The sequence below is a fragment of the Natronorubrum halophilum genome, from assembly GCF_003670115.1.
Lineage (GTDB): Archaea > Halobacteriota > Halobacteria > Halobacteriales > Natrialbaceae > Natronorubrum > Natronorubrum halophilum.
The window spans coordinates 840,452-952,959 of record NZ_QQTY01000002.1; the positions used below are offsets into that span (position 1 = coordinate 840,452).

A 112,508-nucleotide genomic window follows, 5' to 3' on the forward strand; every position below is an offset into this window, starting at 1 on the left:
CTCGTTCCGAGGATCAGATACCCCGTACTCGAGACGCCGGCGATGACGAGCAGGCTCGGCACGCCGATACAGCTCGAAATGACCGGGCTTCGACGGGCTTTCGTCACCGTTCTCGAGCCGTAGCCCTGGACCAGACCGAGGACGACCATCGCGACGATGAGCGTTGCGCCGAACTGGAGCCCCGCCCGTTCGAGCGCGCCGAGCGCCCGATACGTTTCGGGCCCGATATCGGTGACTGTGAGAGCTCCGATCGGCTCGAGTGCCGCCGCCCCAACGACACTATATAAATCCACTGGCCACATGTTGAACAGCTACATACTCATATCCAATAGTACTTTCGGTCTGTGTTGATTGTTCCCACTGCTGACTCATACGCATCAGTCGGGTGTGGGCGCGAAGAACAGTTCGACGGGTTTAAGTTTGGCATGGCACTCCGTTCAATGGAGACAGGCGTCGCCTGTTTCACTAACCCGTAGGAGCATTCCTGCGTACTACGGAGGTGAACGATGGCAGATTCGGATATTAACACCGCAGTGGCTCGCGCACTCGAGGAGTCGCCCGATCGGAACTTTACCGAGACGGTAGACCTCGCGATTAACTTGCGCGACCTTGACCTGAACGAACCGTCGAACCGTGTAGACGAGTCTATCGTCCTGCCGTCCGGAACCGGCCAGGAGACGATCATCGTCGTTATTGCCGAGGGAGAAACCGCCGTCCGCGCCGAAGAGGCCGCGGACGACGTGCTCTCGGGAAGCGACGTGGCCGATCTGGACGACGACGAAGCTAAAGATATGGCGGACGAGACGGACTTCTTCATCGCCGAAGAGTCGATGATGCAAGACATCGCCCGGCACCTGGGTACCGTTCTCGGTCCCCGTGGGAAGATGCCGGACCCGCTCTCGCCCGACGACGACGTCGTCGAGACCGTCGAGAGACTCAAAAGTACTGTGCAGCTTCGCTCCGGCGACCGACGAACGTTCCACACGCTCGTTGGTGCCGAGGACATGGACGCCGAAGACATCGGCGACAACATCGACGTTATCCTGCGTCGTCTGCACGCCGACCTCGAGAAGGGCCCCCAGAACATCGACGCGGTCTACGTGAAGACGACGATGGGGCCAGCTCAGGAGGTAGTCTAACATGAGCGCACAGGCTGAACGCAAGACCGAGAACCTTCCCCAGTGGAAGAAAGAGGAAGTCGCCGAGCTCGAACAGCTCATCGAAGAGTACGAGAGCGTCGGCGTCGTCGGCATCGCCGGCATTCCGAGCAAACAGCTTCAGGACATGCGCCGTGACCTGTACGGCACCGCCGAGTTGCGGGTCAGCCGCAACACCCTGCAGGTTCACGCGCTAGAAGACGCTGACCTCGGCGATCTCGTCCCCCACATCGAAGGGCAGGTCGGCCTGATCGCGACGAACGACAACCCCTTCGCACTCTACAAGGAACTCGAGGCGTCGAAGACGCCCGCCCCGATCAACGAGGGCGAGGTCGCCCCGAACGACATCGTCATCCCCGAGGGTGACACCGGTGTCGATCCGGGGCCGTTCGTCGGCGAACTGCAAGGTATCGGTGCGAACGCACGCATCGAGGACGGTTCGATCCAGGTCATGGAGGACTCGACGGTCTTAGAAGCCGGCGAGGAAGTCTCTGCGGATCTGGCGAACGTCCTCAACGAACTGGGTATCGAACCCAAGGAGGTCGGTCTCGACCTTCGTGCAGTCGTCGCCGAAGGCGTCCTCTTCGATCCCGAGGACCTCGACATCGACATCGAGGCCTACGAGAGCGACGTGGCGACGGCCGCCGCTCGCGCTCGGAACCTCTCGATCAACGCGAGCTACCCGACCGAGGCGACCGCGCCGACGCTCATCGCCAAAGCCACGGGCGAGGCCAAGAGCCTCGGCCTGCAGGCTGCGATCGAGGACGAAGCGCTCATGCCCGACCTCGTCAGCAAGGCCGACGCACAGCTGCGTGCGCTCGCGGCCCAGATCGACGACGAGGAGGCGCTGCCTGAGGAACTGCAGGGCGTCGAAGCCCCCGCAGAACCGACGGCGGACGCCGACGAGGACGCAGACGAATCGGCAGATGACCAGGACGACGCTGAGGCCGACGACGCCGACACCGACGATGACGACGAAGACGACGGTGACGGTGCTGAAGGGCTCGGCGCGATGTTCGGCTGATCAACGGAGAATCTAACAATGGAATACGTATACGCTGCACTCATCCTGAACGAGACGGACGAAGAGCTCAACGAAGACAACCTGACGAACGTACTCGACGCTGCCGGCGTCGACGTCGAAGAATCCCGCGTGAAGGCGCTCGTCGCCGCACTCGAGGACGTCGACATCGACGAGGCAGTCTCCGAGGCTGCAGCCGTCCCCGCCGCCGGAGCCGCCGCAGGCGGCGCTGCGGCCGGCGAGGCTGCAGGCGACGAGGACGAAGAGGCCGAAGAGACCAGCGACGTCCCGGACACGACGGACGACGACGAGGACGAAGACGACGACGCCGGCGGCGAGGGCCTCGGCGAACTCTTCGGCTAAGTCGCGACACGACGACTCAAGCAATCCCGATTTCTTTCGACGCACCCGTTCGGGAGCTACTTCTGTTCCCCGCGTGAGCGACACACCATGACGACTGCCGTCTACTTCGACCTCGACGGAACGCTGTGTACCTACACGACTCCGTTCGAGACCCAGTTCGAGACGACCGTTGCACCTTACGGGAAGGCTAGTGATGCGGCCTACGAGGCGTACCTCGAGCGACTGTTCGACGCGCTCGAACGTTGCAAATCGGACCCGTACCGCCGGGCATTTGCGACCGTTACGGAGACCGGCGACCTCGACGCATCGCCGGCCACGCTCGCAGTGGAACACTGCGAGATGGAACTCGAAGCGACCCGCGTGTCGGCAGCCGCAAAGCGGGTGGTCGAGCGCGTCGCGGTGACCGACCCGACCGGCGTGCTGACGAACGGTGCGGGTCACCAACAACGAGCGAAACTCGAGCGCCACGGACTCGAGGCGGTGGTCGATGCAATGATCGTTTCCGGCGACGTCGGCATGCGGAAACCGGATCGACGGATCTTCGACCGTGCGAGACGGGAGCTCCCGGCTGACGACTATGTTTACGTCGGTGATAGCTACGAGGAGGACATCGTTGGCGCTCGAGACGCGGGATTTCGAACCGTGTACGTCGCTGAGGACGGCGGCAAGGGAGCGGCTACCGACGCTGCAGATGCTGTCGTCTCGAGCGTCGACGACCTGCTCGAACCGGATTTACTTCCAGGACCCATCAGACGGCCGTTCGAATTGCCAAAGAGCTAACGACCACGAGCTGCCGATGGAGATCGTCGCCCCGGCGAGCGTCGGGGAACTGGAGTAGTCGACGCGTTGCTCGAGCGGTACCGAGTCCGAGAGTTGATAACCGAAGCCGCGGCCAGATCGGTCGATGGCCACCGCCCCGGTCGAGTTCGTCGCCGAACCCTCGCTGACGCTGCAGTTGCTCGCGTGGATCGGGGCCGGCGCGACACTCGGCTGTTGTAGCGGTCTCGTGCCGGGACTCCACGCCAACAACTTCGCGCTCTTGCTCGCCGGCTTCGCGCCGTCGGTTCCCGGCCCGCCGCTGTTCGTCGGCTGTGCGATGCTCGCGGCCGGCGTCGTCCACACCTTTCTCAACGTCGTTCCCGCGATGGCACTCGGTGTCCCCGACGCGGAGATGGCCGTCACCGCCCTCCCGGGCCATCGAATGGTCCTCGAGGGACGGGGCTACGAGGCGATCCGCCTCTCCGCGCTCGGGAGCATTCTCGCGGTCCTCGCGGCGGTGCCACTCGCCGTCCCGATCACTTGGGGCGTGACGGCCGCGTATCCGACGATTCGGGACCATCTGGCGCTCCTGCTGGCGATGGTCATCGTCGGGTTGATCGCCTCGGAGCACACGTGGCGCGCCCGCGTCGGCGGCCTGCTTTCGTTCGCGCTCGCCGCCGGATTGGGCCTGCTCACGCTCGACCTCTCGACGGATGCGCCCCTCGAGGCCGGCGGGATGCTCGCACCACTGTTCGCCGGCCTCTTCGGCGCGCCGGTGTTGATCGACGCGATTCGCGGGAGCGGTATCCCGCCCCAACGTGCCGACACGATTACAATGTCCGGTCCGCTCGTGACGCTGACGGCGCTCGCCGGCGCGCTCGCGGGTGCGATCGTCGGCTACATTCCCGGCATCTCAGCCGCGATCGCCGCGGTCGCGGTACTGGCGTTCGTCCCGGGGCACTCCGGTGATCGAGGCTACATCGTCGCGACGAGCGGCGTCGACACGGCAAATACGATCTTCGCGCTCTTTGCGCTGGTCGCTATCGGCCAGCCCCGAACCGGGGTGATGGTCGCCTTCGAGAGCCTTAACGCGCCGCTCGAGGTACCGATCCTCCTCGCGGGTGTCGTCCTCGCGGGACTGCTCGGATTCGTGCTCGTCATCGTCGTCGGGGACGCGTACCTCGAGACTGTCGGCCGAATGGAGTACTGGAAAATCTCGGTCGCGGTTCTCGGTCTCCTACTCGCCCTCTCGTACCTGTTTACCGGCGGTATCGGGATCGCCGTTTTCGTCGTTGCAGCCGGCGTCGGCATGGTTCCGGTGCGCTTGCGCGCCCGGCGCGTTCACCTGATGGGGGTTCTGATCGGACCGTTACTGTTCAGTTTCTCGTAACGACAGCCGACCGGTCGACGATTTCTACGACTGGTTGTGAATGACGGACAAACGTTTTTGCTCGCCGTCGGTGTACTTCCCCGAGGTGTCAACAGGATGGTAAACGCGACGATCGACGTCCTCTATCGCGGGGGACTCGAATGCGACCAGAACTACATGCTCGAGGGCCACACCCTCGGAACGCACGACGAACCCAACCCGGACGTGGACTACGACGAGATCCCCGTCTGGAGCCTCGTCATCGATCACCCCGAGGGGACGATCCTCTGGGACACCGGCAACCACCACGAGGCGCTCGAGGGCCACTGGCCGGAAGGCCTGTTGCAGGCGTTCTACCCGTACAACGCCGACGAACACCGTCTCGACGACGACCTCGAGAAGGCGGGCTACGGCATCGACGACATCGACTACGTCTTCCAGTCGCACCTTCACCTCGACCACGCGGGTGGGTTGGAGTTCTTCGACGGCACCGACGTGCCGATCTTCGTCCACGAAAGGGAGATCAAGTACGCCTACTACAGCGCGAAAACCGACAAGGGGAGCGGGGCGTACATCCTCGAGGACTTCGACCACGACCTCAACTGGCAGGTCCTCCACCAGGATCGGGAGGAACACTTCGACGACCTCGAGTTCGTTCGGTTCCCCGGCCACACGCCGGGGCTGACCGGGAGCGTGATCCACCTCGACGACGACGGAACGCTCGTCTTCACCGGCGATCAACTCTACCGAGCGGAGAACTTCGAGGAGGAGATCCCGCTTGGCGCGTTGCTCCTCTGGGGCAAGACGGAGTGGTTCGAGAGCCTCCAGCGGATCAAGGAACTCGAGCGCCGCCACGGCGCCCAGATCGTGTACGGCCACGACAGCGGTCAGTTCGAGGAGATTCGAGACGGATGGGGGACGGCGAGATGAGCTACGATCGATCGGTCTCCGCCCCCGACCACGAACTCCAGCCCGAGACGGTCTGGCACCTCCAGATGCCACAGATCCGGTTCGGCCGCGACGCCGTCGAAGAGCTGTGCTTTCAGTTGGCCGACCTGGGTGTCAGCGCCGACGGCGGTGCTCACGGCCTCGTCGTCACGGACGAGAACTTGGTCGACATCGGTCACGTCGACCGCGTCACCGACCACCTGGAGGACGCGGGCTACGACGTCACCGTCTGGGACGGTGCCGAACGCGAGCCGTCGATCGAGAACGTCGACACCTGTCTCGAGTTCGTCCGCGAGAACGAGGGCGAGGCAGGCTACGACTTCTACGTCGGCTTCGGCGGCGGCAGCTGTATCGACGTGGCGAAGACGACCCGCGCGGTGATCGCCAACGGCGGACAGGTGCTCGATTACATCGCCGAGCCGACGGGCGAGGGCGAAGCGCTGACCGATTCGGGGCCGCCGCTCGTCCTCATGCCGACGACGGCGGGGACCGGCGCGGAAATCTCGCCCGTCGCCATCCTCTCGGTCGAGGAAAAGGAGATCAAGGAGGGTATCTCGAGCAACCACGTCCGGGCCGACGCGGCCGTCCTCGATCCCACGTTTACGACGACGCTGCCCGCCGAGATGTCGGCCAAGACCGCGATGGATGCGCTGGGCCACGCCATCGAGGGCTACACGACCCACCCGTTCGACGGCCTCCTGCGGGCGTCGGATCCCGAGTCGCGGCCCGTCTACGCCGGTCGGACGGAACTCACCGAGATGTTCTCGGAGAAGGCGATCGACCTCCTCTCGAGTAACGTTCGTACCGCGGTCCACAACGGGGACGATCTCGAGGCTCGATCGGGGATGCTCAAGGGTGCCCTGTTCGGCGCGATAGCGGGCCTGACGGCCGGCGCGAGCCTCTGTCACGCGATGGCCTATCCCGTCGGGAACCGGTACCACACCTACCACGGCGAGACCATCGCTACCCTCACGCCCGCGACGACGCTGGGGTACAACGTCGCCAGCGATCCGGAACGGTTCGTCGCGGTCGCTGAGATGCTGGGTGCCGAGACCGACGGCATGGGCACCCGCGAGGCGGCAGATCAGGCCAGACGGGAGTACGTTCGCCTGCAACAGGACTTGAACGTTATTCCCAGCGGCCTCAATGAACTCGCCGGGATCACCGAGGAGGACGTCGACTGGCTCGCGACTCAGACCGTCGAGACCCAACAACGGCTGTTGCGCTGTAATCCCCGTCCGGTGACGGAAGCGGACGCCGCCGACATCTTTCGGGACGCGCTGTACAACTGGGAATAGCGCAGACGGTCCGGGCTGGGTCAGGGGATCTACGAGTCGTTCGCTGCCGTTACCACCGATTCGACGCGCTTGCTCGAGACGCGGTTCGTCGTTTCGCTCCCCTCCTTGAGCGCCGTTCCGACGATGACACCGCGAGCACCCGCCTCGAGACAGTCACCGACGGTGTCGCTCGTCACTCCGCTGCCGACGAACACGGGAGCGGCGTTTTCCTCGCGATCCGAGAGCACGTCGGCGACCCGTTCGACGTCCGCGAGCGCGGTTTCGTCGCCCGTGCCCGACCCGGAGACGATCACGCCGTCGGCCCGGCCGCGCTCGACGGTCTCGAGCGCCGCTCGTTCGATGTCGTCCGCGCCGATCGGGCTGGCGTGTTTGACGTGGACGTCGGCGAGGATCGCGACGGGCGCGTCGATCCGATCGCGGAGGCGAACGGTCTCGTGCGCTCGGCCCTCGACGACGCCCTGGTCGGTCGCGGCCGCGCCGACGTGGACGTTCACCCGCACGAACTCGGCACCCGCCGCGGCGGCGATCGAGAGGGCCGCCTCCGCGTCGTTTCTGAGCACGTTGATCCCGACGGGAACGTCGACGGCACTCGTCAGACTCGTTGCCAGCGCGGTCATCTCCGCCGCGACGTGCGTCGGAACGTCGTCGGGGTAGAACGGCGCGTCGCCGAAGTTCTCGAGCATAATTCCGTCGATCCCACCGGCCTCGAGGCGGCGTGCGTCCTCGAGCATCCGGCTCCGAACGGCGGCGCGATCACCGTCGAACCCCGGCGCGCCGGGCAGGGGCGGAAGGTGGATCATTCCGACGACGGGATGTTCCGCGTCGAACCGGTTCAGAAGCGGTGTCGGTGTGGACATAGCGGTGGTGGGGACTCGAGTAAAATAAGTGATCGTGGAGACGGCCGGGTTCGAATATCCGGACCCGTAGCGACCGACCCGGTATCGACGCGTCGTCCGGTAGCGACCAGTCGGTCGTAGTTCTAGCCTGTTCACTTCGAGTCTGAATTAGTGCCCGTGTATCCGTTTCGACCGAACATAGTCGAGAGCACTCCCAGTTTGAGGGAATGTGGTACGCTATTCAATAACTAACGGTTGGTAGTCTCCGGTGAGGACGCCCATGACTGTACACACCCGACGAACGGTCCTGAAAGCTGCGGGCGCATCGACGATTGCGGTCGCCGCCGCAGGCTGTCTCGGCGGTGACGCCGAGAACGGCGGCAACGGGGACGGCGGCAGTGACGAGTTCAAAATCGAATCCGGCACGGACATCGCCCTCGAGGGGTCCGCCTCTCACTGGAAGGGGACTGGACCGTCCGAGATCGACGGCGAAGAAAACCCGACCCTCGTCCTCACGGAAGGGGAGGAGTACACGATCGAGTGGACCAACGGCGACGGGATGGACCACGATCTCCAGATCCGGGACGATAGCGGCGACGTCGTCGACGATCTGGTCAGCGACACGGTCGGAGAGCAAGGCGAAAGCACCACGCTCGACTTCACGGCGCACGCCGACATGACCACGTACATCTGTGGCTATCACGAGATCAATCAGGTCGGCGACCTCGTCGTCGAGTAACGCGATCGAAACGCGTTCCAGTCGCGGAGGACGTTCGGCTGTCGCCTTCGACACGGCCGCCGTTATCGCCGATTCTGCGAAACTGATCGGTTCGTCACTCGTCGGTCCACTTGATCGAACAGCCCTGGGAGGGCCGCCACTCGAGGTCGACCGAGTCGCCGGCGAGGACGGCCTCGATCGCCTCCCGAACGTGGAAACGGGTCGGTTCGTCCTCGGGGTTCAGGGCGTCGTCGAGGCGGCCCTGGTAGACGAGTCGGAACTCGCCGTCGTCGCGTTCGAAGAGGAACGGATCGGGCGTGCACACCGCACCGTACTTCCGGGCGACCTCCTGGCTCTCGTCGCGCAGGTAGGCGTCGTACCGGATCGTTCCGTCCTCGACGTACTCCCTCATCTTCTCGAGGGAGTCCTCGGGGTACTCCTCGGCGTCGTTGGAATTGATCCCGACGACGGCGACGTCGTCGTACTCTGCGGCCAGGTCGTTCAGCAGGTCGAACTTCGCTTTCGCGTACGGACAGTGGTTGCAGGTGAACACGAGCAAGAGCGCGTCGTTCCCGGTGAACGACTCGAGCGCGTACGTCTCGCCGTCGGCACCCTCGAGTTCGAACGCGGGGGCGGCGTCGCCGGCTGTGAGTTCGGAGTCGGATTCCTCGAGTACCATAGCGTCCGGTTTTGGACGAATCGTCTTAAGCGTCGTGCTCGTCCCCGCTTCTCAGCCAAACCGCCCCGCGGCGAGCGAAGACGGACCGCGGCGGGTACGCGGTGCGAACCGAAAGGGATCGCGGATCGTTCGCGTGACCTCATTGCAAAGACGGACTACTGTATCGGCGAACGAGCGGCTGCGAAACCGGTCCCGAACACGGCCCACATATTTGTACCCCCCGCAACATCGATGTGGTATGCAAACGCTCGAGGTCACCGACGAACAGTACGCGGTCATCCAGTACCTCCGCGAAGAGATCTCCGAACGGGTGGTCGGCAAGTACGGGTTCGTCCGCGAACGCGACGCCGTCCAGTTCCTGATCGACAACATCGACGACGACGTCGATATCGAGATCGACGCGGAGTTCGACTCGTCGGCGACCGACGATGTCGCCGCTTCGGTCGGAGCCGCCATCAACGGCGAGTCGGACCCGAACGAACTCGAGGAGGTCTCCTACATCGAGGACGATTCGACCGAGGAAGAGACCGACGGCGAGACGGATGCGGACGCCGGTGGCGAGGATGCGGACTCGGGTGCGGAGTCGGTACCCGCGGACGACGACGCGACAGACGAGACTGCTGCTGCTGCAGACGACGAATCCGACGATGACGACGGCGACGGCTCGGCCGACGACGACGATATGCTCGACGAGATGATGAGCCTCCTCGAGACCCACGACGACAAGTGGGAGGAGTCAGCGTCGGCGGATTACCGCTATAGCGTCGAGTTACCGGACGGCTCGACGGAAGACGTCCAGACGAAAGACGACGTTCGGGCGCTGCTGTTCAAGAACTATCGATAACGTCGATTCCACCTGCGGTGGTGACGAGACGCGACCGCGGTCTCCCGGCTCTCCGACCGGTCGTCGATAGACGCGATACTCGGTGGTCGCTCGAGAGCCCTGCGCGCTCGCTCGCGGGATCGTCTCGTCCGTAGCTGCGGGCGGCCCAACAACGTTAGAACTTTACTCACGCTCGCGTTTCGAAAGGATATGAGCGAACGCGAGGTGCTTGAGTTGCTTCGTGAGAACGCGCGCTACTCCACGGCGGATATCGCGCGAATGACCGACCTCGAGGAGCAGGAGGTCGAGACAACGATCGAAGCGCTCGAGGCGGCAGGCGTGGTTCGTGGCTATCAGGCGGTCGTCGACTGGGACAAACTGGAAGACGAACGCGTCCGCGCCGAGGTCGAGTTGAACGTCACGCTCGACCGCGAGACGGGCTACGACGAGATCGCAGCGCGCCTCGCACGGTTTCCACAGGTCAAGGCCCTCCGGCTGATCAGCGGCGACTACGACTTCGATATGGAGGTCGAGGGCGACTCGATCCGCGAGGTTTCCCAGTTCATCAGCGAGAAGGTCGCGCCCGTCCCCGAGATCACCCAGACGGTCACCCACTACGTGATGACCTCCTACAAGGAACACGGGATCGAACTCGGCGACGGCGAGGATGACGACCGGCTCTCGTTTTCACCCTGACCATGACGTTCGAACTCTCAGATCGCGTCCAGACGGTTCCCCCGTCGGGAATCCGGCGCTTTTTCGAAATCGCCGAAGAACGCGACGACGTGATCTCGCTGGGCGTGGGTGAACCCGACTTCGCGACGCCGTGGGCGGCCCGCGACGCCGCGATCACCTCCCTGGAGCAGGGAAAGACCTCCTACACCGCGAACCGCGGCAAGCGTGAACTTCGGGAGGCGATCGCCGACTACGTCGCCGACCGGTTCGAGTTGGGCTACGATCCCGAGGAGGAGATCATCGTCACCGCGGGCGCGAGCGAGGCGGTCGATCTGGCGTTCCGGGCGTTCGTCGATCCCGGCGACACGGTCGCGATCGCCCAGCCGTCGTACATCTCCTACGAACCGGGCGTGATCTTCGCCGGCGGCGAGGTCTGTCCGGTTCCGACGACGGAAGAAGACGAGTTCCGACTCACCGCGGCGGGCCTCGAGGAGGCCGGCGCCGACGAGGCCGACGTGCTCGTGCTCTGTTACCCCAACAATCCGACGGGAGCGATCATGACCGAATCGGACCTCGAGCCGATCGCCGAGTTCGTCCGCGAGCACGATCTGTCGGTCCTCTCCGACGAGATCTACGCCGAACTCACGTACGATCACAACGAGCACACCTCCATCGCGAGCCTCGAAGGCATGCGCGAACGCACCATCGTCTTCAACGGCTTCTCGAAAGCCCACGCGATGACCGGGCTTCGGCTGGGCTACGCGCTCGGCCCGGCGGCGGCCATCGGCGCGATGAACAAGGTCCACCAGTACACGATGTTGTCCGCGCCGACGACGGCCCAGTACGCCGCCCTCGAGGCGCTCGACTCCTGTGACAACGACGTCCGCGAGATGGTGGACCAGTACGACCGCCGCCGACAGTTCGTCCTCTCGCGGTTCCGCGAGATCGGGATGGACGTGTTCGAGGCCCGAGGGGCGTTTTACTGTTTCCCCGAAGTGCCCGACGGCTTCACCGCCGAGGAGTTCGCCGAGGGCGTCCTCCGCGAAGAGGGCGTCGCGGTCGTCCCCGGCGACGTCTTCGGCGCGGGCGGCGAGGGTCACCTTCGGATCTCGTACGCGACCGGACTCGAGGACCTCCGGAAGGCGCTGGCCCGGATCGAGTCGTTCGTCGAGAATCACGCCTGACTCGCGCCCGGCGATTCCTCCCGCCTCGAGCGGGTCGGGACGGTTGCTCGAGACCCGAAGGCGGGTCGTTCGACGTAACACGTGATTACTTGCGACAGGTCTTTACCGACTGACTCAGATCCGGGAGTTCGACGGCGGAGACGGCTCTCGGAGCGACTATCGTCGAGCAACGTCATCGCCTTTCGCCGTCGGAGCGTGACCGGCAACTGTGAACGAGGGAACCGCCGAAGCGACTCGGACGCTCTGCGTACACGTCCTGCGATCAGATATCAGACGATAGACACTGATAGCCCGAAGACAGTTTCACGGGGATCGGTGCCCTGTCGATCCGTGAACGCTACAGTCGGGACGACTCACGGGATCGATTCACTAACCAATCGTCTGTTATCGACGGCCGCGGAGCGGTCTCTCCCGAAAACGTGTACTCAGACGTCGAACTCGTCCGTCGGTATTTTCTCGCGCGCTACGGTTCGGTTTTCCTGCAAATCGCAGTAAAAGACGGTTCCACGGATCTGTCACTCCCGGACCCGAACGGTCGGATTTCGGACGATATTTGTACCGACGCCATTACAAAGCGCGTTCCGAGCCTCGCTCGAGACGATGGTACAACAACTACCGCTGCAGCAGGGACAGCTTCCACAGTTTCTCCAGGACACCGTCGCCAACATGGTGGCGTTCGTGCCCCGGTTGATCGGCGCCTTACTCATCCTCCTCATCGGATGGATCGTCGGCCGCGTCGTGGCCGGCGTCGTCATGCGGATCGCCGACGGTATCGAGCTCGATCGGATGGTCCTCGAGACTCCCCTCGGGCGGATGCTCGGCGGGACCGAGAGCGCGGTCTCGCACGCGTTCGGCACGCTCGCGAAGTGGTTCGTCTACGCGATCGCGATCCTCGCAGCGTCGAACGTGCTCGCCATTCCGGAGTTGTCCGCGCTGGTCGCCACCGCGGTCACGTACTTGCCGCTGCTCATCGCCGGAATCGGCGTCATCGTCGTCGGGTTCGTGGTTGCCGATTTCATCGGCGACATCATCGAACGGACGCAGGTGGCGACGGAAAGCGGGTTTACGACGATGTTCGCCAGCGGCGTCAGGGTCTTCCTGTACTTCACCGCGATCGTGATCGGCCTCGACACGATGGGGATCGACGTCAGTATCCTGTACGTGTTCGCCCGCGCGCTCTCGTGGGGCGTCGCCGCCGCCGTCGCGATCGGAGTCGGCGTCGCGTTCGGCCTCGGCGCTCGCGATTACGTCTCGGAGAACATCGGACAGTGGGCGGGTCGCACGCCGTCGCTGTCCCAGTCCGACCAGCGGGAACCAGGTGCCGGACCGAGTCCCGGCGCGGACGACGACTGATCGGCGAGGTCAGTTCCTTGAGACGGGCCGTTCCGCCGCCTGCGGATCGGCCGGTTTCGGAAAGAGGGATCTGACCGGGACGACGACGTGAGATTTTTTGCGTCCGCGACGACACCGTCGCGACTTGGTGTAGTGTACCACGTTATAGACGTCTCCGTACAAGCTCTCGATCCCGTCGACGAATCGCTCGAACGCGGTTCGATCGAACTGATCGCACGCGACGGTATCCGTCGTGACAACCAGCCGTTTCCTCGTAACGGTGACGTCGATTCGACCCTCGCAGGCGTATTCGAGGTCGTCGATCCGATCGCGGAGTGCGCCGAGCGACGGGCCGTCGGACGGCCGGGAGGGGAACGATGCGTAGACGTGGTAGACGTCCGGGTCGGGGGTGCGAGCGACGTATCGCTTCCAGAGTCGGGATAGTGAATCCATGGGTAACAGGTCGTGTTCGGTCCGTTTGCGCGCACGGAGCGGGAATCGATGAGGGCGATCCGTCGGGCGGCTGCCGTAGCGCTTGGCACTGGTCTGGCGACGGGAGTAATATGTCTTTGGAACGACATCGTTCCAGACGATGGACCTATTCTCAATTCGGAACGTCTCGTTTCTCGATCGGTTCGCCCCTCGAGTTCGCGCTCGGTTTTCCCGTCGAAACCCCATCGCGAGTAGTCCGCCACCGCCCCACGATGACGAACAGTTTTCTCGGTCGCCCACGCTCTCGTTCGTATGGCGTACTACCGTCCCATCCCGGACGAGCGGGACCTCTTCTACGAGTACTGCAGCTACGCGTTCACGCCGGAGAACGGGCTGCCGGCGTACGACCCCGACGAACACGAACTGCCGCGGGACACCCTCGGCTCCCGGCGCGGCCTGTACGCGTCCGGCGCTGCCGACGACGCGGACCCGCGCTGTGTCTGTCGACACTACTGGCTCGAGGCTCGCGTTCGCGGCGACGCCCTTCGGACCGCCGGACTCGCGTCGGTTGCGACGCCGCCCGAGTACCGTCACGGCGGCTACGTCAGGCAACTGCTCGCCCGCTCCCTCGCGGAGTACCGCGACCAAGACGTCCGGTTCTCGGTGCTGTGGCCGTTCCGGTACCGGTTCTACCGACGGTACGGCTGGGACACGTGCAACCGGATCGTCACCCACGAGTGCGAGCCGACGGTGCTGTCGTTCGCGACCGAGGCGGCGGACGCACCCGGCAGCGCTGGTGCCGGCGAAACCGAACTGGGATCCTTCCGCCGACTCGAGGCCGACGAGTACGAGGCGCTCGAGCCGGTCTACGCGGCCCACGTCAACCGGTACGGCCTCGCCCTCGAGCGCGACGAGGAGTGGTGGCGCCACCGCGTGTTCGAAGGTCACGACCGCGACCCGTTCGTGTACGCGTACGAGCGCGACGGGCGGGCGCGGGGCTATCTCGTCTACACGATCGACGGCGAGGCGGGCGATCGAACGATGGACGTCTCCGAACTGGCGGCTACGGATCACGACGCGCTCCTGGCGCTGCTCTCGTTCTGTCACAGACACGCGTCGCAGGTCCAGCGCGTTCGTCTTCGCGTGCCCGCCGACGTCCCGCTTCGAGACATCGCTCGAGATCCCGACGAGATCGACACCGCGGTCGCGGACGGACCGATGGTCCGCGTCGTCGACGTGGCCGAGACGCTGTCCGCGCTTTCGTATCCGGATCTCGAGGCGAGCCTGACGATCGCCGTCGAGGATCCGCTCGCCGAGTGGAACGACGGCGCGTTCCGACTCGCGGTTTCGGACGACCGAGTCACCTGCGAGCGCCTCACTGGCGACGCGACACCCGACGTCACCCTCGAGATCGGCGCGCTCTCGCAACTCGTCGTCGGCGCGCGGTCGGCGGCAACGCTCGAGCGAACGGGCGGGCTCGAGACGACGGGTTCGGACGCGATCGAGACGCTCTCGAGGCTCTTTCCGGAGACCGGCGTCTATCTCGGCGATCGGTTCTGACGCCCGCTCGAAGCGATGCACTGGCGACGCTTGCCCGCCGTTTCGGAGATTTCCGCTCGAATCCCGCTCCTCGAGCGAGTCGCTATCGCCCGTAGACGTTCGTCAGCGGCGTCGCGGTCGCGCCGTGGGCGACGATCGACGCCGCGATCACCAGGCTGGCGACAACCCAGCCGATGTCGGAGCCGGTCTCGCGAACGGAGACCGTCGCGTACAGGAGCGCCGCGACGCCGATCGGGCCGAACCAGCCGGCGAACAGCGCGTCGCTTCGGCTCCGAAGCGGTCGGACGAACCGTCCCAGGACGAGCCACGCGGGGAGCCGCCGGAAGAGAAGGATCGCGACTGCGACCGTGAGTCCGCCGGCGCCGAGTGCGAACCAGTCGGTCCACGGGAGCGCAGCGCCGAAGACGACGAACGCCGGAATCGTCAGCAGCCGTTTGATCGCGTCCTGAACCTCGCTCTCGACGGCTTCGTCTCGAGGATTCGCGAAGTGGTTGTAGAGCAACCCCGCGACGAACGCGGCGAGGACGTCGCTCGTCCCGAGGATCGCGCCGACACCGAGCACCGTCACGGTCAACGCCACCGTCACCGTCAGCACCGACGGCTCGTCGAGGAATCCGTGGCGCTCGGCTTCCCGCTCTAGGTAGCCGATGGCCGCTCCGCTGACCGCCCCGAAGACGACGGCGACGACGACACCGACCAGTACGGCATCGACGAGCCACCGCGTGAGCGCTCCCTCGAGCGGAGTCTGTAGCGCGAGAATAGCGAGCATGACGATCGGGTACGCGAGTCCGTCGTTTGCACCGGCTTCGGCCGACAGCACTCGTCTGATCCGTTCAGGGATCCGTTCTTCCGCGAACGAGCCGGTAACGATGGTGTTGGCGATCACCGGGTCCGTCGGCGTGACGATCGCGCCGATCAGCAACGCCGTCCAGATCCGAACGTCGAGGAAGAGCGCGACGATTGCGGCGCTCGCGCCCCACATCGCGAGCATTCCCGGACCGAGGACGACGGCGAGCGTGCCGGCCCGGTCGCGGACGTAGCCGAGCGGGATCCGCAACGCGATCCCGACGACGGCGAAGCCGACGGTCACTCGCGCGACGTGCTCGAGGATCACGATCGGATCGCCCCACGTCGAGAGCGTCAGGAGGCCGAGCCCCGCGGGGCCGACGGCGACGCCGAACGCGGTCGCGATGAACGGTTGGGAGAGTATCGGGACGCGCTCGGTCAGGAGGCTGCTCGAGAGGTTCAAGACGAGGAGCAACCCACCGAGCAGCGCCAGCGCGACGTCCAGCGGTCCCATCCCGTACACTGGGGCGGCCGATACCGAAGTCGGTTCACCATGAAAATGCAGCGACGGGCCGCGTTTCAGACGACGTTTCGCTCCGCCCGTTCGACGCTCCGGTCGAACCGATCGCTCGAGAGCGACTCGATGTCGACCAGCGACGCCTCGCCCTCGGTGACCAGTTCGGCGACGAGTTTCCCCGTCGCGGGCGCGTGCTGAAAGCCGTGGCCCGAGAAGCCGGCCGCGGTAACGAAGCCGGGGACCGTCTCCTCGACGATCGCGCTGTCGTCCGGCGTCACCGCGTAGAGCCCCGCCCAGCCGCGCTTGATGGCCGATTCGGGTCCGAAATAGGTCGCCCACTCGGAGACCGACTCGAGGGCGTCGACGGCCCACTCGAAGTCCATCGAGCGCGCGTAGGCGTCGGGATCGGCGTCAGGGTTCGACTCGCCGAAGTGACCGCCGACCAGGGCGTCGCCGTCCCGGTCCGGCCGAAAGTACGAACCGCCCTCGAGGTCGATCGCGAACGGGTCGGTCTCGGGCGCCGGTCGTTCCGGTTCGACGATGGCGATCTGGCGGCGTTTCGGAGCGATCGGCAGCGGGACGTCTGCCGTGGCTGCGATTTCGCCCGCCCACGGCCCCGCCGCGTTGACGACGAACTCGGCCTCGAGTCGGCCGTCGGGCGTCTCGACACCGGTCACTCGGCCGTCGTCATCGCTGCCGTTGGCAACGGAACGCTCCCGAAGCACGTCTACAACCGGCGTCTTCGTCCGCACGTCGACGCCCGCATCGGCCGCCGCCCGCGCGTACCCCTGCAACGCAAGGTGCGGGTCGGCGAAGCCGTCCGTCGGCGAGTACGTCGCTGCGACGAACCGCTCGGGGTCGATCCCCGGACAGCGCGCGTGTGCCGTTTCGGGCTCGAGAACCTCGCTCGGGACGCCGCGTTCGTTCTGCATAGCGACCGTCGTCTCGAGCCGTTCGGCCGTGTCCTCGCTCCGGGCGAGAAAGAGATACCCCGTCCGCCGGTAGTCGATATCGGTTCCAAAGCGCTCCTCGAAGGCCTCCCAGGTGCGCATGCTCGCGAGGGAGAGGTCGACGTTGACCGGCGTCGAGAACTGCGCACGGATCCCGCCCGCGGCCCGCTCGGTGCTGCCGTTACCGATCGACCCCTGCTCGCAGACGACGACATCGATATCGCGAGCGGCGAGTTCGTACGCGCTCGCCAGGCCGACGATGCCGCCGCCGATCACGATAACGGTCATACGATAGCGTACCACAGTACTCGGGATAAGGGTTCGTCCGGACGGCGAAACCGGCTATCGCTCTCGGGTGGTCGTCACACGACCGACGCCGGCAGTGACGGCCGGGGGCCGTTAGAAGCGATCGGGCGAGAGAACCGTTCGAGCATCGTCGTCGCCGGATCCCTCGAGCACGCCGGCGACGACGTCCGCGACGGCCGGCGCGAGCGTGACACCCTGCCCGGTCATTCCGCACGCGACGACGTACCCACCGACGCTCGTCTCGCCGACGATCGGCCGACCGTCCGGCGTGACCGTTCTGAGTCCGACCCACTCGTCGACGACCGTCGCGCCCTCGAGGGCGGGAACGCGTGTTCCGACGCGAGTCGCCGTCTCGCGGAACTCCGTCGGAACGGAGCACTCGCTCGGCGCGTAGCGTTGCCCCGCGACGTACTCCGTTCGGTACTCGCCGACCCACGCTCCGGTTCCGTCGGCTCCTGCGGGACGAACGTAGCGCTTGGACTCGAAGATCGTCATCGGGCACGCGACGGGGTCGGATCCCTCGAGCGCGACCATCGGCCCCAGCGTGTGGCTGAGCGGGAGGGAGACGCCGACCGTCTCGTTCAACTCCGGAGCCCACGGACCGGTCGCGTTGACGACCCGATCCGCCGGTAGTGTCCCTTCGTCGGTTTCGACGGCGGAGACGGAGGCGGTTCCGTCGCGCTCGCGCGTACTGACGCCGGTTACCGTCACCCCGGTTCGCACGTCGACGCCGCCGCGCCGAGCGCACGCCGCAAACCAGGTCGCGACCGCCGTCGGGTCGCAAACCCGGTCGTTCGGCGTGTAGAGCCCGCCCACGGCCCCGTCCGGCTCGACGCCGAGTTGCGGGAGCTCCGCCGCGACCAGAAACGACGCTTCGACCCCGTGTTCCCGAAGGGTCGCCGCGGATTCCTCGAGTCGGTCCGCGAACGCGGTCGTTTCGGCGACGTAGAGCGTCCCGATCCGGTCCGCCTCGAGCGGTCCGCGGTCGAACAGTCGGCGGTAGGCGGATTCCGATCGTTTCCTGAATCGCGCGTCGAACGACGTCGGCGCGATTCCGGACTGCATCAACACGCCCGCGGAGGCCGCCGTCGTTTCGTCCCCGATCCGTGCGCGCTCGAGAAGGGTGACGTCGTGCTCGGTCTCGCCGAGACGTGCGGCGATCGCCGTGCCGATGATCCCGCCACCAACGATGACGATATCCATGCGTAGTGCTACCACGCCCATCACCAAACACTCTCCCATCGGTCCGGTTCGCGGGTCGTGACCGGTCCGATCGACTCGCATACCGTCCGGAGCGATCGACGAGCGGCACCACCGTCACCACTGAAGTGATCGACCGACGATGTGTCCGTATGGTTCGCGTGCTCGCCGACGAGGATATCGCGTCCGTGCTCGATCTCGAGACGTTGCTGCCGGTCGTCGCCGAGGCGTTCGACAAGCAGCGGTCGGGAGCGGTCGAACGACCGGAGCGACCTCACTACCCCATCGGAGCGGGAACCGATCCCGACGCGCCCGGGGAGCCGACGGGTACCGGACTCTGTATGCCGGCGTACATCCACGGCGCGAGCTACGCCGCGACGAAACTCGTGGCCGTCTGTGAGGACAATCCCGAGCGCGGGCTTCCGACCGTCACCGCACATATCACGCTCACCGACGCCGAGACCGGCCAGCCGGTCGGCTACCTCGCGGGCGATCGGATCACCAACGCCCGAACCGGCTGTATCGGCGGCCTCGCCGCCCGCGAACTCGCGACCGGCGGCGTCTCGCGGGTTCCCCGCTCGACTGACCGCGGATCGTCGCTCCGCGCGCCCCTCGAGCTCGCCGTCATCGGCGCGGGCGCACAGGCCCGGTGGCAGACCCGAGCGATCGCCGCTGCGGTCGGCGTCGACCGACTCGAGTCGATCCGCATCTACTCGCCCAGCGACTCCCGCGACGAGTGCGCCCGGGACCTCGAGTCGGAGCTCGGCGCGTCCGTGGCGGCGGTCTCGAGTCCGCGCGCGGCCGTCGCGGACGCGTCGATCGTCGTTACGGCGACGACGAGTACCGAGCCGGTGTTTCCGGGCGAGGCGCTCGAGGCGGGCGCGCTCGTGATCGCCGTCGGCGCGTACACGCCGGCAATGCGCGAACTGGACGCCACGACCGTCGAGCGCGCGTCTCGTATCGTCGCCGACGTCCCGGACGAAGCCGGCGAGACCGGCGACCTGTGCGAACACGACGACCTCGAGATCCGCTCGCTCGGGGACGTGCTGGCCGGCGACGACGGGCGGGTTTCGGGGGACGAGATCATCGTTCTCGAGAGCGTTGGGTCGGCGGTGCTGGACGCCGCGACCGCCGAGTTCGTCTTCGACCGGGCTGTAGAGCGCTCGCTCGGTACGACGGCTCCGCTGTATGGCAACGACTGAAACGATTCACACACCGATCGCACGAGGGGAGCGGTTCGGAGCGAGCGCGGTTCGGAGCGAACGGAGTGAGCGAGAACCGCGGACTGTGCGATCGGGTGCGCATCGACGTTCAGTGGCTACTATCGATATGTGGTACCCCTTCACAGTGCCAACCTCGGCCACGAAGCTGAAATAGGCACTCCGCAAAGTAGGCACTGACCATCTGTCGATGAACACAACGATAGCGCGAGCCGGTGGTATCCGGCCCCGGGACGTTACAACGGCGTTGGGCGACGGGGGCAACGAGCCGTGACGCTGCGATCCCTCCCGATCCTCGATCGGGTCACCGACGCCTTTTTCGCGCTCGATACGGATTTCCGGTTTACCTATCTCAACGCGCGCGCCGAAACCTTGTTGAAACGCTCCCGCGAGGACCTCATCGGTCGAGTCATGTGGGACGAGTTCCCCCAGACCGTCGAAACCCAGTTCCCCGACGGGTTCCACCGGGCGATGGACGAGCAGGTCCCGGTCTCCTTCGAGATCTACCACGCGCGGTTAGAAACGTGGTTCGAGGCCCGCGCGTACCCCTCCGAAACCGGTCTCTCGGTGTACATGCGCGACGTCACCGGGCGGAAGTCACAGGAGACCACGCTCGCCCAGCACGCCGCCGTCGTCGAGGCGGTCCACGACGCCGTCGTCACCCTCGATCGAAACCGGGAGATCGTTACCGTCAACAACGCGCTCGAAAAGACCCTCGGCATCGATCGGTCGGGTCTCATCGGCGAACACGTCGAAACGCTTACTCAGAACGCGGGGATCTCCGACGACCACGCCGTCGAGATCGGTCGAGCGATCACCGACATCGATGTCGGAAGCGCGACCAAGCGACAGCTCGAGGTGCCGTTTACCGCTGCCGACGGGACCGATCACATCGGCGAGGTCCGGTTCGTACCGATCGAAGACGACCTCGCGACCGTCGCCGGCGTCATCCGGGATGTCACCGACCGGCACGAGTACGAACGCGTCGTTACGTCGCTCCACGAGGTCACCCGATGGTTGCTCGAGTCCGACGACCCGGCGGAGATCTGTGCGATCGCCGTTCACGCCGGCAGCGACCTCCTCGATCTGCCACTCAGCGGCGTCTGGCTGTTAGAGGAAGAACACGGCTACCTCGATCCCGTTGCCGGGACCGCCGGCGCTCACGACGAGTTCGGCGGCCTGCCGCGGTTTTATCCCGGAGAGGGGCTCATCTGGGATACCTTCGAATCCGGCGTCGTCGAACGATTCGACGATCTGGAGACGGTCGAAGACCTCTATAATCCCGACTCGCCGATCCGCTCGGAGATCATCGCCCCGATCGGAACCCACGGCGTTCTCATGACCGGCTCGCTCGAGCCCCACCGCTTCGACGAGACCGATGTCGATCTCATTTCGACGCTCGTCGAGAACACCCGGGCGGCCCTCGACCGAGCCGATCGCGAGCAGGTGCTCCGGGACCGCTCCGCCGAACTCGAGCGCCAGACCGAGCGCCTCGAGTCGATCGCCGAGATCCTCTCGAGCGACCTGAAACAGCAGCTATCGACGGTCGCGAACGCGCTCGACGGTGACGGGGACGCGGCCGACGAGTGGGAATTCCCGCTCGCCGAGGATTCGGTCGAGGAAACGCTCGATCGGGCCGAGCAACTCGTCGACGACGTCCGCGAGTTCGCACGGAACGCGTCGACCGTCGGCACTCGGAGCCGGGTTCAGCTCGAGTCAGCGATCGAGGAGGCCCTCGAGCAGTCACCGCTCGATGCGGACCGCGTCATCGTCGAGCAGCCGGCGACGCTTCGAGCCGACGCCGATCGGTTCGTCCACCTCCTCGAAACGGCGTTCGAGGACGCGATGGCCCGCTCCGACGGCGACGTGACGATTCAGGTCGGACTCGTCGGCGTCGACGAAACCGATCGCGCTCGAGGCTTTTTCATGCTGGACGACGCCGCCGAGATTCCGCCGACGGCGCGAAAGCAGGTCCTCGACCCGACGGTCGATGCCGATGCTCCCGCGCTCACTGCCAACACGAGCATCGACGGCCTGGGCCTCGCACTCGTCAGGGCGATCGCCGAAGCCCACGACTGGACGCTGACGATCGAGACGGGCGCAAACGGCGGCACACGTCTCGAAATTCGCAACGTGATGACGCTCGAGAGACGGCCCTAGTATCGCCGTTGAACGGTTCCGCTCCACCCGCAGCTAGGTGCGTACTCAATCGGATTCCTGAAGAATCGAATTTCTGGTGATATCCCGACAGAGCTGTCGGTATCCGTCCCGTGCGAGCAGTTCCTCCATCGTTTCGTCGACCTGGACGCGGAGTACCGCGAGTCGGTCCCGCAATCGGGCGTACTCCTCGCTGGACTTGCGTTCGGCTTCGGTCTTCTCGGCATCCAGCAGGGCTTTCTTCGAAGCGAGTGCGAAGAACTCCTGGAGTTGCTCGTTGTAGCTCGAGCGCAACAGCAACTGGTCGACGACCCGGACCAGTTCGTCCTTCGAGATGGGTTTGACGAGGTAGTCGTCGAACCCCATCTCGACGATATCGAAATCGGGGTCGACGGCGGTTACCATCGCGACTCGGCAATCGAGTTCCCGGTCTCGAATGGTCGGCAGAACGGTGTCGCCGGACAGCCCCGGCATCCGACGATCGAGGAGGACGACGTCGACCGCGTCGTCGATATTCTCGAGTGCCTTCTCGCCATCGTACGCCGTCTCGACGTCACAGGTTCCCTCGAGCCAGGCGGCGTACAGGTTCGCGAGATCCGACTCGTCTTCGACGATCAGGACCAGCGGTGTGTCAGTGGCCATCGAACGGTATATCCTCCGAATCGGTCGGTTCGTGATAGGAGTTGTACTGGGAGTATATCAAGATACCGGGCAGCATTCACGTCCCGAGGCGCGGCCTCACTCGAGTTCGCGCTCGATCGTCGCGCGTCGCTCTCGAATCCCAGCCGCGTCGGTCGCGATCGTCCGATCGCCGATTCCGATCTCGAGGGTCCCGTCCGCGGTCGCCGCGCCGAGTTCGACGACCGGAGCGACGCCGTCGAACGCCTCGACGACGGCCGCCGGCGACTCGGTCTGGATCAGCGCTCTACCCGGCTGTTCGTGGAAGAGCGCGGCTGCAGCGGCCGTCTCGCGTTCCGATTCGGAGACCGGAATCGAAACGTCGAGTCCGGCGTCGTCGGTAACCATCTCGGCGAGGGCGACGGCGAGACCCCCGTGGCTAACGTCGTGAACTGCGAGCGTCGACTCCGCGTTCGCGACGCCGGCGAGCGCCTTGACGACGGCAGCGGGTTCGTTCGGCAGGGCCGGGAACCGATCGCTGCCACCGGAGCGAGCGAGGTACTCGGAGCCGCCGAGGCGGAGCTCGTCGTCCTCGAGCCCCACGTCGCCGACCAGCAACAGTGTGCCGTCGGACTCGACCGACAACGACGGCGCGTCGTAGCCGTCTTTCGATCCGACCATCGCGAGCGTCGGCGTCGGCGGAATCGGGCCGGCGACGGAGTCGTTGTACAGCGAGACGTTCCCGCCGACGACCGGAGCCGACAGCGTTTCACACATATCCGCGAGGCCGTCGACGATTCCTTTGAAGCCGCCGTAGACCTCCGGCTTCTCCGGGTTGCCGCCGTTGAGACAGTCGACGGCGGCGAGCGGCGTCGCTCCCTTGGCCGCGATGTTCGTCGCGTTCTCGAGGGCGATCGCCCGCGCACCTTCGTAGGGCGCGGCAGCCGTCCAGTTCGGTGCCGCGCCGGCGGAGATCGCGAGCCCCTGGTTCGCTTCGCGAACCGCAATAATCGCGGCGTCGTCGCCCGGTCCGACGCTCGTTCGCACGCCGACCTCGTGGTCGTACTGCCGGTAGACCCACCGCTTCGAGGCGGTGTTCGGACTCGAGACCACGGCGTCGAACGCCGCCTCGAGACCGACGTCGGGAAGGTCGGTGCCGGGCTGGGTCGGTGCCTCGCTCGCGAGGTCGTTCATCGGCGCGCCCTCCCCGAGGAAGAAGGCGTCGACGTCGACGACGGTCTCCCCGTTAAACGTACAGGTGTAGTTCCCCGCCGTGACTTCGCCGATAACCGAACAGCCCAGATCGAACCGCTCGGCGATCTCGCGCACGCGCTCGACGTTCTCCGGTTCGACCTCGTAACACATCCGCTCCTGGGACTCGGCCAGCAGGATCTCGAGGGCGTTCATGTTCGGCTCGCGCTGGTGGACCCGCTCGAGTTCGATGTGTGCGCCGAGACCGCCTTTGGCGACCAGTTCGCTCGAGGCACCACCGAGGCCCGCGGCTCCGAGGTCGCGGGCGGACTCGATGAGTCCCTCCGCGACGAGTTCCTCGTTGGCCTCGATGAGCAGCTTCTCGGCGTACGGGTCGCCGACCTGAACCGCGGGTCGGTCTTCGGTTTCGGCGTCTTCGGCCAGATCCTCGCTGGCGAAGCTCGCGCCGCCCAGTCCGTCGCGACCGGTTCCGTTGCCGACGAGCACCAGCTTGTTGCCGGCTTCCTGTGCGACGGCCGTGACGAGCCGTTCCTCGTCGGTCAGGCCGACGCAGGCGACGTTGACCAACGGATTCCCCTCGTAGTCGGGGTGGAAGTCGACGCTCCCTGCGACCGTGGGGACGCCGATACAGTTACCGTAGTGGCTGATCCCCTCGACGACGCCCTCGAAGAGGTACTTCGAGTGCTCGTCGTCGAACTCGCCGAAGTACAGCGAGTCCGCTAGCGCGATCGGGTACGCGCCCATCGAGAGGGTGTCCCGAACGATTCCCCCGACGCCCGTCGCGGCTCCGTCGAAGGGATCCACGTAGGAGGGGTGGTTGTGGCTCTCGATCCCCATCGTAATGTACGTGCTCGCCCCGTCCTCGCCCGTCTCGTCGTCTTCGCTCTCGGGCAACGCGACGACTGCGGCGTCGTCACCCGGCCCGATGACGACCTGCTCGTCCTCGCTTTCGAAGGCCGAGAGCAGCGGTCTCGAGGAGCGGTACGCGCAGTGTTCGCTCCAGAGGTTCTCGAACAGCGCCGCCTCGGCCGGGGACGGCTCTCGCCCCAGTTCTTCGACGACGAGTTCGCGGTCCGAATCGGCAAGACTCATTCATGTCGGTGATGGAAGTCGGGTAGTAAAGGGGTTTCTATGTGCACGTTCGTGTGTATTTTTGAGTAGCCGTCGGATGCGTCGTACCGTCGCACCTGAACCGAACCGATACGACTCACTCCGGAAACGAGACCGTCCCGTCCGACCCTGCAACGTGTGTAACCGTGCCTGAATCGACGACGATCCCGCTCGTGTTCACGACGTCGACGGTGATTTCGTACGTATCGCCCTCCGTTCCGCCCTGTTCGTACGTAACCGATCCCGTCGTGAACGCGCCGGCCGTTTCGGTCCTCGTCGCCCAGCTTTTGTTCGGTTCGGTGTTCTCGAACGTCACGCGGACCTCCTCGAATCGATCGGGGTTGGAGAGTTCGTACGTAACCGTGTAGTCCGTATTGTTGTGCAACGTCTCGTCGGTGACGGTGAACGACTCGAGTCGTGGCCCGTCCGGGTCGGTCGGCTGTTGATTCCCCGGCGGTTCGTCGCCGTCCGCGATGTCGGTCACCGACTCCGAGAGCACGATCGAACCGCTCGCGTCGTACACGTCGAAGGTGATCAGGTACTCGCTGTTCGCAGCGCCGCCCCGAGAATACGTGATCACCCCCTCGGTGTCGGTCCATGATTTCGTCACGTCCCCGACCCAGCCGAGGTCGAGGTTTTCGAACGTCACGGTGATGCTGTCGAACGTATCGACTCCGGACACCTGATAGGTGACCTGATATTCGGCGTTGTTGTTCCGCGATTGGTCCCTGATCGATCGAACCAGGGACGCTGGTTTTACGATGTCGACCGAACGGGTCATCGATATCGAAATCCCCTCGCCATCGGTCGCCGTAATCCCGAACGAGAGCGCGTTCGTCCCGGTCGCACTCCCGCCCGCAACCGAAACCGAGACCGTGTTGGAAGCACCGCTCTCGAGCGAGCTACTCGCCGGAGTGACCGATCCCTGCGAGGAGTCCGCGAGCGCGGTCGAAACCGTCAGGACGGTGGCCGTGTTGTTCGTCACCGTAACGAGCGGGGTCTCACCGCCGCCGGCCTCAACCGACGAAACGGGGCTCACTCCGAGCAGTGCCGACTCGTCCTCTGCCGTTGCCACATTCGTCACGCGGCTTGCCACCGTCTGAGAAAACGCATACGAGTCACCCAGCATCATCGCACCGCCGACACCGACGAGCAACCCTCCGGCGACGAAGGTGCGCCGAGAAAGTGCGGCACTTCCTCGATCATCCGGGCGACGGTCGGACATACGACAGATAAGCGGTCAGTAAGTAAATGTGTACTGGTACAAACATAGATCTTGAATTACCGACACGATACAACAGTACTCTGCGCTGTGGGCTGACGATGCGGCCCGTTGCACTGGCCGAGAAGTGTTATCCCGGCGAATCACTCGAATGAGCGATGCCGTCGAGTCAGTTCTCGAACCCGTCGAGCCACGAGCCGGCCCAACACTCGATCTCGTCGAACACCGGCTCGAGCGACTCGCCTTTGTCGGTCAAACTGTAGTAGGTCGCGATCGGGGCGTCTTCCTCGAGACGGCGTTCGACGAACCCCATCTCGCCGAGGTCGTCGAGCACGCGCGAGAGGGTGCGCGCGTTCGCGCCGGTCGAGCGCTTGAGTTCGTTGAAGCGCTGCTCGCCCGTAAGCAGTTCGTGGAGAACGGCGAGTCGCCACTGGGAGCCGATCTGCTCGAGCGATTCGATAACGGGGCAGGCGTCGACGGGGTCCTCGCGGGACTTCGTCCGTGGAGATGACATCGTGGTTGATCCGCGGCTACGTCGCGAGCGGCTTTAGCAGTTCGGGTTCGAACCAGCTAACATAACGTTAGTTGCACCGACGGTACGCCGCTCGGTACGGCTCTCGCGCTCATTCCTCGGCGACCAGCAGTTCCTCGAGTCGCTCGAGCGCGCGCAAACAGACCGGCACGGAGCCGACGGCGTGCAACGGGAGTTCGAAGGCGATTCGACACCGTCCCTCCCGCAGGTCGTCGACCCGGTGGGATGCCACCGGCACCCTCGAGATTCGCCAACTCCACCGGTAGTCCGAACAGTCGGTGATCCGAAACGGAACCCAGACGCCGGACACTCGCACCCGACCCGTCGTCCCGGTTCGAATCCGTCGGTCGGTGGACTCGACGCCGTTTACGAGCGGCGACCACTCGGGCCATCGAGCGGTGTCGACGAGCACCTCCCACGCGTCGGCCGCAGGGACGGACAGGACGTGTGAGACCTCGAGTCGGCGACCGTCCGGCGTTCGCGTCCGCTGAAGACGAGTCATGGGTACTGATAACGGCGGCATGGGCTATGGAAGTTTGCAACGGCCCGGTTCGACCGCGGAAGGGAAAACCGACTCCCGTAACCGTATTCGGAGTGAACCTCCGTGAGCTATGCTATCCCCTCTCTCCAATCTGGTGTGAGGACTCGTGGACGATGGAATCGTCGCGTTTCACTCGCACTTCACACTGGGAGGTCGGGCATTCAACGGAACTTGAGACTGTGTACTGAGTTACGAAGAGGACCAGAGCCACGCAATACCAATCAGAGCATAACCGATTCCGGAGTCCGCAACAAGTACATTATCGCTCGAAAGACCGAGTCCTACATGAACAAGACCCGATATGACAAGCAGCGGGAGAAGCTTCTGGACGCTCTCTTGTTGCACACACCGTAATCAGTTCACAGATATATAATACAGTTGATCCCTGTACTGATCAGTAACTACGTACGAGTAGTTACCGCTGGCTTCCCACCAGTTACGGATACTGTGCGTAGCCTCGTGCAAGATACACAGCGCATCGTTCACACGCCAGTCGTTGCGAAGCCGCCGTTACCGGTAGCCGAATCGGTAATAGTATCTCGGCACGAGCCGATGTCCACCGTTGGTTTCGTTCATCAGTTTTCGTAACTGACGATGGAACGGAAACCGCCGTACGACATGCGCTCCGTGTCAAAGGGCATCTCCTCATCGAAGTTGTCCGGATCCATCGCGGGGTCTTCCATCACCTTCGCGTTCACCTCGTCGCGGTGGTCCCGCGACTCGAACACGATAAATGAGAACACGACCGTCTCGTTGTCCCCTGTTTCTGCGAGTTGTGGGAAGGTCACCGTCGGCATCCCATCCATGTCGGGCTCCATGTCGTCTCCGACCCCTTCGAAGTACTCGAGAGCACCGTGTTCAATCCAGAGTTTTCCGGCCTCGTCGGCCATTTCGCGGTACGAATTGAGTTGATCATTCGGGATCGGGATAACGAAGCCGTCAACGTAGCGTTCCATAACCTTAGTATAGGACGCGACGGGAGTTGAACTTTTTCTCTCACCGGCCGATATCTCTCGGTCGGTTGTCTATCTGCTCTGTAGTCAACACGCCGTTTTTGATAGTGTTCACGCAGAATGAGCAGCCGCTGTTGAATAGAACGCGCATATCTCACAGGAAGCTGACCCCTGACTGGAACGGATCAACCAGTCCGTATAGTAACAACCGAAACGATTTCACACACTGATCGCACAGTTGTGCGATCAGGCCTGCATTGACGTTCAGCGGCTACGGTAGAGTGATTTTACGTATCGTCACCGCTTGCAACAGGGAGCGTAAACGAAAAGGTCGCGCCCTCGCCCGGTTCGGACTCGACCCAGATGTCGCCACCGTGACGCTCGACAATGCGCTTACAGAGCGCGAGGCCGACCCCCGTACCCGAATGCTCGCCCTGCGCGTGCAGGCGCTGGAATACTTCGAAGACACGCTCTCTGTCGTCCGGGTCAATTCCGATCCCATCGTCGGTGACTGAGACGATTACCTCGGAACCGTTCCGCACAGCCGAAACATCTACCTGTGGCGGGTCGTCGCTGTACTCGATGGCGTTATCGACCAAGTTCTGGAATACCTGGCGTAACTGCCCTGGGTCGCCCTCGACACGAGGCAGCGACTCGACCGTGATTGCGGCGTCGCTCTCTTCGATTTTTATCTTGAGGTCCCGGCGAACATCCGCGAGAACGGCGTCCAGATCGATCGGTTCGAAGGGATCGCCGCGCCTTTCGACCCGTGAATACTCGAGCAATCCCTTGATCATGTCGTGCATCCGGTCGGCACCATCGACGGCGAAGTCGATGAACTCCTTACCGTCCTCGTTGAGCTCATCGGCGTAGCGGCGTTCGATCAACTGGAGATAGCTCGTGACCATCCGCAGGGGTTCTTGCAGGTCGTGAGAGGCAGCGTAGGCGAACTGTTCGAGACGCTCGTTGGATTCCTCGAGTCGCCGCTCGAACTGCTTGCGCTCGGTGATATCGGCCAGGGCGCCAGGGAACGACACTGGAGTACCGTCATCGTCGTACTCGACGTGACCGCGCGCAACGACCCAGCGAAGTTCGTCGTCGTCGTCCCAAACGCGGTACTCTTCTTCGTACTGCTCCCCCGATTCGATGGCGCCCTCGATTTTTCGTTTGATCCGCTCGCGATCGTCTTCGTGGATGGTCAAGAGGAACTGGTCGAGTGATACGCCCTCGGTGGCCGCGTCGGGATCGATCCCGTACTTCTTGGCGAAGGAAGCACTGGTAACCATCTGGTCATCGGAAATATGCCACTCCCATGTTCCGACAGCGCCGGCTTCGGCCGCCGCCTCCAGTCGCTCTTTTGCATCCTCGAGATAGCGCTCGCGTTCGACCCGCTCGGTTACGTCGTTTGCCGCTCCTAACCATCGAGTGATTTCGCCACCCTCATCCAAGAGCGGTGTGGCACGCGAGACAATCCAAGCTACTGTGCCGTCTTCACGAACGACTCGGTGTTCCAACTCGAAGCTGCTTTTCGTGCGAATTGCTTCGTCAATGGCTTCCCGAACGTGCGGCTGGTCTTCGGGTGGAACGTATTTTTCGACCCATGACGGCCCTTGCTCGTCGGCGTCAGCGAGGAAATCCGACCCCGCTAAACTGTGCAACTCGGTCCAATCCGCGTTCGCACTGAACACTGCGTCCGACGTGGTTGTGACCAACGCGCGAAAGCGTTCTTCGCTCTCGTGCAGCTGTTCGTACGCTTCTCGCTTTGCCTGTTGTAGTAACTCCTGTCCGCGCAACACGATGTCCGATGCGAGCTGTGATTTTGCCGTGTCTGGATCGTGTAGCAGCTCCTGCTCGCCGTCTGCTTGGAGTTCCTGGACGATTGGAGTGATATCCTCGACACTGTGGACGACGTAGTCGATTTTGCCAGTCGCGTCAAACACCGGCGAATTGATCGGACTCCACCAGCGTTCCTCGAACTCGTCGCTGTCGGATTCGCGATCAGGGATCGGATAGTGCGTCACCGGCATGACGTCGGCCTCCCCGGTCTCCGCTACTCTCTCGAGTGATTCACGCAGGTTTCCGACGCCCTCGGCCGGATCGTCGGGATTGTTCGGGAAGATTTCGAACAACGTCTTCCCCATAATCTCCGCCCGCTCGGTCATCGTCGCGTCCAGATACGCATCGCTCACGGCCACTATCTCGTGGTCCTCGGGCTGTACGATGAGATAGTTACCGGGCACGTTCTCGAACAGTCGACGAAAAGTCGCTTCGGTGGCTTCCGTTTCCGCCTGTTTGCGTTCGCCAATTTCGCGAACGATCCCGACTGTTCCTTGTACGGTATCATCCGCGTCGAGCACGTTCACCCGCACTTCGCAGCGAATTTGGTCCCCCTCGGCGGTCTCCATGGTGAGATCGAGTAACTCGCTTTGATCGGAGGGGGTCGCTCGGAGGCGGTCGATCTCGTGTTCGATCGTCGTACTGTCGTCACCGAAAAGCACGGACACGTGCTCGCCGAGCAGTTCCTCACGTGTGTATCCGGCTATCTCGACGATGACGTTGTTGACCGAAACGAGGCGGTCTTCCGTGTCGAGTCGATAGATCCCGTCGTCGATCGTATTGAGGAGGGTGCGATAGTGCTGGAGAGCCTCGGTGTCGTCCGTTTCTCCCCAGAACGCCTTTTCAGAAGCCCCGCCCCGTTCACTCATATACACGTTGAGACCCTCGGCTCGGATAAGTTCCTTGCTTAGACGCTCTCTGTATCATTCGGAGGTTTGAGATCGAGCAGTACTACACCGATGGCTTTGTCGCCACGTTGCCGTAATTCGTCAGTCGAACGGTTTGCACGCCGAAAGCTCCCATTTCAGTGATAAACGATTCTCTGTACTGATCGATCACTACTCTTCACAAGTCGATCCCAGCCTCGTGCAACATTCCTGCTCTATATCCCGCACGCCGTTCTTGACGAGTATCAGGTAGCTCGACGCGGTGAATGGTGTATGAACTCCCTCTCTTGATCTCCGAGTCGAGGCTGACGGAGCCAGCCGATACGCTCATTATCGGGGATCAAACATATTTCGAATAGTGCCAGCAGACACCACACGCCGCGGCGTTCTCGCCGGCGCGCTCGCCGCGGGAATCGGCGGCCTGACGCTGACCGGCGCTCGAGAACTGCTCGAGCAGTTCGCGCCCCTGTCGGGGCGGGCCTGGAACGCGGCCGACCGAACGCTTTCGGAGTCGGTCGAAAGCCCGCACGGCGAGGCGACCGTCCGCGTCGACGACGACGGCGTTCCGCACGTCGAAGCGGACGACGAGGCGGCGGCGTACTTCGCCGTCGGCTACGTCCAGGCGTTCGATCGACTCTTCCAACTCGACCTCCAGCGGCGGGTTATGCGCGGCCAGCTCTCCGAACTCGTCGGCGACGCCACGCTCGAGGACGACGAGTTCCACGTGCGGATGGCGTTCGCCGAAGCGGCCGAAGCGACCTGGGAGCACATCGTCGGGACCCCCGCGGGAGCGCTCGTCGAGGCCTACGCGGACGGCGTCAACGAAGCGATCGAGCGCGAGCCCCTCCCCCTTGAGTTCGAACTTCTCGGATACGAACCGCGCGAGTGGACGCCGGTCGACTCGATGCTGATGGAAAAACAGATTTCGTGGGATCTGACGGGGAACTTCGGCGAACTCCGGCGGGAACTCGTGGCCGATCGGCTCGGCGAGGAGCTCGCCGAGACGCTGTATCCGGAGCGGCTGGATCACGACACGCCGATCCTCCGCGACGCCGTCGATGCGGATCGCCTCGAGGGCGGTGACAGCGATTCGGGTGACGAGACCGGGTCGGAGACGGGGAACTCGGACGGATCGAACGACGCAGTCGACGCGGTCGGCTCGGAACTGGCGAGTTGGCTCTCGCGGTTCGAGTCGCCGACGGGCGTCGGATCGAACAGCTGGGTCGTCTCGGGCGAGCACACCGCCAGCGGGGCTCCGATCGTCGCGTACGATCCACACCTCACGCTGATGACGCCGCCGCTGTGGTACGAACAACACGTCGAGACGCTCGAGACCTCGGTTCGGGGGGCGACCTTCCCGGGCGTTCCCTTCGTCATTTCGGGAGCCAACGAGTCCGGCACGTGGTCGTTCACCAACGTCGGTGCCGACGTGCTCGATTGCTATCGCTACGAGATCGATGCCGACGGCGAACGCTACCGGTATGCGGGCGAGTGGCGAGAGTTCGAAACTTCGGAGCGAGAACTCGCCGTCGCGGGTGATGAGAACCGGACGATCACCCTCCGGAGAACGGTCCACGGACCGGTGCTCGAGCGCGAGCAACGGACGGTCGGCGTCGCCTGGACCGGCCACACCGCCACCCGGACGACCGAGGCGATCTACGAGTTCGGCCGGAGCGGCGGTCTCGAGGACCTCCTCGAGGCGACCCGGAGGTTCGATCTGCCGACGCAGAATCTCGTCTACGCGGACACCGACGGTCGGACGCTGTACTACGCGACGGGCAAACTCCCCGTCCGAACGGTCGACGGCGAGGCGGTGTCCGGGAATCGGGTCTTCGACGGCTCCGCGGGCGAGGGCGAGTGGGAGGGGTTCACTCCGTTCGGCGAGTCCTCGTGGGACGGGTTCGTCCCCTTCGAGGAGAAACCTCACGCGATCGATCCGGACGTGCTCGCGACGGCCAACCAGCGCGTCGTCGACGATCCCGAACACTACGTCGGCGTCGCCTACGCCTCGCCGTACCGCGGCGCGCGGATCTACGATCAGCTGGACGAGCGAGTTGCGAGCGGCGAGGCCACGGACCCCGAGTTTCACCGTGACCTCCAGTCCGATACCCGCGACGGACGGGCGGACCAGTTCGTGCCCGAACTGCTCGAGGCGCTCGAGGCCCACGAGGCCGACGACGGGCTCGAAGACGCTGCCGCGACGCTCGACGGCTGGGACCGACGGATGGACCGGAACAGCGCGGGTGCGCTCGTCTTCGCCCGGTGGGTGGACCACGTCCGCCGGCTGACCCTCGAGCCCCAGTTCGGGGACGCCAACCTCGACGAGTCGTACTATCCGGGCGATTGGGAAATCGCGACGCTCCCCGACGACAGCGACCTCTACGTGGACCGATCGCGAGCGGAAACGATGGTGGAGGCGCTGATGGAGGCGCTCGAGGAGATCGACGACGAGGGCTGGGACGTCTACGGCGACTGGAACACGACGCGGACGATCGAACACCCGTTCGGCGCGGAGGCACCCTTCCTCGACTACGACGAGCGGCCGCTCGACGGGTCGCGCGCGACGGTCAATAACTACCGCGTCGAGAGCGCCGTCGGCTCCAGTTGGCGGATGGTCGTCGAACCCGGCGGGGACGCCACGGCGGTTCTGCCCGGCGGGAACTCCGGGGACTACTTCTCCGCACACTACGACGATCAGTTCGAGCGCTGGATCGACAACGACCAGAAACCGATGGACCGGACGAGCGACGGCGACGTCACGGTCACGTTCACGGAGGGATCGTCGTGACCGAATCGGATCGGCCGTCTACGTGGCCGACGGCGAGAACCACGCCGCCGTGAGCGAACGCGTCGAGACCGTCCTCGAGCGTCTCAGAACGGAGCCTCGAGCGCACGCCGTCGCGGTCGGTATCGCAATCGCCATCGGCCTAGTGCTCTCGTGGCTCCACTGGTTCGGCCTCGTCCTCGGCGGCGGACTGATCGGACTCGTCTCGGCGACCCTGCCGCGTGCCGCTCTCGGCGCGGTCGGCTTCGGCGCGCTCGTTCTCGTCGTCTTCGCGCTCTCGCTCGGCGGATCACTGCGCCCCGTCCTCGAGATGACGCCGGTCGTCTATCTGACCGTCGCCAGTGCGATCGGCTTGCCGCTGTTTGGATCGCTGCTCAGGGGACTCGTCTGACTGTCGTAAGTTGCCGCACCACGTACCGTTTTTCCGTCGGCCCGCGTTCGATCGGTATGGAGTACACGACCCTCGGTTCGACCGGAATGGAAGTCAGTCGGCTCTGTCTGGGCTGTATGAGTTTCGGCTCGAGCGACTGGCGTGAGTGGGTTCTGGACGACGAAGAGAGCGAGGAAATTATCGAGCGCGCGATCGACCTCGGAATCAACTTCTTCGATACGGCGAACATGTACTCGCGGGGCGAGTCCGAGCGTATTTTGGGCGATGCGCTCGAGGGCCATCGCGAGCGCTCGATCATCGCCACGAAAGGCTACTTCCAGATGCGTGAGGACGATCCGAACTCGGGCGGACTCTCCCGGAAGGCGATCGAGCAGGAACTCGCGGCCAGCCGAGACCGACTCGGAGTGGACACCATCGACCTCTACCAGCCCCACCGCTGGGATTACGACACGCCGGTCGAGACGACGCTCCGGGCGCTCGACGACGCGGTTCGGCGGGGCCACGTCCGCCACATCGGGGCGTCCTCGATGTGGGCACACCAGTTCGCGCAAGCGCTTTCGACGAGCGACCAGTTCGGTCTCGAGCGATTCGCGACGATGCAAAACCACTACAACCTCGTCTACCGCGAGGAGGAGCGTGAGATGCTGCCCCTCTGTGCGAACGAAGGGATCGGCGTGATGCCGTGGTCGCCGCTGGCTCGCGGCTATCTCACCCGTCCCCACGAGGAGATCGACGCCACGAAACGCGGCGAAACGGAAGAGCACATGTACGAACATCCGTATCGGGAAGGCGGCGGGCGGGAGGTCAACGAGCGCGTCGCGGAGGTTGCGGCCGACAGGGACGTGACGATGGCCCAGATCTCGCTGGCGTGGTTGCTCCACAAAGAATGGGTCGACGCACCGATTATCGGCACGACGAGCGTCGAACACCTCGAGCAGGCCGTCGAGGCGCTCGAGATCTCGCTTTCGGAGTCGGATATCGCGTATCTCGAGGACCCCTACGAACCGGTTGCGGTGTCGGGTCACACCTGATCGGGCGCGTTTCGCTACGGCAGGGTCTCGACCGTCGCAACGAGGTCGTCTTCCGTCTCCCAGTGGTACAGACGGTCCTCCGCCTCGAGCAACTCGAAGACGCCGTCTTCCATCCAGCCGTAGGGGTGGTCCTCCTCGGTGTCAGGGTACGCTCGCTTGAGCACGTGGCTCTTCTCGAAGTACTCCTCGGTACCTACGAGCAGGCCCTGCTCGACGAGGAACCCGCTCGGTTCTTTTTCGGCGACCCCGACGATGTGCGTGACGAGATCCGCGATCAGACAGAACTTCTGGATGCCGTTGTTCCAGCCGCCGCGAACGTCGCTCATTCGGAAGGCGTAGGCGTCCGAGCGGCGGTTGAGCCGGTCGACCACGAGATTCAATCGCGCCATCGGCTCGCGGTCGTAGTTTCCGAGGACGAAATACGAGCGCTCGCGCTCGTAAACCGGCCGCAGTTCGCTCAGCGCGCGGAGGAGCGCCTCGTTCTCCGCGAGCGAGAGGCTATCGGCCTCGAGGCGCTCCGTCGCGCTCGTGAGGACCGCATCCGGGATCGGCGGCGACTCATTCGTCATGGCTCGTGGTTCGCAGGTCACGGAAATAGGGTTTGCTCCACCGTTTCCGTTTCCGAAACCTGTTCACTCTCTCCACGTGGGTTACCCAGGGGTGATTTACTCCAGGGTAACTTACTTGGTCCAGGGGTGCGTAGATGGCTCCATGAGTACCGACGTGGGTTCGGCTAACGGGGCGGAGACGCGCGAACTCCTCCATTTCGTCACGCAACGGACGCGGTTCGCGCTGTGTACCAACATCCTCCAACACCCCGACCAGTTACCCTCGATGTACGAACTCGAGCAGTTGAATCCGAGCGTGAGCGAGGCGACCGTCTACAAACACGTCCAGAAGTTGATCGACGCCGGCATCGTCGAGGAGGCCACGCTGCCCGACGAGGAGCGCCGACAGGGCTATCCGTGGAAGTTCTACGGCCTGTCCGATGAGGGTCGTCAGCTGCTCGAGAACCACAATTTGCTCGAGGCCGAGGAGACGCTCCAACGGATTTACGAGACGATTTCCGATAAATCCGAAAAGATGCGCAAGTACGAAGGCGCACCGCGTCCCGACGACGACTGAGACAGCGCGTTCGGACTCCATCGTTCGGCCAATCGATACGACGCAGTACCGTGAAACCGGGACCGCTGTAACCGTACACCGCGATCACGGATCCGCCAGTTTGCCGACCGTGATCGGGTCACGCTCCGGCGAACGGGAGAACGGACGATACTGGAAAACGGCTCTCGTCGAAACGGATCTACACCGGCAGTATGGCTCCTTCTGTGTCCGTTCGTAGCGATCGCTCGAGCCGTGATGACGGTTCGGTATCGAGCACTCAGGAATCGAATTCTTCGACACAGTTGCTGCTAGTAAATTGGCGAACGCCGTCGTGGTTGGGCCGTGACGGCGCGCGCCATCGCACCTTTGAAGTCGGAGAGTGAAATAGCTTGTGTGATTATCTGAGTGAATTCAGTGCCCGAGCGACGATAAGCTGATTCTTCTCGAAATTATGACGAGTAGCATCGGAAGATGCCTCGACAACGGATAGGCACGTCGCTCCATGATACCAACAGGCGAATGCTTTTCCGCCTTCACGACCTATCAGCGGTGTTCGGTTATCCGAACTCGTGGTTGGGCATGTCAAGTGAAAACACAGCGGAAGCGGTTAGTCTGCTACAGGAACTCGGCCTCCAGGAGTACGAGGCGCGCTGCTTTTTGGCGTTGACTCGGCTCCCGTCGGGGACGGCCAAGGAAATACATGAAATCTCTGACGTTCCGCGGACGCGCGTGTACGACGCCATTCGCGTCCTCGAGTCGCAGGGTCTGGTCGAGGTCCAACACTCGAGTCCCCAACAGTATCGGGCCGTCGAAATCGACGAGGCGACGCGGACGCTTCGCAAAAAGTACGACAATCGGATCGACACGCTCCACGCACAACTCGAGAGCGTCGAGCGGCGCGAACCCAACTCGGAGAGCGACCGGGTTCAGGAAGTCTGGTCGCTCTCGGGCCACGAGGCGATCGAGTCGCGAATGATCGACCTCATCGACGAAGCGGAGTCGGAAGTGGCGCTGCTCGTCGTCGACGAGGATATCCTGTCGGAGACGCTATTCGACGAGTTACACAGTGCAGTCGATCGGGAGCTCTCGATTCTCCTCGGCGGAAAGACTGACACAATTATCAACCAATTGGGCGTCGAACTGCCGACCGTCCGCGTCTTCGAAACCGGCCTCGACTGGCTCAGTTCGCACTCATCCGATCAGAACGTCGCCGTCAGCCGGATACTGCTCGTCGATCGGGAGACGCTCCTGATCGGAACGTACTATCCGAGCGACGACGACACCAAGGCGGACGAACAGGCGATCTTCGCCCGCGGTCTCGAGAACGGGATCGTGGTCCTCCTCCGCCGCCTGGTGTCGTCGGGACTGGCCGCCACCCACGATCCGGCGAAGTGACCGTTGTGAGCTGACACTCCTCGCGTCCAGGCAGATCTGTTAACTCATGAATAGCCGCCTGTCGGCCCGCTCGTGGCGCATTCCCATGATCTCCGCGAGCGGCGCAAACGAGACCATCGCCGTCACGTCGTCGCCGACGCGGCGCTCGCAGACGGCCGCGATCACCGGCCGAAGCGACTCGAGCACCGACTGGATCTCGGTGTGGCCGAACCGGCCGAGCCGCTGGGCCGCCCCGAGCAGCCCCGTAACGAACGCGTAGGCGTGTGCGAGACAGGCCTCGAGTCTCGAGAGCCCCCGTGTTTCGGCGACGACACCGAAGACGACCGGGTAGTGGCCCGGCGTTTCGTCGGTCGCGATAGTCTCGGCGAACGCAGACTCGAGATCGTCGCTATCGCCACCGTTGTCGCGACTCCCCGTCGCGCAAGCGCCGGCCGATCGATCGTCCGTTTCCGCCAGCAGCTCGCACAGCTTCGCCCCCGCTTTCGTCGAACTCTCGCGAAACTCCCGCGGCATCGTTACCGCGTGGAATCGCTCGTCGACGGCCAGCAGAGCCTCGAGGTCGCCCGCACCGCTCGCGGCGTGGGCGTTCGCTACCGCGATGGTCTCGCAGGGGCCGACCACGCGCCGGAGGTAGCCCTCGAGCAGCGCCTGCAGATCGTCGCCGTCCTCGATCCGATCCTCGTTGATGTACTGCTCGACGCCGTAGGAAGCCGTGTAGCCGCCGACGGGGAGAAACGAGTCCGAGAGGCGGAGCGCGGTCAGAAACGAGTCGGGATCAGTGGTCATGATCGTGCTCGTTCGTCCGCGCTCCGTGCGGGTGATCGCGGTGGGTATCGTGTTTCCCGTGTTCGTGGCTGTGCTCCCTGTGCGAGTGCTCGTGAGCGTGGGCTCCGCGCTCGAAGTCGTGTGCGCGATCCGTCTCGGCGTGCTCGAGGTCCGTCACGAACAGCTCCGCTTCGACGGTCGTCTCGTGGACGGCGGAACCGGGGACGATGTCGGCGACGACGCGCTCGACGATGTGGCGATCGGCCTCGAGCGGGACGTAGACGACGCCGTCTTCGACCGCGAGGTCCCAGTGTTGGTTCCCGATTCGGTGGCCGAGTTCGATCGCCGCCTCGAGTCGCTCGGCGGTGGCTTCGGGAAGCGTCACCGCGAGCGCCTCCCGCGGCTCGAACACGATCACGATCATTCGATCGTCCTCGGCGAGCAGGACGTCGCCGGCCGAGACGGCGGCCCGGTCGATGACGACGCCCACGTCCGTTCCCGCATCCGTCGTCGCCCGGAACCGCGAGCGCCGTCGGTTGTCGGCGTCGACGACGACTCGCTCGAGCGTGCCGGCGTCCGCGTGCTCGTCCCGTCGCGCCGCGAGGGCGTCGTCGTCGTGGACGTTTCCGACGACGCCGTCGATTCGCTCCATCAGTACCGCCGGTCGGCTGGTGCGCCGACCCCCAATGTCCGTCGTCTGGTTTCGTCCCACGCGGCGCGGAGCGTCTCGGTCACGTCTGCCTCGCGGTGACCGAGAATCCGGACGATCGCTCCGCTGTCGCGAGGAAGCGTCGAGACGCCGGCCCGAACGCCCTCGCGGTCCGTGATTCGCCCGTAAATCGCGTCGGTCAGATCCTCGAGGTCGGCGTTCGTTCCCGTCGCTCCGTCGACCGACCCCTCGTCTCCGGTCGGCGTAAAGACGTACAGCGAGCCGACGACGCCGTACTCGCCGACACTCGCCGGATCGCGCGGGTCGCGTTCGTTCGGTCGCAGATCGACGGCGTCCGCACAGACCAATCGACCCTCGTGTTCGGCCTCGACGCGCGCGTGGTAGTGGTCGAAGCCGAAGGCCTCGTGGTCGCTCAACCCGTCCGGGACGAGGACGTCAGCCACGACGACGGTCGCGTCGTCTTCGAGTTCGACCGAGACGGTCTGCAGACAGCGCGCGTCCTCGTTGATAATCGTCGGCCCCGGCAGGTACTCGAGGTAGCTCCCCGCTTCGGCCCGGAGCGAGGCGTCGAGGTGGGCGTAGTTCGCGCGCATGCTGTGGACCTTCGTCGCGCTCTGGGTCGTCACGCGGGCGCGAGCGCCCGCTCGAGCGTCGATCACCATGCCGTGTCGGTCCCCCTGTGCGACGCCGCCGGTCGGCTCCTGGGCGATTAACGTCGTGAGGCCGGGTGCCGGATCCGTCTCGAGCGTTCCCGTCAGGTGGTAGGGCACGTTGACGTAGTCCCGGACGAGTCGAGTCGGATTGTCTCCGTCGCGGGCGAACGTCGCCTCGAGCAGCCCGTTCTTTCCCGGTCCGCCGGCAGGGGCCTGCGCGAGGGACTCCTCGGCGTAGGCATCGAAGGCGGCCGGAAGGCGCGTCGCGTCGATCCCGCCGTCGCCCGGGTCGGCCAGACTCACGCGAACAGCACCTCTCGCTCGACGTGCTCGAGGACGTCGTCGACGCCGGAACCGTCCTTACAGTTGGTGAAGACGAACGGTTCGTCGTCTCGCACCGCGGCGGCGTCGGCCTCGATCACGTCCAGATCGGCGTCGACGTGGGGCGCAAGGTCCGTCTTGTTGACGATCAGCAGGTCGGCCTGGGTGACGCCGGGGCCGCGCTTTCGCGGAATGTCCTCGCCCTCCGCGACGCTGATGATGAAGAGGAAGTAGTCGGCCAGTTCCGGGTTGAACGTGGCCGCGAGGTTGTCGCCGCCGCTTTCGATGAGGACGACGTCCAGTTCGGGGTGGCGCTCGGTGAACTCGTCGATGGCCGCGAGGTTCATCGACGGATCTTCGCGGATCCCCGTGTGCGGACAGGCACCCGTCTCGACGCCTCGGACCAGATCCTCGGGCAGGAGGTCGGCGAAGGACTCCCGGAAGACGTCGGCGTCCTCCTGCGTCATGATGTCGTTCGCGATGACGCCGACGTCGTAGCCCCGCTCGACGAGTTCGGGGACGAGTCGCTTGACCAGCGCCGTCTTACCGGAGCCGACCGGGCCGCCGAGTCCGACCTTCGCGACGTCTCGGTACCCCATCTACTCGCCCTCCATCGGCTCGAGACCGCCATCTGTCGCGCGGGCCTCGGTCTCATCGTCGTCCGCTCCGTCGACTCCGTCTCTCCCGGCTCCCCTCCCGTCGATACCGCGCGCGAGGTCCTCCCCGGGACCCGGATCGACCGTCTCGAGTTGCTCGCGGCTGTCGGCACGGATCGGGTCGTGGATCGTCACGAGCTTGGTCCCGTCAGGGAAGACGGGCTCGACCTGGATCATGTCGATCATCGAGGGAACGCCGTCCATCACGTCTTCGCGGGTAAGCAACTGGGTCGCCTCGGTCCTGATCCGGGCGACGGACTTTCCCTCGCGGGCGGCCTCGCAGGCCCAGTCGGAGATGTAGGCGACCGTCTCGGGGTGGTTGAGCTTCACGCCGCGGTCTCGCCGGCGGCGAGCGAGTTCGGCGGCCATGAACACCGTCAGTCGCTCCATCTCTTTGGGCGAGAGGTTCATCGGCTCACCTCCGACCGAACCGGTGACCGGGCTGGATCGCTCGAGGCCGCCGTCCGAATCGGCCGGCTCGAGCGTGCTGTTCGCGGCGTCGATACCGTCGTGGCTGTCGTGTTGTGTGACATCTATTCAGAGCAGATACCGCTGTGCGAGCGGCACGTCGGCGGCCGGCTCGCAGGTGACGTGTTCGCCGTTCACTTCGACCTCGAACGTCTGGGCGTCGATCTTGACGTCGTCCGGACAGTGATCGTTGTGCAGCATGTCCGACTTCCGGACGGATCGCGTGCCTGTTACGGGGCGGACGGGCGTCTTCAGGTCGTAGGCGTCGCCGACGTCGTTCTCGGAGGCGGCCTCGCTGACGAAGGTGACCGAGAGCCCGTGTTTCGCCCGACCCTGTGCGCCGGCGCGTTCGCGGCCGATGACGGGTTCGCAGGTCATCAGCGAGCCGTTTGCCTCGCCCATCTGTGACCAGACCGGGAACCCGCCCTTGATGACCGCCTTCGGCTTGATGCCGAAGAAGGCCGGATCCCACAGCGCGATGTCCGCGAGTTTGCCCGGCTCGAGCGAGCCGACGTACTCGTCGATGCCAGCGGTGATCGCCGGGTTGATCGTGTACTTGGCGACGTAGCGCTCGATACGGGCGTTGTCCGCGTCGGTCCCCTCGTCCGCCTCGAGCGGGCCGCGCTGATTTTTCATCTTGTGAGCGGTCTGCCACGTTCGACAGACCAGCTCGGCCATCCGTCCCATCGCCTGCGAGTCGGTGGTCATCATCGAGATGGCTCCGGTGTCGTGGAGCACGTCCTCCGCGCCGAGCGTCTCCGCACGGATGCGCGACTCGGCGAACGCGACGTCCTCGGGGACGTCGGGATTGAGATGGTGACAGACCATCACCATGTCCAGGTGCTCGTCGAACGTGTTCTCGGTGTAGGGCATCGACGGGTTCGTCGACGACGGCAGCATGTGTTCGTGGCCGATCAACTCGAGGACGTCCGGGGCGTGACCGCCGCCCGCGCCCTCGATGTGGAAGGTGTGGATCGCGCGGCCGTCGATGGCGTCGAAGGTGTCCTCGACGAATCCCGACTCGTTCAAGGTGTCCGTGTGGATACAGACCTGCACGTCCTCCTCGTCCGCCACCTCGAGGCAGGTATCGATCGCCGCCGGCGTCGAGCCCCAGTCCTCGTGGAGTTTGAGCCCACAGGCACCGGCTTCGACCTGTTCGTGAAGGGCCGCGGGTTTGCTGCTGTTACCCTTGCCGTAGAAGCCGACGTTGACCGGCCACTCCTCGGCGGCCTGCAGGAACCGCTGAATGTTCCGCGGGCCGGGTGTACAGGTCGTCGCGCCGCCGCCGAAGCCGCCGCCGAGCATCGTCGTCACGCCCGAGGCGAGCGCGTGCTCGACCAGTTGCGGACTATTGAAATGGACGTGAATGTCTAACGCGCCAGGGGTCGCGATCAGCCCGTCAGCCGGAACGGTGTCGGTGCTCGGGCCGATCACCATATCGACGCCGTCCATCGTATCGGGGTTGCCGGCCTTGCCGACGCCGACGATCTGTCCGTCGCGAACGCCGATATCACCCTTGCAGATCCCGAGAACGGGATCGACGATCACGACGTTCGTAAAGACCCAATCGAGCGTGCCTTCGGCCTGCGTCGTGCCGGATTGCATCCCCATCCCGTCGCGCATCGTCTTTCCGCCGCCGAAGACGGCTTCTTCGCCGGGTACGCCGTAATCCGTCTCGATCTTCGCGAACAGATCCGTATCACCCAGCCGAAGTCGGTCGCCCTCGGTCGCCCCGAACAGGTCGGTGTACTCCCGACGCGGGAGTTCTCGGCTCATCTAGTCGTCCTCCGCGTCCGCGAGGTCGTTTCCGGGATCCGTCACGTAGCCCTTCGCCCGAGCGCGCTCCATCGCTCGAGTTGCGACGTCCTCGTCGTCGAGTTCCCCGCCGACGAGGCCGCCCATTCCGTGGAGGATACGATCGCCGCCGATGTCGACCAGGTCGACCTCGCGTTCACAGCCCGGTTCGAACCTGATCGCCGTCCCCGCCGGAATGTCTAGCCGGGTTCCGTAGGCGGCCTCGCGGTCGAACGCGAGACCGGGGTTGACCTCGAAGAAGTGAAAGTGCGAGCCGACCTGGACCGGTCGATCCCCGGTATTTTCGACAACCACCGTCGTCGTCGGTCGTCCCTCGTTGATTCGGACCGGCTCTTCGGTCGGTCGCAGTTCGCCCGGAATGAACTCGCTCATTCATCGATCACTCCGGATACTCCCGCACAGGTCCTGATAATAGGATCTTGCATTACAGTCGTGGTTATAGCGACAAACGACGTAAGTACTCTCGTGATTGCCAATACTTGCCCACAGATATTCGATACTAGTGATGTATTTCGATATGGAACACGCGCGTTGGTGCCCGTGGTCACCGTACTCGAGGAGGACGGTGGTGTGCTCTCGATCGCTAAGGGCACCCGACCGCGCCGTTCGTCGCGCTGATCGTCCCGCGGTGGGTTCCCCGAACGGGTCCGAGTACCGCGGTGCTGAAAGCGGAAACGACGGTGGTGACCGCCGGTGTTTTATACCGTGCCGGTCGTAACGTTCGGTCAATGCGATCACCCCAACATAATTCGGACTTCTCCCGCACCGTCGACCAGTTGGCCGACGACCCGAACCCGTACGAGCCCGAAGTCGGTTCGATGCCCCAGAACGATCTCTCGCGCGCCGACCTCGAGAACGTCAACAAGACCGGCACGACGACGATCGGCATCTCGACCGCCGACGGCGTCGTCATCGCGACGGACATGCGCGCCAGCCTCGGCGGTCGATTCGTCTCGAACAAGAACGTCCAGAAGGTCGAGCAGATCCACCCCACCGCCGCCCTCACCCTCGTCGGCAGCGTCGGCGGCGCACAGTCGTTCATCGGCAGCCTCCGCGCTGAGGTCAACCTCTACGAAGCTCGACGCGGCGAGGACATGAGTATCGACGCGCTGGCCACGCTCGCGGGTAACTTCGCCCGCGGCGGCCCGTTCTTCGCCATCCACCCGATTCTGGGCGGCGTCGACGACGAAGGGAGCCACGTCTACAGCATCGACCCCGCCGGCGGCGTCATGGAAGACGACTACACCGTCACCGGCTCCGGGATGCAACTCGCGTACGGCCACTTAGAGCAGGCCTACGAACCGGACATGTCCACCGAGGAGGCGAAGACGGTCGCCGCCCGCGGCATCAAGTCCGCCGTCGAGCGCGACACCGGCTCCGGTAACGGCGTCTTCCTCTGTGAGATCACCGAGGATGGCGTCGACATCCACGGCCACCACGACTTCGACGAAGTTCTCTAATCGGGCTCGAGCCGGCGCTTTTTGCGTTTCGACGATTATCCGACCGTCAGTGGTCGCTCTCGAGATAGCCGCTTTTCACTCGGTAACGCTCGGGAGAACCCGCTACGGCAAGTACAGGTCGAGAATTGAACATCTTTCGACTACATCGATTCAGCGATCTGCTCAATAGCTCGAACGAGACGCCAGGCGAGATACAGTGAGAAGACCGCAACTGCATAGCTAACCCAAAGAAGTATTTCACCGGCGATGAAGACACTCGCCATCAATATCCCGCCGATAAACGATCCAATAAGGATAATTTCAACGATCCGCTGGTCAGCCATAACGTACAGTTCAATTCAACGTTATTTTCACTTACGGTTTTCGGAGAGGTCGCGTTCAGTTCGCGGCTATGGTGAGTGTGTGATATTACGCAAAATCACATCCGGGAAACGGGATTTCAACAGAGCCGGTTAGTACGATCGTCGATCCGCGCCCGCCGTTCGGAATCGAACCGACGCTAATTGATCCGTGCTCGGTGTTCGGCCTCGAGGTCGACCTCTGCGAGTTGCGTCGCACGACCGGTTTCGCTCGAGCGATAGATGGCGTCGATCACGCGCTGGACGATCAGCGCCTCCTCGATGGTGTTCGTCTCCGGGGTCGTCTCCGCGGCGATCGTCGCGAGGAACTGCTCGTCCTGTGCCTCGTAGCCCGTCAGCGACGAGTCGCCGGTCAGGGCCACGTTGGCGTAGTGGTCGCAGCCGGCCGTGCCGGCCTCGAGGATGTCAAGATTGGTGTCTCCGATATCGAACTGTGCACCAGCCTCCGTTCCGCGCACGCGGAAGGCCATGCTCTCCTCGCGGTTGGTCGCCCACGCGGCCTCGAGCGAGATCGTTTCCCCGTTCGCACACCGGATGAAGGCGCTGACCGAGTCGTCGACCTCGTACGTCTCGCTCTCGGCGTCCCAGTTCTCGCCGAACCCGTCGGGGTCGGCGTACTCCTCCTCCGTTCCGAACGTGGTTCTCGCGACGCCGGAGACTTCGCTTATCTCGGGGAAATCGAGCGTGTAAAGGGCGAGATCGAGGGCGTGGACGCCGATATCGAGCAGGGAACCGCCGCCAGCGAGTTCGGGGTCCGTGAACCAGGACCCGGGACCGGGAACGCCGCGTCGCCGGACGTAGTTCGCCTCGATGTGGGTGAGGTCGCCGAACCGGCCGCGCGCGTGCTGTTCGTCGAACAGCGCCATCGACGCAGCGTGGCGGTTATGAAATCCCACCATGCAGATTCCGTCCGCAGCGGCCGCCGTCCGGGCGATCCGCTCTGCGCTCTCGAGGGTGTGTGCGAGCGGTTTCTCGACGAGCACGTGACAGCCAGCCTCGAGGGCGTCGACGGCGATCGGTTCGTGAAACCGGTTGGGCGTCGTCACGATGACGGCATCGACGGCGTCGTCGACGACGAGTCCCTCGTGGGTTTCGTAGGTCGTCGCCCCGTACTCGGTGGCAAAGCGCCGGCGCTGTTGCTCGACGAGGTCGGCTCCGGCAACGACCTCAGCGCCGAGTTCCGAGACGCTTCGCGCGTGAAGGTTCCCCATTCCGCCGAGACCGACGATACCGACACCGATTCCGGTGCCGATCATCGCGAAACCCCCGATTGTTGATCAGTCGGGAGGGACGTGTGCTGAGAAACATGGTATTTCGAGAGTGATTGTGTGCGGTCCCAGTCCATAGAGAGTGGCGGGGGGCGACCGAAATAAGAGTTGTGACCGATTAATCTCCATACTCATACTGTCTTTCAGGCTGAACGACAGTATTTCACGGAGTGTGTGTCGCATCTGCTGTCGTAATACTATCTTTACGGGTGACAGTTCGGATCGTGTACCGGCCGACCTAAGAGCGTTCGCGCTGATAGCGAGGCGATGGCTACGGTTACGATCTGGAACGAGTTTCGACACGAACGCGAAGACGAGGACGTTGCGGCCGTCTATCCCGACGGTATTCACGCGACGATCGCCGACGGGCTCGCCGCTCACGGCGACGGCGAGACCGCCCACGAGATCCGTACCGCGACGCTCGAGGAACCCGAGCACGGCCTCACCGAGGACGTCCTCGAGGAGACCGACGTCCTGTTGTGGTGGGGTCACGAGGCTCACGACGAGGTCTCGCACGCGGTCGCCGAGCGGGTACAGGAGCGGGTCCTCGAGGGAATGGGGCTGATCGTCCTTCACTCCGGGCACTACTCGAAACCCTTCAAGCGGCTCATGGGGACCACCTGCAGCCTCCAGTACCGCGAGGACGGCGCGAAAGAGCGGCTGTGGGTCGTCGATCCCGGCCACCCGATCGTCGACGGCCTCGGCGAATCCCTCGAGTTGCCGCGGACGGAGATGTACGGCGAGCCGTTCGACGTCCCCGAACCCGACCGATTGGTGTTCGTCAGCTGGTTCGAAGGCGGCGAGGTGTTCCGTAGCGGTTGTTGCTACCGGCGCGGGAGCGGGCGAATCTTCTACTTCCGACCGGGTCACGAGACGTATCCGATCTACGAGAACGACGACGTGAAGCGGGTGCTCCACAACGCCGTCGACTGGGCCGCTCCCAGGGACGGCGCGCCGCGGACGTTCGGCGAGCGGGAGTGACGATACCGGGTGGCGCTCACCCGCTTCGCTGCGTATCGACCAGTTCGACGGCGACCTCGAGGTCGACATCGGTCGCTGATTCCAGTCGGTCCCGAACGGCGTCGGCGAAGTCGGGCGGTTCCTGCTCTCCGGGCGGGCGCTCGACGAGAACGGTCACCGACGCACGGCCCCCGGTGTAGACGTCGACGAGTTCGTACTCGACGTTACTCTCCTGAAAGTACAGTTCCTCGTACTCCGGATCGTCGCTCATCGCCTCGAGTTCGGTCCGGACGTCGTGTTCGACCGCGGCGGTCTGATAGGTCCCGTAGGTGACGCCGCCGAGCACGACCGAGAGCACGGCGATCGCGACGAGAATGACGACGATTCGCGAGCGCAACCGGCCGTAAACGTGACCGATCCGCTCCGTTCGGTGCGGGCGATACCCCGAGAGCCACAACAGGATCAGCGCGGTGAGGTTGATCGAGAGCACGTTCACGAGAACGAGCGTGCCGGCGGTGAGGACGACGGCCGGGTGTCCCCAGGCGATACCGAGTCCGGCGGTGGCAGCCGGCGGCACGAGTGCAACCGCGATGGCGACACCGACGAGCACCGAGCCGACGTTACGGACGAGACTGATGACACCGGCGACGCCCGATCCGAGCGCGAGAAACAGCGCGAGGACGCTCGGCGTGATGCGTTCTCTGATCTCGGGAACCGTCGTGATGTCGAACCCCGGCGGGAGCAACACCGTCCCCCGAAGCGCCCAGCCGATCACCGCAGCCGTCGCGACTGCGACAGCGATCCCGACCACCTGCAGGAAAATCCCTCGCCTCGCGAGCGCGTCGTCGTCGACGACGACGCCCACGCTCGCGGAGAGCGCCGGCCCCATCAGCGGTGCGACGACCATCGCACCGATGATGGTCGCTGCGGAATCGAGCAACAGGCCGGCCGTCGCGATGACGGTACTCACCACGAGCAAAATGAAGTACGTCGACGCGGCGGGCGCGAGATCCGCCGCCCGCGATTGGAGCTCTTCCCGAGAGATTCTGGTTCCGTCGAACTCGCGGTGTAGTTCGTCCGTTCGATCCGAGACGATCGTCTCCGCGGCCGTGACGACCGTGTACGCCTCTTCGTCGAGGCCGGCGGTTCGAAGCTCCGAGAGAAACGGCTCGACGGCGGCCGGCGGGACGGGAACCGAGACGAGTGCCTCGAACTCCCCGTGGTCCGTTTGTCGGGAAACGGTGTAATCGACTCCCGTCGCCGTCGCCGTCTCGAGGACGAGGTCCAGATCGCCGCGTGGAACGAACACCTGAACGAGGCGCATAGGTTCCCTACGACGAAGACGGGTTTAGGATGTCGCCACGGGGTCGTGACTGTCCGGCCCCCGTGTTACTACCGTGCCCGTTCCCGTCGGAGCGCGACCGAGGGGACGCCGGGCGGCTATAGTAACAACTGAAAGTCAATGCACACCTGATCGCACGACGGCTGTGCGATCGGTGTGTAAATCGTTTCAGTTGTTACTATCGAACACCTGTCGACCGTCGTCCGTGACGACGCTCTCGAGCAGCGAGACCGGCGTCGCGTCGTAGTTCGGATTTTCGACGGCGAACCCTTCGGCGGGCTCCGGCATGACCTCGCTGCCCGGCCGAAACTCGTTTTCGAAGACGAATCCCTCGGTGATGATCTTCGACGCCGACCCGAGCACGGTCACCGGCACGTCGAGTTGCGCGGCCGTCGCCGCGATCGGGAACGTCCCGACGCGGTTGTACAGCGTGTCCTCGACGATGCAGTCCATGCCGACGACGACGCGATCGCACTCCTCGAGGTAGACGCCGTTCGCGCTGTCGGTGATGAGCGTCGTTTCGATCCCCTCGATGTCGGCGAGCGCCCGCGCCGTCTTCCGGCCGATGTAACGCGGTCTGGCCTCCGTGACGTACACCTCGAAGCTCTTCCCGTCCGCGACCGCCCGCTCGAGGGCCTCGAGCACCGTCGAGGAGTAGTCGTGGGTCAGCAGCGTCGCGCCGTCCGCGAGGAATTCGGCGGCGTTTTCGGCGGCCAGCCGCTTGCCGGCTTCGACCCGCGAGACGACCTCGTCGATCTTCTCTCGGGTGTGTCGCTTCGCCGCCTCGACGCTGTCGTGGTCGGCGTCGGTGACGTCGTCGACGACCTCCCGGACCGCGTTCTGCAGTGACGCGTGGGACGGGTTCGCCCGCCGCAGCACGGAGCCGTTGCGCTCGAGCGAGCGCGTGTACTCCTCGACGGTAGCAAACTCCCGGTCGACAAGCTCCTCGAGGGCCTGCGTCGCGTGTACGGCCACAACCGAGGAGCTGTGGGTCTGCATCTCCTGGATTTCCTCGACCGTCTCGTCGATCATACCTGCATGGATTCCCGTCAGCGCAAAAGGTGTTCCGGGTGCCGTCAGCGGCCGTGACCGTCCTCACTCGCGCGATTCGAACCCGAAGGTGCGCTGTAGTTCGGTTCCGATTCGGTCGGTGAGTTCCTCGAGAACGACGTCGAACTGGTCGTGGTCAGCAACCGAACCGACGCGAGCCCGGACGTCGTCGGGGAGTTCGACGCGGAACTCGCCGTCTCCGACGTAGAACGGCTCGCTCTCGCTCAGTACCTTGCGGTCGATGGCGCGGAGCACCGTCGAATCGTACCGGCCGTGGAGTTGCTGATAGGCGTTCGAGTACGCCGCCTCGAGTTCCTCGAAGTAGTGTACGTACTTCTCCGCCTCGAACGTCTCGGGATCGAACTCGGTCATGGTCGATCGTGTGGCGGCGTGCGGGTAAACGGTTCGGGACGGCTTTGGAACGTGACACTCGTCCGGCGTGTTGCTCGAGAACGGATCGCTCGTGGAACGCGAGTCTCGTCCGACGTATTGCTCGAGGACAGATCGTTCGCGGAACGTGTTGCTATCCTGGCAACGGGGATTGCCACATCCTCCCCAACCGATTCGTTCGCTCGCGCTCACGGCTACGCCGTTCGCGTCCGCGGCGCTACGCGCCGCGCTCTCGCTCACTCATCCCTCGCGCAGCGTCGTCGACCGCCCTCGCGTTCGCTCAGACGGTCGGCAGCGCGCGCCACCGCACGACGGGTGTCAACGGGCGTCGCCTTCCGGTACTCGCGACCGCAGACTTACGTCCTCGAGTCGCCTAGCTCCGTCGATGACCGTCACCGTCCGCTACACCTGTCCCCACTGTAACGCCGTCGTGAGCCTCGAGCGACCGCCGGACCTGGCGGACCGGTCGGTCACCAAACTCCGGCAGCCGGGGTGGGAGTACGCGAAGCCGGACGACGCTGACCGGGAATCCGCCGACGGCGTCGCGTTCGTCTGCGGCGAGGACGGACCGGTCACCGACCTCGAGGGGGAGCCGATCGAGGGCTGCGGCCGACCGTTTTACCTGAACTTCGTCCGCTACGAGCAGGGCGTCGAACTCGAGCCGAACCCGCCGACCTACGGCGGTCCACGCTTCGATTTCGAGGGGTAGCGCTCGCGACGGCCGCTCCGTTCGAACACAACCCTTTTCGACGCTGGGAAGCACGTACTGACATGGACGAAGCCGCCGTTCGCGACCGCCTCCGGACGGTCGAAGATCCGGAACTCGGCGACGATATCGTGTCGCTCGGACTTCTCAACGACGTTAGCGTCGACGGCGAGCACGTCGACATCGATCTCGCGCTCGGTGCACCGTACTCGCCGACCGAAAGCAACATCGCCGGCGAGATCCGCGAACTGCTCATCGAGGACGGCCTCGAGCCGGATCTCTCGGCGAGCATTCCCGACCGCGACGATTTCAGCGGCGAGGATCAGGTGCTGCCGAACGTCAAGAACGTCATCGCCGTCTCCTCAGGGAAGGGCGGCGTCGGGAAGTCGACGGTCGCGGTCAATCTCGCCGCCGGGCTCTCGCAGCTGGGCGCGCAGGTCGGCCTCTTCGACGCCGACGTGTACGGCCCGAACGTGCCGCGGATGGTCGACGCCGACGAGCCGCCGATGGCGACCGAGGACGAAACCCTCGTCCCGCCGGAGAAGTACGGCGTGAAGCTGATGAGCATGGCCTTCCTGACCGGCGAGGACGACCCGGTTATCTGGCGCGGCCCGATGGTCCACAAGGTCATCACGCAACTCACCGAGGACGTCGAGTGGGGACACCTCGACTACCTCGTCATCGACCTTCCGCCGGGGACCGGCGACACCCAACTCACGATGCTCCAGACCATGCCCGTCACGGGTGCCGTCATCGTCACGACGCCACAGGACGTCGCTTTAGACGACGCCCGGAAGGGCCTCGAGATGTTCGCCAAACACGACACCGTCGTTCTCGGTATCGCGGAGAACATGTCGACGTTCGCCTGTCCCGACTGCGGCGGCGAACACGACATCTTCGGCTCCGGCGGCGGCCGGGAGTTCGCCGACACCCACGAGATGCCGTTCCTGGGCTCGATCCCGCTCGATCCGGCCGTCCGCGAGGGCGGCGACGGCGGCAAGCCGACCGTTCTCGAGGACGGTACCGACACCGGCGACGCCTTCCGGACGATCACCGAGAACGTCGCGAACAACACGGGGATCGTCCACCGACGCGGCGTCTCGCAGGGCAGACGAAGCGAGGCCGCTTCGCCCGATCGATGACCGCTGACGGCGACGGAACCGAGGGCGAGGCGGACGCCGACCCCGCGTTCGACGCCGACCCCGAACGCGTCGCGCTCCTCCGCGCCGTCGCCGACGACGTCCGCGGCGAGACCAGCGAGAGCAAACAGCTCGCGAACATCCTGTACCGGACCAGCGACCTCTACGATCCCGACGAGGAGACCACTCCCGAGGAGATCGTCCGCAACGTCAAATTCATTCTCGAGGTCAACGAGCGCGGCGGACTCGGCCGATGAGCGGTCGACCGAGTCCGTTTTTACCGATCCGATCGTGGCTCGAGTGCCAGGCGCGTCACTTTTGCGGTCCCGCGGCCACACTCGAATGTGGGCGCAAATCACCGATCTCGAGCGAACCCCTACGGCATGGACGAGGAGTGTCGGAACTGTCCGGCGCTCTGTGAGACGCGGACGCAAGTTGTCCACGGCTACGGCGACGTGGGCGCTGATTTCCTGTTCGTCGGCGAGCGACCGAGCGAGCGCGCGGACGAGATCGGCGTGCCGTTTGCAGCCCCCGATAGCGGCGCGGGCGGAGCTACCGGCGACCGCGGTGGTGACGCGGGGACCAGCCTTCGGCGGATGCTCGAACGGCTGGGGCTCTGTGATTCGACTTCGCCGCCGGACCGACCCGTCCTCGAGAACGTCTTTCTGACGAACCTCACGCGCTGTCGCGATCCCGATCGGAAGCCGACCGACGAGGAGATAGGTAACTGCGATCCCTACCTCAACGCCGAGATTCGAATGATCAACCCCGAGATTCTCGTCCCCGTCGGCGAGCGAGCGCTGGCGGCGCTCGGAGCCGAGCACACGACGACGCCGGTCGACGAACTCGACCTGTCGACGGCCCACGCGACGCGGATCCGCGGCCGCGGGTTCGAACTCGTTCCCATGATCGACCCGCGGGCGCAGTCCGACGAGCAGACCCAGGCCTGGCTCGAGAGCTTCGTGGAGCTCATGGCGTCGGACTACCGACAGACGAAGGGACAGCGAGATCGGTGAACTACCCCACCCTACCGCTCGCCTGACGGCTCGCGCCTGAGGGTGGGGCTTCCTGTTTCAACGACGCGCTTTGCATCCACAACCGAGGACACAGGGAGCGCAGTCTCCACAGGCGTTGATTCGGAGCGTCCCGCTCCTAACTGCTCGATACCACGAGAAAGAATGTTCCACGCCGCGTTTGCGTCTCTATCCGCCTCGAACCCACACGCCGGACACGAGTGTTCACGGACCCACAGAGGCTTGTCCGTCGAAACGCCGCAGGACGCGCACTCTTTGGTCGTTCCGCGTGGGTTCACGGCGACGAAGTGCGTTCTTTCCCGCTCACACTTGTATTCGAGCATCCGCAGGAACGTCCCCCACGCCGCACCTGCTCGATTGCGAGAGTTGCCCGGCAGTTCGACCAAGCCCTTCGCGTCCAAGTCTTCGACTGTCACAAGGTCGTACTCGCGGGCGTAGTAGTTCGAGAGCTTGTGGAGGAAGTCACGACGCTTTCGCTTGAGGTCGGCGTGACGCTCGGCTACGACTCGACGCTGTTTCTCCCAATTCGCGGAACCGTGTTCCTTTCGTGAGAGGTCGCGTTGAGCGCGTTCCAACCGCTCGCGTTCGTCGGACAGGTTGAGGGATTCGACCACCGTGCCGTCGGTGTCGTGAGCGTACTTGAGAATCCCCACGTCGATACCGACGCACTGATCAGGATTCTCCGGTTTCGCAGGCGAGTCGTCGGGCGTCTCGACACCGAGGATAGCGTACCACTTGCCGGTGGGTTCCTGCTTGACCGTGACGGTCTTTATCTCGGCGTCTTCAGGTAGGTAGCGGTGGAAGGTGAGCGGGATTTCTCCAAGTTTCGAGAGCCACAGTTTGGTCCGACCGCTCGTGTTCTTGAGCTTGAAGCCGGATTGACTGTAAGTGAAACTGCGGTACTCGCCCGGTGCTTTCCACTTGAGTTGGCCGACGCGGTAGCCATTCTCTTTGCGACCGCGAAGCGTCGAGAGATTGTCGTACAACCGCTGAACGACTTTCTGAAGGACCTTCGAGTGAACGCTTTTCAGGTCGCTCCACCACTTCTTGAGACTCGACAAAAGTTTCTGCTCGGAGTATGCAGAGGTGTCGTCGGTGCGGTTGAGTCGGTGGAGGAAGTGGTTGTAGACCTGTCTACAGGTATCGACGGTCCACGCTAACTGCTCTTCGAGAGTGTCGGACGGTCGGAGTCGATACCTGTAGTTGTAGTTCATCGGTGGTGCTACTCGTCAGGCTCGGTCGTTCGGACGACTTTCACGTCTGCGCCACGCCACCGTTTCGGGACGAGAACGTGAGCGCCGTTGCCGGTTGCTTTGGCCGTCCCGTCGATGACTTCGTGGCCTTCGATTTCATGTCTATCCATCACCTGTGTTTACACCTCGTTTCAACATAAAGGTGGTGGTGGGCCTGTGGGCCGAGTGTCGAACGTGTTTGAGAACCGTGCAGCGCTGTATCCCCTCCCTACTCGCTCCCTTCGGTCACTCGTTGAGGAAGGGGGCTTAGCGCCTCAATTCAGGTAAGAAACCGACTACCAGTAGGGTCCGGCGCGCCACCGCCTGGACCGCGCACCGAGGATGACCAATCCGCCGACGAAGGCGACTGTGATCACGAGAACGCCGATCGTCGGCGCGAAGTACTCGCCGCCCGTCTCGAACAGATAGCTGTCGACGAAACTCCAGAGCCCGAGCGTCGCCAAGCCGGCGACGATCAGGACCCCGAGAAGTCCGACCGACCGCGGGATCGACCGCGTTACTGATTGTTCGTCCATACTGACCACCTTCCGTCCCACCACTATAGTTCGTCCGGCGCCGATCCGTTCGGTGATCGTCGACCTCGAGTCCCCGCCGCCGTCCGGCGAGGTGGGGAAGCGCCGCGTTCAAGGGTCGCGCACGCGGAGTCCTGAACATGATCGTCGTCGTTCCGGTCGACCCGCCCCGAGAGGGACTCGTGTTATCGTCGCTCGTCGAGCAAACGCCGCTTTCCGCCGCCGAAGCGGTCACGCTCTACGAAGCGACCGTCATCGACGTTCTTCGGGCCGTCGAGTCCAGCGGTGGCGACCTGCTGATCAACTACCGCGACGCGGACACCCTCCCCGCGGCGGTCGCCGATGACGACGCCGAAGCGGAGGTGCGGGCGCTGGCAACCGACGCGCTCGGCGAATTCGAGGAGGAGAGCGGCGCTAACGGCGAAGGAACCGTCCGATTCGAACGCCAGGTCGGCTCGAGTCGCGCCGCGCGGGTCGGCAACACCGTCACCCACCTGCTCGAGCAGGAGGCGGCGAACAGCGTCGGTGTCCTCGAGCCGACGGCGCCGCTGGTCGGCCGGACGCAGATCGACGGCACGGCGATGTCGGTCCGCCGTCATGACGTCGTCCTCGGTCCCGCGTCGGACGGCCGGGTGTACCTCGCCGGCTTTCGCGAGCCGATCGATTTCACCGACGCGTACGCAGTCCCCGAGGTGGCCACGCTGGCCGCACGGAGCGCCGAAGCGGGACTCGGGGTCGGTTTCGCACCGATGCTCCCAACCGTGGCGACGCCCGCTGGGCTTCGATCGACGCTCGCGATGCTCGAGGCGCGCCGGAGCGCCGACCAGCCGGGCGCGGCGGCGACGGCTGCAGTCGTCGACGAGTTGGGGCTGGAGATCGGAGACGGAGAGTTGCTCGAGCGAGCGTAGACCGATAACCCTTTTTGAGCGTACGGGAAAGGTGAAGGCGAGGTGGGGTGGCAGAGCGGCCCACAAGGCCTCTATTAGCCTTTCTGCGAAATTTGACTGGACTTTTACCCGCTGGGTGAATCAGACTGCGTTCACTATACCCTGACTGGAGCAGAGAGTGTAAATTCACCAGCCCGATAGAACAGTATTATCGCCAGTAAAGTTGATACCGAGTAGCTAGATCGTTGTCGGAAGTTGTTTGTATTTTCAGAATTAGTTATATGATAGGTATGGGGGTGTATCTTTGATGTCGAAAGTTGTGCTGAAAGGAGAGTTCCACTCCAGTAAGGGTGATTTGAAGGAGGAGAAGGAATTAGTGAAACAGGATTTCGATGTTTTAGTCCTAGAGGGTCAAGAAACAGAGTCTGATTATAGTTTGACAGAGGGATGGTTCCAAATCTCTATTGCAGCTATGTTCTGGCTTGCTGGAAGAATCTATGTTTCGAAAGATATCTTGTTGGACTTGGTCGAGGTCCAAGATACGGAAGTGATGTTCACGCGAAAAGCTGATTCTGATCTCTTGGAGAATACACCGCTCTCTATGAAATTGTTCTCGGCAATATTGTTCTATACTTTGGTCCCTGGGAGCGTAGCTGTCGGACTGATATTTCCTAAGATGTGGGGTGCGACTATTCTCTTTCTAGGATTTGTATTGCCTGTTCTGGGAATTCGGATTGTCAACACTCGACTAACTCGTGATGAGAAGAACCGTGACAAGATCATGGCGGACAAGATCGCTGATGCTGTGAATGAAGATAAAGATGTTTTGGCAATAGTCGGTAATGGTCATGTCAATTGAATAGTAAAGAACCTACCGAATAGTATTGACCTGAATGTTCGTCGCCCCGCCTACGCTAGATTAGACAGACAGCATATCCAAGAGATAGCTTTTCCAATTTTCGAGATGGTATTAGTTCTCTATTCCCTCTATCTTCTCGTCTCTTGGTTCCTGCTTCAAGTAACACGCATCTCTCCTGATCTTTTCTAGTTGCTTTTAAGACATCTTCTTAAATATTACATTCTCATCGGATTAATTCTAAATGGCTCTGTTGAAACCCTTAGTGAGTTACATATCCAGTCGGTAGTTTGAGTAGATGCAGACCCTCCCAAAGTCTCGGTTGCTCCGGTTTGTCGAAGAAGCATTTCAGTTAGCGCAACGTGCCGTAGCTCGATACTCCTCAAAGTTCGGAAGACACAACGTATCGAACACTTCTCGACGAACTCATTGAGATGCCCCGTATTCGGAGCGCGATCAACCTCACCGAACTTCCTGCTCCATCCACGCTATGCAAAGCGTTCGGTAGACTCGATATGGCCGTCTGGAGAATGGTTCTCAATCTCTCTGTTTCACTACTCCCGACCAACGGAGTTACGGGGATCGACGCTTCGGGCTTCGACCGCAGTCACGCCTCAAAACACTACACAAAACGAACCGAACTCACGATTCAGCAGCTCAAAGTGACGCTACTGGTCGATACGAAGCTAAACGCAGTCCTCGATCTACACGTGACGACGACACGAAAACACGATAGCCAGATCGCTCCCTCGTTGATCAAACGCAATCCCGAGCATATTGACATTCTTCTCGGTGACAAAGGGTACGACGACCAGAAAATCAGACGACTTGCCCGTCAATACGAAGTTCGTCCACTGATTAAGCATCGTGAGTTCACATCGCCCCACAAGGCATGGAACGCACGCTTAGACGCTGATCTCTACGGACAGCGGAGTCAATCCGAGACTGTCAACTCAACACTCAAGCGAAAGTACGGTGCGTTCGTCCGCTCACGACGCTGGTGGAAACAATTCCGTGAACTCACCATCGCTTGTCTCGTTCATAATATCGACCGATCACTCTGAGCAGTCAATTCAGGATGAAAGTATCATAGAACAGCTCAAGCGGATGCAGAACGCCGTTTTGCAGCGTGTACTCCGAGAAGATAGATTAGGATGACGAGAAGTTCGACTACGACTAACTCGATGACAGTACTGAAAACGAATGCAAGCCCCACTCCTAGAACGAATACAGATGCTCCTACGACTACCGGGGAGCGCGAGCCATACTTTTTCGCCTCAGAATAGACGAACCACGAGATGAGAGCTTGTACGACGAGGAATATCGGGGTTCCAATACCGAATGCAGGCATAGAAACATATTTTTCCGTCTATACAAGTACTTTCGGTGAAGATTGTCCACACCTCTTGACGGAGAGATGAACGGTAACTACGCAGTTCCCATCTACCGACTGTTTCATTCTAGATTGTGTATGAAGAATAGGATTTCAACAGAGCCTTCTGAATCTATTCTTTCTACTCAGCACTCCTATTTGATAGCAACCAGTGTGATCGACACTTGCTCCGTTACCTACTTGGCCTGTTTCTAACGGTTTTTCACAATTTTATTGATAAAGGAACTGCGCTACTATTTTTCCGATTAACCCATTCTATCTAAAGCATCCCTCCGATCCTTGACTGGAGCTTGATCATATTTCATTGTCGTCTCTGAACGTCTATGTCGAAGTTGACTCTGAGCAGCTGCTAAACCTTCTTCTCGAGCCATGTAGGTCCCCACTGAGTGTCTAATCGTATACCAGCTAATGTCCCGATCAATATCTGCAATTTCGCATAGATTATCGAGGAGAACACGCAAAGAGGACGAACTGTAAGGGTTGCTATGACGTGTTAGCCATAGCGAATCATTGTCGTCGTACTTCTCGTAGAGATCTCGTTCAAGCAACCATCGCCCAAGAATATCAGCTGTTTCCCGCCGAAGGCTAACAACCCAGTTTTCTTCATTCTTCGATGATTCTTTCTCTGGGATTCGTAAAACGGCATTCTCTACATCCACCCAGTATGTTTTTGCGCGTCCGACTTCGATCGGACGTAATCCGGCGTCAAGACTTGTATGCACTATAGATGGATATTTGAATCCGTTTGCTCGATTCCAGTCTTCTTGGGTTATCTCTTTCTTAGCCTTTCCGAAGCGCCGAGCTAAATGTATTTTCCACTTATCGCGTCCATCCGGATCAAGAGCGCTATAGGCGGGAACAGTCCCGTATTCGAGAGATGCTTCTCGAAGTTTACGACGCTCTTTTTCTGTCACAAAGTCCTTTGGTTGCGAAACACTCGAGCTTCCTTTTAGTTTGATGTCCGGGTCCCATTTGTCTGTCGCTGAGTGCCACCTGAATAGGGCCTTCAAAGCCAGCTGGACGTTATTCAGATGACTTTTGGTATAATCGTCCTTCACCAGTTCTCGAAGATATAATTCTGCCTCGTCGTGTGTCATCTGAACAGAGTAGCCGTCTTGACGATCCCATGTCCACCTATAGAACTTGTCAGTGATTGCTGCATAATTTCTGGCGGTGTCGTGGGCATATCCCTCAAGTGCTTCGGGGTCTTTTCCGAAGTTCGCAAGCCACTCAATGAGGTCTCGACGGTGGTGTTCGTAGTCTACCCATTGGCGTTCATTCAGATATTCTTCACTCGGGCCAGGGATTAAAACGATACCTTCAACTTTCTCGGTGTCTTTCATCGAATCAGCCCCTCAGAGCATGGTTAACAGCGGTTCCAATACGATTCAATCTAGCTTCGGTGGAATACGTGTCCATGGTTGCTATGTTGGATTGAAGCCGTATATCGCCTGATTTCGGGGGGTACAAGCCCTAACAGCTATTAAGCTTGGTGGGGTGGCAGAGCGGCCTAACGCGCCTGCCTTGAGAGCAGGTGGCCTCCAAGCCTCATGGGTTCAAATCCCATCCCCACCGTTTTCCGCGAGCGAATACGACGAACGTAGTGAGGAGTCTCTCGAGCGGAAAACGAAACGATGGGATTTGAACTACGCCGAGACGGTCGTCCTCGCTTCGCTCGGACGCTGCGACTCGTTTCGTTCAAATCCCATCCTCACCACTGTGCATGTGACAGAGTGGGTTGCCCGGACGGCGATTCTCGAGCCCCTCGAGCCTACTGGTAGGACAGTTCGAGGTCGCGCGCTCGGCCCAGCAGGTCCTCGTCGTAGTACGTTTCAGTCTGCTCGGGGCGGGTCCCGTCGATCGCACGGACCTGCTGGATCGTATTGCGGAAGACCTTGAACGTCGCCTCGTCGACCATCTGACCGTCGAGGGTGACCGCGCCGGTCCCCTCGCGTTTGGCCGCGTTGAAGCGCTCGATCTTGCTCACGTCGCGCTCGAGTTCGTCCGGTGTGGGCATGTGGATCGTGTTGGCCTGAATCGTCTGTTTAGGGTAGAGAGACCAGGAGCCGTCGAGTCCGAGGTGGGCCTCGTGTTCGACCTGATCCGCGTAGGCGTCGGCGTTGTAGTAGGTCAGGCCGGCCCGTTCCTTGAACAGGTCGTCGAACGGACCGCCGATACAGAGCAGATCGGCGGCGCTGGCTTCGTTCGAGAGCGCCTCGAGGAGGCCGTCCCAGCGCGGGCGGCCGGTGCCGAGGTCTCGAGCGCCGAGTTCGGCGGCGTAGTCGACGGGGCCGAAGACCAGCGCGGTGAGCCGGGATTCCGCGCCGAACTTCGAAATTTCGCGGAGATCCGAGCGGGCGCGCCCGGTCTCGACGATGATCGAGAGGCGGATCGAGCCGTCCGCGTAGCCGTGTTCGGCTTCGGCTTCCGCGACGACTTCGGCGGCGCGCTCGACGTCTTCGACGCGGCCGACCTTGGGAACGACGACGCCGTCGAGTTCGTCGCCGATCTCGCCGACGAGTCGGTCGATCTGTTCGCGGCCGCGGTCGCGGAAGGACTCGTCCTCGTAGCTCCACTCGACGCGGGGCCAGATCTCGCCGGGGAAGTCGTACTCGGGAACGAGTTCGATCGTGTTCTCGAGCCCCTCGTCTTTCATGTTCGGGGCCGTCCCGTCCTCCATGTCAGGGACGAGCCAGTCGGGAGCCTGGAAGCCCTCGGCCTCGAGGCCCGAACGGAGGTACTTCGCCGAGTCGTCTTTCGGGACGCCGGCCGGTGCGGTCTGGAAGGTTCGGCAGAGTCGGATGTCGTCGGTCATGTGTATGAGGTTGTGTTTGGAGTCGTCTGCAGTCGGTGTCGTGCGTCGATCGAGTCAGCGGGAGCGCTTTCGAATCTCCGCCGTGCGCGTGCCCGAGTAGACGGGTTCGTCGTCCTGGTTGAACGCGACGTGTTCGAACCGGACGGTGCCCGCCTCGTCGCTGCCCGCATCGTCCGTGGCGGAGAGCACGCGCGTGAACGCGTAGACGGTGTCGCCCACCGCGACGAAGGTGTGGAACGATTCGTCGTCGAAGCCGACCTCGCGCCAGGTTCGCTCGTCGGAGCGGGCGTGACCCAGCGCCGTCGAGCGGGTGACGTCGCCGTAGGTGACGATGCCGCCCGACGGCGAGTCGGCCATCACGTCGACGTTGTGGTGTTGTTTGGCCGTGTTGAGCGTCGCGAGGGGCAGGGAGGCGACGGTGACGTCGTCCTGCGTCCGGCCGCGCTCGTGCCGGTAGGCGACGGCCGCATCGCGACCGTCGGCCTCCTCGAGGGCGTCGACGAAGTCCTCGAAGTAGCCGCCGTCGGGTGCGACGAACGCCGCCGGGAGAGTGGGTTCGTCGTCGTCCGCGTCGGCGGCCGCGGCCCCACCGTCGGTTCCCTCACCGTTCCCGTCCGCCGCGACGGGGTCGCGCCGCGGGATCATGTTCGTGCGCTCGTAGGAACAGAGCACGTCGCCGGTCTCGGCGTCCGTTCCACGGGTGCGCCAGGAGACGATGCCGTACTTCGGTCGGGAACTCGAGGTCGCCCTATCGACGACCTCGCTTTCGACGTGGAGTTCGGTGCCCGCGTAGACGGGTGTCTCGGGGAATCGCACGTCGGTGCGGCCGAGGAAGTAACCGCCCTTCTCGCTCAGGTCCTCGACGGTGATACCCAGCGTGGCGGCGGTGAGGTAGTCCGGGTGAATCGGCGGCTCCTCGTAACCGCGGGCTTCGGCGGCGTCGGTCCGCCAGTAGGCGGGGTCGTGGTTGAGCGTCTGGCTCATCCAGGACTCGTTGCCCCAGCGGGTGAGCGTGAGCCCGGGATCGTGTTCGACGACGTCGCCCTCGGCGAAGTCCTCGAAGCAGTTGCCCTTCTCCCTGGTCTCGACCCGCTCGAGCGCCCGCGCGAACGTGTCGGGGTCCGTCAGGTCGATCGGTTGCGGATCGCTTCGCGCTCCGCTCCCGTCGTCGGAGTTTCCTCGCGATTCCCTAGTCATCTGCGGTCACCTCGTCGGTGGTGGTTGTTAACGCTTCCCGTTCGCGTCGGGCGATCGTTCGTCGCATCTCGTTTTCGACGATCATGTAGCCCTCGTCGAAGCCCATGCCGGGCTTTGCGAGCACCTGCGCCGCGTCGGTCGCGAGCGCGACGTGAGCGCAGGCACGCGCTGAGGTGTCTGTCTCGTTGCAGGTTCCGCCGAGGTACGCCCGGGTGTCGGTCCCCTCGCAGTAGCGGACCGCCTGTCCGCTGCGGTGGATGCCGCCGAGGTCGGGCGTCTTGATCTGTACGAGATCGGCCGCCTCGGCGTCGACGAACGCCCGGACGTCCTCGAAGGTGTTACACCACTCGTCGGCGACGATGTCGACGGAGACGCCGGCGGCTTTGAGCCCCTCGCGGAGTTCGACCATCGCCTCGATCTGTGCGGGACGGCTGCCGGCGTCCATCGGCCCCTCGATCTGGATCGGGTAGGGTGCGGCGGCGTCCTCGAGTGCGGCGAAGTAGTCGACGACTTCCTCGCGGTCGTAGGGTGCCTCGAAGATCTCGCCGATCATGCCGTAGACGTCGATGTGGAATCGGGGCTCGTAGCCGTCGGGACCGAGTTCCTGCGAGCGTTCGGTCAGCCACTCCACGTACTCGAGCAGCGTCTCGCCGTTCTCGCCGATCTTTTCGACGCTGTTGATCAGCGCGTGTGGCAGGACGGGGACGCCCTTGACGAACATCTTCTCGGTGTTGATGTAGCGATTGTCGCCGGACTGGCCGAAGACGGGCACCGGCTCCGTCGCGGGCTCGGTGCCGAAGGCGTCGGCCAGCACGTCCGTGCGCGTCGCGTTCTCGGCTTCGGCCGCGGCAGCCAGCAGCGCCTGCGAGACGCCGTAGCGAATCGCCGTGTGGAGACGGTCGCCTTCGACCCGCATCTCCTCGAGTAACTCGGCGTTCTCGAGGAACGCCGTCGCGTCGCGCCCCTCGAGTTCGTCGGCGACGGGGCCTTCGATGATCGGGGCGTACTCCTCGGCTTTGAACAGCGGGTCGCGTCCGCCGGCACCGGAGTACTGGACGGCGGCGCAGTCGCCGCGGACGACGGTGCCGTCCGCGAGTTCGACGTCGACGATGATGCTCTCGCCGGCCTGGCGAATCTCGTCGAAGCCGTCGGTAACGGGCTCACCGTCGTAGATGAAGCCGTCGTGTTCGGCACCGTGCTTGATCGCGCGCTGGTCGTCGAAGAAGAACCCGGCGTAGCCGGGCGTGGCGTACATTCCTGTAATGATCATGGTTTAACGTCACCCTGCGGTCGGCCGATGAGTTTGCCGTCGCTGATCGCGTCGACGTCGTCCGCGACCATTCGGAACGACTGTTTGCGACCCTCGGTGTCCGCGCGTTGGGACAGTCGGGCCTTGTGAATCTCCTTGATGTCGTCGTCCATCTCGAGGTCGGCCCACTCGAAGATGCGGACGCGACCGTCGTCGTCTCGAGCGGGGAGCACGGCACCGGCCGCGCTGTCGCTGGGGGCGAACGGCACGTCGAGCGCGCCGGAGTCGAAGGCCTTGAGGGTTCCCTGGACGACGTCGCCGTCGCCGTGTTCGAAGATGGTATCCATCAGACAGCGCGTCTCGCGCTCGATGAGATCCTGTTCTTCCTCGATGCCGTCGATATCGATCTGCTGTTCGATGGCCATGTCGATGACCTGTCGCGTGGTGCGCAGGCCCGCGGAGTTCGCTTCCATGGTCGGCACGCCCTGGAACTCCTGTGGAGACTTGGTGATGACCTTGTCCGGTTGGGCGATGGCGGCGGTCATTCCTCCGAAGCTGATCACGCCGTTGGCGCGAGCCTCGTCCGGCGGGAAGCCCCCCATCCACTCGTGGAAAACGGTGGTGACGACGACCTCGTCGGGCAGGTACTCCCTGCCCAGCTTCTTGAGCGCGTTCAGTGCGGCGACGTCCTGGACGACGTTGCCGACCTGTCCGTAGCCGAGCGTGAGCGAGCGCACGCCCTGCGTCGCGGCCAGTTTCCCCTCCACGATCATGATCGCGATCGCGATCGAAGGCGGGACGAGCGTCCCCGTGAGGGGACCGAAGGGCTCGCGGTTGATCCGCACGCCGCGTTCGGTATAGGCACCCGCCAGCCGGTCGACGAACTGCCACTTCTCGATGGTCTCCGCGAGTCCGTGGCGTTTCGTGTACGGAATGTTGTAGGAGATCGGGCCGCCCTCGAAGCTCTGGAAGCCGCCGGCGAAGGTGATCGCCGCGAGGAGTCGGGCGTCCGGCGTCCCGTGACGAACCTCGATCGGCGCGTCGACCGCGTCGATCAGTTTGCGACAGCCGTCGACGCCGTGGTTGACGGCCGGGAAGCCGTTGAGCGTGTCGTCACCCGTCTCGCGGGCCTTCTCGAGGCCCTGTTGGGCCTTCTCGTACTCGTTATCGCGCGTGTACGAGTCGATCGTGGTCGGAATGAGATCCGCCTTCCCCTCTTCGAGAAGGTACTGTGAGAGCTCGATCTGATCGTCGAGCCGAGGAACGCCGGCTCGAGGCTGGAGGAGCGGCTTGTCGGCCGACTCCAGAACGTCCGCGAACCGCTTGCGCTCGGGCAGCGATTCGTGGTACGCGATCGCCTCCTCGAAATCGACGGCGTCGCCGGTGTGCCAGTCGGATCGGATCTCTTCGTCGATACGCCGTAGCTCGTCGGAGGGAATACGTTCGTCTCGTATCATCTAGGAACTGATGGTAGCGCGTTCCGACTCGGTCGGTGTGATCTGCAGATCCTGTCGGAGGGCCGCGATCGCGTCTTCGGGGTCCGTTTCGGAGTCGAAGACGCGGTCGAAGCCGAGCTCTCGGAACGTCCGTCTGGTCTGCTCGAAGTCGTCCTGACCGACGGCGAGGTTGCCGCCGATGTAGGAGACGGCGTCGACACCGGCCGCCTCGAGAACCTGATGGAACCCCTGACAGTCTTGCTCGGCGTGGCCGTAGAGCGAAGAGACCAGTACGGCCTCGGCGTCGTGGTCTACCGCCGCCTCGGCGAACTCCTCCTGGGAGGTCTGAACACCGAGGTTGACAACGTCGAAGCCTGCTGCACTGAAGGCCTGCTCTAAGATTGTGATTCCAACGACGTGGGCGTCGGAGCCGATCACGCCGAGGACGACCGTTTGGGACATCGTATGCAGAACCATGAGGAACTACCCTATAAACCTAATGATCTTCCATGATAATACTCCTTAAACATCCTAACAGCGTCCCTATGGTACGACCTCACAACATACATGATCTATGGTAAGGGTTTTGGTCGTGTGTGGGAACGGCCAGTACATGGGAGCGCTCTCGAATCTCCGTGTGCTGGACCTGACCCAGGTGCTTGCCGGACCGTACTGTACGATGTTACTCGCGGACATGGGTGCGGACGTCGTCAAAATCGAACGCCCCGGCGGGGACCTCATCCGATCGAATCCGCCGTTCGTGGACGACGCCGAGGCGGAAGCCTACGGCGGGTACTTCCAGAGCGTCAACCGCGGCAAGCGGAGTATCGAACTGGACTTCGGCGACGACGAGGACCGCGCGGACTTCCTCTCGCTCGTCGAAACCGCTGACATCGTCGTCGAGAACTACCGCGCGGGAACGATGGAGAAGTACGACCTGAGCTACGAGACGCTGACGGAGTACAACTCCGATCTCATCTACTCCTCGATCCGCGGCTTCGGCGACCCGCGCACGGGAGAAACCGACCGGCAGGGCCAGCCCTCCTTCGACCTCATCGCGCAGGCGCTCGGGGGCGTCATGGAGATCACGGGACAGGAAGACGGGCCGCCGACGAAAACCGGCCCCGGCGTGGGCGATCTGTTTACGGCGACGCTGAACTGCATCGGCATCCTCGCGGCGGTCAACCACCGCGAGCAGACCGGCGAGGGCCAGTACGTCGACACGGCCATGTACGACTCGATGCTCAGCTTCACCGAACGGGCAATCTACCAGCAGTCCTACGCCGGCGAAGCCCCGACCCGGCGGGGGAACTCCCACCCGACGCTGTTTCCCTACGACGCCTTCGAAACCGACGACGGCTACGTCGTCATCGCCGCCTTCGGCACCAATCACTGGCAAGAGGTCTGTAACGCGATGGGGCGCGAGGATCTCGCCGAGGAGTACCCCACCGCCGCGGAACGCCTCGAGCACCGCGAGGCCCTGCGCGAGGAACTCGTCGACTGGACGGCCGAGCGGACCAACGACGAACTCATCGATACCCTCGAGGGTCGCGTGCCGGTCGCGCCGGTCCAGACCACCGAGGAGATCTTCGAGGATCCCCACGTGGACGCTCGAGACATGCTGGTGGCGGTCGAACAGCCCGGAGCCGACCGAGACGTCGAGATCGCCGGCAACCCGATCAAGATGTCCAAAACGACGCCGGAGCCGCGGGGAAGGGCACCGCTGCTCGATGAACACCGCGAAGACGTACTGGGCGAGGAAGCGGACGCCGAGAAGCCGGCCGACGACTGATACGGATCGGTGTACCGTTTTCCGACGGACCGTACGAGGCGGACCGGTCCGCTCACCGTGCGATTCTGTCTTGTTCCCGTTTTCGCGCGCGTACGAACGGCTACGTTCTCCGCCCCGGCTGTGACCGAACTGTCAGGCTCAGCGGGGCTGTTGCCGGGTCAACGCTCAAGTCGAACGAACTCGACAACGTGATCACGTCGATTCCGTCGCCGACTCGATCACGCGTCGACGGTTCGAGAACCACGCCAATCATGGTCGATGACTCACCAGCCGAGACGAGTACCGACGATTCTCGCCTCTCGCGTCGCGGCTACCTCCTCGCGGCCGGCGGCCTGGGGGCCGGTCTGGCGGGTGGCTACGCGGGGTACCGCCATCTCCTCGAGGGGCGGCCGGACGATTCGCCCCCGCTCGGTGACCCGCCGGAGCGACGGGAGGATTTCCTCTGGCTCGGGGGCACCCTCTGGCGCGACGACGCGGTCCGGGAGAATCTCTTCGCGTTCGCGCGCCGCCACGACCTCGCGGTCGTGCTCGTAAAGACCCACTCGAGCGAAACGCCCCTCGACGAGAACCTCGAGGCGCTGTTGACCGCCGCGAGCGAGTTCGATCTCGAGGTCTGGCTCAACGTCGGACTGCTAAACGACATCCACGCCGAGGCGTTCGTCTCCGACGACGACGCCCGCGAGCGGCACCTCGATCGGCTCAGGGAGGTCGCGCGCCTTCACGGCGACCTGTTCGATACCGGACGCATCATCCTCTGGCAGGAGGCACCGGTCATGGGGCAGTGGGTCGAGGGCGGCGACTGGAACGAAGCGGCGGTCGACAACCTGATCGAGTTCGGTCCGGAGATCTTCGACGCCCAGAAGCGGGCCATCGAGGGGGCGAACGACGCGCTCGACGTCGGCCTCTTCGTCCACTTTCCGTACATCGTCGACTCGAAGCGACCCGAGGTGTTCGAGGCGCTCGCGCGAGGCCTCCGGCGTCGAAACGCGGATCCCGACTTCGCGGTCGTCGATTTCTACCGGGGCTGGTACGAGAAGGACGTCGGGCCGGAACGGGCCGACGAAGCCGTCCGCAGCCTCGTCACGAACGCGCGTGTGGCGCTCGAGAACCGACCCGTGTTCTACCTCGGACAGAGCCACACCATCAACCCGAACCACACGCCGAGCAAGCAGGCGATGCGGATGAATCTGCGGGCCTCGATCGACGCCGGGGCGGCCGGCCTGAGCTGGTACGCTCGCAGCGGGTACGAGCCGACCGAGAGCGGGTTCGATCCCTTCGTGCCGAACGTCGAGGGGGCCGAACTCGACGGCGACTCGATCAACACGGTGACGATCGCCCGCGACCGGTTCCTGTACCCGTGGCTGGCGACGCTCGAAACCGGGCACGGGTTCGACGCGGACGAAGCGTTCGATCTCTGGCTGCTCGGCGACGGCTTCGACTTCCACGACCACCGGCTGTCGGTACGCACCGCCGACGGGACGTGGGAGTACGTCGGTGACTTCGGCGGGTACGCCGACGGCGACTACCCCGACGGCAGCGAGGCCACCGACCGAGCGACCGTTTTTCGCGCGCTGGATCGCGACCGCCTCCTCGAGGACGGCGCGCTCGAGTGTCGAATCGAGACGGTCGCGGGAAGTTCCGGGGCCGACCTGCGGTCAGCGTTCGCGATGCCCTGCGACCCGGACGCCTACGTGAGCGAGCGAGACGCCGCGGCGTTCGCCCGCGAGGACGCGCCGCTCGAGGCGGTCAGTCTCGGACACGCGAGCGAGCGCACCGCGTTAGCGCCGGGCGAACGGCAACGGGTCACGGTTCCCGTCGACGGGCGGGGAGCGTCGCTCGAGCGGCTCCCCCACCCCGACCACCTCGAGGTACTCGATCGGCTGGCGGCGTTCGAAGAGCGCGAGGACGTCGATCCGTCTACTCGCTTCGATCTCTGGGTTCGGGGCTCGGATCTCGCGGATCCGTCCGCCGTCCCGCCGATTCTCGACACGGACGGAAACGAGCGAGCGCCCGCGGACGTCGGCATCGTCGCGTCGACGGACGACGCCGCCGTCTGTTACGGGCTCGAGCGCGAGCGATTCCTCGCGGACGGCGGACTCGAACTGGCCGACGGGACGGATGCCTCCGTCGAGACGGCCTACGCGATGCCGTACGCCGGCCGTGCTACGTTCCGCTCGCCCGCTCGAGTCGCCGAACTGCTTTCCGAGCAGCCCGACGAAGCGGAGATATTCAGCCTCGAGCGCGTGGAACCGGAATGAACTACACTCGGCTATATACAGCACGCAGAACGAGTCGAGGCTGAAATCGGCCGATGGTCCTTCTCGAGAGGTCAGGCCCCGCTCGGAGAGTATATTGTTTGGCTCGCAGACGGTCGAGACACAGCGATCATCGCCCTCGGAAACCGAACGACAAACCGCAACCGAGGAAGAGAATCGAGAGTTACGGTACTGCAGTCTCGAAACCCCCGCTCGAGTCGGTAACGAAATCTCGGTCTCGAGCCCCGTTTACGGACCGAACTCTCATCCCCTCCTGCCGGGTTCGATGGTGGTGTGTCGTAGCCGGTTCGAACCCGCCAGCCGAGAGCCCGGCTACCCGCCGCGGCTCGAGTCCTCCCTATTCGAACTCGAGCACGGGTGGCATCACCCGACAGCCACAGGGGACGGCCGAGCCGGTCGCCGGACCGGACACCGTCGTCGCAACGATCTCGGAGCCACAGCGCGGACACTCGGGGAACGACGCGGACTCGCGGTCCGATTCCTCGGGGTTGCCGTTCACTCCCACGGCGAAACCCCTCCAATCCGCACTGCTGCTGGTCGATAGCGATGCGTCAGCGTTGCGGGATGTTTATATCCCGCCAGAATGTATGCAATCATGGCTTTGACCCTTGCGGGTTGGAAGCCACGTCTCGGGTGTCATCACCACCCGGGGCATTTCGATACCCCCGTATGGAGTGTGGATTCCGTTCTGATTGTTGAACTATGGCATCTTATATCTACTGGATATTAGGGGAAACGAGGTGTCGGTTCTCGAGTCAGGACGGAGAAAGCGGGCTCGAGTCGGCGAACTCGAGGACCGACTCGAGACAGTGTGAAAAGGAGCTACGAGGGGTCGACGCCGGTGATGTTGCGACGATCCGCGTCGATCTCCTGGCGTCCGAGATGCGTGATCTTGTAGAACGTCTGGCGGCCGTCACCGTCGTCGGGTGCGCCGGTCCGCGCGACGAGCCCGACGTCGACGAGTTTGCCGAGGTGGTGGCTGAGGTCGAAGCTGTCATCGTCGATCGCGCCGGCGAGTTCCGCTCGCGCGACCTCGTCTCGTTCCCGGAGGAGGAACAGGATCGCGTACCGTCTCTCGTCGCCGAGCGCTGCTTTTCGGGTGGCGTGATCGGCGAGCGTTCCCATACTGCCGTCGAAGAGCCGCTGGTCAACGTACTGTTCGAGATCGCCGTCGTCGGGCGTGGACGTCGTGTAAGCGGTTTCAGCGGCCATCGTTGGCTGGACGTACGGCGTGGTGCTGTATGAGGGTGGCGGTTACAGAGAATATATTCTTTGTTTTTCGTTTATATTTCCTGCGTGCGTTTTCTCACGAGTTATGAATAGTCCTTTTGCCCCCGTACGACGGGCGTTCCGGACGCCGCCCATCCCAAACCGTCGCTGGTGTCGACTCGAGTCGCGTCCCTCCCGCCAGGCCGGAGAGTAACCCTTTTGCGGGACCCCCGCACACGTCCCCGTATGGACTGGCCACACGATCCCGACGGCGAGGAAGCGAGCGAAGGGATGCGCAAGTTTGACATGCGGATCATCGCGGACAAAGTCGACGACGAGGAGGACTTCCCGATGAAGCGCGACGAGTTCGTCGCGGAGCACGGCGACGATCCGATCCGGATCAACTACAAGCGGGTCGTCCCGATGCGCGAAATCTTCGAGTACGTCGAACCGGAGGAGTTCGAGACGATCCTCGACATGCACAAGGCGGTCGGCAACGCGATGCGCGCTGGCGATTTCTGGGAGTACCACCCGAAGGGTGCCGACCCGGAAAAGAAACACGCCTGAGCACCGACTCGGGTCGCCCGACGCTCGCCTGTTCTCCCCGTCTCGAATCTGGATTACGTATCACTTATACGACGGCGTTCGAAAGGATTCGTCACCGTGACTACTACGCAGGTGACGCTCGTTCAGATCGACAACTACGGGCCGTGGACGGTGACACCGGAGCCCCGACGGGAGGCTGATCTGCAGACGCTTCAGTCCCGGCTCTACGCCGACATCTCTCAGTTCGTCGGGAACCGCGGCGGCTACACCTTCTTCACTCGCTTCGACAACATGATCGCCGTCACGAACGGCCTCGACCTCGCGGACCACGCGCTCCTTCAGGAGTCCGTCGGCAACCGCTACCCCGTGACGCTCAGTTTCGGCGTCGCGACCGACGCCAGCCCCGTACGGGCCCTCGCAGACGCGACGAAGTACGTCCAGGACGCCGGCAGCGCACAGGACAAGAACCGACAGGAGTGTCTCGAGGGGCGCGTCCTTGAAGACGATCACCGAACCGACGAGGACGTCCAGATCGCACACTTCGACGTCATCAACGCGACCGGCCAGTACACCGACGAACTCAACGCCTTCGACACGTTCATCGAGATCGAACAGGGGTACGCCGAACTCATGCGCCACATGCGCTACGCCCACGAGAGCCTCTCCTTTTTCGTCGGCGGCGACAACATCATCGTCGTCTGTCCGGAGCTCACGGAAGCGGACTACGAGGAGGCGGTCTCTCACGTCGAAGAAGCCGTCGACGTCGAACTGCAGGTGGGTGCCGGTCGCGGTACGAGCGCCCACGACGCCGGATTCGCCGCGAAACACGCCCTCGAGTGCTGTCGAGCCAACGGCACCCGAGTCGAACTCGACTGGGAATAGCTTCCGAGTTCGGCGGCTACGGGAGGAGAGACGCCTCGAGAGGCGAACTACGGATCTTCGTGACGGATTTGCTTAAGTGTGGTGGAGGTAGCTTTTAGCCGATGTGTGGCCATTGTTCACATATGGAATCGGAACTGTCGGTCAGGGATGTCCTGACGACCGAATACGTCGGTGTCAGCGAATCGGACACCGTTCGCGGCGCAGTCGAGTTGATGCGTCAAGAGCGAGCGAGTTGCGTCCTCGTCGTTCGCGGCAGCGACCCCGTCGGCATCATGACCGAGTGGGACGTGCTCGGCGTCGTTGCCGATGACCACGAACCGTCCGACACCACCATCGGCGACGTGATGACGTCGCCCGTCATCACGTTCGGTTCGAACCGATCGCTAACCGACGCGGCCAGCACGATGGCCCGCGAGAACATCCGCAACATCGTGGTCGAAGACGGCGACGGCGTGATCGGGTTGCTCACCCAGCGAGACGTCATCGCCGCCGCGGGCTCGTTCCAGGCCGCGATGAAACCGACGCGCTCGAGCGCGCTCGAGGAGAGTCGATCGACGGACGAGCGTGTCGGACAGATCGCGCCCGAATCCGGCGAGGAGACCGAGTCGACGCTGCTCCCGAACGGCGGCGACGAGTACACCACCCAGGGAGTCTGTGAGGCCTGCGGAACCCTCGCAGATGCGCTGTGGGATGCAAACGGCCAGCTGGTCTGTGCGGATTGCCGGACGGTTTGACCGCTCCCCGTCGAACGATCCCCTCGAGTCGTCACTGGTCGCACAGTACAGCCGGCGTCACTGCTTCGTGTCAACAGTCACCGACGGCAATTAATCCGATAGAAAGACCTTTCGGGGGCGGCGATGCACTGACCGATAATGACCGATACCCTCGACGACCTCGACGTCGAAGGGACTACCGTCGGCGTTCGCGTCGACGTCAACAGCCCCATCGGTGACGATGACACGCTCGCCGACGACGCCCGACTGCGTGCCCACGTCGACACCCTCTCGGAACTGCTCGATCGTGGCGGCCGGGTCGCCGTCCTCGCCCACCAGGGCCGTCCCGGCGGTGACGACTTCGTCTCTCTCGAGTCCCACGCGGACCGCCTCTCGGAACTTCTCGAGCGTCCCGTCGAGTACGTCGATGCGACGTTCAGCGACGCCGCCCGCGACGCCGTCATCGACCTCGAAAACGGCGACTGCGTCGTCCTCGAGAACACGCGCTTCTACAGCGAGGAGTACATGGAGTTCGAGCCCGAGCGAGCGGCCCAGACGCATCTCGTGGCAGGGCTCGCGCCGGTACTCGACGCCTACGTCAACGATGCGTTCGCCGCGGCCCACCGCTCACAGCCGTCGCTCGTCGGATTTCCGACCGTACTGCCCGGCTACGCCGGCCGCGTGATGGAGTCCGAACTCGACGTGCTGGGGTCGATCGAGGAGACGCCCGAACCGCGCGTCTACTGCCTCGGCGGCGCGAAAGTCACCGACTCGATCGACGTCGCCTGGAACGTCCTCGAGAAGGGCCTCGCCGATCACGTCCTGACCGCGGGCGTCGTCGGCAACGTCTTCCTCATCGCCGACGGCGTCGACCTCGGCGACGCGAGTTCCGACTTCATCTACGATCAGGGCTACTGGGACGAGATCGATCGCGCCGCCGACCTGCTCGACGCCTACGGCGAGCACGTCGCGATCCCGCGCGACGTGGCCGTCGAGCGCGACGGCGAACGACACGAAATCGGCGTCAACGCCCTCCCGCCGGGGAACGGCGAGGCCGCGATGGACATCGGCGAATCGACGCTCTCGTACTATCGGCGGATTCTCGAGAACGCCGGCACGGTGATCCTCAACGGTCCCGCCGGCGTCTTCGAGGAGGCGGCCTTCGAGACCGGAACCCGAGAGCTCTACAACGCTGCGACGGACGTCGAGACGAGCATCGTCGGCGGCGGCGACACCGCCTCGGCCCTGCGACGGCTCGGCCTCGAGGGGTTCTCCCACGTCAGCACCGGCGGCGGTGCCGCGTTACGGATGCTCACTGCGGAACCACTGCCTGCCGTCACAGCACTCGACGATGGTCCCTACCAACAACAGCCAGCCGACGATTGAGATCGAACACGCGTCTCAGGACGATATCGAGGCGGTCACGGATCTCTGGGTTCGCCTCGCTCGCGACCAGCGCGAGTACGAGTCCTACGTCCGGGCTGCCGACAACCGCGAGACGATGCGTGCCACCCTCTCAGCCCACCAGGTCAACGGCGGCCTGCTCGTTGCCCGCCTCGATAGGGAGGTTATCGGCTTTACCTCCTTCACCATCGAACGTGGCTCGCTCGAACTCGACGGCACCCGCGGGCTCCTCTCGAACCTGTACGTCGATCCTGCCGCCCGCGATCGGGGCGTCGGGTCGGCACTACTCGAGGCCGCCGAGGAGACCCTCCGTGAACAGGGCGCGGACGTGATGATCCTCGAGGTGATGGCCGAAAACGAGGACGCGCGGCGGTTTTACAGGCGACAGGGGTACGACACCTACCGGGTCGCGATGGAGCGCTCGCTCGAGGACGAGGGGGCGTCCGAAAACGATACACATTCAAAGGAGGACGGCTAATCGAAAACTGCGCCAGGGGAGCATGGGGGGTTCATGCACTCGACTTGTAATCGAGACTCCCGGGGTTCAAATCCCTGCCCTGGCTTATATTCTCGGACTCAAAACCTCTACCGACGGGTATTGGCGCTTTTGGGAACCGATCGTTCCCGATATCCGAACCGCTTGTTCAACGCCCCTTCTGACAGTGCAGGGTGTTTCGCGTGACGACCTCCTCGTCGCCGGCGCTCGGCGCGGCCGTCAGGACGAGGTGACTACTGTCCGCGACACCGTGCGACCGGCTGTTCGATCCCGGCGACGTCGAACGCGACGAGGACGAGCCGCGGGGGTCGCTCAACCACCCATCCACGGCCGCGTTTCGACCGTTCGATCGTTATAACGTCGGCTCGATTTCGTCGGGTCGGTAGGTCGTCCGTGTCGCGTCGTTTCTCTCTCGAATGCGCGGACGACAGGTAAACGCGATCGCTGCTTTTGAGAGAATACATGACTATCATGATTTCGATAACGTTTAATATCGTCTAACGTCGTTGACACGACATGACTACCGACCAGTCGGGCTACAAGTTGCGGTTTCGTGCGGGAGGGTTCGAGCAACAGGTAATCTACCTGATTATGCTGCTTCAGGCGACTCTGGTGGTGCTCCTCGTCTTTCTGTCGATGTGGTGGGTTCACTTCACCATCAGCGCCTGGTTTAGTCCACGGGGATCGATCACGGATACCCTCGTGGCAGTTCCGTTCTTGGTCGGGATCGCGGTGATGATCGCCCTGTTCAACTATCTGTATGAGTAGTTCTCCGCTCTCCTTCCCCGCTCGAATCCTTTCAGGTCGGCGTTGCCGGCCGCCACTGAAGCCGCTATCGCGGCGTGCCTGTCTCGAAGCGACGCCCGCTACGCCCGTTGTCCCTACGACCGGTCAGACTCGAGATCGAACGCGCGTTCCCGACGATCTCGAGGAATGCCATCCACGCCGCTCGAGTGCAGCACCTGCGAACAGTGCCTCGAGGCGAGAATCACGATCGAGGAGCAGTTACGACGGCCGCTCGGCAGCACTGGCTTGCGGGAGTAAAAAGCGGACGACGTTTCCCCGCGGGGAGCGTCGCTCGAAGGAGAGTTCACCGCCGAGGGAGTCGACGCACCACTTCATCACCCAGAGACCGACGCCGGAGCCGTGATAGGTGCTACTCGTCGGTACTTCGTCGTCGAGTGCGTCGATTTCGATCTCGGGAATGAACGGCCCGTTATCGATGAACCGAATCTCTCCCTGGCCGGCATTCGCATCCTCGGTGATAACCACCGTTACGGACGGAGTCTCGCGATCGTTGTGGACAATGGCGTTCTCGATGGCGTGTCTGATCGCGTAGTGGAGTGCGCGATCCGCGTTCACGTGGACCTCCGACCGGACATCGACGGTCAGATCGGCCTTCGGATACTCGGATCGCCCCTCTTTGACTTGTTCTCGGACGACGTCGCCGATGTTCATCGGATGGCGCTGCGTCGCGCTAGGTTCCGCGATTTCCTCGATCTGGCGGATCGAGTCGCTCAACGACCCGATTTCGGCGGCGATATCCAGGATCGTCCCGATCTCCGTTTCGAACGTATCCTCTTTGATCGCGGATTGGATACGATCGGCGTATCCCATAAGAAGGTTCGTCTCGTTTCGGAGGTTGTGTCGAACCACCCTGCTCAAAAGGCGTAACCGGCGCTCCCGAGCCTTGTATCTGGTTATGTCGCGGATTTCTGCGATGACGACCGGGGTTGCGTCGATCGTCGTCCGTTTGAGATGGGCACAGACCCACAGCAGTTCACCGTTCACGCGCTCGACGCGCCATTCGAACGTCTGTGGATCGCCATTAGCAGCGGCCTGGATCAGACGAACCGCCTCGTTTTGGGAAAATCTTGTCGAAGGTGCGGTGAAATCTTCTACGTTCATCTCCCGAATCACTGCACTGGAGTGTCCGTACAGCTGTTCTATCTGATCGTTCACGTCGAGGATTTCACCTGTTTGTGGATCGTGCACGATAATCCCGACAGTTAGATCATCGAATATTTCGGGGAGCGTTACCGATTCTGATTCGCCCATTAGTGTGAATAGGTAAGGAACTAGCAAAAGTTCTGTTGCGAAAGGGCTTGAGTATCACGCGAACATTCTCGTCTCGAACGACCGTTTCGGAACGACGCGCCGCGGATCGAGCGACCGCGAGTCGATTCTGCGGGACCGACGTCACTCGAGGGTTCGAGCGACGCCTGCCTCGTGACCGATCGGTTTCTCACACCGCCAGGAACGCCCGACCGTCCCATCGAACATCGACAGCCGACCGGCCGTCAACCGATATCGAACCGTCGCCGACGAAGCTTCCACCGACCGAAAACGGACCCGACGTCCGGCGGCCCCGCAGTGCCGTTCACCTCGAGCACGTGCTGTCGGCCGTGGAATCGGTCGACTTCGTGGTCGTGTGGCCGTCGCCAGATTTGTCGGTTTTCTTTCCGGGTGTTCCGTCATCCATCTCGTCTGGTTCGTCGGCGTCAGGACCGGACCCCGGCTCTCCGTCACCGATGTCGGGGACCTCAGCGTCGGTGCCGAGGTCGTCGACCATCCAGACCACGTCGGACGTGAACGTCCCGTCGGCCGTGATCACCCACGGGATGATCTGACAGGTGTGACAGAGTCCTCCATCGACGGTGAGCGATGCCGTGTCCGTCGTCCCCGTGACGGTGCTTTCGCCGAGAATGACGTCGGCCTGACTGAGCCACCAGACGACGCGGTCGAGGTTCCCGTCGGGATCGGTAACGTCGATTTCGAGGGTGGTCGTCTCGTCGGGATCGACCTCGAGGATCCCGGCCGCCGGTCTCGCAGCGTCGATACTGGGATCGACGAGACCGTCCGGCGTGACGGTGACGGTCCAGCTCGCGCGGTACTGCTCGCCGTCGACCTCGACCCCGGCGACGACGTCGACGGTGCCCTCGGTCTCGAAGGTCTCCTGCCAGAACTGTGCGTTTTGCTCCGCGTAGTAGACGCCCTGCCACGGATCCGTCAGCGTGTCGCCGACGTTCTCGCCGTCGACCCACCAGGTGGTCGTCTGCGTCGCGTCGGGATCGACAGTGCCCACCTCGAAGTGGACCGTCGTCCCGGGTTGAACGCTCGGATCTCGTTCGGGAAAGCGCAACCCCTCGTTCAGTTCGTCGACCCCGAGGAGCGTCACCGTCCGTTCGTCCGAGTCGCCGTTGGCTTCGACCCGGACGGTCACGTTCCCGTCCTGTGCGACGGGTTCGGTCCGGTAACTCGCCGGGAAGGGGCGTTCCGTCTCTCCGGGTTCGATCGTCAGCGTCACGTTCCCGGCCGACTCGTCGTCGACGAAGTACTCGACGGTCGGTCTGACGGTCCGATCGGTCGGGTTCTCGACTTCGACGGTCCACTCGAGCAGCGCTCCGCTCGAGATCGTCTCCGGAATCTCGACGATCCGGACGGAGACCGGCGCGTCGTCGGTGTCGGCCGTCGCAGCGCTGTCGTCAACCGCTCCACCGTCATCGCTGGCTGTTGCAGTGTCGTTTTCGACTGATGCAGTTCCGACGTGTGCGGCCGGGACGATACCTCCGACGGCGACTCCTTTCAAAAGCGTTCGTCTGTTCACGTATCTGACCTCGTAGTGGTCGCCAACCTCGAATCGGACCAAAAGTCTGTACTACCGTTGTCCACTCAAATTGAATATTGGAGCGAGGTGGTTACTCCTGTAGTATCGATGGTAGAGGCTACTGGACTGTTGGCTGGGGTTAACAGCGGGAGATCAGTTCGTAGATCGCTGGGTTCGGAAGCGACCGGCGGACGGTCCCCTTCCGAGGACGCTCCGGACGCGAGTCGTTCAGTTGAGGGGAAACGAGATAAAGAGAGCCGGCAGAACGGGCGAGGGAGTCGCGTTTCGGGGAGCCTACGAGACGGGTATCATTATCGTATTGCTACGAATCGCGTCTGGCGACTCGCGTCTCGCCTGTGAGCGCGTCGACGTGGACGTGGACGGTTTTCGAATCGGTCTCGAGGGGAACGATCCAGGAGGCGCTAGTTCGATGCGGGTCCTCGAGGACGGTAAGATCCCCCGCGTCGATCCCCGTCTCCTCGGCTGCGAGCGCCTCTCGAGCGATCTTCTCGGCTTCTTCGGCGTCTTCGATCCGGATGTCGTCGGTCAGGCGAACGGTCACGACCGGCACGTCAGCCATGCGGACGACCCGTTCGGTCACGCTACCGACGAGGACCCGGTCGAGACCGGTCCGTCCCTGCGTCCCCATGACGATCATGTCGATATCGTGTTCGTCGGCGTACTCGAGGATTTCCTCGTGGGGAACCCCTCGCTCGACCGCCGTCACGGTCTCGATCCCCTCTCGAGTCGCTTCGGACTCGATGCGTTCGACCGCCCGGTAGGCGGCGGGTGTCGCCGTGCCGTTCTGGAGCGTGCCGAGTGGCCCCTCCGGCACGACCGACAGGGCGTGAATCGTCGCATCGAAGCGATCCGCGATCGTCAGGCCGTGAGAGATCGATTGGCGGGTCCCGTCGCTCCCGTCCGTCGGGATAAGAACGTCCTGGTACATCGGAACCGGACGTTAGGGTTACCGACGTATATAGCCTCGAATCGCGTCCGATCGATATTCGCCGCCACCGAACGTCAAATAGCCAATAAAACTATCTGTCCAGTACGAATAGTGTGGAATATGACCGGACGGTTTCGAGACGGTGTGGCGGTTACTAACGCCAGCCTCGACGTGTTTCGGAAGCGCCCACGACTCGCGGTCCTTCCCCTGCTGAGTCTCGCCGCGGTCGGGAGTGCGTACGCGGTTCTCGCCGTCGCGATCCTCCGCTACGAACTCGTCGGTGCGCTGTTTACGAGCAGTCTCGTTCGGTACGGCGTACTATTCGTCGCGCTCGCGGTTTCCTCCGGCGTTGGGATTTTCTTCAACGCCGCGGTGGTCCACTGCGCGACGCGGCAGTTCGCCGGCGAGGAGACGTCGGTGAGCGAGGGGGTGGCCGCTGCCTGGGAGGCCCGCACCGCGATCGTGAAGTGGGGACTCGTCTCCGCGACGATCGGAACCGTCCTCTACATCGCCGAGGACAACGTCCCCGGCGTCGGTACGCTCACGAGGTCCGTTCTCGATTTGGGGTGGGCGCTTCTGACGTTCTTCATCGTCCCGGTGATCGTCACGGACCGGACGGGATCGCTCCGATCCGACCTGCGAAAGAGCGGCGACGCGTTCTCTCGAACGTGGGGCGAAAGCCTCACCGCCACGATCGGGATCGGGCTGGCACTGCTCCCAGTGAGCCTGCTCGGCGTCTGTTTGCTCGTGTACGCCTATCTCTTCGCGACGGGTCCCACCGCGTTCGTCGCAGGCGTACTCGGCGGCCTGCTCCTCGTCGCGACCATCGTCGTCACGCAGGTTCTCGGTATGATCATCCGCGCCGCACTCTACCGGTACGCGGTGACCGGAGACCCCGTCGGCCCGCTCGTCGACCTCGAACCCGGGCAGCTCTTCGACGAGCGCTGATCAGCCGACCGTCGACGGCTGGCCCATCGTCGAAGCGACCGACTGTCCAGTCGTACGGAACCGACCACGATCGGACTCGCATACGCCCGCGCGGCGTTCGTCGAGGGTTCCGACAGCTACGAGTCGAACTCTTCAGCCCGCTCGAGTAACGATCCGATCGCGATCGGCGATTCGCGCTCGTACTCACGACGATCACGGCGATCGATCGACCGTCTTCGCTCGCGTCGGCTGGTTCTCGAAGATTGGACAGTCCCCTCGTATATTGGTAATCTTTTTCACGACACACGGAAACGTATTGCTCGGAGTATGACAAATATTGTCACTAATATCGCGGCCGCCGTCGAGGCGCACGGCGAGAATACCGCGATCGGGTATCAGGGGTCTGAAACGAGCTACGAGGAGTTCTGGGGGCAAACTGGGGCCTTCGCCGCTGCGCTCGAGGAACGAGGGGTGGGGGCGGATGATCGGGTTGCGATCTATCTGCCGAACGTTCCGCCGTTTCTGATCGCCTTCCACGGGACGCTGCGGGCCGGCGGGACCGTCGTCCCGATGAACCCCCAGTACAAGGCGCGTGAGATCGGCCACCTGCTCGGAGACAGCGAGGCCAAAGTGGTCGTCGCGCTGGCCGATCTCGTTCCGTTCGTCGCAGAGGTACAGGACGAGACGAGCGTCGAACATATCGTGAGCGTTGGTGGCGACGCGGAGGGTGCGATCGCGCTCGAGGAATTCCTCGAGCCGGGCGATCCCGACATCGTCGATCGGGCCGACGACGACGTCGCCGTCCAGCCGTACACCTCGGGGACGACGGGTCAGCCGAAGGGCGTCCAGCTCACCCACGCGAACCTCACGTCGAACGCGAACGCCGCGTCGGAACTGATCCCGGACGGGATCCGTGAAGACGACAAACAGCTCGGCGTGCTCCCGCTGTTCCACATCTACGGGATGACCGTCGTGATGAACTCGACGCTGTTCAACGGCGGAGCCTACTACCCGATGGCCTCGTGGGACGCTCAGGAGGCGGTCTCGCTCATCGAGGACGAGCAACTCACGCTGATGCACGGCGTGCCCGCGATGTACAACGACGTCATCAACCAGCCCGACGCCGAGGCGTTCGATCTGTCGTCGCTGCGGCTGTGCGGTGTCGGCGGATCGGGCATTCCGGTCGAGGTCCTGCGCCGGTTCGAGGAGCTGTACGAGCCGACGATCTACGAGGGATACGGCCTGACCGAGACGAGTCCGATCACCCACTTCAACAGCCCGATCGAAGGGCGACGCATCGGCAGCATCGGCAAGACCGTTCCGGGGGTCGACTCGAAGGTCGTCGATAGCGCGAAACGAAGCTCCGCCGACCGTTCGGGCGGCGACTTCGAGGAAGTCCCGCCGGTCGAGAGAGGACCGCTCGACGAGGACGAGGCCGACCTCCACGAGATCACCGGCGAGATCGTCGTCGCCGGCCCCAACGTGATGAAAGGCTACTACGGCCTGCCCGAGGCCAACGAGGAGGCGTTCACCGAGGAGGGCGGCCGACGGTGGTTCCACACCGGCGATATCGGCTACCACGACGAGGACGGCTTCTTCTACGTCGTCGACCGCGAGAAACACATGATCGTCACGGGCGGCTACAACGTCTATCCGCGCGAGGTCGAGGAGTTGCTCTTCGAGCACGAGGCCGTCGCCGACGCCGCCGTCGCCGGCATTCCGGACGAGCGCCGGGGCGAGACCATCAAGGCCTTCATCGTTCCGAGACCCGACGCAGACGTGACGGCCGACGAGATCAGGGAGTACTGCCTGACCAGCCTCGCCGAGTACAAACACCCGCGCGAGGTCGAGTTCGTCGAGGAACTCCCGCGGACGACGACCGGAAAGGTCCAGAAGTTCAAACTCCGCGAGGAAGAGACGGGGGCGACATAATGGCGCTCGGCGAAGCAGTCCGCCTCGAGATCGAGGCCGACGGTCCCGCGACGATCACGCTCGACCAACCTGATCGCCGTAACGCCCTCTCCGCGGCGATCAGCACCGGCATCCTGGAGGCGCTCGAGGAGATCGAGGGCAGCGACGCCCGCTGTGTGATCCTCGAGGGCTCCGGTGGCTCGTTTTCCGCCGGCGGCGACATCGAGCGGATGGTCGCGGGCATCGAGAACGATATTCCGGCCGACGAGCAGGTTCGCCGCCTCGAGCGCTCGTCGAACGAACTGATAACGCGACTGGTGAAGTTCCCGGTGCCGACGATCGCGCTGGTCGACGGGGCCGCCGTCGGCGCGGGGGCGAACCTCGCGCTCGCCTGTGACATCCAACTCGCCAGCGAACGGGCGGCCTTCGGCTTCGTCTTCCGACAGGTCGGCCTGAGCGTCGACGCCGGCACCTCATACCTGCTGCCGCGCGTCGTCGGCGAGAACGTCGCCAAGGAACTCGTGTTGACCGGCGACATCATCGGTGCCGACCGCGCGGACGATCTCGGCCTCGTGAATCACGTCTACGACGACGACGAGTTCGACGCGGAAGTCGAGGCCTTCGTCGAGAAGATCGTCTCCGGACCCCCGGTCGCACTCCGTCACGCGAACCGACTGATCGGCGAGGGCGTAGAGAAATCGCTCGAGCAGGCGCTGACCGACGAAGCGATCGCGCAGGGGCTCGCATTCGACACGGACGACCACGAGGAGGGCGTCACCGCCTTCTTCGAGGACCGCGATCCCGAGTACCAAGGTCGCTGACGACGCGGCCTACGGCCCGAGCTTGGACATCGCACGGCGGGGCCTATCGATTGTTCTGACGGAGTTACTCGGTCCGAGCGCTCCGCGCGCCGGTCGGGATCAGCGTCGACACCCGTGCGTTCTCCTTGATCCGCAACCCGCCGTCGGCGACGGTCAGCGGCATCAACGGCAGGTGCGAGGCGACCAGCACCGACGGGTGCGAGCCGCCGCGAGCCAACAGTTCGTTTCGCGGCTGAAGCTGTGCGGGTTCCTCGAGATCGGTCAGGAACTCGTTGTGCTGGATGACGTACTGGCCGCCCTCCAGGTTCCACCAGCCGAACTCGTCGTCCGGGTCGCGGAGGTCGGTGGGAACCGGCTCGAGGTCGGCGTCCTCGAGTTCGTCACCCCCGAAGTCGAGGCTGCCGGGGCCGGCGACGCGATAGATCGCGCTGACCGTCAGATCGATGCCGTGCTCGTGAACCTGTGTCGGTTCGTAGACGAGATTGTCGACGACGTCGACGAGGGGATTCTCGGCGGACATTTCGGTTACCCTGACGATTTCGAGCGATAAAAAATGTGTCCTCGAACGGCGGCAGGGGAGCCGTCTCTGGTGGAAGATCGGCAACTATCGACACCTCTCGACGCGTCAGCCGAAACGGTGTGCGCTCTGCTCACGCCCGTCGCAGGCCACACCGGATCGCACCGATCCGTTTGCGATCGCAACACGAATCGCGCGAACGGATACACATATGCGTCGGCGCGGCGACAGCATGCACAATGCCCCACCTCCAGCGCATTCGCGTGCATCCGATCAAGTCCCTCGATGCGGTATCCGTCCCCGAAGCCGAAATCGTCGATAACGGCGGGTTGACGTGGGACCGACGGTACGCGATCGTCGAGCAGTCGTCGGGCGAATCGGCGGCAATCGAGTCGGAGACCAGATACGTCAACGGCAAGCGAGAGCGGCGGATCCACGGACTCGAGGCCGCGTACGACCTCGAGCGCGAGACGGTCACGGTCGGCGAGGCTGACAGCGACGAAACGCACACGTTCCACCTCGAACTCGATCGGGACTGCTTCGCCACGTGGCTCTCGGAGTACTTCGGCTACGGGGTGGCGGTCGTCCGCGACGACGAGGGCGGTTTTCCCGACGATACGGACGCGTCGGGACCGACCGTCATCAGCACGGGCACGCTCGAAGCGGTCGCCTCGTGGTACGACGACATCGACGCCGCCGAGTTGTGTCGTCGGCTGCGGCCGAACCTCGTCGTGGACGACGCGCCCGCGTTCTGGGAAGACCGGCTCTACGACGCGCCCGGGCGGGTCGTCCCCTTCGAGATCGGGGCGGTCGCGCTACGCGGCGTCAATCCGTGCCAGCGGTGCGTCGTTCCGACGCGGGACCCCGACACGGGCGAGGAGACCGAGGGCTTCCGGGAAACGTTCGTCGAGCGTCGCCGGGCGACCCTTCCCGAATGGGCCGGGGAGGCGTGGTTCGATCACTACTTCCGACTGATGGTCAACACGCACGTCCCGGAATCGTCGTGGAACGAGACGCTGTCCGTCGACGACCCGGTCGTCGTCGGCGAAACGCTCGCGGATCCGAACCCGGCCGATTGACCGCACCCGAACGCGTACGCTTCGCCACCCGACGCTAATTTTCACTTCTGGTATTCGGGACCAAAGCGCAAAGAGGGACGTCCGAGTTCCGGTTGTCATGGGATACGGCCTCGATATCGGACCGGGAGCACTCCGGGCGGCCGCCGGCACGTCGGACGAGGTGACGATCGAGTCGGTACCGCCGGTCGTGACTGCGACCGACGAGGAAACACTCGAGTCGGCCGACGGCGAGCGGAGTGCAGGGCTGGTAGACGACCGAACGGGCGACGGACTGTTCGTCGAACATGGCGGGAAGAGGTACGCCGTCGGACCGACCGCGAGCGCCGTTTCCGACGCCGCAGACGGCGATCCGGTATCGCTGTTCTCGAGCGGTGTCCTCACCGTCGAGGGATACACCGAACCGGCGCTCGAGGCGTTGATCGACGACGTCCTCGAGCGCGTCGAACCGGCGGACGGACGACTCTGTTATACGACGCCGGGGACGCTGGTCGACGCGGCGGAGCCGACCGACGCCCACCGCGAGACCGTCGAGTCGGTCCTCGTCGACCGCGGGGTCGAATCGACGCCGATTAGCAGAGGGTTCGCCGTCGTTTACGACCAGTTCGTTGCGGACAACTACACCGGACTCGGCATCTGCCTCGGAATCCAGACGACGAGCGTCGCGCTCTCCTACTACGGCGTGCCCGCGCTGGCCTTCTCGCTCGCGAAGGGCAGCGAGTGGGTGGTCGAGCGGGCCGCAACCGAAACCGGCCGCGAGCGGACGCAGGTCGCGACCGTCCTCGAGGAGTTCGCGCTCGATCCCGACGCGGCGACGGGCGGGATCGAGAGCGCGCTCGCGCAGGCGTACGACGCGCTAATCGGCGAGATCACCGAGGCGATCGAAACCGAAGCCGACGAGAACGACGTCCAGCAGGGGATGGCGATCCCCATCGCAGTCGCCGGATCGGGCGCGGTCGACGGCCTCGAGTTCCTTCTCGGCGGTCGATTCGACGCGGTAGCGCTCCCGTTCTCGGTCCGCGAGGTTCGGCTCGCGGACGATCCCGCTGCGAGCGCTGCCAGGGGGGCGCTCGCAGCGGCCGAGGACGACGTCGACGCCTACGAGGACGTCACGTGGTCGGCATCCGACGCGGATGACAGTACCGGCGACGGTGGTGGCCCACCCTCGTCCGCGATCGAGATCGGCGGTGCGGACGAACAGACGGCGCTAACCTTCGACGACGACGCGCTCGGCGGCGGCGGCGACGCGGCGCACGCCCGAGCGGACGACGCCATCGAACAGCTATTCGATCGACTCGCCAACCGTGACGAGGAGATCCAATCGGTTCGGACCGACCTCGAGTCGGCCGTCGAGGAACTGGAGTACATCGAGGCCCAAACCGCCGATGCCCAGCGGGTTGCAGATCTCGAGGAGACGACGGCGGACGAGCGAACGGCGCTCGAGAACCGACTCGGCGACCTCGCGTCCGATCTCGAGGGCGTGACCGATCGCACGAACGCGTTGGACGATCGCCTCGAGAGGGTCCAAACGGCGCTCGGTGAACTCGAGGCGGAAACCGCGTCAGCAGCCGACCTCGAAGCCCTCACGGAGACCGTCTCGCGGCTCGACGACGGGTTCGAGGGGATCAACGAGGACGTCGAACGGATCGAGACCCGGATCACGGGACTCGCCGGTCGACTCGAGGAACAGGCGACCCGGATCGGTTCCGTCTCGAATCGCGCCGATAAGCGCGCCGAGCAGGCCGACGACGAACGCGATCGGCTCGCGGACGAAATCAGCACCGTCGAGAGCGAACTGAAGCACGAAGTCGGTACCGTCGAGGGTGAACTGGAGGACGAGATCGACGCTCTCGAGACGACGATCGCGGACGAAATCGGCGTCGTCGAGGACGAACTCGAGACGGCCGATGATCGACTCGACGAGATCGAGGAACGGATCGAGGCCGAGACAGACAGTTTCGACGAGCGGGTCGCCGACCTCGGCGGGCAAATCGAGACGACTACCGCAGATATCGAGGCGATCGAAGCGGACCTCGCCTCGACGGACGACCGCGTCGAGACCCTGGACGACGATCTGACCGACGTCCGTAACTCCGCGAGCGCCCGTTCCGACGCGCTCGAGAACCGACTCGAGAGCATCGGCGAAACGATCGACGAACTCGAGTCGATGACGGCCGACGACGAGCGAGTTTCGGCCGTCGAGGACGATCTTGCGGCCCTCGAGACGGAACTCGGTTCGCTCGACGGCGCGATGTCGGCCCTCTCGGAGACGGTGGCCGGGGTCGAAGAGCGGGCGGCGTCCGCGGAATCGGTCGACGAGATTACGGTCCACCTCGAGACGGTCGAAAGCGATATCGACGATCTCGAGGAGACAGTACACGCGTTCGAAGAGATGCTCGAGGATCGACTTGACGAGACGGCGGAGGGCCTCGAAACGCGCTTCGAGGAAACGACAAGCGACCTCGAGAGACGACTCGACGAGGCCGCTGCGGCGATCGACGACAGACTAACCGAACTCGAGGGGACGACCGAGCGCCTCGAAGCGGGGAGCGCCGACGACGAGACCGTTGTGGCGCTATCCGACTCGCTCGCGGACACCCGCGACGCGGTCGAATCGGTGACGGCGGACCTCGGTGATCTTCGAACGGAGTTCGCGGCGGAGACCGACGCGCTCGAAACGCGCTTCGATGACGTCGATGGCCGTTCGGCCGATATCGAGTCCCGGCTCGACGAGGTGAGCGAAGCCGTCGGAGCGGTCGAAACCGACGTCGAACGGGTCACCGAGACGGTCGCGTCGCTCGAGCGCGACGTCGAGACGATTCCGGACGACCTCGAGCGCCGTCTCGAGGACGCGGTTGATCGCATCGATGATCTCGCGGACGACACTACCGACCTCGCCCGCGACGCTGACGACCTCGGCGACCGTACCGGTCGGCTCGACGAGCGGACGAGCGATCACACCTCTCGCCTCGAAGAACAGGCCGCCCGTCTCGAGGAGTACGACGCTCGTTTCGAGTCACTCACGACCGATATCGACGATCTCGCGACGACGCTCGAGGGAGTCCCCGACGAATCCGCCGTCGATTCGATCAGAACCCGACTCACAGCGGTCGACGAACGGTTGACTGCCCTCGAGTCACGGATGGGAGCCACGCGGTCGAGTCGGGATGACGACCTCGAGGAGATCCGGTCGGAGCTCGCGGTTCTCCGGGAACGAACGCCCGACGCTGCCCGGGACGGCGGGAGCGACGGGCTGACGGCCCTTTCCCCGATCGTTGCTGGCGGTGGCGGGGCCGGCGTCGTGACGGGTGGCGCGCTCGCGCTCACCGGTGCCGGACTGGTGGGTGCCGCCGCGGTCGTGGTCGGCCTCGTTCTGCTCGGCGTCGCGGTTGCGGTCGATCGCTAATCCGCGACGAACCTGCCGAGATCGACCGTCGAGTAGCTCTTCGGAAATCCACGAGCGGTAGCAAAAACTCGAAGACGCCGCTCGCAGGGCTGTAGACGCGACGGACGACGACTCGACTACTCCCGGATCAACTCGACGTTTCGCATCTCGCCCCCGCATCGCCGACAGGTGCTCACGAGCGCGTCCGAGACCGTCTCTCGACGACCACACGCGACGCACTCGTACTCGAGCGGCTCAGCGAGTGCCATGAGCGTGCGTAGGTACTGATACATGTTAACTCTTTTCGTGGTGAACAGAACCGCCGGCGTCTCGTCGACGACGGTCACCACGAGTGCGACGGACAGTTTCGTTCGTGGACCGCTTCGTTTGCGCCCCCTCGTGGATCGGTGTCCGCGAGGCGGAGACGATCGACTCGCTCGAGGGCAGCCCGAACTGTGGCGGTCCACGAGAAATATCGCGGTTGCCCGTGGGTAGACTCGGTTCCCAGGGAGTCGTCGCGGTCGCCGATCAGTCGCTGCTTCGACCGGGTTCGTAGCCCGTCGCTCACTCGAGGGCGGTCATCAATCGAAGTCCGGCAGATCCTCCGGCGGTTCGTACTGCGCCTCCCAGTCGATGTACTCCGCTTTGAGGAGCACTGAAACGATCTGGCCGAACTCGGTCAGTTCGGCGTTGATCGAGGAGACGGTTCCCCACGTGTCGAGTTCGGGATGGTACTCTCGAGTCTGCCAGTCCTCCGGAATGCCGGGGGCGTGGTAGCCGACCCTGTCGGCGAAATCGTCCCAGAAGAAGTCGAACCCGGCGAAGAGGTCGAGATCGCGAGCGATCTCGTACTCTCGCTCCTCGAGGTCAGTGTCCTCAAGCCACTCCTCGAAGGCTTCCTCCCACGCGCCCTCCTCGAGGAACGCCTGGAGGTCCTCGCGCCTGTAGTCGATCTCGTCGGCACCGTCGGCGCTGATCGTCGCGTCCTCGTACTCGTTCGGATCGACGAACTCCAGTTCCGGCGGATCGGGGGCTTCGACCTCGAGCGTCATGGGCGGACGTAAGGCGGGTTCGCGGATAAGAATTCCCACCTCGCGTCCGCCCGAGCGGCGGCACCCGCAGGCCCCAGCGAGCGGTTCGCTCAGAGCCGATCCCTACAATTATTTCCACCACGGTCCAACAGGCACCTATGGGCAGTGAGAGCGGTGGGAGGAGCTACTCCCTCACGGAGATCTTCGCGATCAAGTTCGTCCTCGCCGATGTGCTGATCATCGCCGCATTAGTGTTAGCCGGGCCGCTGTACGCGGTCGCGATCACCGCGCTGTTCGTGGTGAGTACGTTTCTCATCTGGCACCTCACGCAGCGTACCGAGGGGAGTGGCGACGGCGAAGCGGCCAGCACCGGGGAAACGGTCGATCAGGCGGCTACCGCGCACGATGCCGTCACGAAACTGCAAGAGCGCTACGCGGCCGGCGAACTCTCCGACGCCGAGTTCGAAGCGAAACTCGAGCGGCTGATCGAATCCAACGAGCAAGCCGACGCCGCGGGAATCGACACGGCGGAACTCGAACTCGAGCGCTCGGAGTGACCGAGCCGCCGCGCTCGACTCCACCGCGCCCCGGTCGCGGACCAGCACACCCGATCGCCCTACTGCCGTCGCACCGATCCCAACACTCAATCGTCGGTCGGCCGTAGCCGTAAGCGATGACCGACTACGAGGCGGCGATCCTCGACGTGGACGGCACCATCGTTCGAGGCGAAGCGTTGCTCCCGAACGTGACCGACGGGCTCTCGACGCTCGAGGACGCCGGCATCGCTCGACTCCTGTTCTCGAACAATCCGACGCGCGGCAGCGATCACTACGGCGAGCAACTCGAACCGCACGGGATCGACGTCGATCCCGAGACCGTGCTCACCTCGGCGACGGTTTCGGCGGCGTATCTCGCGACGACCCACCCCGACGAGCGGGTGTACCTCGTCGGGAGCGAGCGACTCGAGGCGATCCTCGAAGACGCGAGCGTCGAGTTGACGGACGATCCCGACAGCGCTGATGTGGTTCTCGGCTCGTTCGACGAGACCTTCTCCTACGGCACGCTCTGGGAGTCACTGCGAGCGCTCGAGGACGGAGTTCCGTTCTACGGGACCGACCCCGACACGACGATTCCGATCGACGACGGGCGGATCCCCGGCTCCGGAGCGATCCTCGCCGCGATGGAGGCCGTCGCCGACCGCGAGCCGGACGCGATCCTCGGCAAACCCTCTGCGGTCGCCGCGGCGGCGGCGATGAACCGCCTCGAGAGCGATCCCGAACGAACGCTCGTCGTCGGCGACCGCCTCAACACCGACATCGCGCTGGGGAAACGGGCCGGCATGACGACCGCGCTCGTGCTCACCGGCATCACGGATCGGGACGATATCGACGGTGCGGAGGTTCAACCTGACTACGTCCTCGAGTCGCTCGCTGATATCGAGACGATCCTGTAGGCCGAGACCCACCCGAATCGTATCCAGCCAGTTCCGGTGCGGACTATCCCGCGACTATTCTGCAGGCGCTTCGCGCTGTAAACTGTACATGCAAGAGACATACTTATCAGCGACCGTCACTGTGTTCTTACTATGAAAGCACGAATCAAACGCGTCATGTGTCGGTCACGGTACGCCGCGATGGGTGCAGCGCTCGGAGCCGCAGTCGGTGCCGTCTTCGGTCGGAATGCCGCGAGCACCGGCGGTGCAGTCGGCGCGCTGATCGGTGCGACGGCTGCGGACACACGTGACACCGCGAGTTCCTTCTTCGAGGAGGCCACGGAGACCGAGTTCAACCCGCTGTCAAATAGCGACGACGAACCGAACTGAACGGCAGTTTCGGACCAGCAGCGCTCTTCGCCGAACTCGTTTCTCGGATCGGTTCCGTCGACAAGCGGCGGCGCTCCACCGCAAGAGAGTTACGGGATTGGTGATTTTATTGACGTATGACCGAGTTCGTCACCCCGCCCGCGCTCGAGCCCGGTGACCGGGTCGCCGTCGTCGCTCCGTCATCGAACCCCGCGCCGGAGTTCCCACACGTGTACGACCTCGGACTGGAACGCCTCCGGTCGGTGTTCGATCTCGAACCGGTCGAGTACCCGACCGCGCAGAAGGGGAGCGAGTACCTCGCCGACCACCCCGAGGAACGCGCACGGGACGTGATGAACGCGTTCGCCGACCCCGATATCCGCGGCGTCATCAGCGTTATCGGCGGCAACGATCAGATTCGGATCCTCGAGCACCTCGATCCCGACGTGCTTCGGGAGAACCCGACCCGGTTCTACGGCTACAGCGACAACACGCAACTCGCGCTCTTCCTGTGGAACCTCGGGATCGTCTCCTACTACGGGCCGACCGTGATGGTCGAACTCGGGATGGACGGGTCGCTCTTCGACCACACGATCGACGACACCAGTCGCGCGTTCTTCGAGGAGTCGTTCGGCCGCCTCGAGCCGGCCGCCGAGTTCACCGACGAGCCCGGCGAGTGGGCCGATCCCACGTCGCTCGAGAAGCCACGCGAGACCGAACCGAACCCGGGCTGGACGTGGGCCGGCGGTGACGACGTCGTCGAGGGACGCGTCTGGGGCGGCTGTCTCGAGAGCCTCGACCAGCGTCTGCTTACGGATCGATTCCTGCCCGACGAAGACGACCTCGAGGGGGCGATCCTCGCGATCGAGACGTCGGAAGAGCTGCCGGCCCCCACCTGGGTCGCGGGTGTACTTCGAGCGCTGGGGGAACGGCGACTCCTCGAGCGCTTCGACGGCGTCCTGGTCGGCCGGCCGGCGGCGCGGTCGCACCTGGAAGACACCCCACCGGAGCAGCGCGAACGGTATCGAGAACGACAGCGCGAGGCGATATCGAGCGTCTTCAACGGATACAATCCAGAGGCACCGATCGTCTTCGACGTCGACTTCGGACACACGTGGCCGACGACGCCGATTCCGATCGGAAGCCGCGTCACAATCGACCCCGGAAGCGAGACGATCCGATTCGAGTGATAGTCCCTTCGCTGGTCAGCAGTTTCCGTTCTCTCCCTCGAGCGCACGCGCTCGAAGCTGCTCGCCCTCCTTGCTGCTGACGGTCAACTCGGGAACCGTCGTCGGGCTGTTGTCCTCGTCGATCGCGACGTAGACGAAGTACGATTCGGTTGTCTTCTCGCGCTCTCGCGTCCGCAGGTCCTCGCGTTCGGTGACCAATCGAACCCGGACGCTCGAGGTGCCCGAATCGTACACGTAGGCCGTAATGTAGGCCGTGTCGCCGACCGGAATCGGTCGTTCGAAGTTCATCTGGTCGACGCGGGCGGTGACGCAGGTTTGCCCGGAAAACCGCATCGCGGACATCGCACCGACCTCGTCCATCCACTTCATGACGTTTCCGCCGTGGGCGCTCTCGAGCATGTTTGCGTGGTTCGGCTGGACCATCTCGCGGTTCTCGATCAGCGTTTCCATGAGATCAGTCATCGGTCGTGCTATACCGTCGGCGGTAAGTCAGTGTAGTGGATTCGTCGGACGATTTCGGCGCTCTCCGGAACCGGAGGCGGCCGAGAGTAACCGACGGCGTGACGATCGGAAGGACACTTCTCGTCGGCTCGCTCGAGTCGGAGCGACGCGACTGCGAGCGACATGTATATATACAGCGGGAACGCGGCCGTATTGTTATTTCTTCGGGCTTCGATACTGGTAAAAGTCCCGACCGAGTTGATTCGCTAATGAGCGATGCAGGCGACGCCGATGTGCCGGAGCCCCCGAAGCCGCCAACGGACGGAGCGGGGTCCGTTCACGTGCTCGGGACTGCACACGTCTCGCACGCGAGCGTCGACGACGTGCACGAAACGATCGATCGCGAGGACCCTGACATCGTCGCCGTCGAACTCGACGAGGGCCGATACAACCAGATGCAGGGCGGGACGCCCGAGGATATCGAGGCGGAAGACCTCCTCTCGGGGAACACCGTTTTTCAGTTTCTGGCCTACTGGATGCTCTCTTACGTCCAGTCGAGACTCGGCGACCGCTTCGATATCGAACCCGGAGCGGACATGCGCGCCGCCATCGAGGCCGCCGAACGGAACGGAAGCGGCGTCGCGCTCGTCGACCGAGACATTCAAGTGACGATTCAGCGGTTCTGGCAGCGATTATCCTTTACCGAGAAGTTGAAAATGGTCGGCGGACTCGCCCTCGGCGTTACCGACCCCCGGACCATCGGTCTCGCGTTCGGTGCCGTTGCCGGGATCTTCGCCGGGCTGCTGTTCGCCGCGTTTCTCGCGCCGCTGTTGGGACTCGGAGACCTGCTCTCGCTCGGTATCAGCGACCCGACGACGTTCCAGTACGTCGGTGCGGGCATGGGCGGTGCCATCGGCGGTGCGCTCATCGGCCTGCTCTTGCTCCCCTCGCTCGAGTCGGCCGGAGAATCGGCCGACGGGCTGCTCAGTGGCTTTTCGCTGCGGATACTCGCAGGGCTCGTGCTCGGGGTCGCCGCCTGTCTCGCCCTCGTCGCGACCGAGACGTTCGTCGGACCGCTCTCGGCCGACACCTTCGAGAGCGCCGGCGTCTACGCGATCCGCGGGACGGTCGGGATCCTCGCCGGCCTCGGCATCGGCGTCGCTCTCGGTGCCGTATTCGGGCTCCTCCTCGAGACCGCCAACGGCGACGTCGAGGATATCGACGAGATCGATATCGAGCAGATGACCGACGGTGACGTCGTCGCCGCGATGATGGAGGAGTTCCGCCGATTCAGCCCGCGCGGTGCGAACGCCCTGATCGACGAGCGCGACTCGTACATCGCACACAACCTCCACGAACTCCGCGAACAGGGCTACGACGTCGTCGCCGTCGTCGGTGCCGGACACAAGGCCGGGATCGAGCGTCACCTGGCGAACCCGGCGGGAATTCCCTCCCTCGAGTCCCTGTCGGGAGCCGCCTCCACGCGTCGGTTCTCCCCCGTGAAGATCATCGGCTACCTGATCATGATCGGCTTCGTCGGCTTTTTCTTCCTGTTGGTTATGGCCGGCGTACAAGACACCTTCTTGCTCCAGTTGTTCGCCGCGTGGTTCCTGTTCAACGGCTTTTTCGCGTTCACGCTCGCCCGCCTCGCCGGCGCACGCTGGACCAGCGCCGGCGTCGGCGGCGCGGTCGCGTGGCTGACGAGCATCAACCCGCTGTTGGCCCCCGGCTGGTTCGCCGGCTACGTCGAACTCAAACACCGGGCCGTCAACGTCCGGGACATTCAGACGCTCAACGAGATCGTCGGCGACACCGAGCGGCCGATGGGTGAGGCTCTCGCCGAGATGTTCGACGTCCCGCTGTTCCGGCTCATCATGATCGTGGCGTTGACCAACATCGGAAGCCTGATCGCCACCCTGTTGTTCCCGATCGTGGTACTGCCGTGGCTGGCACCCGAGATCGGCGGCGTCGACGCGCTGTTCGGCGAACTCCTCACCGGGGCCGAAAACACGCTCGAGCTGATTCGAGGGTACTTCGCATGAGCGTTCGAACACGCCAGCGGTCGGAAACGGAGTTGAGCTTCAGCGACAAGGAACTGTTCGATCTCGCGCTGGCGTGGATCACGCTCTCGGTCGCGTTCGCCTTACTGCTGGCACCGATTCACCTCGGACGGACGGATCCGATCACGTTCGTGCTGGCGGTCGGGTTGAGTTTCGTCACCGTCGGCGTCGCGTTCCTGTTGCACGAACTCGCCCACAAGGTCGTCGCGATCGAGTACGGCCAGATCGCCGAGTTCCGCGCGGACTACCAGATGCTGTTCCTCGCGATCATGAGCGCGCTCGTCGGCTTCCTCTTCGCTGCACCGGGAGCCGTCTACCATCGGGGTCGGATCACGAAACAGGAAAACGGCCACATCGCGCTCGCCGGACCGGTTACGAACCTCCTGCTCGCGGTGCTCTTTTTCCCGCTCATGGTGTTCCCCGGCATCCTCGGGACGATCGGCCATCTCGGCGTCCTGATCAATCTGTTCCTCGCCGCGTTCAACATGATTCCGTTCGGCCCCCTCGACGGAAAGTCGGTCCTCCAGTGGAGCAAACCCGTCTTCGCGGTCGTATTCGGCGCGAGTGTACTCCTGGCTATCGGATTCTACTCGCTGTTCGGCATCGGTCTGTCCTAGTACCTCGATTTCACCGCCGCTATTTCTCGCCCGAGAGCTGTCGGTAGGGAAATGAGGACTGCCGATTTTTATCTCAGAACGAACACTAGATGGCTGCAATGTGATCTCTCACTTTGTCCCCCGAGTGAGCGAAGTCTAGGCCGGACGCAATCGCTCCGGGACCGGTGACCTTTTGCTCGCTCCGGGAGGTCGTTGGGATATGACCGATTCAGCGGGCGACGGGACCGAAGAGCGACTCACGTACGCCGATACCGGGGTCGACATCGAGGCCAGCGAGGACGCCACGGCGGCGCTGCTCGAGGCCTTCGGCAGCGACCTGACGACCGAGTACGCCGGCTTACTCGACATCGGCGACCGCTACCTCGCGCTGGCGACCGACGGCGTCGGCACGAAACTCCTCGTCGCGGAAGCGATCGCGGACTTCTCGACGATCGGCATCGACTGCATCGCGATGAACGTCAACGACCTCGTCGCCGCGGGCGTCGAACCCGTCGCGTTCGTCGACTACCTCGCCGTCGACGAGCCGAGCGACGACCTCACCAACGAGATCGGCGAAGGGCTCGCGGTCGGCCTCGAGAAGTCCGGCATGACCCTCCTCGGCGGCGAGACCGCGGTCATGCCCGAGGTCGTCAACGGGTTCGATCTCGCCGGTACCTGCGCCGGCCTGGCCGGGAAAGACGAGGTGCTCGAGGGCGAGGCTCGGGTCGGCGACGTGCTCGTCGGTTTCGCTTCGAACGGCGTCCATTCGAACGGACTGACGCTCGCCCGCGAGGCGGTGACGCGCGAGCACGACTACACCGACGAGTTCCCGCCGAACCCGGAGCGAACGATCGGCGAGGAACTGCTCCGACCGACCGAGATCTACACCGACCTGCTCGAGTCGATGCGCGAGCACGGCGTTCGCGCCGCGGCCCACGTTACGGGCGGCGGCTGGACGAACCTGCTCCGGATGGGCGAGCGCGAGTACGTGATCGAGGATCCGTTCCCGGCCCAGCCGGTCTTCGAGTTCATCCAGCGAGAAGGGAACGTGACCGACGAGGAGATGCACCGCACGTTCAACATGGGCACCGGCTTCGTCGTCGCCGTCCCCGAAGCGACGGCCGACGCGGTAGTCGCCGAGACCGACGGGCGGGTGATCGGTCGCGTGGAAGACGGCGAGAGCGTGGAGATTCGCGGCCTCTCGCTCGAGTAAATTGCCGGTGACGATTCGCCACGGCCGTCCGGAAGCGACCGCCGCTTTTTGTAGTGAGCTGGTAAAACACGGTCAGTGAATAGTGTCCATACTGTTAACAACATCGTTGTTGAACTCCGGCCTATGAATCGAAGGCGCTTCGTGACCGTCGCAGCGACGACCGCAACGGCCTCGCTCGCAGGCTGTGCGTTCGGAGGCTTCGGAGACAGCGAGGAACTAACCGCGGAACTCGAGGACGAGGACAAGGAATCCTTCGAGGCCGATGAGGGCGACGAACTCGAGGTGACCGTGACCGTCGAAGACGGAGACGAAGTCGAGGTCGGGATCACCTACGACCTCGAAACGACCGCCGAAAACGAGGAGGACGAGGAGAACGGGGCGAGGGCGTACTCCGGACCCGTCCTCGACGAAACCGTCGAGGGCGAGGAGACGTTCGACATCGAAATCCCGACCGACGGCTACTATCAGGTGACGGTGACCGGTGGCTCGGCACGAGTCACCGTCGAGTGACGGAACGCGAACCGGTCGGCCGTCGTCGCTGTAGGCGACGAACCGGACGCCCTCGAGAGCGTCGGCGGATCGTGCGGCGGTGTCGTCCGAACGCTATCTCGAGCGGCTCTACGTCGAACGCAGTAGCCGCGGATACAGCCTCGAGCAGGCTGCACGGACGCTACCGACGATCCCTGTTGGGGAGTCGCTATGATGATAGTGGCCATACTGCCTGGGATCCGGCAGTAGAAACCATACAGACGAGTGATACGTTCCGGGCGTAGAAACTTAGGCCGACCAAAACCTTTTTAGATTTAGGCCTACCTAACTTCACCTGATGGACGTACCCGCCCAACGGGAGGATCCCGATTCCGACGAGACATTCGAGGAGCCGGCGGCGGTCGTGACCAGTCACGAGACCCGCCCCGGCAAGATCGTCTTTACCGAACACGACAACACCGACGGCTGGATCGCGACCGATTTCGCCATCGATCTCGAGCGCTGAGCACGCGGCCCATCGGCGATCGGAACTGGCGGGTCTCGCGACGACGCGTTCGTCTACGTCGGCTGCGTTTTGCGGTTGCGCTTCGCTATTTTCGTTTCGGGCGATAGCCGCGGTGAGCGTCCCCGACGCACAGCTACTCCGTTCTTTTCGACGAGTTCGCAGGGCGATACCGGGACACCGCGTCACCGCAAAAAATCGACCGCCTCATTCGATACCGACTTACTTCGTCGCTTCCTCGAGCACCAGCGTATCGTCCTCGAGGTAGTGTTCGAAGTGGTGGCCGTCTTCCTCGAGCGTGACGAGGATCTCGCGCAGGATTTCTGAGGTGGCGGGATCGCCCAGGTTCTCCGCGAGTTCGATGCTGTCGCGCATCGACTCGATGATGTCGCCGTACATCTCGAGGTCGTTCTGGAACATCGTTCGGGCGTCGTAGACGTCCTCACCCTCGAACTCGACGGTCGCGCGGTTCTCTAGGTTCGTCGGGCCGGAGACGGGAACCCCGCCAAGCGCCTGCGCACGCTCGGCGACGTGGTCTGCGCCTTCCTCGACGTGTTCGTAGGCTTCCTCGAGGAACTCGTGGAGCGGCAGGAACTCCGCGCCCTCGACGACCCAGTGGTGCTTTTTGAGCTGATGGTACAGCACGTACGCGTTCGCCAGCTCCGTGTTCAGCGCGTCGACGATCTGTCCGGCCTTCTCTTGCTCGAGTCGAAGTTCGTTCCCCTCGACCTCATCGGCCTGTTGGCGGACGGTCTTTTGAGTGCTCATCGTACATCACAGATACACGCGCGTCCCACTTAAAGTCTTCCCATGAGTTAACTTTCTTTAGGCGAACCGAAACTATTGTTCGTATATCTGGCTATTATATTTGTGGGGTGCCATGTACTACCGATTGACAAATGGTGACATCCACCAAACTGTTGTTTTTTCGAGAGTGAGTAAACATTTTTAGTGTAGGCGACGAAAGAGTACGTATGGCAACCAGAGTCGCACAGCGGAGAGAGCGGATCTACGCCGACGGGGAATGGCTCGAGACGGAGGACGTCATTTCGGTCTCGGATCTCGCTGACGGCGGCACCTTCGCGCAGGTCGCCGCGGCGGATCCGGCCGTAGCGCACACCGCGCTCGAGGCGGCCCACGAAATCAAACCCGACCTGCGGGAGACGACGGTCGTCGAACGAGCGAAGTGGTGCGAGACGATCGCTGACGGGCTTCGCGAGCGCGAGGAAGAACTCACGGAGGTCATCGTCCGCGAAGCCGGCAAACCGATCTCGTCGGCCCGCGGCGAGGTCGGCCAGGCCGCGGAGCGCTTCGATCGCGCGGCCGAGGAGGCCCGCAACATCGTCAGCAAGGGCGAGTACCGCGAGGGCTCGACGGAAGGCCACGAGGGCTGGCAGGCGATCGTCAAACACGAACCGATCGGTGCGGTGCTCTGTATCACGCCGTACAATTACCCGCTGGCCACGACGGCATTACAGGTTGCCCCTGCACTCGCCGCGGGGAACAGCGTACTGCTCAAGCCCGCGAGCAAGACGCCAATCTCGGCGGCGATCCTGGCGGACGTCATCGCCGACGTCGACGGCATTCCGGACGGCGCGTTCAACTTCGTCCCTGGCGAAGCGAGCGAGATCGGCGACGTCCTGTCGGGCGACGACCGCGTCAACGCCATCGCGATGACCGGCTCCTCGGGTGCGGGCAAGCACGTCGCCCGCGAGAGCGGCATGGTCAACCTGCACATGGAACTTGGCGGCAACGCGCCGGCGATCGTCTTCGATGACGCCGACCTCACCGACGTCGCGGGCAACTGCGCCAAGGGCTCGTTCAAGTACGCCGGCCAGCGCTGTTCGGCCGTCTCGCGCGTCCTCGCCCACGAATCGGTCCACGACGACCTCGTGGATCTGATCGACGGCCAGATGGACGCCTGGCAAGCCGGCGACCTCTTCGACGAGAACACCGCCTTCGGGCCGCTCATCAGCGAAGATCAGGCCGACTGGGTCGAGGAACTCGTCGAGGACGCCGTGGAGAAGGGGGCCGACCTCGTGCGCGGTGGCGAGCGCCGCGCACCCGAGGGCGTTCCCGAGGAACTCGGAAACCAGTTCTTCGAACCGACGCTGCTCGCGAACGTCCCCCGCGACGCCCGCATCGTCGACGAAGAGCAGTTCGGACCCGTCGCCGTCGTCACCACCTTCGCGGACGAAGATGAGGCCATCGATATCGCCAACAGCTCCGATCTCGCGCTGGACGCCGCCGTCTTCACGAGCGATCACAACCGTGCGATGAACGTGGCGAACCGCGTCGACGCCGGCGCGGTTCGAATCAACGGCGCGCCGAGCCACGGTCTCGGCGACATTCCGTTCGGCGGCAACAAGGATTCGGGAATCGGTCGCGAGGGCCTCGACGCCTCCATCCACGCGATGATGCGCGAGAAGAGCATCATTCTATAGGCCCACGATCCGCCGCCCCGTCAGAACTCGACCGGTTCGGACAGGAGTACTGACTCCGCATCGCCGCCGACAACGACCACTGAAACCGTCTCTGATTCGTCGACTTCGTACTCGAGCGTCGCTTCCTCGCCTTGCTGAGTCAACGTCGCCCGCGTCCCGCTACTGTCGCGGACCTCGACGTGGCCGGCCCCGATCGACGTCAGTTCGACGGTGACCGACTGCGTTGCCGTCTCGACGTCGACCGAGACGTTCGCGTGGACCGGTTTGCTGGTCCCGGCCTGGCGTTTCGAGACGGAGTCGGTGTATCGGAAGTCGCTCGTCGAAAGGGTTCCAGTCGCGGCGACGGTGTCGCTCTCGATGTCGAGCGAGAATTCGTCGAGCCTATCGAACGGTTGGGTGTCAGCAAGCTGTGACTTCAATTGGTCATCGCCCACGCCGGATGTGTCTATGCCAAGCATGACGCGTGTGTAGGTCGCCGTCTCGGCGGCGACCAACCACGATTGCCCCACGGCGGTTTCGTCCGCGGATTCGGGAGCGATTCCGAACGCGAGCGTCCCGTCACCGACGTGCTCGAGCACCGTTCCGAACGACCCGTTACCGTCCACCCGTCGATCCGTCCCGTCGAGTCCCGCTGCCAGTACGTCGTCGATGTCGCCGATGTCGGGATCGACAACGACTAGCGTATCGCTCGAGGCGGCAATCGAGGCTCTCGCACCCTCGAAGTGTTCGAACTCACCGACCGTCTCGACAGGGTCGCCGAGGTCGAGTCCGGCGAGGTCGAACTCGCCGCCCATCACGTAGTGGCCGCCGTCGCCCGACGGACCGAACTCGAGGACGTACTCGAATGTCGGCTCCGTTTCCATGCGGCCGACGACGCGGCCGCCCGCACCGTGTGGCGCGAACGAGATTTCGTCGACCGTCTCGGCGGGGAGTTCGGCTTCGTGAGTCCGAACTGTCTCGAGATCAGTGTACAGAAAGAACAGCCGCAATCCCGCCGTGGTCGAGATCCATCGTGCGAGCGGCGCGAGGGACTCTCCGCCGCCGTTTCGGTTCCCCGAATCATCGGGTTCGCTCTCGTCCGACGCGGAGTCCCCGTTCAAACAGCCGACCCCGCCGACGATGAGCCCGGTCGTACCCGTTACGAGCAGTTTCCGTCGAGAGAGTTTTGTCATGATCGCTGATATTTTGAAAAAGATACTATTTGACTGTTCTGATGGTCTGTTAGCGACGACGAATCGTGAACGAATACCGAACGGACTACCCTCGTGGACGTGGAAAACGGAGATATGTCCCGAAACGTCCTCGTCGCCGGCGAGACGCTGATCGATTTCTTGCCCGACCGAGCGGGCGCGCTCGAGGACGTGCCGGGCTTTTCCCGCCGACCCGGCGGCGCGCCGGCGAACGTCGCCGTCGCGCTCGCACGCCTCGAGCGCACGCCGCTGTTCTGGACCCGCGTCGGTGCTGATCCGTTCGGCCGGTTCCTCGAGACCACGCTCGATGACGCGTGGCTCCCGGACCGTTTCATCGAGCGCGACGCCGAAGCGAAGACGACGCTCGCGTTCGTCACCCACGACGAATCCGGCGACCGCGAGTTCACGTTCTATCGCGACGACACCGCGGACACGCGACTCGAGCCCGGTCGAATCGACGACGCGACGCTCGAGGCCCTCGAGTGGGTTCACGTCGGCGGCGTCACCCTCGCGGACGGATCGTCCCGCGACGCGACGCTCGATCTCCTCGAGCGCGCTGCCGACGCGGGCTGTACGACCTCGTTCGACCCGAATTACAGACCGGAACTCTGGGCCGACGAGGCAATGTTTGCGCGCGTCGGTCGCGAGGCGCTCGGACACGTCGACGTCTGTAAGGCGACCGTCGAGGAACTCGAGGCGATCGGATTCGGAGGCGCGACGGCGGAGTCGACGTCGAAACCGGAATCGATCGCTCGAGCCGTTCTCGAACGCGGAAACGGTCCGCACACCGTTTTCGTCACCCGTGGAAGCGACGGTGCCATCGCGGTCGCCGCCGCGGACGCGCCGTGGTCCGCAAAACCGGCCGTAGCCTCGGTTTCCCACGCGGGGTTCGACGTCGACGTCGTCGATACGACGGGCGCGGGTGACGCGTTCGTCGCCGGTTCGATCGCCGCGTTGCGCGACGGCTCCTCGCTCGAGGACGTCCTCGAGTTCGCGAACGCGGTCGCCGCGACGGCGACCACCGAGAACGGAGCGATGGCGGCGCTGCCGGCCCGGGGATCGGTGAAATCGGTGCTCGAAGACGGGCCGGTATCGTAGCGACGACCGGTGACGGAAACCCACACGGGGGTTGCAAGCCGACCAGCTAACAGCGTTCAGCCCCCTTGGTTTGCGTATGTCTACCGATCTCCGGGACGGCCTCTCGTTCGGAAAGGCGGTCGTCAACGGAATCCAGGCGAAGAACGTCCCGTTCATGGCCGCGAGCATCGCGTACCAGGCGTTCATCTCGTTGATCCCGCTGCTCGTCCTCGTGTTCTTCCTCGTCACCATCGCTGGCGACGAACAGTTCGCGACCCAGGTCACCACGACGACCGAGGGCTTTCTCCCCGAGAGCGGCCAGCTGTTGGTCGAAGAGTCCCTCGAGGATTCGCCCGCCACGGCGGGATCGTCGGTGATCGGGCTTGTCGTCCTCCTGTGGGGGTCGCTGAAGATCTTCAGAGGACTCGACACGGCGTTCTCGGAGATCTACGACTCGGCGGAAGAGAACTCGTTCGTCGAGCAACTGCGCGACGCGCTCCTCGTCTTCGCCGCGATCGGCGGGTCGCTGATCGCGGCGGCCGGCATCGGTATCGTGTTCGCCTTCCTGCCGTCGATTCCCGGATTCGGGGTGTTGCAGTCGCTCCTGCTCGTGGTCATCCTCGGTCTCGCGTTCTATCCGATGTACTACTACTTTCCCGACGTCGACGTTTCCCGTCGTGAGGTCATCCCCGGCGTCGTCGTCGCGGCCGTCGGCTGGACGGCGCTGCAGTCGCTCTTTCGGGTGTACGTCTCGCTCGCCGCCGACTCCGGGGGAGGGGCGGTCGGTGCGATCCTCCTCCTGTTGACGTGGCTGTACTTCGGCGGACTGATCCTCCTCTCCGGAGCCGTCGTCAACGCGATCGGTACCGGCTATCTCGAGCCCGAAGCCGACGAGGGTGAGACCGACGAGGACGCCCTCACCGAGGAGTCGATCGCCGAAACGGATCGCGCCCCCTTCGTGGACGACGACCAGCGCGAACGCGAGCGCCTCGCCGACCGCGCCACCGCCCTCGAGCGGGAGCGAAACCAGCTTCGAACCGACCTGGCGGCCCAGCGCAAACGCCGATACCGGCTGGAAGACCGGGTGAACAGTCTCGAGGCGACCACCCGAAATCTCGAGGCCGAGAACGAACGGTTGCAACGCGAACTCGAGGACCGGCAGCGAACGGAGCCGAGGTGGCGACGGACGGTTCGGACGGCACTGGATCACGTGCAGTCGCTGAACGTCGGGACGGTCAAACGTCGACAGCAGTAGTGACGGTACAGCGGGCCGTGATCGATCGCGATAGCGCTACCGTAGGCGAAGTCGAGACACCTTAGTAACTCCCGCTCGCACTCTCGGCCGTGTCGTACCCCGTTCGAGACGCTCGACGTCGGATTCTGGACGAGCACCCCACGATCATCGAGGGAGTCGACCACTGTGCGGACCGGGTGGCCGAACCCTGGGATACCGCCCGGACGACCGATCGGAACGCGGTCGCCGACGGACTCCGATCGCTTCTCGAGGCGAACGGACTGCTCGAGCAACTCCCGGTGGTGCTCGCCGACGCCGTCGAGGCAACGGGGGCTACGTTGCGGGCACAGCCGGTTCCAGCGCCGCCGTACGTCGTCGTCACGAATCGTGGCCCGATCTTGCGGGCGACGATCGAGTCGGGGCGGCTGGTAGTGCGGTTCGACGTGTTCGACGTCGTTCACGACGCCGATCCGGGGAACCACCCGGCCTACTGTCGCCGGGATGGCGTTCGACTCGAGGTCTCGCTCGAGTGACCGTCCCGCCGGCCGTCAGCACGACGAGTTCTCGAGCGGCCGACGAATCTTCCGAACAGGTGCGCCAAGCGCCAGCGGTATACTTTTGCGCGCGCAATCGAAACGGAAGTCCGATGCATCCACGTGCAACGGTGTTCGCCGAACGCGCTCGCGAGGAGTACGGCTTCGATCCCGCCGTCGAGGAGTTTTCCGAAGGAACGAAGACGGCGGCGGACGCGGCGGACGCGGTCGGCTGCGACGTCGGTCAGATCGCCAGTTCGCTCGTCTTCGATATCGACGGCTCGCTCGTGGTGTCGGTTACGAGCGGTGCAAACCGGGTGAGCGAGTCGGCGCTGGGTGCGGAGTTCGGGACCGAACCGGCGGACGTCTCGATGGCCGACCCCGATCGGATCGCCGACGAGATCGGCTGGTCGATCGGCGGCGTCCCGCCGTTTTGCCACGACCGGACCGTCCCGGTCGTCGTCGACGAGACGCTCCTCGAGTACGAGACCGTCTGGGCGGCGGCAGGGACGCCGGAGGCGGTGTTTCCCATCGATCCGGCGGAGCTCCGCACGTACGCCGACGGGGAACCCGCGTCCGTCGCCGAGTAACGGTCGTATAGCGACCCCCGACCGCATGTCGTTTCTTGGTACCGCCTCGTGTTACTAACAGAGGACCCAATAGCTAACTCGAGTTAATAACAATGGTGTTCTGGATAATAATGCTTTTATTCGCGGGGGCGCATTTCCGGGTATGAATTCGACACGACGGTCGCTGCTGCAGGGGGGCGCAGGAATTCTTGCGACGAGTGTTTTCGCTGGCTGCCTCGACGATGTCGGACGCAACGGCGAGTTCGACTCGGGGTACGCGGCCTTCTTTACGCTCTGGGACTGGTCCCAGCAGGTCAGCGGCGACGCGATCGACTTCGAGAATCCGGTCGGAACCGGTGAGGCGGGTCACGGCTGGCAGCCGAGCGGCGATCTCACCCGCGACATCGCCGACACCGGCGCGTTCGTCTACCTCGACACGCCCGAGTTCTCGTGGGCGCAAGACGTCGCCGCGACGCTCGAGGACGACTACGACACGGTTGCGGTGATCGACGCTCTCGACGGACTCGACGATCAGCTTCTCGACTGGGGTCACGAGGTCGATAACGGTGATCACGAGGACCACGGTGACCACGATCACGAGGATGACGAAAACGACAGCCACGAGGGCGATCACGAGGATCACGACCACGAAAACGATAGCCACGAGGATCACGATCACGATCGATCGTCGAACGACCCCCACGTCTGGCTCGATCCGGTGCTCGCCCAGGACGTCATCGACAATATCGTCGACGGACTCGCCGACGCCGATCCGGACAACGCCGAAACGTTCGAGGACAACGCCGCCGAGTACGCGACCCACCTCGAGGAACTCGACGGTCAGTTCGAGGAGCTGATCGCCGAGGCCGACCGCCACGTTGCCGTCCTCGCCGGTCACGACTCCTTTACGTACCTCGAGGAGCGCTACGGATTCGAACTCCACACGCCGATCGGGGTCTCTCCGCAGGAAGAACCGAGCCACGGGGACATCTCGGATACGATCGATCTCATCGACGAGGAGGGAATCGACACGATCCTCTACGACGCGTTCGACGCCCCCGAGGGCGAGGTCCCGCCGCTCGTCGACACGATCCTCGGGGGCAGCGATGCGACCGACGCGGTAGCCGTTTCGCCCGCGGCGGGCACCCTCGAGAGCTGGCAGGAAGAGGGCTGGGGCTACCGCGAGCAAATGGAAGAAATAAACATCCCCGCGTTCAGAGAAGCATTAGGTACACAGTGACCGCCGTTAGCCTCGAACACGTGACGTTTTCCTACGGTGACCAGCCGGCCGTCCGCGACGTCTCACTGGACGTCGAGGAAGGGGACTTTCTCGGACTGATCGGCCCGAACGGTTCGGGAAAGACCACCCTCTTGCACTGCATGCTCGGGCTACTCGAGCCCGACAGCGGGACCGTCGAGCTATTCGACCAGCCGGTCGACAGCTTCGACGACGGCGAGCGAATCGGGTACGTTTCCCAGAAGGCAACGAGCCGCGGCGGGACGATGCCGGTCACCGTCCGCGAGGCCGTGACCATGGGCCGATTCGCCCACGCGGGCTTCGGACGACTCGCGGACGAGGACCGCGAGGCCGTCGACGACGCCCTCGAAACGGTCGGCATTAGCGACCTCGCCGACCGGCGGATCAACCAGCTCTCCGGCGGCCAGCGCCAGCGGGCGTACATCGCGCGGGCGCTCGCCTCCGAGGCAGACCTGCTCGCGCTCGACGAGCCGACCGTCGGCGTCGACGCCGAGTCTCGAGACGCGTTTTACCAGCTCCTCGAGTCGCTCAACGACGCCGGGATCACGATTATCCTCATCGAACACGACATCGGCGTCGTCACGGACCGGGCCGAACGAATCGCCTGCATCAACACCGACCTCTACCACCACGGCGACACGGAATCGTTCGTCGAGAGCGACGCGCTCACCGAAGCCTACGGCGCGACGGGGCAGGTCGTCCACCACCACCACTGATGAACGAGCAGCCTACGCGCCGACGGCTCGAGCACGTCGGCATCAGTCTGATCGGTGTCCTCGCGGTCGTAGCGGTCGGGTTGCTCGCCGTCGACGCGCTGCGGACCTACCCCTACGTCGGCGAACTCTACGATCAGGCGCGGATCGCCGGCTGGTGGCTGGACCACTACCTCGGAACGAACGTCTTCTACCACCCGTTCATGTGGCGATCGATCGCGACGGGCGTCCTGATCGGGATCGTCGCCCCGCTGGTCGGCACCTATCTCGTCCACCGCGAGATGGCGCTGATCGGTGAGACGCTGGCCCACACGGCCTTCGCCGGCGTCGCGATCGGGCTGCTGTTCAGCGCGACGACCAGTTGGGGTATCTCGCTGTTGCTGGCGGCGCTGGTCGTCGGAATCCTCGGCGCGCTGGGCGTCCAGTGGCTGGCCGAGCGAACGGACACCTACGGCGACGTTCCGATCGCGATCATGCTGACCGGTAGCTTCGCCGTCGGGACGCTCATCATCAGCTACGGCCGCGGCATGACCGGGATCAACATCGAAGATTACCTCTTCGGGAGCATCTCCGTCGTCACGCCTGGCGGCGCGCGGCTGATGGCGGCCCTCAGCGTCCTCGTCGTCGCCGTCGTGGTCGCGACGTACAAACAGCTGCTGTTCATCACGTTCGACGAACAGGCCGCTCGCGTCGCCCGACTCAACGTGACCTGGTACAACACCCTGTTGATCGTGATGACGGCCGTCGTCGTCGTCGGCGCGATGCAGATCCTCGGCGTGATCCTCGTCGCCGCGATGCTCGTCGTCCCGGTCGCGGCCGCCACGCAGATCGCACGGAGCTTCCGCGAAACGCTGTTTTGCTCGATCCTGTTCGGTCAACTCGCGATCGTCGGCGGCTTCGCGGTCTCGATCTCACAGGGGCTGCCGACCGGCGGCTCCATCGTCATCGTCGCGATCGCCTCCTACCTGCTCGCGATCGCCGTCTCGAGTCGTTCGACGGCGGCGATTTCGACGCACTGAGGGTTCGTCACGTGCGGGTTTCGGTGCGGAATCCGTCGACGAGGTGGACGACAGCACCGAGCCCAGAGCAGATGATGCCGATCGGGACAAGCAAGAGCCCGATGCCGGACCCTGTCGTGATAAGACCAGGAAGCAGCCCCTCGAACACCTGCGCTACCAGCATGGGGACGACCAACAGGACGATAGAGAGGCCACCGGCGACGGCCCCCGCCGTGAGTAACCGTCGCGACCATTCTGCGGGATCCCAGAGTGAATTGACGAGGATCAGGAGCCCTGCCTCCACGAGCGCGAGGACACCCATGACCACATACAGGATCACGAAGAGGCCGATGAGACCCGCCGCGAACCCGTCACCGCGCGGGTTTTCGGGGATCGTAGTGAAATACAGTGCTGCGGTTACCAGACTGATAGTTCCTAACAGCGCAGTGGCGACAGCGATAGTACGCGGAGGGGGACGATACATAGTGCGTCTGTACTTACCAATGACAATCCGATAAAGTCATTGAATGTGTAACTCGATCTGGACTAGTAGTTGTACATTCCGGCTGACCGATCTACAGTTGGAAACTGGCCTCTGTCGACGAACTGAAAGTCGACAGTCCCGACAGCGGAACCATGCCACATCCTTAACCCGCTACTCCGCCAACGCTCGAGCGATGGGACGGTTATCCGCACTCTTCGATCCCGAGACCGTCGCCGTGGTCGGTGCAACCGACCGCGAGGGCGCCGTCGGCCGCGCAATCTTCGAGAACCTCCGTGGCGAGTTTCAGGGGGAAGTCGTACCGATCAACCCATCTCGCGACGAGGTGCTCGGGCTCGAGTGTTATCCGGACGTGTCGAGCGCGCCGCCGATCGATCTGGCGGTGGTCGTCGTCCCGCCCGATATCGTGCTCGAGGCGATCCGCGATATCGCGGACGGCGGGATTCAAAACGTCGTCGTCATCACCGCCGGCTTCTCGGAGACCGGCGGCGAGGGTGCCGAACGCGAGCGACGGTTGCGCGAGATCGCCGACGAGTACGATCTCAACGTCGTCGGCCCCAACAGTCTCGGGATCATGTCCACGCCGATCGACATGAACGCCACCTTCGGACCCGAGGACGCCACCGAGGGATCGATCTCCTTTATGAGTCAGTCGGGGGCGTTCATCACCGCCGTCCTCGACTGGGCGAACGAACAGGGGATCGGCTTTCAGGACGTCGTCTCGCTGGGTAACAAGACCGTACTCGACGAGACCGACTTCGTCCGGGAGTGGGGCGACGATCCCGACACCGACGTCATCATCGGCTACCTCGAGGGAATAGACGACGGCAACGAGTTCATCGAGACGGCCCGCGGGGTCACCGACGACACGCCGATCGTCCTCGTCAAAGCGGGCCGCACCGACGCCGGGGCGCAGGCGGCCTCCTCGCACACCGGCGCGATCGCCGGCAGCGAACGAGCCTACGAGACGGGCCTCGAGCAGGCCGGCGTGATACGTGCGAACTCCGTCCAGGAGCTGTTCGACTACGCGCGAGCGCTCTCGGGGCTGCCGGCTCCCGACCGCGACGGCGTCGCCGTGGTCACGAACGCCGGCGGCCCCGGGGTGTTGACCACCGACGCCGTCGGCGACTCCCGACTCCGGATGGCCGACTTCACCGACGGAACGATCGACGCGTTGACCGAGGCGATGCCCGAGGAGGCGAACGTCTACAACCCGATCGACGCCATCGGGGACGCCGACGTGGAGCGCTTCGGCGAAGCGCTCGAGATCGCCCTCGAGGACCCGAACGTCGGCAGCGCAGTCGTCGTCAGTGCGCCGACGGCCGTCCTCCAGTACGACGAACTCGCCGAGACCGTCATCGAGAAGCGCGAAGCCCACGACAAACCCGTCGTCACCAGCCTGATGGGGGGCCAGCGGGCGCGCGCCGCCGAGGAGGTCCTGCGGGAGTTCGGGATTCCGAACTACTTCGATCCCGCGCGGGCGGTAGCGGGGCTCGACGCGCTCGCCCGGTACCGGGAAATTCGTGAACGAACGGTCGACGATCCAACCGCGTTCGACGTCGACCGCGAACGCGCCCGGGAGATCGTAGCGCGGGCGACCCGCCGCGACGACAACCGCCTGGGCGTCGAGTCGATGGACCTGCTCGAGGCCTACGGCATCCCGACACCCGCGGGCGAGATCGTCGACGATCCGGATCGCGGACGCGAGGTGGCCGAGGGGATCGAGGGCGACGTCGTCATGAAGATCGTCAGCCCCGACATTTCGCACAAATCGGACATCGGCGGCGTCAAGGTCGGCGTCGCAGAGGAGGACGTTTACGACGCCTACGAGGACCTCGTCGCTCGAGCGCACAACTACCAGCCCGACGCGACGATCCTCGGCGTCCAGATCCAGGAGATGGTCGACCTCGAGGTGGCCACCGAGACGATTGTCGGGATGAACCGCGATCCGCAGTTCGGCCCGCTGTTGCTGTTCGGCCTCGGCGGAATTTTCGTCGAAATCCTCGAGGACACCTCGGTTCGCGTCGCGCCGATCGGCGAGGACGAGGCCCGCGGGATGGTCGACGAGATTCGGGCCGCGCCGCTGTTGCGCGGCGCTCGAGGGCGTGAGCCCGCGGATATCGAGGGTGTCATCGAGACGATCCAGCGACTCTCGCAGCTGGTAACGGATTTCCCGGCGATCCTCGAACTCGATATCAACCCGCTCGTGGCCGGCCCCGATGGCGTACAGGCGATCGATCTGCGACTGACCGTCGACACGGAGGAACTATGACCGACACCGAACCCACGGAAACCGACAGCGAGACCGACACCAGCACCACCGAAATCGACTCGAACGGAGACGCCAGAACTGACGACGAAATCGACCCGAAACGCGGCGACGAGATCGACACCATTCTCGTCAGTTCGCTCGAGGAGTCCACCGGCAAGACGGCCATCGCGCTGGCACTTGCCCGCCTCGCCGAGCGCGGGGGCGACAGCGTCGGCTACATGAAACCCAAGGGCACCAGCCTGCAGAGCAACGTCGGCAAGACCCTGGACGAGGACCCGCTGCTCGCCCGCGAGTTGCTCGGCCTCGAGGCGGAGCTGCACGACCTGGAACCCGTCGTCTACTCGCCGACGTTCGTCGAGCAGGCGATCCGCGGACGCGAGGATCCCGACGAACTCCGCGAGCGCGTGGTCGAAGCTTTCGAAACGCTCGCGGACGGCCACGACCGCATGATTCTCGAGGGCGGCGGCGAGTACGACATCGGCGGGATCGTCGAACTTACCGACGCCGATATCGCCGAACTCCTCGATGCTCGCGTGGTGCTCGTCGCACCCTACAATATCCCCGGCGACGTCGACGAGGTTCTCGCCGCGTCCGAGACGTTCGGCGACCGCCTCGCCGGCGTCATCTTCAACGATGTCGCGGACGCGGCGTACGATCCCCTCGAGACCGACGTCGTCCCCTTCCTCGAGGGACGGGGAATAGCCGTCGCCGGCGTGGTGCCGAGCGAGCGACCGCTCTCGGGCGTAACGGTCGCGGATCTCGCGACGGAACTCGGCGCATCGATGCTCGTAGAGGACGGAAGCGACGCCTACGTCGAGCGGTTTAGCGTCGGCGCGATGGGTGCCGACAGCGCGCTTCGTCACTTCCGGCGGACGAAAGACGCGGCCGTGATCACGGGCGGCGATCGGGCCGAGATTCACACCGCCGCACTCGAGGCACCCGGCGTTCGGTGTCTCATTCTGACGGGGGGCCACCGGCCGTCGGGGACGATCATCGGACAGGCGGCGGAAAAGGGCGTCCCGATCCTCTCGGTGCAGACGGATACGCTCACCACCGTCGAGCGGGCCGAAGACGTCGTCCGGAGCGGGCGAACTCGCGATGCGGAGACCGTCGATCGAATGGAGGCGCTGTTGACCGACCACGTCGCTCTCGAGTCGATTCTGGACGCCAACAGTCGGGAGTAACGGCCCGACGGAAAATCGGCGGGCCGACGTACACCGTCGGCTGCCACCGATCGGAGGAGTCGCCGAGACCGTCCAGCGGGTCCACTGCATCGACGGACAGCCGACAGTATCGCAATCACGGGGGGTACTCCGGGCGGGGTACGCACCCCGAGACGTGCCGGTTGTCAGAGGCGTCCGGCAACAGTACTTCGGTCGTACTGGGGGATATCCTCACCCGTCGCGGTCCGTCCCAAAAGATGAATAGTAACTAATAAAATTTTCTCATATTTATATACTCTATTGGTAACGAGACGAATTGGCACGGCTGATGGCTGTCGGTTCGGTCCGAGACGGCGTATCGGTGACCGCTGGTTTCGCTGCTCTCGAAACGCCGGAGAACGAATCCGCCACACCGTCTGAATGAGGCGACCCTGTCGGTTCAGTGAACAGTCTATTTGTGCTGTAGCCCGTACGCCTTTGTCATGGGGGAAAACTGTCAGTGTTCGAGGCAGTAATGCGCCACGAGACGCTGCTGCAGCGACTCTCGGAGCAACCGGCTCGGTCCGACGAACTCGCGACCGATCTCGAGACGTCCCGGTCGACGATTCACAGGTGGCTGTCGGCGCTCCAGCGCGACGGACTCGTCGAACAGGTCGATGGGCGCTATCGATTGACGCTGACTGGCACCCTCGCACTGGCGGAGTTCGAACGGTTGCTCCAGCAACTCGAGACTATCGTCGCCGCGCGCGACATCCTCCGGTCGATTCCGGACGATACAGCGATCGATCCCAGTTTGTTCGTGGGTGCGACCGTCGTTCTCGGCGATCGCTCGCGGACGAAGTCGACGTCGGGACCGATCCCACCGATCGAACCGCGGGAGGCGTTTCGAGCGTTGCTCGAGACCGGAACCCACCTTCGCGGCGTCGCGCCGGGGCTCAACGAGGAAGTCATCGCGGCCGTTCAGGACGCGCTCTCGAGCGGTCCCGAGAGCGACGAGCGTATCGAACTGGCGATTGCGGTACCGCACGATACCGTCGAAACCCTGCTCACGACGTTTCGGGAGCCGACCGCAGCCGCGCTCGAGACCGGACGGCTGACGCTCTGCGAGACGACCGCGCCCCTCCCCTACGGACTGCTCGTCCTCGAACGCGATGGCCGCGACGTGTCCCGCGAAGTGGACCTCGACATCGGTAGCGGGCCGATCACCGCACTGGTCGTCTGCGACGAAACCGGGATCCGTGGACTGCTCGTGACCGACGATTCCGACGCGCTCGAGTGGGCGACCGAGACGCTGGCTGATGTCTGGGTCGACTCGGAGCCGCTCTCTACGCTTTGAGACCGCTGAGTTCGGGTTTGCGTTCCGAACTCGGACAGGTAGGGATCCGATACCTATCACGTCTGACCAAGAATTAAGAGTCCACCACGCATGGGTCCAGTCATGGACGACACTCCCCAAGAGATTACCTCCCTCGTTGGACGCGAGGTGTACTCGAACAACGGCGTCTTCGTCGGCGAAGTCGAAGATCTGCGCCTGAACGTCGATAGTGAAGCCGTGACCGGACTCGCACTCGGTAGCCTGAACTCCGAACTGTTTACCGACGCCGCGCGCGGCGGTCAAGGCGTCATCGTTCCCTACCGGTGGGTTCGCGCCGTCGGTGACGTGATTCTGATCAACGACGTCGTCGAACGCGTCCGGCAACCCGACGAAGAAGAAGACGAACTCGTCGCCTGAGCGACCCGGCGAATTTTCCGTCGCTGTCGACGCCGGCCTGTGAGAACCGCCCACAGAACAGTCACGCCTGTCTACTGACGAGGCCATGAGCCAACTCGCCCCATCACAGAATCAGTCCGTTAGTTCCCGTTCGAGCCTTCGCTCCCGTCGACGCCCATCGCGTCGAACAGCGTCCGTTTGACCGCCTCTTCGGTGAGGTCGAGCAGCGTATCCCGCGTATCCTCCGAGATTTCGATGCCGGTGAAAATGCCCAGCGGAATCTCCGCGCTGGCCTGCGTCGAGTGGCCCGCCGTTTCGCCCATCTCGCCGTAGGCGTCCTCGAGCACTTTCCCGATGTTGATACGGATGTCCTTCGAGCGACCGGCGAGGAAGATGGTTTCGTCGGCGATTCCGAAGACCGCGGTCGTGGTGACGCCCTCGAGGTTCAG

Annotated in this window: 111 protein-coding genes, 2 tRNA genes and 1 pseudogene (2 of these 114 running past the window's edge); 65 read left to right on the plus strand and 49 right to left on the minus strand. The window is 64.0% G+C overall.

Annotated features, from left to right (window positions below):
• A protein-coding gene (locus tag DWB23_RS10250; RefSeq protein WP_121742702.1) for a hypothetical protein crosses the window boundary here: on the minus strand, positions 1–302 show its start. The gene continues 307 nt to the left of window position 1, outside the view; 302 of the gene's 609 nt are visible here — the first part of the coding sequence; it begins with the start codon at positions 300–302; its stop codon lies off the left edge, out of view.
• Between the two features lie 204 nt (positions 303–506).
• Between DWB23_RS10250 and DWB23_RS10255 the strand changes: the two genes are divergently transcribed.
• From DWB23_RS10255 to DWB23_RS10285, 7 genes are all read left to right on the plus strand, one after another.
• Positions 507–1,139, plus strand: coding sequence for a 50S ribosomal protein L1 (locus tag DWB23_RS10255; protein WP_121742703.1), 633 nt, complete (start codon positions 507–509; stop codon positions 1,137–1,139).
• 1 nt (position 1,140) lies between these two features.
• A complete protein-coding gene (locus tag DWB23_RS10260; RefSeq protein ID WP_121742704.1) occupies positions 1,141–2,181 on the plus strand; it encodes a 50S ribosomal protein L10 in 1,041 nt (346 codons plus the stop codon).
• A gap of 18 nt (positions 2,182–2,199) precedes the next feature.
• Positions 2,200–2,541 carry a 50S ribosomal protein P1 gene (rpl12p, locus tag DWB23_RS10265; protein ID WP_121742705.1) on the plus strand — a complete coding sequence of 114 codons (342 nt, stop codon included), beginning with the start codon at positions 2,200–2,202 and terminating at the stop codon, positions 2,539–2,541.
• Positions 2,542–2,628: 87 nt separating this feature from the next.
• On the plus strand, positions 2,629–3,321 hold the full coding sequence (locus DWB23_RS10270; RefSeq protein WP_121742706.1) for an HAD family hydrolase: 693 nt from the start codon (positions 2,629–2,631) through the stop codon (positions 3,319–3,321).
• 124 nt (positions 3,322–3,445) lie between these two features.
• Positions 3,446–4,690 (plus strand): tripartite tricarboxylate transporter permease, encoded by a 1,245-nt coding sequence (locus DWB23_RS10275; protein ID WP_121742707.1) that lies wholly within the window; start codon positions 3,446–3,448, stop codon positions 4,688–4,690.
• A 96-nt stretch (positions 4,691–4,786) separates the two neighbouring features.
• On the plus strand, positions 4,787–5,599 hold the full coding sequence (locus tag DWB23_RS10280) for an N-acyl homoserine lactonase family protein (RefSeq protein WP_121742708.1): 813 nt from the start codon (positions 4,787–4,789) through the stop codon (positions 5,597–5,599).
• Positions 5,596–6,915: a hydroxyacid-oxoacid transhydrogenase gene (locus tag DWB23_RS10285; protein ID WP_121743076.1), complete on the plus strand. Its 1,320-nt coding sequence runs from the start codon at positions 5,596–5,598 to the stop codon at positions 6,913–6,915. Before DWB23_RS10280 ends, DWB23_RS10285 begins: the two co-directional genes overlap by 4 nt.
• Positions 6,916–6,944: 29 nt before the next feature.
• Here the strand turns inward: DWB23_RS10285 and DWB23_RS10290 are convergent, their stop codons facing one another.
• Positions 6,945–7,772: a BtpA/SgcQ family protein gene (locus DWB23_RS10290; RefSeq protein ID WP_121742709.1), complete on the minus strand. Its 828-nt coding sequence runs from the start codon at positions 7,770–7,772 to the stop codon at positions 6,945–6,947.
• A gap of 259 nt (positions 7,773–8,031) precedes the next feature.
• On the opposite strand from DWB23_RS10290, the gene DWB23_RS10295 reads away from it, so the two are divergent.
• A complete protein-coding gene (locus tag DWB23_RS10295; protein ID WP_121742710.1) occupies positions 8,032–8,490 on the plus strand; it encodes a PKD domain-containing protein in 459 nt (152 codons plus the stop codon).
• A 94-nt stretch (positions 8,491–8,584) separates the two neighbouring features.
• Here the strand turns inward: DWB23_RS10295 and DWB23_RS10300 are convergent, their stop codons facing one another.
• A complete protein-coding gene (locus DWB23_RS10300) occupies positions 8,585–9,148 on the minus strand; it encodes a thioredoxin family protein (RefSeq protein ID WP_121742711.1) in 564 nt (187 codons plus the stop codon).
• Between the two features lie 238 nt (positions 9,149–9,386).
• Here DWB23_RS10300 and DWB23_RS10305 point away from each other — a divergent pair, with 238 nt between their 5' ends.
• The 4 genes from DWB23_RS10305 to DWB23_RS10320 all read left to right on the plus strand — a co-directional run bounded on the left by DWB23_RS10305 (position 9,387) and on the right by DWB23_RS10320 (position 13,183).
• Entirely contained in the window at positions 9,387–9,992 is a 606-nt protein-coding gene (locus DWB23_RS10305) for a hypothetical protein (protein ID WP_121742712.1), read from the plus strand.
• Positions 9,993–10,181: 189 nt separating this feature from the next.
• The gene (locus DWB23_RS10310) at positions 10,182–10,667 is read left to right on the plus strand and encodes an Lrp/AsnC family transcriptional regulator (protein ID WP_121742713.1); all 486 of its coding nucleotides are present in this window, start codon (positions 10,182–10,184) and stop codon (positions 10,665–10,667) included.
• Positions 10,668–10,669: 2 nt separating this feature from the next.
• Complete coding sequence (locus tag DWB23_RS10315) at positions 10,670–11,830, plus strand: pyridoxal phosphate-dependent aminotransferase (protein WP_121742714.1); 1,161 nt, start codon at positions 10,670–10,672, stop codon at positions 11,828–11,830.
• 600 nt (positions 11,831–12,430) lie between these two features.
• Positions 12,431–13,183, plus strand: a complete 753-nt coding sequence (locus DWB23_RS10320) for a mechanosensitive ion channel family protein (RefSeq protein WP_121742715.1) — start codon at positions 12,431–12,433, stop codon at positions 13,181–13,183.
• Between the two features lie 9 nt (positions 13,184–13,192).
• On the opposite strand, the gene DWB23_RS10325 is transcribed toward DWB23_RS10320, so the two are convergent.
• The gene (locus DWB23_RS10325) at positions 13,193–13,615 is read right to left on the minus strand and encodes a hypothetical protein (protein WP_121742716.1); all 423 of its coding nucleotides are present in this window, start codon (positions 13,613–13,615) and stop codon (positions 13,193–13,195) included.
• Between the two features lie 291 nt (positions 13,616–13,906).
• On the opposite strand from DWB23_RS10325, the gene DWB23_RS10330 reads away from it, so the two are divergent.
• Entirely contained in the window at positions 13,907–15,154 is a 1,248-nt protein-coding gene (locus DWB23_RS10330) for a GNAT family N-acetyltransferase (RefSeq protein ID WP_121742717.1), read from the plus strand.
• Positions 15,155–15,236: 82 nt separating this feature from the next.
• Here the strand turns inward: DWB23_RS10330 and DWB23_RS10335 are convergent, their stop codons facing one another.
• From DWB23_RS10335 to DWB23_RS10345, 3 genes are all read right to left on the minus strand, one after another.
• On the minus strand, positions 15,237–16,454 hold the full coding sequence (locus DWB23_RS10335; RefSeq protein WP_121742718.1) for a cation:proton antiporter domain-containing protein: 1,218 nt from the start codon (positions 16,452–16,454) through the stop codon (positions 15,237–15,239).
• 65 nt (positions 16,455–16,519) lie between these two features.
• Positions 16,520–17,695, minus strand: a complete 1,176-nt coding sequence (locus tag DWB23_RS10340; protein WP_121742719.1) for an NAD(P)/FAD-dependent oxidoreductase — start codon at positions 17,693–17,695, stop codon at positions 16,520–16,522.
• Positions 17,696–17,806: 111 nt separating this feature from the next.
• Entirely contained in the window at positions 17,807–18,937 is a 1,131-nt protein-coding gene (locus DWB23_RS10345; protein ID WP_338067809.1) for an NAD(P)/FAD-dependent oxidoreductase, read from the minus strand.
• A gap of 128 nt (positions 18,938–19,065) precedes the next feature.
• Between DWB23_RS10345 and DWB23_RS10350 the strand changes: the two genes are divergently transcribed.
• On the plus strand, positions 19,066–20,115 hold the full coding sequence (locus DWB23_RS10350) for an ornithine cyclodeaminase family protein (protein WP_121742720.1): 1,050 nt from the start codon (positions 19,066–19,068) through the stop codon (positions 20,113–20,115).
• A gap of 288 nt (positions 20,116–20,403) precedes the next feature.
• Positions 20,404–22,293 carry a sensor histidine kinase gene (locus tag DWB23_RS10355; RefSeq protein ID WP_121742721.1) on the plus strand — a complete coding sequence of 630 codons (1,890 nt, stop codon included), beginning with the start codon at positions 20,404–20,406 and terminating at the stop codon, positions 22,291–22,293.
• Positions 22,294–22,338: 45 nt separating this feature from the next.
• Here the strand turns inward: DWB23_RS10355 and DWB23_RS10360 are convergent, their stop codons facing one another.
• The 7 genes from DWB23_RS10360 to DWB23_RS10390 all read right to left on the minus strand — a co-directional run bounded on the left by DWB23_RS10360 (position 22,339) and on the right by DWB23_RS10390 (position 31,183).
• Entirely contained in the window at positions 22,339–22,932 is a 594-nt protein-coding gene (locus tag DWB23_RS10360; protein WP_121742722.1) for a HalX domain-containing protein, read from the minus strand.
• Positions 22,933–23,028: 96 nt separating this feature from the next.
• Complete coding sequence (purL, locus tag DWB23_RS10365; protein WP_121742723.1) at positions 23,029–25,212, minus strand: phosphoribosylformylglycinamidine synthase subunit PurL; 2,184 nt, start codon at positions 25,210–25,212, stop codon at positions 23,029–23,031.
• A gap of 115 nt (positions 25,213–25,327) precedes the next feature.
• The gene (locus DWB23_RS10370) at positions 25,328–26,455 is read right to left on the minus strand and encodes a hypothetical protein (RefSeq protein WP_238717385.1); all 1,128 of its coding nucleotides are present in this window, start codon (positions 26,453–26,455) and stop codon (positions 25,328–25,330) included.
• A gap of 166 nt (positions 26,456–26,621) precedes the next feature.
• Entirely contained in the window at positions 26,622–26,966 is a 345-nt protein-coding gene (locus DWB23_RS10375) for a winged helix-turn-helix transcriptional regulator (RefSeq protein ID WP_121742724.1), read from the minus strand.
• A 109-nt stretch (positions 26,967–27,075) separates the two neighbouring features.
• The gene (locus DWB23_RS10380; protein WP_121742725.1) at positions 27,076–27,486 is read right to left on the minus strand and encodes an SRPBCC family protein; all 411 of its coding nucleotides are present in this window, start codon (positions 27,484–27,486) and stop codon (positions 27,076–27,078) included.
• 614 nt (positions 27,487–28,100) lie between these two features.
• Positions 28,101–28,481: a DUF1428 domain-containing protein gene (locus DWB23_RS10385; protein WP_121742726.1), complete on the minus strand. Its 381-nt coding sequence runs from the start codon at positions 28,479–28,481 to the stop codon at positions 28,101–28,103.
• A 284-nt stretch (positions 28,482–28,765) separates the two neighbouring features.
• Positions 28,766–31,183: a PAS domain-containing sensor histidine kinase gene (locus tag DWB23_RS10390; RefSeq protein ID WP_121742727.1), complete on the minus strand. Its 2,418-nt coding sequence runs from the start codon at positions 31,181–31,183 to the stop codon at positions 28,766–28,768.
• Between the two features lie 376 nt (positions 31,184–31,559).
• Here DWB23_RS10390 and DWB23_RS10395 point away from each other — a divergent pair, with 376 nt between their 5' ends.
• The 3 genes from DWB23_RS10395 to DWB23_RS10405 are packed head-to-tail and all read left to right on the plus strand — an operon-like array spanning position 31,560 to position 35,408.
• On the plus strand, positions 31,560–33,989 hold the full coding sequence (locus tag DWB23_RS10395) for a penicillin acylase family protein (RefSeq protein ID WP_121742728.1): 2,430 nt from the start codon (positions 31,560–31,562) through the stop codon (positions 33,987–33,989).
• Positions 33,990–34,011: 22 nt separating this feature from the next.
• Positions 34,012–34,377, plus strand: a complete 366-nt coding sequence (locus DWB23_RS10400; protein ID WP_121742729.1) for a hypothetical protein — start codon at positions 34,012–34,014, stop codon at positions 34,375–34,377.
• A gap of 56 nt (positions 34,378–34,433) precedes the next feature.
• Positions 34,434–35,408, plus strand: coding sequence for an aldo/keto reductase (locus tag DWB23_RS10405; protein WP_121742730.1), 975 nt, complete (start codon positions 34,434–34,436; stop codon positions 35,406–35,408).
• A gap of 14 nt (positions 35,409–35,422) precedes the next feature.
• On the opposite strand, the gene DWB23_RS10410 is transcribed toward DWB23_RS10405, so the two are convergent.
• Positions 35,423–35,977, minus strand: a complete 555-nt coding sequence (locus tag DWB23_RS10410) for a hypothetical protein (RefSeq protein ID WP_121742731.1) — start codon at positions 35,975–35,977, stop codon at positions 35,423–35,425.
• 142 nt (positions 35,978–36,119) lie between these two features.
• On the opposite strand from DWB23_RS10410, the gene DWB23_RS10415 reads away from it, so the two are divergent.
• Positions 36,120–36,533 carry a helix-turn-helix transcriptional regulator gene (locus tag DWB23_RS10415; protein WP_121742732.1) on the plus strand — a complete coding sequence of 138 codons (414 nt, stop codon included), beginning with the start codon at positions 36,120–36,122 and terminating at the stop codon, positions 36,531–36,533.
• A 558-nt stretch (positions 36,534–37,091) separates the two neighbouring features.
• A complete protein-coding gene (locus DWB23_RS10420; protein WP_121742733.1) occupies positions 37,092–37,907 on the plus strand; it encodes a TrmB family transcriptional regulator in 816 nt (271 codons plus the stop codon).
• Between the two features lie 39 nt (positions 37,908–37,946).
• Here DWB23_RS10420 and DWB23_RS10425 read toward each other — a convergent pair whose 3' ends face one another.
• The 7 genes from DWB23_RS10425 to DWB23_RS10455 form a co-directional block, all read right to left on the minus strand.
• Positions 37,947–38,693, minus strand: coding sequence for an urease accessory protein UreF (locus tag DWB23_RS10425; protein ID WP_121742734.1), 747 nt, complete (start codon positions 38,691–38,693; stop codon positions 37,947–37,949).
• Complete coding sequence (ureE, locus tag DWB23_RS10430; protein WP_121742735.1) at positions 38,683–39,324, minus strand: urease accessory protein UreE; 642 nt, start codon at positions 39,322–39,324, stop codon at positions 38,683–38,685. The genes DWB23_RS10425 and ureE overlap by 11 nt, the downstream gene beginning before the upstream one ends.
• A complete protein-coding gene (locus DWB23_RS10435; protein WP_121743079.1) occupies positions 39,324–40,292 on the minus strand; it encodes an urease accessory protein UreD in 969 nt (322 codons plus the stop codon). The genes ureE and DWB23_RS10435 overlap by 1 nt, the downstream gene beginning before the upstream one ends.
• A gap of 2 nt (positions 40,293–40,294) precedes the next feature.
• Positions 40,295–40,915 (minus strand): urease accessory protein UreG, encoded by a 621-nt coding sequence (ureG, locus tag DWB23_RS10440; RefSeq protein WP_121742736.1) that lies wholly within the window; start codon positions 40,913–40,915, stop codon positions 40,295–40,297.
• Positions 40,916–41,383: an urease subunit gamma gene (locus tag DWB23_RS10445; RefSeq protein ID WP_121742737.1), complete on the minus strand. Its 468-nt coding sequence runs from the start codon at positions 41,381–41,383 to the stop codon at positions 40,916–40,918. It lies immediately after the preceding gene.
• 126 nt (positions 41,384–41,509) lie between these two features.
• On the minus strand, positions 41,510–43,216 hold the full coding sequence (gene ureC / locus DWB23_RS10450) for an urease subunit alpha (protein WP_121742738.1): 1,707 nt from the start codon (positions 43,214–43,216) through the stop codon (positions 41,510–41,512).
• Positions 43,217–43,627 (minus strand): urease subunit beta, encoded by a 411-nt coding sequence (locus DWB23_RS10455; protein WP_121742739.1) that lies wholly within the window; start codon positions 43,625–43,627, stop codon positions 43,217–43,219. It lies immediately after the preceding gene.
• 356 nt (positions 43,628–43,983) lie between these two features.
• On the opposite strand from DWB23_RS10455, the gene psmB reads away from it, so the two are divergent.
• The gene (psmB, locus tag DWB23_RS10460; RefSeq protein ID WP_121742740.1) at positions 43,984–44,715 is read left to right on the plus strand and encodes an archaeal proteasome endopeptidase complex subunit beta; all 732 of its coding nucleotides are present in this window, start codon (positions 43,984–43,986) and stop codon (positions 44,713–44,715) included.
• A gap of 140 nt (positions 44,716–44,855) precedes the next feature.
• Here the strand turns inward: psmB and DWB23_RS10465 are convergent, their stop codons facing one another.
• Both DWB23_RS10465 and DWB23_RS10470 read right to left on the minus strand, forming a co-directional pair.
• Positions 44,856–45,038 (minus strand): hypothetical protein, encoded by a 183-nt coding sequence (locus tag DWB23_RS10465; protein ID WP_121742741.1) that lies wholly within the window; start codon positions 45,036–45,038, stop codon positions 44,856–44,858.
• Between the two features lie 176 nt (positions 45,039–45,214).
• Positions 45,215–46,330 (minus strand): Gfo/Idh/MocA family protein, encoded by a 1,116-nt coding sequence (locus tag DWB23_RS10470; RefSeq protein ID WP_121742742.1) that lies wholly within the window; start codon positions 46,328–46,330, stop codon positions 45,215–45,217.
• 279 nt (positions 46,331–46,609) lie between these two features.
• Here DWB23_RS10470 and DWB23_RS10475 point away from each other — a divergent pair, with 279 nt between their 5' ends.
• Complete coding sequence (locus DWB23_RS10475) at positions 46,610–47,323, plus strand: ThuA domain-containing protein (protein ID WP_121742743.1); 714 nt, start codon at positions 46,610–46,612, stop codon at positions 47,321–47,323.
• A gap of 16 nt (positions 47,324–47,339) precedes the next feature.
• Here the strand turns inward: DWB23_RS10475 and DWB23_RS10480 are convergent, their stop codons facing one another.
• The 3 genes from DWB23_RS10480 to DWB23_RS10495 form a co-directional block, all read right to left on the minus strand.
• A complete protein-coding gene (locus tag DWB23_RS10480) occupies positions 47,340–48,626 on the minus strand; it encodes a TIGR00341 family protein (RefSeq protein WP_121742744.1) in 1,287 nt (428 codons plus the stop codon).
• Positions 48,627–48,812: 186 nt separating this feature from the next.
• Positions 48,813–49,676, minus strand: coding sequence for a translation initiation factor eIF-2B (locus DWB23_RS10490; protein ID WP_121742746.1), 864 nt, complete (start codon positions 49,674–49,676; stop codon positions 48,813–48,815).
• 63 nt (positions 49,677–49,739) lie between these two features.
• Positions 49,740–50,066: a DUF5783 family protein gene (locus tag DWB23_RS10495; protein WP_121743080.1), complete on the minus strand. Its 327-nt coding sequence runs from the start codon at positions 50,064–50,066 to the stop codon at positions 49,740–49,742.
• 403 nt (positions 50,067–50,469) lie between these two features.
• Here DWB23_RS10495 and DWB23_RS10500 point away from each other — a divergent pair, with 403 nt between their 5' ends.
• The 4 genes from DWB23_RS10500 (at position 50,470) to DWB23_RS10515 (ending at position 52,945) form a co-directional block, all read left to right on the plus strand.
• Positions 50,470–50,793, plus strand: a complete 324-nt coding sequence (locus DWB23_RS10500) for a hypothetical protein (RefSeq protein ID WP_121742747.1) — start codon at positions 50,470–50,472, stop codon at positions 50,791–50,793.
• A gap of 62 nt (positions 50,794–50,855) precedes the next feature.
• On the plus strand, positions 50,856–51,932 hold the full coding sequence (locus DWB23_RS10505) for an Mrp/NBP35 family ATP-binding protein (protein WP_121742748.1): 1,077 nt from the start codon (positions 50,856–50,858) through the stop codon (positions 51,930–51,932).
• Positions 51,929–52,186: a hypothetical protein gene (locus DWB23_RS10510; protein WP_121742749.1), complete on the plus strand. Its 258-nt coding sequence runs from the start codon at positions 51,929–51,931 to the stop codon at positions 52,184–52,186. The genes DWB23_RS10505 and DWB23_RS10510 overlap by 4 nt, the downstream gene beginning before the upstream one ends.
• A gap of 126 nt (positions 52,187–52,312) precedes the next feature.
• Complete coding sequence (locus DWB23_RS10515) at positions 52,313–52,945, plus strand: uracil-DNA glycosylase (protein WP_121742750.1); 633 nt, start codon at positions 52,313–52,315, stop codon at positions 52,943–52,945.
• A gap of 11 nt (positions 52,946–52,956) precedes the next feature.
• Here DWB23_RS10515 and DWB23_RS10520 read toward each other — a convergent pair whose 3' ends face one another.
• From DWB23_RS10520 to DWB23_RS10530, 3 genes are all read right to left on the minus strand, one after another.
• Positions 52,957–54,177: an RNA-guided endonuclease InsQ/TnpB family protein gene (locus DWB23_RS10520; protein WP_121742751.1), complete on the minus strand. Its 1,221-nt coding sequence runs from the start codon at positions 54,175–54,177 to the stop codon at positions 52,957–52,959.
• An 8-nt stretch (positions 54,178–54,185) separates the two neighbouring features.
• Complete coding sequence (locus tag DWB23_RS10525; protein ID WP_121742752.1) at positions 54,186–54,326, minus strand: DUF2080 family transposase-associated protein; 141 nt, start codon at positions 54,324–54,326, stop codon at positions 54,186–54,188.
• 165 nt (positions 54,327–54,491) lie between these two features.
• The gene (locus DWB23_RS10530; RefSeq protein ID WP_121742753.1) at positions 54,492–54,731 is read right to left on the minus strand and encodes a hypothetical protein; all 240 of its coding nucleotides are present in this window, start codon (positions 54,729–54,731) and stop codon (positions 54,492–54,494) included.
• A gap of 137 nt (positions 54,732–54,868) precedes the next feature.
• On the opposite strand from DWB23_RS10530, the gene DWB23_RS10535 reads away from it, so the two are divergent.
• From DWB23_RS10535 to DWB23_RS10545, 3 genes and pseudogenes are all read left to right on the plus strand, one after another.
• Positions 54,869–55,636 (plus strand): glycosyltransferase family protein, encoded by a 768-nt coding sequence (locus DWB23_RS10535; RefSeq protein WP_121742754.1) that lies wholly within the window; start codon positions 54,869–54,871, stop codon positions 55,634–55,636.
• A gap of 286 nt (positions 55,637–55,922) precedes the next feature.
• The gene (locus tag DWB23_RS10540; RefSeq protein ID WP_162989792.1) at positions 55,923–56,474 is read left to right on the plus strand and encodes a hypothetical protein; all 552 of its coding nucleotides are present in this window, start codon (positions 55,923–55,925) and stop codon (positions 56,472–56,474) included.
• 295 nt (positions 56,475–56,769) lie between these two features.
• A pseudogene (locus DWB23_RS10545) lies at positions 56,770–57,535 on the plus strand (IS5 family transposase).
• A gap of 574 nt (positions 57,536–58,109) precedes the next feature.
• Here DWB23_RS10545 and DWB23_RS10555 read toward each other — a convergent pair.
• Positions 58,110–59,207, minus strand: a complete 1,098-nt coding sequence (locus DWB23_RS10555) for a tyrosine-type recombinase/integrase (protein ID WP_121742757.1) — start codon at positions 59,205–59,207, stop codon at positions 58,110–58,112.
• A 148-nt stretch (positions 59,208–59,355) separates the two neighbouring features.
• On the opposite strand from DWB23_RS10555, the gene DWB23_RS10560 reads away from it, so the two are divergent.
• Positions 59,356–59,439, plus strand: a tRNA-Ser gene (locus DWB23_RS10560).
• A gap of 196 nt (positions 59,440–59,635) precedes the next feature.
• Here the strand turns inward: DWB23_RS10560 and citE are convergent.
• The 5 genes from citE to glmS are packed head-to-tail and all read right to left on the minus strand — an operon-like array spanning position 59,636 to position 65,038.
• Complete coding sequence (gene citE / locus DWB23_RS10565) at positions 59,636–60,679, minus strand: L-malyl-CoA/beta-methylmalyl-CoA lyase (RefSeq protein ID WP_121742758.1); 1,044 nt, start codon at positions 60,677–60,679, stop codon at positions 59,636–59,638.
• 54 nt (positions 60,680–60,733) lie between these two features.
• Entirely contained in the window at positions 60,734–61,876 is a 1,143-nt protein-coding gene (gene mch, locus DWB23_RS10570) for a 2-methylfumaryl-CoA hydratase (protein WP_121742759.1), read from the minus strand.
• The gene (locus DWB23_RS10575; RefSeq protein ID WP_121742760.1) at positions 61,869–63,146 is read right to left on the minus strand and encodes a methylaspartate ammonia-lyase; all 1,278 of its coding nucleotides are present in this window, start codon (positions 63,144–63,146) and stop codon (positions 61,869–61,871) included. The genes mch and DWB23_RS10575 overlap by 8 nt, the downstream gene beginning before the upstream one ends.
• Positions 63,143–64,582 (minus strand): methylaspartate mutase subunit E, encoded by a 1,440-nt coding sequence (locus tag DWB23_RS10580; RefSeq protein WP_121742761.1) that lies wholly within the window; start codon positions 64,580–64,582, stop codon positions 63,143–63,145. Before DWB23_RS10580 ends, DWB23_RS10575 begins: the two co-directional genes overlap by 4 nt.
• The gene (gene glmS / locus DWB23_RS10585; protein ID WP_121742762.1) at positions 64,583–65,038 is read right to left on the minus strand and encodes a methylaspartate mutase subunit S; all 456 of its coding nucleotides are present in this window, start codon (positions 65,036–65,038) and stop codon (positions 64,583–64,585) included.
• A gap of 136 nt (positions 65,039–65,174) precedes the next feature.
• Between glmS and mct the strand changes: the two genes are divergently transcribed.
• Together mct and DWB23_RS10595 are read left to right on the plus strand one after the other, a co-directional pair.
• Positions 65,175–66,353 (plus strand): succinyl-CoA:mesaconate CoA-transferase, encoded by a 1,179-nt coding sequence (gene mct / locus DWB23_RS10590; protein ID WP_121742763.1) that lies wholly within the window; start codon positions 65,175–65,177, stop codon positions 66,351–66,353.
• A 251-nt stretch (positions 66,354–66,604) separates the two neighbouring features.
• Complete coding sequence (locus DWB23_RS10595; RefSeq protein WP_121742764.1) at positions 66,605–68,611, plus strand: hypothetical protein; 2,007 nt, start codon at positions 66,605–66,607, stop codon at positions 68,609–68,611.
• Between the two features lie 355 nt (positions 68,612–68,966).
• On the opposite strand, the gene DWB23_RS23000 is transcribed toward DWB23_RS10595, so the two are convergent.
• Together DWB23_RS23000 and DWB23_RS10600 are read right to left on the minus strand one after the other, a co-directional pair.
• Entirely contained in the window at positions 68,967–69,134 is a 168-nt protein-coding gene (locus DWB23_RS23000) for a hypothetical protein (protein ID WP_162989793.1), read from the minus strand.
• A gap of 317 nt (positions 69,135–69,451) precedes the next feature.
• Entirely contained in the window at positions 69,452–69,841 is a 390-nt protein-coding gene (locus DWB23_RS10600) for a winged helix-turn-helix domain-containing protein (protein ID WP_121742765.1), read from the minus strand.
• Positions 69,842–70,084: 243 nt separating this feature from the next.
• Here DWB23_RS10600 and DWB23_RS10605 point away from each other — a divergent pair, with 243 nt between their 5' ends.
• The 7 genes from DWB23_RS10605 to DWB23_RS10640 all read left to right on the plus strand — a co-directional run bounded on the left by DWB23_RS10605 (position 70,085) and on the right by DWB23_RS10640 (position 74,647).
• Positions 70,085–70,405 (plus strand): DUF5785 family protein, encoded by a 321-nt coding sequence (locus DWB23_RS10605; protein WP_121742766.1) that lies wholly within the window; start codon positions 70,085–70,087, stop codon positions 70,403–70,405.
• 96 nt (positions 70,406–70,501) lie between these two features.
• The gene (locus tag DWB23_RS10610; RefSeq protein ID WP_121742767.1) at positions 70,502–71,266 is read left to right on the plus strand and encodes a GTP cyclohydrolase III; all 765 of its coding nucleotides are present in this window, start codon (positions 70,502–70,504) and stop codon (positions 71,264–71,266) included.
• Positions 71,267–71,388: 122 nt separating this feature from the next.
• Complete coding sequence (locus DWB23_RS10615) at positions 71,389–72,000, plus strand: CBS domain-containing protein (RefSeq protein ID WP_121742768.1); 612 nt, start codon at positions 71,389–71,391, stop codon at positions 71,998–72,000.
• 138 nt (positions 72,001–72,138) lie between these two features.
• Positions 72,139–73,365: a phosphoglycerate kinase gene (locus DWB23_RS10620; protein ID WP_121742769.1), complete on the plus strand. Its 1,227-nt coding sequence runs from the start codon at positions 72,139–72,141 to the stop codon at positions 73,363–73,365.
• Positions 73,331–73,861 (plus strand): GNAT family N-acetyltransferase, encoded by a 531-nt coding sequence (locus tag DWB23_RS10625; protein WP_121742770.1) that lies wholly within the window; start codon positions 73,331–73,333, stop codon positions 73,859–73,861. The genes DWB23_RS10620 and DWB23_RS10625 overlap by 35 nt, the downstream gene beginning before the upstream one ends.
• A gap of 11 nt (positions 73,862–73,872) precedes the next feature.
• Positions 73,873–73,946 (plus strand) — tRNA-Thr (locus tag DWB23_RS10630).
• A 449-nt stretch (positions 73,947–74,395) separates the two neighbouring features.
• Positions 74,396–74,647, plus strand: coding sequence for a hypothetical protein (locus DWB23_RS10640; protein ID WP_121742772.1), 252 nt, complete (start codon positions 74,396–74,398; stop codon positions 74,645–74,647).
• Between the two features lie 237 nt (positions 74,648–74,884).
• On the opposite strand, the gene DWB23_RS10645 is transcribed toward DWB23_RS10640, so the two are convergent.
• The 3 genes from DWB23_RS10645 to DWB23_RS10655 form a co-directional block, all read right to left on the minus strand.
• On the minus strand, positions 74,885–75,937 hold the full coding sequence (locus DWB23_RS10645; RefSeq protein WP_121742773.1) for a sensor histidine kinase: 1,053 nt from the start codon (positions 75,935–75,937) through the stop codon (positions 74,885–74,887).
• Positions 75,938–76,259: 322 nt separating this feature from the next.
• The gene (locus DWB23_RS10650; RefSeq protein ID WP_238717387.1) at positions 76,260–77,486 is read right to left on the minus strand and encodes a hypothetical protein; all 1,227 of its coding nucleotides are present in this window, start codon (positions 77,484–77,486) and stop codon (positions 76,260–76,262) included.
• A 322-nt stretch (positions 77,487–77,808) separates the two neighbouring features.
• A complete protein-coding gene (locus DWB23_RS10655; protein ID WP_121742774.1) occupies positions 77,809–78,435 on the minus strand; it encodes a universal stress protein in 627 nt (208 codons plus the stop codon).
• 120 nt (positions 78,436–78,555) lie between these two features.
• On the opposite strand from DWB23_RS10655, the gene DWB23_RS10660 reads away from it, so the two are divergent.
• The 3 genes from DWB23_RS10660 to DWB23_RS10670 all read left to right on the plus strand — a co-directional run bounded on the left by DWB23_RS10660 (position 78,556) and on the right by DWB23_RS10670 (position 82,094).
• Entirely contained in the window at positions 78,556–79,383 is an 828-nt protein-coding gene (locus tag DWB23_RS10660; RefSeq protein WP_121742775.1) for a DUF6159 family protein, read from the plus strand.
• A gap of 306 nt (positions 79,384–79,689) precedes the next feature.
• A complete protein-coding gene (locus DWB23_RS10665) occupies positions 79,690–81,294 on the plus strand; it encodes a long-chain-fatty-acid--CoA ligase (RefSeq protein WP_121742776.1) in 1,605 nt (534 codons plus the stop codon).
• The gene (locus DWB23_RS10670; protein WP_121742777.1) at positions 81,294–82,094 is read left to right on the plus strand and encodes an enoyl-CoA hydratase-related protein; all 801 of its coding nucleotides are present in this window, start codon (positions 81,294–81,296) and stop codon (positions 82,092–82,094) included. Before DWB23_RS10665 ends, DWB23_RS10670 begins: the two co-directional genes overlap by 1 nt.
• Positions 82,095–82,158: 64 nt before the next feature.
• Here DWB23_RS10670 and DWB23_RS10675 read toward each other — a convergent pair whose 3' ends face one another.
• The gene (locus DWB23_RS10675; protein ID WP_121742778.1) at positions 82,159–82,614 is read right to left on the minus strand and encodes a dCTP deaminase/dUTPase family protein; all 456 of its coding nucleotides are present in this window, start codon (positions 82,612–82,614) and stop codon (positions 82,159–82,161) included.
• 236 nt (positions 82,615–82,850) lie between these two features.
• On the opposite strand from DWB23_RS10675, the gene DWB23_RS10680 reads away from it, so the two are divergent.
• Together DWB23_RS10680 and DWB23_RS10685 are read left to right on the plus strand one after the other, a co-directional pair.
• Positions 82,851–83,690, plus strand: coding sequence for an MOSC domain-containing protein (locus tag DWB23_RS10680; RefSeq protein ID WP_121742779.1), 840 nt, complete (start codon positions 82,851–82,853; stop codon positions 83,688–83,690).
• A gap of 97 nt (positions 83,691–83,787) precedes the next feature.
• Entirely contained in the window at positions 83,788–87,093 is a 3,306-nt protein-coding gene (locus tag DWB23_RS10685; protein WP_121742780.1) for a disk-shape morphogenesis protein volactin, read from the plus strand.
• 116 nt (positions 87,094–87,209) lie between these two features.
• Here the strand turns inward: DWB23_RS10685 and DWB23_RS10690 are convergent, their stop codons facing one another.
• Positions 87,210–87,341 (minus strand): rubrerythrin-like domain-containing protein, encoded by a 132-nt coding sequence (locus tag DWB23_RS10690; protein WP_121743081.1) that lies wholly within the window; start codon positions 87,339–87,341, stop codon positions 87,210–87,212.
• 312 nt (positions 87,342–87,653) lie between these two features.
• On the minus strand, positions 87,654–88,124 hold the full coding sequence (locus DWB23_RS10700) for a hypothetical protein (protein WP_121742782.1): 471 nt from the start codon (positions 88,122–88,124) through the stop codon (positions 87,654–87,656).
• 137 nt (positions 88,125–88,261) lie between these two features.
• Between DWB23_RS10700 and DWB23_RS10705 the strand changes: the two genes are divergently transcribed.
• The 4 genes from DWB23_RS10705 to DWB23_RS10720 all read left to right on the plus strand — a co-directional run bounded on the left by DWB23_RS10705 (position 88,262) and on the right by DWB23_RS10720 (position 91,094).
• Positions 88,262–88,660, plus strand: a complete 399-nt coding sequence (locus tag DWB23_RS10705; protein WP_121742783.1) for an SHOCT domain-containing protein — start codon at positions 88,262–88,264, stop codon at positions 88,658–88,660.
• A 116-nt stretch (positions 88,661–88,776) separates the two neighbouring features.
• Positions 88,777–89,556: an HAD-IIA family hydrolase gene (locus DWB23_RS10710; RefSeq protein WP_121742784.1), complete on the plus strand. Its 780-nt coding sequence runs from the start codon at positions 88,777–88,779 to the stop codon at positions 89,554–89,556.
• 132 nt (positions 89,557–89,688) lie between these two features.
• On the plus strand, positions 89,689–89,925 hold the full coding sequence (locus DWB23_RS10715) for a hypothetical protein (protein ID WP_162989794.1): 237 nt from the start codon (positions 89,689–89,691) through the stop codon (positions 89,923–89,925).
• A 116-nt stretch (positions 89,926–90,041) separates the two neighbouring features.
• Complete coding sequence (locus tag DWB23_RS10720; RefSeq protein ID WP_121742785.1) at positions 90,042–91,094, plus strand: S66 family peptidase; 1,053 nt, start codon at positions 90,042–90,044, stop codon at positions 91,092–91,094.
• 15 nt (positions 91,095–91,109) lie between these two features.
• On the opposite strand, the gene DWB23_RS10725 is transcribed toward DWB23_RS10720, so the two are convergent.
• Positions 91,110–91,556, minus strand: coding sequence for an acyl-CoA thioesterase (locus DWB23_RS10725; protein ID WP_121742786.1), 447 nt, complete (start codon positions 91,554–91,556; stop codon positions 91,110–91,112).
• A gap of 248 nt (positions 91,557–91,804) precedes the next feature.
• On the opposite strand from DWB23_RS10725, the gene DWB23_RS10730 reads away from it, so the two are divergent.
• The 5 genes from DWB23_RS10730 (at position 91,805) to DWB23_RS23005 (ending at position 96,398) form a co-directional block, all read left to right on the plus strand.
• On the plus strand, positions 91,805–93,577 hold the full coding sequence (locus DWB23_RS10730; protein ID WP_121742787.1) for a TraB/GumN family protein: 1,773 nt from the start codon (positions 91,805–91,807) through the stop codon (positions 93,575–93,577).
• A complete protein-coding gene (locus tag DWB23_RS10735; RefSeq protein WP_121742788.1) occupies positions 93,574–94,212 on the plus strand; it encodes a zinc metalloprotease in 639 nt (212 codons plus the stop codon). Before DWB23_RS10730 ends, DWB23_RS10735 begins: the two co-directional genes overlap by 4 nt.
• A 199-nt stretch (positions 94,213–94,411) precedes the next feature.
• Positions 94,412–95,404, plus strand: a complete 993-nt coding sequence (gene purM, locus DWB23_RS10740) for a phosphoribosylformylglycinamidine cyclo-ligase (protein ID WP_121742789.1) — start codon at positions 94,412–94,414, stop codon at positions 95,402–95,404.
• Between the two features lie 123 nt (positions 95,405–95,527).
• On the plus strand, positions 95,528–95,914 hold the full coding sequence (locus tag DWB23_RS10745) for a hypothetical protein (protein WP_121742790.1): 387 nt from the start codon (positions 95,528–95,530) through the stop codon (positions 95,912–95,914).
• Between the two features lie 316 nt (positions 95,915–96,230).
• The gene (locus tag DWB23_RS23005; RefSeq protein ID WP_162989795.1) at positions 96,231–96,398 is read left to right on the plus strand and encodes a hypothetical protein; all 168 of its coding nucleotides are present in this window, start codon (positions 96,231–96,233) and stop codon (positions 96,396–96,398) included.
• A 219-nt stretch (positions 96,399–96,617) separates the two neighbouring features.
• Here DWB23_RS23005 and dpsA read toward each other — a convergent pair whose 3' ends face one another.
• On the minus strand, positions 96,618–97,163 hold the full coding sequence (gene dpsA, locus DWB23_RS10750; protein WP_121742791.1) for a DNA starvation/stationary phase protection protein DpsA: 546 nt from the start codon (positions 97,161–97,163) through the stop codon (positions 96,618–96,620).
• 206 nt (positions 97,164–97,369) lie between these two features.
• Here dpsA and DWB23_RS10755 point away from each other — a divergent pair, with 206 nt between their 5' ends.
• Positions 97,370–98,839: an aldehyde dehydrogenase family protein gene (locus DWB23_RS10755; protein WP_121742792.1), complete on the plus strand. Its 1,470-nt coding sequence runs from the start codon at positions 97,370–97,372 to the stop codon at positions 98,837–98,839.
• A gap of 20 nt (positions 98,840–98,859) precedes the next feature.
• Here DWB23_RS10755 and DWB23_RS10760 read toward each other — a convergent pair whose 3' ends face one another.
• Positions 98,860–100,011 carry a hypothetical protein gene (locus DWB23_RS10760; protein ID WP_121742793.1) on the minus strand — a complete coding sequence of 384 codons (1,152 nt, stop codon included), beginning with the start codon at positions 100,009–100,011 and terminating at the stop codon, positions 98,860–98,862.
• Between the two features lie 114 nt (positions 100,012–100,125).
• Here DWB23_RS10760 and DWB23_RS10765 point away from each other — a divergent pair, with 114 nt between their 5' ends.
• The 7 genes from DWB23_RS10765 (at position 100,126) to DWB23_RS10795 (ending at position 106,432) form a co-directional block, all read left to right on the plus strand.
• Positions 100,126–101,127, plus strand: coding sequence for a carbohydrate kinase family protein (locus DWB23_RS10765; RefSeq protein WP_121743083.1), 1,002 nt, complete (start codon positions 100,126–100,128; stop codon positions 101,125–101,127).
• Positions 101,128–101,203: 76 nt separating this feature from the next.
• Positions 101,204–102,361, plus strand: coding sequence for a YihY/virulence factor BrkB family protein (locus DWB23_RS10770; RefSeq protein ID WP_121742794.1), 1,158 nt, complete (start codon positions 101,204–101,206; stop codon positions 102,359–102,361).
• 89 nt (positions 102,362–102,450) lie between these two features.
• Positions 102,451–102,873, plus strand: a complete 423-nt coding sequence (locus DWB23_RS10775) for a hypothetical protein (RefSeq protein ID WP_121742795.1) — start codon at positions 102,451–102,453, stop codon at positions 102,871–102,873.
• A gap of 113 nt (positions 102,874–102,986) precedes the next feature.
• Positions 102,987–103,463 (plus strand): YbaK/EbsC family protein, encoded by a 477-nt coding sequence (locus DWB23_RS10780; RefSeq protein ID WP_121742796.1) that lies wholly within the window; start codon positions 102,987–102,989, stop codon positions 103,461–103,463.
• A 142-nt stretch (positions 103,464–103,605) separates the two neighbouring features.
• Complete coding sequence (locus DWB23_RS10785) at positions 103,606–104,682, plus strand: metal ABC transporter substrate-binding protein (RefSeq protein ID WP_121742797.1); 1,077 nt, start codon at positions 103,606–103,608, stop codon at positions 104,680–104,682.
• On the plus strand, positions 104,679–105,416 hold the full coding sequence (locus DWB23_RS10790) for a metal ABC transporter ATP-binding protein (RefSeq protein WP_121742798.1): 738 nt from the start codon (positions 104,679–104,681) through the stop codon (positions 105,414–105,416). Before DWB23_RS10785 ends, DWB23_RS10790 begins: the two co-directional genes overlap by 4 nt.
• A complete protein-coding gene (locus tag DWB23_RS10795; RefSeq protein WP_121742799.1) occupies positions 105,416–106,432 on the plus strand; it encodes a metal ABC transporter permease in 1,017 nt (338 codons plus the stop codon). The genes DWB23_RS10790 and DWB23_RS10795 overlap by 1 nt, the downstream gene beginning before the upstream one ends.
• Positions 106,433–106,439: 7 nt before the next feature.
• Here the strand turns inward: DWB23_RS10795 and DWB23_RS10800 are convergent, their stop codons facing one another.
• On the minus strand, positions 106,440–106,739 hold the full coding sequence (locus DWB23_RS10800) for a hypothetical protein (RefSeq protein WP_238717388.1): 300 nt from the start codon (positions 106,737–106,739) through the stop codon (positions 106,440–106,442).
• 349 nt (positions 106,740–107,088) lie between these two features.
• Between DWB23_RS10800 and DWB23_RS10805 the strand changes: the two genes are divergently transcribed.
• From DWB23_RS10805 to DWB23_RS10820, 4 genes are all read left to right on the plus strand, one after another.
• Positions 107,089–109,185 carry an acetate--CoA ligase family protein gene (locus DWB23_RS10805; protein WP_121742801.1) on the plus strand — a complete coding sequence of 699 codons (2,097 nt, stop codon included), beginning with the start codon at positions 107,089–107,091 and terminating at the stop codon, positions 109,183–109,185.
• Positions 109,182–110,369, plus strand: a complete 1,188-nt coding sequence (locus tag DWB23_RS10810) for a phosphotransacetylase family protein (protein ID WP_121742802.1) — start codon at positions 109,182–109,184, stop codon at positions 110,367–110,369. Before DWB23_RS10805 ends, DWB23_RS10810 begins: the two co-directional genes overlap by 4 nt.
• A 478-nt stretch (positions 110,370–110,847) precedes the next feature.
• On the plus strand, positions 110,848–111,684 hold the full coding sequence (locus DWB23_RS10815; protein ID WP_162989796.1) for a helix-turn-helix transcriptional regulator: 837 nt from the start codon (positions 110,848–110,850) through the stop codon (positions 111,682–111,684).
• A gap of 102 nt (positions 111,685–111,786) precedes the next feature.
• Positions 111,787–112,080 (plus strand): PRC-barrel domain-containing protein, encoded by a 294-nt coding sequence (locus tag DWB23_RS10820; RefSeq protein WP_121742804.1) that lies wholly within the window; start codon positions 111,787–111,789, stop codon positions 112,078–112,080.
• A gap of 119 nt (positions 112,081–112,199) precedes the next feature.
• Here DWB23_RS10820 and DWB23_RS10825 read toward each other — a convergent pair whose 3' ends face one another.
• Positions 112,200–112,508: the final stretch of a DHH family phosphoesterase gene (locus tag DWB23_RS10825; RefSeq protein ID WP_121742805.1), read on the minus strand. 1,140 nt of this gene lie beyond the right edge of the window; 309 of the gene's 1,449 nt are visible here — the last part of the coding sequence; the start codon falls outside the window, past its right edge; it ends in the stop codon at positions 112,200–112,202.

What these genes read in the sequence shown, in the direction of transcription:
- DWB23_RS10255 (WP_121742703.1), top strand. Translation starts at nt 507, where the DNA reads ATGGCAGATTCGGATATTAACACCGCAGTGGCTCGCGCACTCGAGGAG.
- DWB23_RS10260 (WP_121742704.1), top strand. Translation starts at nt 1,141, where the DNA reads ATGAGCGCACAGGCTGAACGCAAGACCGAGAACCTTCCCCAGTGGAAG.
- rpl12p (WP_121742705.1), top strand. Translation starts at nt 2,200, where the DNA reads ATGGAATACGTATACGCTGCACTCATCCTGAACGAGACGGACGAAGAG.
- DWB23_RS10270 (WP_121742706.1), top strand. Translation starts at nt 2,629, where the DNA reads ATGACGACTGCCGTCTACTTCGACCTCGACGGAACGCTGTGTACCTAC.
- DWB23_RS10275 (WP_121742707.1), top strand. Translation starts at nt 3,446, where the DNA reads ATGGCCACCGCCCCGGTCGAGTTCGTCGCCGAACCCTCGCTGACGCTG.
- DWB23_RS10280 (WP_121742708.1), top strand. Translation starts at nt 4,787, where the DNA reads ATGGTAAACGCGACGATCGACGTCCTCTATCGCGGGGGACTCGAATGC.
- DWB23_RS10285 (WP_121743076.1), top strand. Translation starts at nt 5,596, where the DNA reads ATGAGCTACGATCGATCGGTCTCCGCCCCCGACCACGAACTCCAGCCC.
- DWB23_RS10290 (WP_121742709.1), bottom strand. Translation starts at nt 7,772, where the DNA reads ATGTCCACACCGACACCGCTTCTGAACCGGTTCGACGCGGAACATCCC.
- DWB23_RS10295 (WP_121742710.1), top strand. Translation starts at nt 8,032, where the DNA reads ATGACTGTACACACCCGACGAACGGTCCTGAAAGCTGCGGGCGCATCG.
- DWB23_RS10300 (WP_121742711.1), bottom strand. Translation starts at nt 9,148, where the DNA reads ATGGTACTCGAGGAATCCGACTCCGAACTCACAGCCGGCGACGCCGCC.
- DWB23_RS10305 (WP_121742712.1), top strand. Translation starts at nt 9,387, where the DNA reads ATGCAAACGCTCGAGGTCACCGACGAACAGTACGCGGTCATCCAGTAC.
- DWB23_RS10310 (WP_121742713.1), top strand. Translation starts at nt 10,182, where the DNA reads ATGAGCGAACGCGAGGTGCTTGAGTTGCTTCGTGAGAACGCGCGCTAC.
- DWB23_RS10315 (WP_121742714.1), top strand. Translation starts at nt 10,670, where the DNA reads ATGACGTTCGAACTCTCAGATCGCGTCCAGACGGTTCCCCCGTCGGGA.
- DWB23_RS10320 (WP_121742715.1), top strand. Translation starts at nt 12,431, where the DNA reads ATGGTACAACAACTACCGCTGCAGCAGGGACAGCTTCCACAGTTTCTC.
- DWB23_RS10325 (WP_121742716.1), bottom strand. Translation starts at nt 13,615, where the DNA reads ATGGATTCACTATCCCGACTCTGGAAGCGATACGTCGCTCGCACCCCC.
- DWB23_RS10330 (WP_121742717.1), top strand. Translation starts at nt 13,907, where the DNA reads ATGGCGTACTACCGTCCCATCCCGGACGAGCGGGACCTCTTCTACGAG.
- DWB23_RS10335 (WP_121742718.1), bottom strand. Translation starts at nt 16,454, where the DNA reads ATGGGACCGCTGGACGTCGCGCTGGCGCTGCTCGGTGGGTTGCTCCTC.
- DWB23_RS10340 (WP_121742719.1), bottom strand. Translation starts at nt 17,695, where the DNA reads ATGACCGTTATCGTGATCGGCGGCGGCATCGTCGGCCTGGCGAGCGCG.
- DWB23_RS10345 (WP_338067809.1), bottom strand. Translation starts at nt 18,937, where the DNA reads ATGGGCGTGGTAGCACTACGCATGGATATCGTCATCGTTGGTGGCGGG.
- DWB23_RS10350 (WP_121742720.1), top strand. Translation starts at nt 19,066, where the DNA reads ATGGTTCGCGTGCTCGCCGACGAGGATATCGCGTCCGTGCTCGATCTC.
- DWB23_RS10360 (WP_121742722.1), bottom strand. Translation starts at nt 22,932, where the DNA reads ATGGCCACTGACACACCGCTGGTCCTGATCGTCGAAGACGAGTCGGAT.
- purL (WP_121742723.1), bottom strand. Translation starts at nt 25,212, where the DNA reads ATGAGTCTTGCCGATTCGGACCGCGAACTCGTCGTCGAAGAACTGGGG.
- DWB23_RS10370 (WP_238717385.1), bottom strand. Translation starts at nt 26,455, where the DNA reads ATGTCCGACCGTCGCCCGGATGATCGAGGAAGTGCCGCACTTTCTCGG.
- DWB23_RS10375 (WP_121742724.1), bottom strand. Translation starts at nt 26,966, where the DNA reads ATGTCATCTCCACGGACGAAGTCCCGCGAGGACCCCGTCGACGCCTGC.
- DWB23_RS10380 (WP_121742725.1), bottom strand. Translation starts at nt 27,486, where the DNA reads ATGACTCGTCTTCAGCGGACGCGAACGCCGGACGGTCGCCGACTCGAG.
- DWB23_RS10385 (WP_121742726.1), bottom strand. Translation starts at nt 28,481, where the DNA reads ATGGAACGCTACGTTGACGGCTTCGTTATCCCGATCCCGAATGATCAA.
- DWB23_RS10390 (WP_121742727.1), bottom strand. Translation starts at nt 31,183, where the DNA reads ATGAGTGAACGGGGCGGGGCTTCTGAAAAGGCGTTCTGGGGAGAAACG.
- DWB23_RS10405 (WP_121742730.1), top strand. Translation starts at nt 34,434, where the DNA reads ATGGAGTACACGACCCTCGGTTCGACCGGAATGGAAGTCAGTCGGCTC.
- DWB23_RS10410 (WP_121742731.1), bottom strand. Translation starts at nt 35,977, where the DNA reads ATGACGAATGAGTCGCCGCCGATCCCGGATGCGGTCCTCACGAGCGCG.
- DWB23_RS10415 (WP_121742732.1), top strand. Translation starts at nt 36,120, where the DNA reads ATGAGTACCGACGTGGGTTCGGCTAACGGGGCGGAGACGCGCGAACTC.
- DWB23_RS10420 (WP_121742733.1), top strand. Translation starts at nt 37,092, where the DNA reads ATGTCAAGTGAAAACACAGCGGAAGCGGTTAGTCTGCTACAGGAACTC.
- DWB23_RS10425 (WP_121742734.1), bottom strand. Translation starts at nt 38,693, where the DNA reads ATGACCACTGATCCCGACTCGTTTCTGACCGCGCTCCGCCTCTCGGAC.
- ureE (WP_121742735.1), bottom strand. Translation starts at nt 39,324, where the DNA reads ATGGAGCGAATCGACGGCGTCGTCGGAAACGTCCACGACGACGACGCC.
- ureG (WP_121742736.1), bottom strand. Translation starts at nt 40,915, where the DNA reads ATGGGGTACCGAGACGTCGCGAAGGTCGGACTCGGCGGCCCGGTCGGC.
- DWB23_RS10445 (WP_121742737.1), bottom strand. Translation starts at nt 41,383, where the DNA reads ATGAACCTCTCGCCCAAAGAGATGGAGCGACTGACGGTGTTCATGGCC.
- ureC (WP_121742738.1), bottom strand. Translation starts at nt 43,216, where the DNA reads ATGAGCCGAGAACTCCCGCGTCGGGAGTACACCGACCTGTTCGGGGCG.
- DWB23_RS10455 (WP_121742739.1), bottom strand. Translation starts at nt 43,627, where the DNA reads ATGAGCGAGTTCATTCCGGGCGAACTGCGACCGACCGAAGAGCCGGTC.
- psmB (WP_121742740.1), top strand. Translation starts at nt 43,984, where the DNA reads ATGCGATCACCCCAACATAATTCGGACTTCTCCCGCACCGTCGACCAG.
- DWB23_RS10465 (WP_121742741.1), bottom strand. Translation starts at nt 45,038, where the DNA reads ATGGCTGACCAGCGGATCGTTGAAATTATCCTTATTGGATCGTTTATC.
- DWB23_RS10470 (WP_121742742.1), bottom strand. Translation starts at nt 46,330, where the DNA reads ATGATCGGCACCGGAATCGGTGTCGGTATCGTCGGTCTCGGCGGAATG.
- DWB23_RS10475 (WP_121742743.1), top strand. Translation starts at nt 46,610, where the DNA reads ATGGCTACGGTTACGATCTGGAACGAGTTTCGACACGAACGCGAAGAC.
- DWB23_RS10480 (WP_121742744.1), bottom strand. Translation starts at nt 48,626, where the DNA reads ATGCGCCTCGTTCAGGTGTTCGTTCCACGCGGCGATCTGGACCTCGTC.
- DWB23_RS10490 (WP_121742746.1), bottom strand. Translation starts at nt 49,676, where the DNA reads ATGATCGACGAGACGGTCGAGGAAATCCAGGAGATGCAGACCCACAGC.
- DWB23_RS10495 (WP_121743080.1), bottom strand. Translation starts at nt 50,066, where the DNA reads ATGACCGAGTTCGATCCCGAGACGTTCGAGGCGGAGAAGTACGTACAC.
- DWB23_RS10500 (WP_121742747.1), top strand. Translation starts at nt 50,470, where the DNA reads ATGACCGTCACCGTCCGCTACACCTGTCCCCACTGTAACGCCGTCGTG.
- DWB23_RS10505 (WP_121742748.1), top strand. Translation starts at nt 50,856, where the DNA reads ATGGACGAAGCCGCCGTTCGCGACCGCCTCCGGACGGTCGAAGATCCG.
- DWB23_RS10510 (WP_121742749.1), top strand. Translation starts at nt 51,929, where the DNA reads ATGACCGCTGACGGCGACGGAACCGAGGGCGAGGCGGACGCCGACCCC.
- DWB23_RS10515 (WP_121742750.1), top strand. Translation starts at nt 52,313, where the DNA reads ATGGACGAGGAGTGTCGGAACTGTCCGGCGCTCTGTGAGACGCGGACG.
- DWB23_RS10520 (WP_121742751.1), bottom strand. Translation starts at nt 54,177, where the DNA reads ATGAACTACAACTACAGGTATCGACTCCGACCGTCCGACACTCTCGAA.
- DWB23_RS10525 (WP_121742752.1), bottom strand. Translation starts at nt 54,326, where the DNA reads ATGGATAGACATGAAATCGAAGGCCACGAAGTCATCGACGGGACGGCC.
- DWB23_RS10530 (WP_121742753.1), bottom strand. Translation starts at nt 54,731, where the DNA reads ATGGACGAACAATCAGTAACGCGGTCGATCCCGCGGTCGGTCGGACTT.
- DWB23_RS10535 (WP_121742754.1), top strand. Translation starts at nt 54,869, where the DNA reads ATGATCGTCGTCGTTCCGGTCGACCCGCCCCGAGAGGGACTCGTGTTA.
- DWB23_RS10540 (WP_162989792.1), top strand. Translation starts at nt 55,923, where the DNA reads ATGTCGAAAGTTGTGCTGAAAGGAGAGTTCCACTCCAGTAAGGGTGAT.
- DWB23_RS10555 (WP_121742757.1), bottom strand. Translation starts at nt 59,207, where the DNA reads ATGAAAGACACCGAGAAAGTTGAAGGTATCGTTTTAATCCCTGGCCCG.
- citE (WP_121742758.1), bottom strand. Translation starts at nt 60,679, where the DNA reads ATGACCGACGACATCCGACTCTGCCGAACCTTCCAGACCGCACCGGCC.
- mch (WP_121742759.1), bottom strand. Translation starts at nt 61,876, where the DNA reads ATGACTAGGGAATCGCGAGGAAACTCCGACGACGGGAGCGGAGCGCGA.
- DWB23_RS10575 (WP_121742760.1), bottom strand. Translation starts at nt 63,146, where the DNA reads ATGATCATTACAGGAATGTACGCCACGCCCGGCTACGCCGGGTTCTTC.
- DWB23_RS10580 (WP_121742761.1), bottom strand. Translation starts at nt 64,582, where the DNA reads ATGATACGAGACGAACGTATTCCCTCCGACGAGCTACGGCGTATCGAC.
- glmS (WP_121742762.1), bottom strand. Translation starts at nt 65,038, where the DNA reads ATGGTTCTGCATACGATGTCCCAAACGGTCGTCCTCGGCGTGATCGGC.
- mct (WP_121742763.1), top strand. Translation starts at nt 65,175, where the DNA reads ATGGGAGCGCTCTCGAATCTCCGTGTGCTGGACCTGACCCAGGTGCTT.
- DWB23_RS10595 (WP_121742764.1), top strand. Translation starts at nt 66,605, where the DNA reads ATGGTCGATGACTCACCAGCCGAGACGAGTACCGACGATTCTCGCCTC.
- DWB23_RS10600 (WP_121742765.1), bottom strand. Translation starts at nt 69,841, where the DNA reads ATGGCCGCTGAAACCGCTTACACGACGTCCACGCCCGACGACGGCGAT.
- DWB23_RS10605 (WP_121742766.1), top strand. Translation starts at nt 70,085, where the DNA reads ATGGACTGGCCACACGATCCCGACGGCGAGGAAGCGAGCGAAGGGATG.
- DWB23_RS10615 (WP_121742768.1), top strand. Translation starts at nt 71,389, where the DNA reads ATGGAATCGGAACTGTCGGTCAGGGATGTCCTGACGACCGAATACGTC.
- DWB23_RS10620 (WP_121742769.1), top strand. Translation starts at nt 72,139, where the DNA reads ATGACCGATACCCTCGACGACCTCGACGTCGAAGGGACTACCGTCGGC.
- DWB23_RS10625 (WP_121742770.1), top strand. Translation starts at nt 73,331, where the DNA reads ATGGTCCCTACCAACAACAGCCAGCCGACGATTGAGATCGAACACGCG.
- DWB23_RS10640 (WP_121742772.1), top strand. Translation starts at nt 74,396, where the DNA reads ATGACTACCGACCAGTCGGGCTACAAGTTGCGGTTTCGTGCGGGAGGG.
- DWB23_RS10645 (WP_121742773.1), bottom strand. Translation starts at nt 75,937, where the DNA reads ATGGGCGAATCAGAATCGGTAACGCTCCCCGAAATATTCGATGATCTA.
- DWB23_RS10655 (WP_121742774.1), bottom strand. Translation starts at nt 78,435, where the DNA reads ATGTACCAGGACGTTCTTATCCCGACGGACGGGAGCGACGGGACCCGC.
- DWB23_RS10660 (WP_121742775.1), top strand. Translation starts at nt 78,556, where the DNA reads ATGACCGGACGGTTTCGAGACGGTGTGGCGGTTACTAACGCCAGCCTC.
- DWB23_RS10665 (WP_121742776.1), top strand. Translation starts at nt 79,690, where the DNA reads ATGACAAATATTGTCACTAATATCGCGGCCGCCGTCGAGGCGCACGGC.
- DWB23_RS10670 (WP_121742777.1), top strand. Translation starts at nt 81,294, where the DNA reads ATGGCGCTCGGCGAAGCAGTCCGCCTCGAGATCGAGGCCGACGGTCCC.
- DWB23_RS10675 (WP_121742778.1), bottom strand. Translation starts at nt 82,614, where the DNA reads ATGTCCGCCGAGAATCCCCTCGTCGACGTCGTCGACAATCTCGTCTAC.
- DWB23_RS10680 (WP_121742779.1), top strand. Translation starts at nt 82,851, where the DNA reads ATGCCCCACCTCCAGCGCATTCGCGTGCATCCGATCAAGTCCCTCGAT.
- DWB23_RS10685 (WP_121742780.1), top strand. Translation starts at nt 83,788, where the DNA reads ATGGGATACGGCCTCGATATCGGACCGGGAGCACTCCGGGCGGCCGCC.
- DWB23_RS10690 (WP_121743081.1), bottom strand. Translation starts at nt 87,341, where the DNA reads ATGGCACTCGCTGAGCCGCTCGAGTACGAGTGCGTCGCGTGTGGTCGT.
- DWB23_RS10700 (WP_121742782.1), bottom strand. Translation starts at nt 88,124, where the DNA reads ATGACGCTCGAGGTCGAAGCCCCCGATCCGCCGGAACTGGAGTTCGTC.
- DWB23_RS10705 (WP_121742783.1), top strand. Translation starts at nt 88,262, where the DNA reads ATGGGCAGTGAGAGCGGTGGGAGGAGCTACTCCCTCACGGAGATCTTC.
- DWB23_RS10710 (WP_121742784.1), top strand. Translation starts at nt 88,777, where the DNA reads ATGACCGACTACGAGGCGGCGATCCTCGACGTGGACGGCACCATCGTT.
- DWB23_RS10715 (WP_162989794.1), top strand. Translation starts at nt 89,689, where the DNA reads ATGAAAGCACGAATCAAACGCGTCATGTGTCGGTCACGGTACGCCGCG.
- DWB23_RS10720 (WP_121742785.1), top strand. Translation starts at nt 90,042, where the DNA reads ATGACCGAGTTCGTCACCCCGCCCGCGCTCGAGCCCGGTGACCGGGTC.
- DWB23_RS10725 (WP_121742786.1), bottom strand. Translation starts at nt 91,556, where the DNA reads ATGACTGATCTCATGGAAACGCTGATCGAGAACCGCGAGATGGTCCAG.
- DWB23_RS10730 (WP_121742787.1), top strand. Translation starts at nt 91,805, where the DNA reads ATGAGCGATGCAGGCGACGCCGATGTGCCGGAGCCCCCGAAGCCGCCA.
- DWB23_RS10735 (WP_121742788.1), top strand. Translation starts at nt 93,574, where the DNA reads ATGAGCGTTCGAACACGCCAGCGGTCGGAAACGGAGTTGAGCTTCAGC.
- purM (WP_121742789.1), top strand. Translation starts at nt 94,412, where the DNA reads ATGACCGATTCAGCGGGCGACGGGACCGAAGAGCGACTCACGTACGCC.
- DWB23_RS10745 (WP_121742790.1), top strand. Translation starts at nt 95,528, where the DNA reads ATGAATCGAAGGCGCTTCGTGACCGTCGCAGCGACGACCGCAACGGCC.
- DWB23_RS23005 (WP_162989795.1), top strand. Translation starts at nt 96,231, where the DNA reads ATGGACGTACCCGCCCAACGGGAGGATCCCGATTCCGACGAGACATTC.
- dpsA (WP_121742791.1), bottom strand. Translation starts at nt 97,163, where the DNA reads ATGAGCACTCAAAAGACCGTCCGCCAACAGGCCGATGAGGTCGAGGGG.
- DWB23_RS10755 (WP_121742792.1), top strand. Translation starts at nt 97,370, where the DNA reads ATGGCAACCAGAGTCGCACAGCGGAGAGAGCGGATCTACGCCGACGGG.
- DWB23_RS10760 (WP_121742793.1), bottom strand. Translation starts at nt 100,011, where the DNA reads ATGACAAAACTCTCTCGACGGAAACTGCTCGTAACGGGTACGACCGGG.
- DWB23_RS10765 (WP_121743083.1), top strand. Translation starts at nt 100,126, where the DNA reads ATGTCCCGAAACGTCCTCGTCGCCGGCGAGACGCTGATCGATTTCTTG.
- DWB23_RS10770 (WP_121742794.1), top strand. Translation starts at nt 101,204, where the DNA reads ATGTCTACCGATCTCCGGGACGGCCTCTCGTTCGGAAAGGCGGTCGTC.
- DWB23_RS10780 (WP_121742796.1), top strand. Translation starts at nt 102,987, where the DNA reads ATGCATCCACGTGCAACGGTGTTCGCCGAACGCGCTCGCGAGGAGTAC.
- DWB23_RS10785 (WP_121742797.1), top strand. Translation starts at nt 103,606, where the DNA reads ATGAATTCGACACGACGGTCGCTGCTGCAGGGGGGCGCAGGAATTCTT.
- DWB23_RS10795 (WP_121742799.1), top strand. Translation starts at nt 105,416, where the DNA reads ATGAACGAGCAGCCTACGCGCCGACGGCTCGAGCACGTCGGCATCAGT.
- DWB23_RS10805 (WP_121742801.1), top strand. Translation starts at nt 107,089, where the DNA reads ATGGGACGGTTATCCGCACTCTTCGATCCCGAGACCGTCGCCGTGGTC.
- DWB23_RS10810 (WP_121742802.1), top strand. Translation starts at nt 109,182, where the DNA reads ATGACCGACACCGAACCCACGGAAACCGACAGCGAGACCGACACCAGC.
- DWB23_RS10820 (WP_121742804.1), top strand. Translation starts at nt 111,787, where the DNA reads ATGGACGACACTCCCCAAGAGATTACCTCCCTCGTTGGACGCGAGGTG.